Origin of the sequence: Pseudomonas sp. WMBT8, from assembly GCF_050916005.1 — a bacterium.
Taxonomy (GTDB): Bacteria; Pseudomonadota; Gammaproteobacteria; order Pseudomonadales; family Pseudomonadaceae; genus Aquipseudomonas.
This window is the reverse complement of the sequence record NZ_CP188096.1, coordinates 1,436,271-1,546,669: the sequence shown is the minus strand read 5'-3', so window position 1 is coordinate 1,546,669 and position 110,399 is coordinate 1,436,271. Positions and strand designations below refer to the sequence as shown.

The window sequence follows — 110,399 nt, the reverse complement described above, 5'->3', positions numbered from 1 at the left end:
CAGTGCTGGCCAGGTGGTTGATCAGCGCCCGGTAGAACTCCGACTTGCCGTGTTTGTAGAAGCCGATGGAGGTGTACAGCTCGGCGATGTGCTTGCCCGGCAGGATGCGCTTGAGAAAGCCGATGAACTCTGCCGGCACCGGCACATCCACCATGAAATAGGAGCGGGTGAACGAGAAGATGATCGACACATCGGCTTCATCGGTGATCAGCGCGTCGATGCGGATGCCCTGCCCTTCGCGGTGCAGCAGCGGGATGACCAGCGGCCATTGTTCATCGCGGGTGTAGAGGCGGCCCACCAGGTACGCGCCCTTGTTGCGGTAAAGCACCGAGGAAAACAGCTCGACGTTGAGGTCCGGGTCCTTGCATACCCAGTCCGGCAGGTTCTCGCGCAGTTGTGCTTCGAGACGCTGCAGGTCGCCGGCCAGGTCGGCGTAGGGTTCGCTGAAGCGGTAGTCGCTGAAAATTTGCTCGAGCATCCCGGCCAACTGGCCCTGGGGCTTGTAGGTGCGGGTTTGCGCGGCACGGGCGCGGCGCAGGCTCGGGCGGGTGGTGTGGATGAACATGCAGCCGTCGCTGATCAGGTCGTGGCTGAACAGCCCGCAAAAGATCGAGTTGTACCAGGTCTCGGACAGTTCATCGTCAAACCGCAGGTCGATCAGGCTGATATAGGCGCTCTTGACCAGGGGCCAGGACTGGATATCCAGCAGCGCCCCCACATCGAAAGTGGCCCGCAGGCGCGTGGTGACTTCGCCGACCTTCTCTTCATAGAGGTTGATCCGCGCCGCCGAGGCGGCTTGCGCCTCTTGCCACTGGGCCTTTTCAAAACGCTCGCGGGCGCCGTCGGTGATCTGGCGAAAGTGCTCGCGGTAATCGTCGAAGCCATCGAGGATCATCTTGGCGATGGACTGCGCGGTGTCGATGGCAGGCGTTTGCTGCGGCATGTCGTAGACCTCTGCGGGCATTCGGAAGACCTGAGATTAGCCAGAGTCCTCATGCAGGAGAAGTACATTTTTTACCGGGCGCTGGCTCTTCACGGGGGCGACTCAAACAATTGTTTACGATTTTTTAATTCGACCACAGGGTCAATAAAACACCCATAAAGTCACCTCGCGCTGATTAATCGATTCATCTGAAGGCCACAAAACACGGGCGCTGGCACCGCGAACAGGAAGCCCCCCAGGCCGGGCGGGGTTTGGCGACCTTATACGGACTTGGATCCAACGTAAGGGAAACCCCGATTACCTCAATGATGGCACTTTGCTATATAGCCCAGCGTTTTCCCTGATAACAAGGTCCTAAGACCGGCTCGGGAATCGATTTAAATCGCCCAAGGAGCATTGATATGTCATTGAGGAACATGGGAATCGGCCTGCGTGCCAGTCTGAGTTTTGCGGTATTGGCCGGCCTGCTGGTGCTGGTCGGGTTGTTTGGCCTGGGGCAGATGGCCAAGCTGCGCGAAAGCGCCGCCATCATTGAAACGGCCTGGATGCCGAGTATCGAGAACATCCACAACAGCGCCGCCAACGTCGCGACTATCCGCCTGGAGGCGTTGCGCTTGCTGACCACCGATGAATCGGCAGTGCGCGAGCGCAGCAAAGAGGTGATCACCAAGGAGCGCGGCTATTTGCAGGAACGCCTGGACAATCACCAGGCCCTGCTGAGCAATGACCAGGAGCGCCAGCTACTGGAGCAGCTCAAGGCCACCGCGTCGGCCTATATGACCATCGTCGACCAATTGATCCACCTGGTGGACCAGGATAACCAGATGCAGGCCCTGACCCTGCTCACCGATACGTTGACGCCCCAAGGCGTGATCCTCAACCGGAGCCTGGGCGCCTTGATCGACTTCAACCAGCAAGGCGCCCAGGATGCGGCGCAATCGGCGGCGCAGATGTACCAGAGCGCACAGTGGATCGTCGGCCTCATCATCGCGGTCGCCCTGATCGCGACGTTGCTGCTGGCCTGGCTGTTGACCCGCAGTATCACCACGCCCCTGGCGCAGGCATTACACGCGGCACGCACGATTGCCGCCGGCGATCTGAGCCAGCCGATCCACGTGCATGGCAAGGACGAACCGGCACAGTTGCTGGGCGCCCTGGCCACCATGCAGGAACAGTTGCAGGCGACTATTCGCGGCATCAGCGAGTCCGCCCAGCAACTGGCCTCGGCAGCCGAAGAGATGAGTTCGGTGATGGAGCAAAGCACTCGCGGCCTGCAAGCGCAGAACGATGAAATCGAACAGGCCGCCACCGCCGTCACACAGATGAGCGCAGCGGTGGATGAAGTGGCGGGGAATGCGGTCTCCAGTGCCGAGGCATCCCAGGCGTCCGATGAGGACAGCAAGCACGGCCATTTCCAGATCAGCGAAACCATCAGCTCGATCCAGAGCCTGGTCAACGAGGTGCTCGACGCCTCGGGCAAGGCCGAGGGCCTGGCGCTACAGGCGCAAGACATCAGCAAGGTGCTGGAAGTGATACGCGGGATTGCCGGGCAGACCAACCTGCTGGCGCTCAATGCGGCCATTGAAGCCGCCCGCGCCGGCGAGGCCGGGCGGGGGTTTGCGGTGGTGGCCGACGAGGTACGCTCGCTGGCGCAGCGGACCCAGGATTCCACCGAGGAAATCGAGCAGATGATCACCGGTATCCAGCAAGGCACCCAGGCCACGGTCGGCGCCCTCACCAGCAGCGCCGAGCACGCCAGCCAGACCCTGCAACGGGCCAACAGCGCCGGCAATGCCCTGGAAAAAATCACCGCCGCCATCTCGCAGATCAGCCAACGCAACCTGGTGATCGCCAGTGCCGCCGAGCAACAGGCATCGGTGGCCCGGGAGGTGGATCGCAGCCTGGTGAATATCCGCGACCTGTCGACGCAAACCGCCGCCGGTGCGACCCAGACCTCGGCCGCCAGCCAGGAGCTGTCGCGCCTGGCGGTGGACCTCAACGGCCTGGTGACGCGCTTTATTGTGTAGTTGATACGTAAAAGATTGTGTCAGGCAGGCCCCTGGGCAACACTCTCGCCCTTGTTGAAAAGGAGCTGTCCGTGAGACCTGTCGACACCCTCTACCTGCTGCTACTGGCCGCCATCTGGGGCGCGAGCTTTCTGTTCATGCGGATTATCGCGCCGCAGATCGGCACCTTGCCTACGGCGTTTTTCCGCGTTTCGATTGCCGCCGCCGGCCTGCTGGTGATCCTGGCGATGCTACGGGTGCGCTGGGATTTCCAGGGCAAGTTCAAGATCGTGTTGTTGCTGGGGGTGATCAACTCGGGGATTCCCGCGACCATGTATTCGGTGGCGGCCCAGGTCTTGCCAGCGGGTTACTCGGCGATTTTCAACGCCACCACGCCGTTGATGGGGGTGTTGATTGGCGGGCTGTTTTTCCATGAGCGGCTGACACCCTCGAAAATTGCCGGGGTGTGCCTGGGCCTGTTCGGCGTGGGCATCCTCACGCGCGCCGGGCCGGTGGCGTTTGACCTGGAGTTGCTGATGGGCGCCCTCGCCTGCCTGCTGGCAACCACCTGCTACGGCTTCGCCGGTTTCCTGGCACGCCGTTGGCTGGATCAACAGGGTGGCCTGGACAGCCGCCTTTCGGCACTGGGCAGCATGCTCGGCGCCACATTGTTTCTATTGCCGTGGTTTGGCTGGAGCGCCATCAACCACCCGCCCGCCAGTTGGGGCGGCTGGAATGTGTGGCTGTCCCTACTGGGCCTGGGGCTGCTATGCACGGCATTCGCCTACATCCTGTACTTCCGTTTGCTGACCTCCATCGGGCCGGTGAAGTCGATGACCGTCACCTTCATGATTCCGCCATTCGGCGTGTTGTGGGGCGCATTGCTGCTGGACGAGCCGTTGTCCATGGCCCATCTGTATGGCGGGTTGTTGATCGCGGGGGCGCTGTGGCTGGTGCTACGGCGAGGGAAATTGATCAAAGCTGTGTAGGAGCCGGCTTTTCGGCTCCTACACAGGGATATCAAGCTTTACGGAAGACGAATACCAACCCGATGATGATCAACCCCATCCCCAGCACGCTCAGCACTGCCAGCCGATTACCGAAGATCAAGTAGTCCATCACCGCAGTGACTGCCGGCACCAGGTAGAACAGGCTGGTGACATTCACCAGGTTGCCCCGGGCAATCAGGCGGTACAGCAGCAGCGTCGCCAACAGTGACACCACTAGCCCCATCCACAGCACCGGCAGGTAAAAGCCACTGTTGTGCTCGAAAGCAAAGGGCTGGAACGGCACAAACACCGCGCACAACAACAAACCCGCCAGGTACTGCACCGGCAAGGTACCCAATGGGTTATCGGTGATGCGCTTTTGCATGATCGAGCCCAGGGTCATGCTCGCCAGCGCCAGCAAACCAAACAGCATGCCGGCCAGGGACATGCCAGCCAGACCGATGCCCTGGTACACCACCATGATCAGGCCCGCCAACCCCAACGCCAGGCCGAACACCCGGCGCCATGAACGCTGGCGCTCCATCAGCACCACGGTGAGGATCGGTTGCACGCCCATGATGGTCGCCATCACGCCGGGGGTGACCTTCAGGTCCAGGGCCAGCAGATAAAAAATCTGATAGGCCCCCAGCAACACCAGCCCGGTGGCCGCCGCATACCACAGCGGTTTGCCCGGGCGCGGCAACCTCAGTTTGAGAATCGGCACCAGCAGCACCAAGCCCGCCAGGGCAATGGCAAAGCGGATCAACAGGAAGGCAAAGGGGGACGCATGGGCCAGGCCCAGCTTGGAGAAAATCGCCCCGCTGCTCCACAGCAGCACAAACAGGCTCGTCGAGGCCGCCGCGGCCACGGATTGTTTCGAAAGAACAGACATGATGAACACCTGTAGTCAGGCAAAAAGCCAACTCAGCCAAGGCTGAAATTCAGTAGGTTCGGTACAGGCAGGCAACGGGGAGCAGCGGTCTGCTGATCAGCCCGAAACGCCAACGCCCGGCGGTGATACGAGTGCGTACACCGGGGTGCTACTGACAGGTGGGGGGTAATGACTGATCTGCACAGGCTGCTGATTCCCGCACGGCACGACCGCAGCGTTGACCGCTGAATCGACTACCGCTATGCGTGGGGAAGCAGGCATGGGCTGATCTTTTTTGAAGGGATGAAAGGTGCTGCGAAACACCTGGCGCCGACTATAACCAGCCGCTGACACGCTTTGCAATGGCTTTGCCAAAAGGCCAGTAAGGACATGTTGAAAAACCACCTCTAGCCTTGGGAAAACCCAACGCCCTCCGCTTCAGGAGGCTCTCGACTCATGACCGCCAATGCCAAAAAAACGCGACCCCTTGCGATACCAGCTCTACCGATCAAAAGCCTTACGCCTTGTGAATGCATCGACTCAACAGTGGTACAAAAACCTGAAACACACCGCCGCCCAAGGCACAGAGATCGACTTAACCCATGTCCGTTTTGAATTGATCGACAGCCATGCATTGGCTGCCTATCAGGGCTGGGCAGCAGACTCTCACTTCTCATGGGACGAGGTTGCGACGTGGAAAGGCCGTGAACCGATGGCGTTCGATTTGTCCCTCTGGTACGAAGAGGAACTCTGTGGGCTGTGCTTTGCCAATCCCAATCAAAGCCGATTGCGGATCAAGGTCATCCGCCTGGAGGGAAGACCTGGAAAATCCCACCCGTTGAAAAGCCGCATAGCTTCACTGACGATGATTGCCATCGACCATTACGCGAGAATCATTGGCAGCCAATGGATAGAGATTCAGGAGCCCGCACCCGGTGCTATTGCCCTCTATCAAAACCTGGGCTTTGACTTCGATTCACGGGGCAGGCTTGTGATAGCGGTAGAGAACGAATAGCATCGAAAAAATGTTCAATTAATGATCAATTGTGGAGGCTGCATGGGAGAACTTATTAAAAAACCCGGCGCCCGAAAAGCGTCGTCCAAGGCCCGCCAGGAACTTAAAAGCACTGTACTGACTGCCAATCAGCGCCGTTTTCTAAACGCGGCCATGGCCGGCAACGTTGAAGAACCAAGCCTTTTGGCGGGTCACCCGGAAAAATAAAAGTCATAAAAAAACCGCTCATACGAGCGGTTTTTTTTGAACCCATCAGCCAAATAACCAATACACCAACGCCACAACCACCACCGCCGCCAGCACCGGCCGCATGATGCGATAGGCTTTGGGGTGCTTGCGCTTCCACTGCTTGACCACCCCACTGAAGCGATCGCTGAAGCTCTTGCTCCAGGCATAGGCCTGGTTGATCCCGCCCACGCGCTCGTCATCCAGGTTCTGCGGCGCGGTTGCGCGGCCCAATTGGGCACTGACCCAGCGATTGACGCGAGTCATCAACCGGTTGCTCAGTGGCCGCTCGATGTCACAGAACAAAATCACCCGGGTCTTCTCGGTTTCGTTCTTCACCCAGTGCACGTAGGTTTCGTCGAACATCACGTCTTCGCCATCGCGCCAGGCGTAGACCTGGCCATCGACGAAAATGCGGCAGTCGTCGGAGTTGGGCGTCGACAACCCCAAGTGATACCGCAGGGAGCCGGCAAACGGGTCGCGATGGGGGTTGAGGTGGCTACCGCCCGGCAACAGCGCGAACATGGCGCCCTTGACGTTGGGAATGCTGCTGACCAGGGCCACGGTCTTGGGGCACAGCAACTCGGCCGATGGCAGCGGTTTGTCGTACCACTTGAGGTAGAAGCGCTTCCAGCCCTTCTTGAAGAACGAGCCAAACCCGGCATCGTTGTTCTTCTCGGCAGCGCGGATATAGCCTTCGTCGAACAGGTGCATGGCCTCCTCGCGGATCACCTCCCAGTTGTCCTTGAGCACATCCAGTTCCGGGAACTTGCTGCGATCCAGGTAGGGCTTGGACGGTACAGCCGAGAAGATGTACATCAACGCGTTGTACGGGGCGAACAGCGCCGAATGGTTGACGAACTGGCGCAGCACCGGCAAACGCGCCTTGCCGCGCAAATGCACGTAGAGCGTACTGCCGATAAACAGCAACAGCACCGACAGCTTGGCGGCCAAAGAAAAGGTCATGCAGCAACTCCTGGAAATAGCCTCCCGGCAGCGGGAAACCAGACATAGCAGCCGGCCATGATAAACACTCCGGGCCGGAGGAAAAACCCGCGTCATCCAACAATCCGTTTTAAGGGGCGCGCGGCGAGCAATCAATTATGCATAAGGGGCATAAAACCGGGCTGATATGGATCAACTCGATTTCCCTGGAACGGCACCTACCAGGGTCAGGCCTGGTTTTCCTGGTCGGTGAACAGATCGCTGAACAACATACTCGACAAGTAACGCTCGCCGGAGTCCGGCAGGATCACCACGATAGTCTTGCCCTGCATTTCCGGTTTCTCGGCCAGGCGCACCGCAACGGCCATCGCCGCGCCACAGGAGATCCCGCACAGGATGCCCTCTTCCTGCATCAAGCGCAGGGCCATGGCCTTGGATTCCTCGTCACTGGCCAACTCCACCCGGTCGACCATCGACAGGTCGAGGTTCTTCGGCACAAAACCGGCACCAATGCCCTGGATCTTGTGGGGGCTGGGCTTGATTTCTTCACCGGCCAACGCCTGGGTAATCACCGGCGAACTGATGGGTTCCACCGCCACCGAGAGGATCGGCTTGCCCGCCGTGTTCTTGATATAGCGCGACACGCCTGTGATCGTCCCACCCGTGCCGACGCCCGCCACCAGTACATCCACCGCGCCATCGGTGTCGTTCCAGATTTCCGGGCCAGTGGTTTTCTCATGGATGGCCGGGTTGGCCGGGTTGTCGAACTGCGCCGGCATGAAATAGGTCGCCGGGTCGCTGGCGAGGATTTCGCCGGCTTTCTCGATCGCGCCTTTCATGCCCTTGGCCGGCTCGGTCAGCACCAGTTCGGCGCCCAGGGCCTTGAGCACCTTGCGCCGCTCGATACTCATGGACGCAGGCATGGTCAGCAACAGTTTGTAGCCACGGGCGGCGGCGACAAAGGCCAGGCCAATCCCCGTGTTGCCCGAGGTCGGTTCGACGATGGTCATGCCTGGCTTGAGTTTGCCGCTGCTTTCCGCATCCCAGATCATGCTCGCGCCAATCCGGCACTTCACCGAATACCCAGGGTTACGCCCTTCGATCTTGGCCAGGATGGTCACGCCACGGGGCGCGATACGGTTGATCTGAACCAGGGGCGTGTTACCGATGGAGTGCGCGTTGTCTGCAAAAATGCGGCTCATGGCGGGGTCCTTTAGGCAGTTTTCATGAAGGCAACAAGGGTATGCCTCGTACTCCAAGGCGTCCAGTCGAGGAACGTTGCCGCTGCCGGCGTAGTCAACCGCCTATACACAGGGAGGAAAAACCCATGAAGCGTCGCTACAGTTGGCCGATATGGACGGTCGCCGGGCTGGTGGTCGTGCTGGTGGCACTGGACATCGCACTGCCCTACCTGGTGCGCAACTACCTCAATGAAAAACTCGCCGACATGGGCGACTACCGTGGCCAAGTGACGGACGTAGACCTGGCCCTGTGGCGCGGCGCGTACCGGATCAATGGCCTGCAGATCGTCAAGGTCGACGGCAAGGTGCCCGTACCGTTCGTCAAGGCGCCGGTCATTGATCTGTCAGTGAGCTGGCATTCCTTGTGGTACGACCATGCGGTGGTGGCCCAAGTGCAATTCGTCAAGCCAGAGCTCAACTTCGTCGACGGTGGCGCCAACAAACAGGCGTCCCAGACCGGTCGTGGCACCGACTGGCGGGCGCAACTGGGCAAACTGCTGCCCATCACGCTCAACGAAGTGCGCATCGACGACGGCAAGATTGCCTTCCATAACTTCAACTCCAAACCGCCGGTCAACATCGGGGCCACTCAGGTCAACGCCAGTTTCTACAACCTGACCAATGTGGTGGACGTCGAAGGCAAGCGCGATGCGCGCTTTGACGGCAAGGCCCTGTTGCTGGGGCATGCGCCGCTGGAAGCCAGCGCGACTTTCGACCCGCTGAGCAACTTTGAAGACTTCGAGTTCCGCTTTCGCGCCCGCGACATCCAGCTCAAGCGCATGAACGACTTCGCCTCGGCCTACGGCAAGTTCGACTTCAATGCCGGCACCGGCGACGTGGTAATCGAGGCCCAGGCCGAGAAAGCCCAACTGACCGGCTATATCAAGCCACTGTTGCGGGATGTGGAAGTCTTCGACTGGCAACAGGATGTGCAGAACAAGGACAAGGGGATTTTCCGCTCGATCTGGGAGGCCGTGGTCGGCGCCAGCGAAACCGTGCTGAAGAACCAGAGCAAAAACCAGTTCGCCACCCGAGTCGAGCTCAGTGGCAGCGTTCACCAGCAAAATATCAGCGCGTTCCAGGCGTTTTTGCAGATTTTGCGCAATGGTTTCGTCCAGGCGTTCAACGCCCGCTACGAACAACCCAAACCCAGCGCCGATTGAACCTGGCGTGACTGGTCATTCAGAGACTGAATAACCCGTCTGCGTTCACAGTCACCGGGGCTGCGCGCTATAGTCGCAGGCATGCTGACTACCGGCGTCATGTTCGAGGATTGAGAAATGAAGTTCGAAGGCACCCAGGCCTACGTTGCCACCGATGACCTGAAATTGGCCGTCAACGCTGCCATCACGCTGGAGCGCCCGCTGCTGGTCAAGGGCGAACCGGGTACCGGCAAGACCATGCTCGCCGAACAACTGGCCGAATCGTTCGGCGCGCGGTTGATTACCTGGCACATCAAGTCCACCACCAAGGCGCACCAGGGCCTGTATGAATACGATGCGGTCAGCCGCCTGCGCGACTCGCAGCTGGGTGTGGACAAGGTCCATGACGTGCGCAACTACCTGAAAAAAGGCAAGCTGTGGGAGGCTTTCGAGTCCGAAGAGCGGGTGATCCTGCTGATCGACGAGATCGACAAGGCCGATATCGAGTTCCCCAACGACCTGCTGCAAGAACTCGACAAGATGGAGTTCTACGTCTACGAAATCGACGAGACCATCAAGGCCAAGAAACGCCCGATCATCATCATTACCTCCAACAACGAGAAAGAGCTGCCAGACGCGTTCCTGCGTCGCTGCTTCTTCCACTACATCGCCTTCCCCGACCGCACCACCCTGCAAAAAATCGTCGACGTGCACTACCCCGACATCAAGAAAGACCTGGTCAGCGAAGCGCTGGACGTGTTCTTCGACGTGCGCAAGGTGCCAGGTCTGAAGAAAAAGCCTTCCACCTCCGAACTGGTGGACTGGCTCAAGCTGCTGATGGCCGACAATATTGGCGAGGCGGTGCTGCGCGAGCGTGATCCGACCAAGGCCATCCCGCCACTGGCCGGCGCCCTGGTGAAAAACGAGCAGGATGTGCAACTGCTTGAGCGCCTGGCGTTCATGAGCCGTCGCGGCACTCGATAAGGGCTTTTGCCATGCTGCTCAACCTGTTCAATGAAATGCGTGCAGCCAAGGTGCCGGTCTCGGTGCGTGAGCTGTTGGACTTGATCAACGCCCTGAAACAACGGGTGACCTTCGCCGACATGGACGAGTTCTACTACTTGTCCCGGGCGATCCTGGTGAAGGACGAGCGCCATTTCGACAAGTTCGACCGGGCCTTTGGGGCCTACTTCAACGGCCTGGAAAAACTCGACGATCACCTGCAGGCGCTGATTCCCGAAGACTGGCTGCGCAAGGAGTTCGAGCGTTCGCTGAGCGATGAAGAGCGCGCGCAGATCCAATCCCTGGGCGGCCTGGACAAGCTGATCGAAGAGTTCAAGAAACGCCTGGAAGAACAAAAGGAACGCCACGCCGGCGGCAACAAGTGGATCGGTACTGGCGGTACCAGCCCGTTCGGTTCCGGCGGTTTCAACCCCGAGGGCATTCGCGTGGGTGATGCCGGCAAGCGCCAGGGCAAGGCGGTCAAGGTCTGGGACCAGCGCGAGTACAAAAACCTCGATGACTCGGTGGAGCTGGGCACACGCAATATCAAGGTGGCCCTGCGCCGCCTGCGCAAATTTGCGCGCCAGGGGGCGGCCGAGGAGCTGGATATCGACGGCACTATCGACCACACCGCCCGCGACGCCGGCCTGCTGAATATTCAGATGCGCCCGGAGCGGCGCAATACGGTCAAGCTGCTGTTGCTGTTCGACATCGGCGGCTCGATGGATGCCCACGTCAAGACTTGTGAAGAGCTGTTCTCGGCCTGCAAGACCGAGTTCAAGCACCTGGAGTACTTCTACTTCCACAACTTCATTTATGAGTCGGTGTGGAAGAACAACATGCGCCGCACTTCCGAGCGCACCTCGACCCAGGACCTGCTGCACAAGTACGGCGCCGACTATAAGGTGATCTTTATCGGCGACGCGGCCATGGCACCTTACGAAATCACCCAGGCCGGTGGCAGCGTGGAGCACTGGAACGAGGAGCCGGGGTATGTGTGGATGCAGCGGTTCATGGAGAAGTACAAGAAGCTGATCTGGATTAACCCTTACCCGAAAGACACCTGGGGCTATACCTCGTCGACCAACATCGTGCGGGATTTGATTGAGGACCAGATGTATCCGTTGACCTTGCGCGGGCTTGAAGAAGGGATGCGTTTTCTCTCTAAATAGGCGGTGAATTCACCGCCGCTATCGCAGGCAAGCCAGCTCCCACAGTTGAATTGCATTCACAAATCAAAAGATGTGAACGCCGCTCAACTGTGGGAGCTGACTTGCCTGCGATGCCTTTAGCGATTCGTAAATCGCTGCAAATAGCTCAGATGCTCGCGATGCGCCGTCTCCTGCATCACCGGCGCCAGCCTCACCTTCTCCCCCGGCAGGCACTGCGCCAGGCGCGCCAACGCCAATGGCGTCAACGCCCCCAACCGCGGATAGCCGCCAATGGTCTGGCGATCATTGAGCAATACAATCGGCTGCCCATCCGGCGGTACCTGGATCGCACCCAAGGGGATGCCTTCGGAGATCAGCGACGGCCCCTGATACGCCAACGGCGTGCCCAGCAAGCGCATGCCCATGCGGTCGGCGCGGCTGTCCACGGCCCATTCGGTATTGAAGGCATCGAACAGGCTCTGGCCGCTGAACTGGCCGATCTGCGCGCCGAGGATCACGTCCAGGGGCGCGGTAGCTTGCAACCGCTCAACCGGCAACTCCCGCAACTGACTGCCGGTGCCGGAATACCCCAGGGCCGCACCTTCGGCCAGGGCCCGGCCAAAACCGTCCAGCCCGCCCAGGGCTTCGCGCCCGACGCTGGCACAACTGCCCAGCACCTTGGGCGCGTCAAACCCGCCCGGCGCCGCCAGGTAAGCCCGCGCACCACGGTGTGGCTGGGTGAAACGCAGACGCTGGCCTTTTTGCAGAATGAAACTGCGGCCAGGGCTGATGGCGCGTTCGTCGATATACGCCCCCAGGTCCGCACCGGCCAGGGCCAGCACGCACAGCGCCTCGGCCTGCACGGTAAAACCGCCCAGGGTGATTTCCACCACCGGCGCATCCAGCGGGTTGCCCAACAGCCAGTTGGCCCAGGACATCGACACCCAATCCAGCGCACCGCCCTGGGTCACGCCCAGGTGCCGCACACCAAAACGCCCGGCATCCTGCAACAGGCACAGCGCGGTGCTGGCCTCGATCAACAAGCGGCTCATGCCTGGGCCTCCAAGGGCGTGTCATCGCCACCCAGGTTGATGAACTCAGCGCGACCGATAGCTTCGAAACGCACGCTGTCGCCTGGCTGCATCAGGCTGTAGCCGTCGCGCTCGCGGTCGAACAGTTTGGCCGGGGTGCGGCCGATCAGGTTCCAGCCACCAGGAGATTCCACCGGATAGGCTGCGGTCTGGCGCTCGGCAATGCCGACGCTGCCCGGCGCCACCCGTTTGCGCGGGGTGCCCAGGCGCGGCGCGGCAAGCTGTTCTTCCACCAGGCCCATAAACGCAAACCCAGGAGCAAACCCGAGGGCGAAGACCTGATAGTGATGCTGGCTGTGGCGGCGAATCACCTCGTTGACCGCAAGCCCGCTACGCTGGGCGAGCAAGGTCAGCTCAGGGCCGACGCTCAGGTCGTACCACACCGGCAATACATGACACTGCCCACTGCCCTGGGCCTGCGGCTGCAAGTCCGTCAGGGCGTGATCGATCAGTTCCCGGGCCTGTGCCGGGCTCAGTGCCAGCAGGTCGTAATGCACCATCAGCGTCGTGTAGGAAGGCACCAAATCCACCAGCGCCGCGCCAAACCCCTCGCGCAGCCGGCGCGTGGCAGCAAGCATCCAGGGCATGTTGTCTTCGGCGATCACGTCAAACAGGCGCACCATCAGACAGTCGATGGCGACTACTTCAATCCGTGGCTTCATGCTGGCGTCAACGCCTGGCGAATGCGCTGCACCGCCGCCACCGAGCTGGCGTTATCGCCATGCACGCAGAGGGTGTTGGCTTGCAGCAACAGCGGGCTGCCATCGCTGGCGACCAGGGTTTGGCCACGGGCAATGGTCAAGGCCTGCTCAAGGATGACCTGCGCATCGTGATGCACCGCGCCCGGTAACTGGCGCGAGACCAGGTGCCCGGCGCTGTCGTAGGCGCGGTCGGCGAAGGCTTCGAACCACAGGGTCACGCCATATTCATCCCCCAGGGCCTGGGCGGCGCTGTTGTCGCGGGTGGCCATCAGCATCAACGGCAGGCTGGCGTCGTACGCCGCCACGGCCTGGATCACTGCGCGCAGTTGCGCAGGCTTGGCCATCATGTCGTTGTACATCGCGCCATGGGGTTTGACGTAGCTGACCCGGCCACCCTGGGCCCGGCAGATACCGTCGAGGGCACCGATCTGGTAATGCAACAGGTCCTGGAGTTCCTGGGGCGCATAGGCCATGGAGCGGCGGCCGAAGCCTGCCAGGTCCTGATATGCCGGGTGCGCACCTATCTGCACGCCATGCTGCAACGCCAGGGCGACGGTCTTGCGCATGATGCTCGGGTCGCCGGCGTGGAAACCGCAGGCGATATTGGCGCAATCAATGAATGGCATGACCTCGGCATCCAGACCCATGGTCCAGGCGCCAAAACTTTCGCCGATGTCGCAGTTCAGTAGCAGGCGGCTCACACTGAAGACTCCTGTAGGCTTTATTTTTTTGTAGTGTGGGATCTTTTACCAAGATCCCGCAACGATGTTGTCCTGAGCCCCGACGACGCTTATCGTGAGACTGCCCGATTTTTGGCGCGCAGCCCCTGCTGCGTCCAACTAATAAAAACCGATCCATGCATAAGAAAAAGTTGATCCCATGAATTTGAAGTTCCTCGAAACCTTCGTCTGGGTGGCCCGGCTCAAGAGCTTCCGGCTCACCGCAGAGAAGCTGTTCACCACCCAGGCCTCGATCTCCAGCCGCATTGCAGTGCTGGAAAGCGAGCTGGGGGTGAAGCTGTTTTTGCGAGACTCGCGTGGCGTAAGCCTGACCCCGGACGGGATGAAGGTGCTCGATTATGCCGAACAGATGATGGTCACCATGCAGGGGCTCAAGCAATCGCTGGAAACCACCAGCAGCAAGGTCGGACGCATCCGCATCGGCGCAATGGACACGGTGATCCACACCTGGCTCAGCCCGTTGGTGACCGAACTGATGGACAACTTCCCCTTGGTTGAGATCGAATTGGTCGCCGATACCGCGCTGAATCTCTGCGATCAGCTGCAAAAAGGCTTCCTCGACTTGATCCTGCAAACCGACCTGATGCGTCAGGAATCGGTGCGCAGCCTGGAACTGGCCAGCCACCCCATGGGCTGGATAGTCGCCAGCCACTCGATCTACAACCGCGACTACGCCTCCCTCGCCGAACTGGCCCAGGAACGGATTATTACCTACTCAAAAAACTCCCATCCCCACCAGGACGTGTTGAGCCTGATGCAGGCCCATGGCGTGGCGGCGCCGCGCATGAACTGCGTGAACTCGGTGTCGGCCATCACCCGCCTGCTACGCGACGGCTTCGGTATCGGCGCGTTGCCGCCGGTGCTGGTCAGCGAAGAATTGGCGCGGGGCGAGTTGCTCGTGCTGCCGATGGCGCAGCGCTTGCCGAACCTGCAGGTGGTGGTGTCGTGGCGCGTGGGGGTGGAGTTGGTGGAAGAGATTGTGGCGTTGTGCCAGAGCGTAGTGGCGCGGTATGCCGAGGAAGTGGGTGAAGAGCGCATGGTGCTCAACCAACCAAACCCGCTGAGGACACCCGATTAAACCTGTGGGAGCTGGCTTGCCTGCGATGCAAGCACCTCGGTACATCAGCTGCACCGGGGTGACGCCATCGCAGGCAAGACAGCTCCCACACAAACCCGCTGCAACCTTGGGATTTGTGGCGTAGTTACAGGCCCTTGAGGTCCCGCTCTTCAATCGGCCGGCTCTGGCGCAAGCGCTTGCCGCCCAGCACCACCCAGTCGATCAGGCGGAACAGGCACTCCAGGCCGAACGACAGCAGCATCGCCCCACCCAGGCCCCAGCCCATGGCTTCGGGGGTCAGGAGGATCTGGTAGCTGTAGCCATTCCAGGTTTCCCGGCGGATATCCGGGTCGGCGGCCACCGCCACCTGCAAGGCGCGGATGTACCACGGCCCCTGCATGGCCTGAAATTGCTTGTCCAACGCCACCTGGCGATCGAGCAAAGTGCCGAGGCTGTTGGCATCGCTGCGGAACACCGGGTCATCGCTGGCACGATAATGCGCCACCAATGCTTGCAAATCGCCATTGAAGAACTGCTGGGCCGTGCTTTCAAAACCGCGCAAACCGGTCTGGGCTTCGATCAGGTGGGCCTCGACCCGCTTGGCGTAGTCGTTGATAAACCCCGGGACTTGCACCCCGACCAACAAACCGATGGCAAACAACACCAGGCGCAGATAGCTGAGCAACATAATCGACGTCCTTATGCGGTTGTGCCCTGGCGCACGCATTCGCCGCGCCGCCACAGGCTCCACTGGCCCGGTTCGTAGCGGGTCCAGGTCTCGTTTTCGGTCAAGGGTTCGGTGGCAATCACCGTCACCACATCGTTTGGCGTGGTTTCAGCCTGAAAATCGACGATCACGTCGACATCTTTCAACCGTGCAGGGCCAAACGGCGCACGGCGAGTGATCTGCGCCAGCTTGGTCGAGCAGTAGCAGAACAACCAATCACCATCACTGAGCAGGCAGTTGAACACGCCCTTGCTGCGGTATTCGGCGCAGGCCGCGATCAGGTCCGGCAGCACTTGCTCGATATCCACCGGTTCTGGAAACGCCTCGCGGATGCGGTTGAGCAGGTCGCAGAACGCCGCTTCGCTGTCGGTATCGCCCACCGGGCGGTAGAACGTGGCCTGGGGCGTGAAGTCGGCGAGTTGGCCGTTATGGGCGAAACACCAGTTGCGCCCCCACAGTTCGCGCACGAACGGATGGGTGTTGGACAGGCTCACCTTGCCGACGTTGGCTTGGCGGATATGACCAATCACCACTTCACTTTTGATCGGATAACGCTGCACCAGCAGGGCCACTTCCGACTCGCTGCTGGCCGCCGGGTCCTGGAACAGCCGCAGGCCACGGCCCTCATAGAAGGCAATGCCCCAGCCATCGCGGTGTGGCCCGGTGCGCCCACCGCGCTGCATCAGCCCGGTGAAGCTGAACACGATATCGGTCGGTACGTTGGCACTCATGCCCAATAATTCACACATGCCAGGACTCTCGATGCAGGGCTTACAACGTTAAAGACGCGGCTCGACCCGCATACCACTGACCGGGGCCGGCGCACGGCCATAGGGCTCGTCGTCCTCAGGCTCGGCCGCGACCGCTGCCGCAGCGGCGGCCTTCTGCTCACGCCGGGCCTTGGCGGCACGCTCGATGGGCCAGCGAATCAGCACAAAGACCAGGTACAGGCCAAAGGCGATCATGGCGTACATCAGCAAATCGGACACCGCCCGCCAGGCGTTATTGCCCACTTTGAGCAACAGATCCAGGGCGGTGATGGCCACGGCCGGAGCGAATTGCTCCTTGACCGGGTCGACAATGGTCGGGCTCAACAGCAGCACTGCCATCAGCAACCGCAGCGGTTCGCGCAGCCAGCGCCAGATCCAGCGGGTCAGGCGAAACCACACCAGCAGGCAGCCCAAAGCGGCGAAGGCGTAGAGGCCCCAAGCGGTCAGATAGTCGTTCTCGGTCATGGTGTCCATGGCAAGGTAGGCAAACAGGCCCGTATGATAACGGCTTTTGAGTGCCACGGCTGCAATGCCGTCGGCCCGCCACCAGACAGAGAGTGATCCATGCCTTCATCGACCCACGCCGCTGCCGCCCCGATTGCCCGCCAGGACTCAGGCCAGGACCCGTATGCCTGGTTGCAGGAACGCGACAACAGCGAGGTGCTCGACTACCTCAAGGCCGAAAATGCCTGGCAAGAGGCGCAGCTTGAGGACCAGAAAGCGTTGCGCGAAAGCCTGTTCCAGGAGATCAAGGGCCGTATCCTCGAGACCGACCTGTCACTGCCCTCGCCCTGGGGCCCGTACCTGTATTACACGCGCACCACCGCCGGTGACGAATACGCGCGCCATTACCGCTGCCCGCGCCCGGCCGACGACAGCCAGCAGATCGATGAAAACGCCGAAGAACTGCTGCTGGACCCAAATGTGCTGGCCAATGGCGGCTTTTTCTCCCTCGGCGCCTTCAGCATCAGCCCGGACCACAAGCGCCTGGCCTACAGCCTGGATACCAATGGCGAAGAGATCTACACCCTGTACGTGAAGGAATTGTCTTCGGGCAAGGTCAGTGAACTGGCCTTCGAAGACTGCGATGGCAGCATGACCTGGGCCAACGACAGCCTGACGCTGTTCTTCGGTGAACTGGACGACACCCATCGCCCGCACAAGCTGTATCGCTACCGCCTGGACGGTACCGCTGCCGAAGAAGTGTTCCACGAGCCCGACGGCCGCTTCTTCCTGCATTGCTACCGCTCCAGTTCCGAGCGCCAATTGCTGCTGTCCCTGGGCAGCAAGACCACCAGTGAAATCTGGGCCCTGGACGCCGAGCAGCCGCAACAGGCGTTTGCCTGCCTGGCGCCACGGGTTGAAGGCCATGAATACGATGTCGATCACGGCAAGCTGGACGACCAATGGACCTGGTTTATCCGCAGCAACCGCGATGGCATCAACTTTGCGCTGTTCCAGGCGGCCGACACCGGCGGCGTGCCCACCGAAGACCAGTGGCACAACCTGATTGCCCACGATGACGCGGTGATGCTCGATGGCGTGACGCTCAATGCCCGGGCCATGACCCTGAGCCTGCGCATTGGCGGCCTGCCGGTGATCGACGTGCACCCACAAGGCCTGCCGGCTTATCGCGTGGAACTGCCGGACGCGGCCTACAGCCTGTATGTGCAAAACAGCCTGGAATTCGACAGCGACAAAATCCGCCTGCGCTATGAAGCACTCAATCGTCCGGCCCAGGTCCGCCAATTGGAGCTGGCCAGCGGCGCGCAGCACGTGCTCAAGCAAACCCCGGTACTGGGCGTGTTCAATGCCGACGATTATGTCAGCCAGCGGCTGTGGGCTACCTCTGCCGATGGCACCCAGGTGCCGATCAGCCTGGTGGTCAAGCGTGACCAGGTGGGCCAGCCGACGCCACTGTACCTGTACGGCTACGGCGCCTACGGCTCGAGCCTCGACCCGTGGTTTTCCCATGCGCGCCTGAGCCTGCTGGACCGCGGCGTGGCGTTTGCCATTGCCCATGTGCGCGGGGGCGGCGAATTGGGCGAAGCCTGGTACCGCGCCGGCAAGCAGGAGCACAAGCAAAACACTTTCAGCGATTTTATTGCCTGCGCCGAACACTTGATCGCCGAGGGCCTGACCACCTCCAAGCAACTGGCCATCAGCGGCGGCAGCGCCGGCGGGCTGTTGATCGGTGCCGTGCTCAACCAGCGCCCGGAGCTGTTCCAGGCAGCCATTGCCGAAGTGCCCTTTGTCGATGTGCTCAACACCATGCTCGACCCGGACCTGCCACTGACCGTCACCGAATATGACGAATGGGGCAACCCTCAGGAACCCGAAGTGTACGAGCGGATCAAGGCCTATGCGCCGTACGAAAATGTCAGCGCCCAGGCCTACCCGGCGATGCTGGTGATCGCCGGCTATAACGACAGCCGCGTGCAGTACTGGGAAGCCGCCAAGTGGGTGGCCAAGCTGCGCGCCACCAAGACCGACGACAACCTGCTGCTGCTCAAGACCGAACTGGGCGCCGGCCATGGCGGCATGAGCGGGCGTTACCAGGGCTTGCGTGACGTGGCCCTGGAATACGCCTTTGTGTTCAAGGCCCTGGGGCTGGTTTAAGAACCCGCCGCCTTGGGCTTGCTGTCGTTTTGCTGCAAGCCGGGCAAGGTCTGGTCCTTGGGCGGCTTGGGCATTTCAATCGGCGGCAACAATGGCGCCCCGCTACCTTGTGGCTTGGGCGCCGTTGGCGGCGTGACTTGCGGATAGGGGGTCGGCGTGGCAGTGCCCGGCGCCCCCGTGGTGGTCGCCGGCGTGTTCGGCACGGGTTGCAACTGCTGGGCATGTGCGGCACCCAATGTGAGCACACTCCCTACAATGACCGCTAGAATGCTGCACTTCATCGATGGCTCCATGGCCTGACTGTTAACCAGTCCCAAGGCTACTCCCAACCGCGCAAGAATGCCCTTCCCAATGAGATTTCCATGAAACGTTTCGTGCTGCTCGACACCACCCCGATCCCCGATAACGGCGGCGCCCTGTGCCTGTTCGAGTACGGCGAGGATTTTGTGATCAAGATCCAGGGCGGTGACGGCGGGCAATTGATGAACACGCGCATGCACGGCTCCGAAGATGCCCTGGCCGAAATCCCCTGTCGCAAGGTCGCCGGCCGCCCTGGTTCACGGGTATTGATTGGCGGCCTGGGCATGGGGTTCACCCTGGCCTCGGCGCTCAAGCACCTGGGCAAGACGGCCGAAGTGGTGGTGGCTGAATTGGTACCGGGCGTCGTGGAGTGGAATCGCGGCCCGCTCGGGGAAAAATCCGGCAACCCGCTGCTGGACCCGCGCACGGTAATCCGCCTGGAAGACGTGGCCAAGGTGCTGCAAGCCGAGCCCCAGGGCTTTGATGCAATCATGCTCGACGTCGACAACGGCCCCGAAGGCCTGACGCAGAAAGCCAACAGCTGGCTGTACTCCGCCGGTGGCCTCAGCGCCTGCGCCAAGGCCCTGCGCCCCAAGGGCCTGCTAGCCGTGTGGTCGGCCAGCGCCGACAAGCAGTTCAGCGACAAACTGCGCAAGGCCGGCTTCAAGGCCGAGGAAGTGCAAGTGTTTGCCCATGGCAACAAGGGCACCCGGCATACCATCTGGATTGCCGAGAAACTCAAGGGCTGAACGGCGCGCCGCTCAGATCGAGCGACGCAGTCGACTCAGGTGCCGCAAGCCTTCCAGTACCAACACCACCACCGCCAGCCAGATGGGCAGGTAGGTCATCCACTGGCCCGGCTTGAGGCTGTCGCCCAGCATCAACGACACCGCCACCAGCAACACCGGCTCAGCGTAACTGAGCAGGCCGAACAGGCTGAAGGGCAACAGGCGGCTGGCCAGGATGTAGCAATAGCCTGCCGCCGCGCTGACCAGGCCCATCACTGGCACCAGCCAGTACAACGCCGGGCGCTGCGCCAGCGTTTCGCCAATGGGTTGGCCGCCGAGGATGAACCACAGCGCCACGGGGATCATCAGCATCATGTCCAGCCACAATCCGCCCAGGTTGTCGGTGCCACAGCGCCGGCGCAGGACGAAATACAGCGGGTAACCAACACACACCACCAGGGTGGTCCAGGAAAACCCGCCCGTGCGGTACAACTCATTGCCCACGCCCACTGCGGCCAACACGGCGGCAATCTTTTGCAGATGGGAAAGGCGTTCGCCATAGACGATACGCCCGGTGATAACCATGGTCAGCGGCAACAGGAAGTAACCCAGGGAAACGTCCAGGCCATGGCCGTTGAGCGGCGCCCACATGAAGATCCACAACTGCACACCCACCAACGCGCTGGTCAGCACCACGCAAGGCAACAACCCCGGCTTGTCGCGCAAGCGCTGGTAGATCAGCGGCACCCATTTCCAATCCCCGGACAGGCACAGCAGCAGCGTCATGAAGGGCAACGAAATAAGGATTCGCCAGCCAAATATCTGCTGGCCGTCCAAAGGCTCAAGAAGAGAAGTAAAGAAATACAGCACACCAAACAGCAAGGACGCGGAAACCGCCAGAACAACACCTTTAGACACAACAGCCTCTACAACAAATTGCATGTATTGAATTGAAGCTGGCAGTTGAATGTAAGCGAGACGAACATCAAAACTTATTAACGCGCACCACAAACTTACAACTCACACAGAATAGAATTCCAGAGTCATGAATTTATAAGCACAGGGTAACTCGTCGAGTTTTTATTATTGGCAAGACGCTGATCAAACTCTTCAACCAACCCGACTTCGGTGATTGGCAGCAGTACGCTCTGCACGAGCGCCTCTGATTTGAAACGCCACAACGCCAGCCGCGGGGGCTGATATCGTGATGGGAAAACCCGATTGCACGGGAAACTAACGGTCGCCAGGCAAGACCTGGCTTATTGAGAACCTGACACCACCACACAACAGCGGCAGTGGGCCAAGAGACGCCACATTAAAGAACTTGGTAAAGTTAGTCCAACACTTTCTCAGCTAAAACTAACGTTGGCCTTATTTAACTTCCCAACGGTATTCAAACACAGCGTTGGCCAGCCATTGTTAGTGTGCCCCAAGCCGCCCAATCGCCGCCCGGCGCCCGGACTGAAAAAGCCAAGGGCTTATTGCTCCGCGAGCAGCTAGAATCAACGCCATCCGTGATCCACTAAAAACAGGAGCCATGATGAGCTCAAGCAACCCGCCCTCCCACACCGCCAAGCTGGACCGTATCCTCGCCGATGCCCAGCGCGACCGGGAAATGGGCTACCGCGACAAAGCCCTGAAAATGTACCCCCACGTATGTGGCCGCTGCGCCCGTGAATTTGCCGGCAAGCGCCTCAGCGAACTGACCGTGCACCACCGCAACCATAACCATGACGACAATCCCCAGGACGGTTCCAACTGGGAATTGCTGTGCCTGTACTGCCACGACAACGAACACTCGCGCTACACCGACCAGCAGTATTTCGGCGAAGGCTCCACCAGCAGCCCGACCATTGCCAAGGCCACGCACAACCCGTTTGCGGCGTTGGCGGGGCTGATGAAGAAGGACGACTGACGGTCGTCGCTGAACGTTACGACGTCATCGCGGCGATGCGGCGCGATGACAATCGCCCAAACACGCCATTTCTATAGCGACCGCTGCTCGAGCAATCCCCGTATAATTGCGGTTTTTCTCGAAGGCACCCTCTCCCGTGGGCAATAAACGCTACAGCTGCATCGGTCTGTACAACCCCAAATCCCCCGAAAACGTCGGTTCGGTCATGCGCGCCGCCGGCTGCTATGGCGTGGCTTCGGTGTTCTACACCGGTAAACGCTATGAGCGGGCCCGGGACTTTATTACCGATACCAAGAAGGTCCACCACGATATCCCGCTGATCGGTATCGACGACCTGAAAAAGATCCTGCCCCTGGGCTGCATCCCGGTCGCCGTCGAGCTGGTGGACGGCGCCCGCCCGCTGCCCGAATACACCCACCCGGATCGCGCGCTTTATATCTTCGGCCCCGAAGACGGCTCCCTCGACAAAGAGATCCGCGACTGGTGCGAAGACGTGATCTACATCCCGACCACCGGTTGCATGAACCTCGCGGCCACGGTCAACGTGGTGCTCTACGATCGCCTGGCCAAGGGCAATAACACCCGTTCGGGCCCCAAGTACTGATTTGGCGGGAACATCCACGAACTGCCGGCAGTCAGTTGCATATCAATGGCCCTTTGTTGGAGACAGACCATGAGCGACAGCAAAACCCTCAACCCTGTAATTGAATCGACGCCGTTCCAAACCCAGCCGACCCAGAATGTCCAAGGCTGGGAGCGCATTGGCTCCTTGGCCGGTGGCGTGGTGATGATGGGCAAGGGCATTCGCCGGGGCGGTTTCTTTGGCCTGATCCAAGTGGCGATTGGCGGTGTGGCCTTGGCACGCGGGATCAGCGGGCATAGCTCGGCCAAGTCGCTGCTGGAAAAAAGCCGCCAGGATATGAACAGCGTACGCACAAAAATCGAACGCGCCGGCGAAGAACTGAAAAACCTCAAGACCCGCGCGCAAGTGGCTGCCGAAAAAACCACCCCGTGACGCAACTTGTGTGGGAGCTGGCTTGCCTGCGATGCAGGCGGCTCGGTCTTTTAGTCAGACCGAGGTGATGCTATCGCAAGAAAGCCAGCTCCCACACAAACCCAGTGCCTACACAAGCTGTGTTTGCACCATTGAGTTTCAGCGCAGCAGTTTGCTGTCGAGCACCACCGAGGATTCGCCAATCACGCTTTCGGCCAACTGCACAAATTCCCTGGTCGTGATGCTGTCCAGGCGCATCAGCGCCTGCGTCAGGTCATCCAGGGAACGCTTGTTGTGGGTTTTCAGGCGGATTTCGCGATCCAGTTCCTGCAACACCACCACCGCCCGCGCCACCGTGGCGCCGCTGACGTGCTCGCCGCGCAAGGTCGTCACACCCTTGCCGTCCTTGCTCAAGCGCGCCTGTACTGCCTCATAACGCTCGTCGCTGATGCCACCCGCGCGGCGTAGCAGTTCAATGGAGTAATACTCGGCAAGCCCTTCGCTGATCCAATCGCTGCCCTGATGGTCGTTGAACCGGCCGATGGCCTGCACCACTTCGCGAATCAACGGGCTACTGCCGTTTTCGCTGACCAGCGGCGTGCGGCTATTGAGGTACACCGAATCGCGCCCGGAAAACGCGCCACGGCGCATCGGATCACTGGCCCCCACGACCAGCAGTTTGGCCGGATGCCGGGGAAACGCTGCTTGCACCTGGGGCCAAACGAATGTCAGCAACGTCAACACGTCCATGCGGCGCATGGCCTGGCCCTTGGGCGAGGTCACGGTGATTTCAGTTTCGCCCAGGCGTACCCGGCGGCTGCCCAGGTTACCGGCGAGCATCCAGCCCGTGGGCCGGTCGAACAGACGGGACACGTTGTCGATACGGAACTTGTGCTTGCCGATCCGCGGCCAGGGGGTCTCGACGCTTTTCCATCCTGGCGGCAGCTCGAAGGTCAGCCGCGACACCAACTCCACGCCGTCCTGCTGGTCAAGCCGGGCCGCAGGCACCAGGTCTTCACCACGAAACAACGCCCAGCTGGGGGTCATGCGCGATTCGTAGATGCCGGGCTTGCGCGCATGGCTCAGGCGCACGCGGTAGGTCAGGCTGGCCTTGTCCGCGCCCGGCTGCCACAGGCCACGCCGGGCCCCCGTATCGGGCGTGACCTGCCACTGGCCGTCAGCCTGGAAGTCGCTGTAGTCACCGTCGCGCCCCAGGTCGAAGTTCAGGCTGCGCACCGCCGAGCCCTCGGACAGGCTCAGGCGCACCTCGGCCTGATCGCTCTGGGGTAATAGTTTGACGTGATAGTCGAGGTCGACTTTTTTCGCCGACCATGCCGACGTGCTCAACCCCAGCAACAGCAGGCTTGCCGCCAGCCTGGCTTGGACCGTCATACGCTCTCCTTTTCAGCCTGCGCGAAAAATCAGGTAATCCTCCCAATCGTCCTCGGGCACGCTGCCTTCGCTGAGCATGCGGCCGGACTGGGAAATGCGTTCGTGGTGCACGGCGTCGCGATCACCGCAGACCAGGTGGTGCCATAGCGGCAAGTCCTTGCGCTCACTGACCAGGCGATAGCCACAGGTCGGCGGCAGCCATTTGAACTGATCGGCCTGGCCCGGCGTGAGCTGGATGCAATCGGGCACCGAGTCCCGACGGTTAGGGTAGTCGGTGCACTGGCAGGTTTTCAGGTCCAGCAATTTGCAGGCGATGCGCGTGTAATAGACGCTGTTGTCGTCTTCATCTTCAAGCTTTTGCAGGCAGCACAGGCCACAGCCGTCGCACAGCGACTCCCATTCCTCCTGGTCGAGGTGCTCAAGGGTTTTGCGTATCCAGAAAGGTTCGACTTTGGCGGCCATGGCTCTACATCAGTATCGGTAGGTGAAAAGGCCGCCAGTCTAGTGCCCAAGCCCCCTGGGGCCAAGCGCTTACGACTGCCGGTAGGGCAAGACTTGTCAGGCGCGCGGCGGCGCAGTAGCTTTGAGAGCCGTTTTTTTCACCAGGATCCGCTTATGAGCACTGAGCCACGCGTTGCCGATTACCCGATCCACCCGCAGTTCACCGAGCGTTGGTCGCCGCGTGCGTTTACCGGGGAAAGCATTCCGGAGGAAACCCTGCTGAGCTTCTTCGAAGCTGCGCGCTGGGCGCCTTCGGCCTACAACTCGCAGCCTTGGCGGTTTCTCTATGCCCGTCGCGATACGCCGCACTGGCAGCGTTACCTGGGCCTGCTCAATGAATTCAACCGTGGCTGGGCGCAACATGCCTCCGCACTGGTGATCGTGGTGTCGAAAACCACTTTCGCAGTGCCCGGCGCCAGCGAAGAAACCCCGGCGCTGTGGCACACCTTTGACACCGGCTCGGCCTGGGGCCACCTGGCGCTGCAAGCCAGCATCAGCGGCTGGCATACCCACGGCATGGCCGGCTTCGACCAGGAGCTGACCCGCAAGGAACTGAAGATCCCCGAGGGTTATGCGCTGCATGCGGCAGTTGCGGTGGGCAAGCTGGGGGACAAGGCGACCCTGGCCGACTACCTACAGGCCCGGGAAGCCCCAAGCCCCCGCCGGCCGTTGAGCGAGTTGGTATCTGCTGGTGACTTCAAGCTCTAAGCCCCCGGCTGCATAGGCCATCGCCTGGCGTATGCAGCTTGTTGAAAGCGCCAAGGTGCAGATCACGACGCTCAGGCAAGCAGGCGCGCAAAGGCCTGGCGCAGCGCCTCCCTTTGACTTACATACGCGGCCATCACCACCGGCACCATGAACTCCAACGGCTGGGAATCCATATCCACCGGGTAGATCTTCTGGTCTTTCGCCGAGTACATAAAGTTCTTCAGTTGCAGATCATTGTGATAGATATCCTTCGCTTCCATTTGCGCCAGGGCATCATCCAGCAAGGACCGTGCTTGCGGCGGCAAACTCCCTCTCTCAAAATGACTGAGCGCCACCCCATCAAGCTTGCGCATCTTTATGTATTTAAAGCCGTCCTCAATGATCCCTCTTGCAAAACCATCGCCATAATATTTATTCAGCGATATCACCTCCATGTTGAGGTAATTGGCCGAAGGTTGCAGTGAAGTAGGCCCAAGATCCTTGTAGACACTTTTGCCATCGCGGCTGGCGTAAATCACACCCTCGCCACCGGCCGCGATTTCCGGCCCCAGATCGTCCGCGACTGACACAGGCCCCGCCCCGCGCAGCGTCAGCCGCCGCCATTGATCGCCCTGGACATGCTCGACCAGCAACGGCGTTTGCCGGCCATTGTGATAGATCCGTGCCTGGACAGTGCCGTCCTCGGCACGACTGACTTGCCGGACTTCATACACCGCCGTCTGACCGGCACTGTCGATGTGGCGGATATGAGACAGATGGCCATCAGCGGCGAGATAAACCCCCTGGCTGTTGCGCGAAAGCCCGGCGATTCGCGAGGGCGCAACGCTGTACTCGGCAAACATCCGGTTGCCCAGCTCGCTACCCGGGGCAATACGCGCCATGGCCAGTGCGCCGTCCACGGCCGTGGTTTGGGCAACAAACCCTTCAAGGGGGCTACCATAGGGCCGTATCCTGTCAACATCGAAGGCATACCATTTACCGTTGCGCAGCACCGCGCCGCCTTCGATACGCCTTCCTGCAACTATGTAGGTGCCCGTTGCCGCAACACCAGACTCCCTACTGACCGCCTTCAATAGGTCATAGCTGCCGCTGCTCCCCCTGAGCTTGTTAACCGCCTGGATACCTTTGGACAATCCTTTACCGGCCAGTTGCGCACCGCCCACGGCCAAGTCGCCCAATCCTCCCAGGGGGTTAAACGCGCCAATCGTGGCCACACCGATTATCTTCGTCCCCCGTAATACCTTGGTCACCCCGGAGACAGCAGCGCCGCCCAACCGCCCCAGTTTCCCCGCCACTGCCGCGCCGGCAGTCAGGAAGCCAAAGATGTCCAGCGCCAGGTCCACAGCCCCCTCGCCGTAGTTGCCCTGCTGAAAATTGACAATCGCCGAGCGCAACGGAATAAGGTTGAGCACAAACTCTTTAACCGCCCTGGCTGTGCCCTTCTGCTCGTCCAGCGTGGTCTGCCCCCTGGCATGTTCCTTTATCTGCGGGTCATCCAGATCAAGATGCTCAACGAATACATCGGCAATGTATTGAGTACGCGGCGTCGCAAAGCTATCAAGCAACCCGTTACCCCGTGGGGTTCTTTCATTTCTCTGCTGAGGGGCACCCTCAGGGCTGAACACTTTGGTCTCGTACACGACATTGGCATTTCTTGAACTACGCTGCGCCGCCCGCCAGAGATCCACGGGCCGAATAACCCCTTGGGCAAAGTTGATTTCATAGGCTGCTGGAGGCTTTCCCTCGCGCTCAACTTTCAGCAGCAGTTCCTGGCCTTTGGGGTGCTGGGTTCTGTCGGTAAAGCCTAGGCCCAAGGTGTGGGATAGATTCTGATAGAAGGTCAGCTTTCCATACTCAAGGTTCTCCCGATCGACCACCGGCAACTGCGCGACCAGATGCTTGATGGTGATGCCGATAGCTGCCTTTTTATTTTTTATCGTGTCATCGAACGGCTGGTTGAACGCCTCGGTGGTGCCAAATCGGTGATTGGCGTTCAACTCGGCCAGGGGGATGCGGCTGTCTGCGCAATCAAATACGGCGGGCGAAGGTAGGTCCATCATGGCGATATCCAGCAGCGAATGGCGCCCAAGCAAGTAGGTTGCTGGCGTTCCAGGACCACCTCGCGGATGGCCTGTAGTACTGATCAGTTTCTCTTCAAACAACCCGCCCAGGTCGCCAAATCGTCGCTTGAGTTCGGCCAGCGCCAACTCTTTTCGACTGGGAATCGCCTTATCCAATGCCTGGCTGGCGCTGATCATTTGCCGCTGGCGGCTGTTGAAGGTGTCTTTGAGTATGTTCAGTTCCTGGTCGCTGTAGCCCTCATCATCCCGGTGCTCCAGCAGTCCATTGGCAACCCCCCAGTCCAGCAGGGCGGCCTTCTGCGCCCGCCAGGTGACGCCCGGATCAGCCAGGCCCGCACTCTCGGCCTGTTGCATGACCTGCACAAAAGTCATGTTCGGTACCTTGCCCGGCGATTGAGCTTCTATCGTGCGCGCCGCAACCGCCAGGTTTACCCAGGCCGAGCTGCCATAGGTGACACTGACGGGAATGTCCTTGATCAGGAACTCGGGGGCCATCCTGGCCAACAACAGATAGGCGCCTACCCCAGCCATCTCCGGGCGGGTCCTGCCACTAGCGCTCAGGTGCGTGCGCAACCCGTCGACCACCACTGAAGCGGGTTTACCCCAGTGCCGAGCGCTTGCCAGGTCAAAACCCGCCACCTTGGTGCGATGTGGCGCGGTGATGGATTCGGGATCCATCTGCACAGCAATGGCAGCCAGCAAATAGTCGTTGATACTGCGGTCGGTAGCGACTGTATCCATTTGCTCTTGCAGGTACTGTCCCAGCCGCTGCCCTGGCGCGCAACTGATCAGCGATTGCAGGGCCTCGATGGGGTTGCTGCGTACCTGCAGGTCGACGGGCTGCTGATCGTTCAGGTAATCCAGCACCCCCTTATTACCGAGCCGGTCCAGAGCCAGCGCGCCCAGCCTGCGTTGCTCATCAGGACTGATAGGCACCGGCCACGATAAGCCGCCGCCAAGATCGCCAAGTGGGTGCTCCAGGGCTTTTTGAGTGACCGCATCGGCGAGGCTGGCAAGGTGAAAATGGCTGGTGGGCTGGAAAAATCCAAGATGCCGGATAAAGGTCGTCAGGGTGATGCTGCTGCCGGCATCCAGCGGATAGGACGACCCAGGGTCTATGCCCATCGGGGTACTGCCCAGCGCCGCCAGCACAGCTTGCGGCGTGGCATCTACGCCCAGGCGCGTGGCGACCTCGAAGAGCTTTTGCCCCAGGACCTTCAGGTTTTCTCTGTCGGCCAGGGCAGCCTGCAGGCCAGACTTGGGTTTGGCCTGTGTCGGGATGACCGGGCCACCAGCAGCGCCAGTTGCCGGCAAAGGGTCAGGCTGCGCAAGCCTGGCGCCTTCAGCGACACGGTCAGTCAAAGACGCGGGAAACAGAGGTGTTTGCGGGGGGATAGCACGCAGATCGAACATTGAGAGGCCTCCCTGATTAAGGTCAGCGAGCCTCCCACGATGCCGTCAGCGATAAAATCAGATGCGGGCTACGCAGCCTGTGGGGGAGTTCAATATCCGCGCTCGAAACTCACCTCGCCACGCAGCGAATCCTTGGCCTGGTATGCCCCAAGGTTCTCGACAAACAGCGCCACCATGCGTCGCGGGCAGGTCGGCGCCGAGCTGTGGCCCGTCAGCAACAAGCCCCAGGCAGTCCAGAACGGATGGCGCTGGGGCAGAGGCTCCTGGCGACACACGTCGATGACCGCACCGGCCAGGTGCCCTTCTTTCAGGGCCTCGACCAGATCGGCATCCACCACCGCCACGCCCCGGCCGACGTTGATGAACAGGCCGGTCGGCTTGAACTGCTTGAACAGCGCCGCATCGTACAGGTCGTGGGTGTTCGGCGTGTTGGGCAGCAGGTTGACCACATAGTCCACCTCGCCCACCAGCCGGCCCAGTTGATCCGGCCCGGCCACCTCGAGAAACGGGGCCTGCTCCCGGGCTTGGCTGGCAACGCCGTATAACTCCACGCCAAAGGGCAGCAGGAACTGCGCGACGCTCTGGCCGATATCGCCGGTGCCGACGATCAGTACCTTGCGCCCCGCCAGGCTCTGGCCCATGCGGTTGTCCCACTTGCGCTCGACCTGGCTGACCAGGCGCGCCAGCACCTCGCGCTCGTGGCCGAGCATGTAGGTGAGCACGTACTCGGCCATCACCTGGCCAAAAATGCCGACGGCACGGGTCAGTCGATAATCCCGTGGCAAGCCATCGGCCAGCAGCGGCGTGATACCGGCCCAGGTCGATTGCAGCCATTGCGGGTGATGGCCCTGGCGCAGCAGGGTTGCCAGCAGGTCCGGCTGGCCCAGCCACACCGGGCAATCGGCGGCCAGGCGTGACAGTTCAGCCGAGTCGCCGCTGGTCAGGACTTCAATATCCGGCGCCGCTTCGCGCAGCAGTCGGGCGTACAGCGGGTGGTCCTGTTCTGCTATCAGAACGCGCATGGTTCAAACCTTTCAAAAACAGTGCAGGCGACCACCGGCAGCAGACTGACTGCTGGGCTCGGGGCTCGCCAGGTCATTCGATTCAAACGTGTCCCGAGCGGGACACGGGTCGATCACATCGGGTCGTTACGGCGCAGCAGTTCTTCGGGCAGGTGTTCGATGTACTCATCGTCCGGCGGTGGCATCTGCAGGTGGTAGCCCTGCTTTTGCAGGTTGGCCAGGACTGCCACGATATCTTCCTGCTGCAGCTTGCGTTCCGCCGTCAGCACCAGGTTGAAAGCGTGTACCGGCTTGCCGAACACGGTCAGCAGGCCTTCGGGCACGCGCTCCAGGGCATCGCTCTTGAGCACGTAGAGGTACATGCCGGCGCGTTTCGGGCTGCGGTAGATGGAACAAATATGTTTCAAGGCTGTTCTCCGGCAGTGGCCAGGCTGTCCAGCAGCGCCTGGCCCATCAACTCGCGGCGCCAGCCACGCAGCGAGTCAGGCAATTGGTAAGGCCCATCGGGGTAGCCACTCTTGACCAGCGCCTCGAGGGTTTTCTTGCGCAGCATCAGCTCCGGGGCCATGTCCAGGCGTTCGGCGAAGGTTTGGCCCAGGGCGCGCAGTTGCTTGATCAGCACCGCGGCATCCACCGGCAATGGCTCAGGCACGGCCGGCGGCCATTGGTCCATCGGCACACTGGCGGCACGTTTGATCAGGCCCAGCAGAAACTCGCCGTCCTGGCGCACGGTGCGCGGGTGCATGTCTTCGATTTTGCCCAGGGCCGCGAGGTTATCCGGCTGCGACTTGGCCAGGGGCCATAGCGAGTGTTCACGCAGGATACGGTTGCGTGGCAGGTCGCGGGCGCGGGCTTGCTGTTCGCGCCAGGCGCACAGCTCGCGCAGCACAGCGAGTTGGGCACGGGACAGTTTCCAGGCCAGCTTGGCGTCGCGGTAGACCTCATAGGGGTCGATTTCCCGACGCAGGTTGGCCACCAGTTCCGCGCCATCTTCCAGGATCCAGGCGTATTTTTCGTCGGACAGGCGCGGGCGCAGCCGTGTGTAGACTTGCGCCAGGTGCACCGCGTCTTCGGCGGCGTAGCTGACCTGGGTCTCGGACAATGGCCGCTGCAGCCAGTCCGAACGGGTCTCGCCCTTGGGCAGTTCGATGTCGAGCACAGCTTGCACCAGGCGCGAGTAGCCCATGGAGAAGCCGAGGTTCAGGTAGGCAGCTGCCAGTTGGGTGTCGAACAGCGGCGCCGGCAGGCTGCCGGTCAGGCGCAGCAACACTTCCAGGTCTTCACTGCAGGCGTGCACCACCTTGATCACCGCTGGGTTTTCCAGCAGCGCGGCCAGGGGTTGCCAATTATCGATGGTCAGGGGATCGATCAGATAAGCGCGTACACCATCGCCAATCTGGATCAGCCCGGCGATGGGATAGAAGGTATCGACCCGCATGAATTCGGTGTCGAGGGCGACGAATGGCAACTGCTGCCATTCGGCGCAATGCTGGCCGAGGCTATCGTTGTCGCAGATCCAGTGAATATCGATGGCCACACGGCTCTCCCTTGAAGAATGGCGCGCAGTATATATCGCCAGAGGGACTTTCGAGCACCCGCAGTGTGCCAGCCATCATGAAAACTCTGACAGGAGACGAAGAATAGCCCGACAGCTGAGGGTTATCCTCGTTTGCGCAGCACATAAACCCGCCACAAGGTCGAGCCGGGCATGAACTCTTGCTGATTGAGCACCGTGAACCCCGCCTGGCGGAACTCCGCTTCCACCTCGACACGATGGGACAGCAAGGCTTGCCCCGTGCCTGGCGGGTGGAGCTCACGATGGCGGCTGTCGCTGTCCACCGAGACAATCACCGTGTCGCGGCTGACCCGGTGAAACTCGCGCAACAGCGCCAGGCGCGCGTCGGCCGTGGGGACGTGGCGAAACAGTTCCAGGCAGAAAATGCAGTCCACCGCGTTGGCCGACAGGCCGATGGAAAAGGCCGAGCCCTGGAACGTCTTGATCCGGCGCAAAAATGCCGCGCCGTGATGGCTCTGGGCATGATCGAGCATGGCCTGGGATGGGTCCGAGGCGAGGATCACACGGTTGCTGTGTTCGGCCAGCACCGGCCAGAAGCGCCCCGCCCCACAGGCCAGGTCCAGCAGCAGCCCGGGCTCCCCCGCGACTTTCAGGGCCTGGCGCACCAGGCGCTCATCGCGCCATAACCATAGGCGCCGCCGTAAAGTCGGGGGGCGCGGGTCGCCGCAGACCCGAGCGTGGTCACGATCACAGCGCGCGGCGAATTCAGCCTCGATGGACGATGGGGGTTGCGACGACATCACGGGACTCATGTAGATGAACCGGTCTCTACGGACACTGGACCCTCAGCTTATCCACCCGCTCGTGAAAAAAAGGTCGAAAGCGTCGCGCTTCATCATCACGCCTGGTGCAGGTACCAGCGCCAGTCCTGCTCGCCCACCTCGCCCATGAACTGCCGGTACTCAGCCCGCTTGACCGCCAGGTACACGCCGAGAAACTCCTGGCCGAATGCTTCACGTGCCCAGGTCGAACCTTCCAATGCACGCAAGGTGGTCAGCCAGTCGGTGGGCAGCAGCTCCTTAGCCTGGGCATAACCATTGCCCGTGACTGGCGCGCCGGGATCGCGCTGCTCACGAATGCCACGGTGGATCCCCGCGAGGATTGCCGCCGCCGCCAGGTACGGGTTGGCATCGGCGCCGCAGATGCGGTGTTCGATATGCCGCGAAAACGCCGGGCCGCCGGGCACACGCAGGCTCACGGTGCGGTTGTCGACCCCCCAGGTGGCCGCCAGCGGCGCATAGCTGTTGCTCTGGAAGCGTCGGTACGAGTTGGCGTTGGGGCAGAACAACAGCAAGGAATCGAGCAAAGTACTGAGCATCCCGCCCACCGCCTGGCGCAGCAGCGGCGTACCATCGGGCGCCTCGCTGGCAAACAGATTGTTACCGTCGGCGTCCGCCAGGCTGACGTGCATGTGCATGCCGGTGCCGGCCAGGTCGTCGAACGGCTTGGCCATGAAACAGGCCGTCATCCCGTGCTTGTGGGCCACGCCCTTGACCAGGCGCTTGTAACGCACCGCCTCGTCCATCGCTTGCAACGCATCGCTGCGGTGTTCGAGGGTGATCTCCACCTGGCCCGGCGCGTATTCGGAGATCGCCGTGCGCGCGGGAATGCCTTGCAGCTTGCAAGCGCTATACAAGTCGGCCAGAAACGGCTCGATCTGCTCCAGCTCGCGCAGGCCATAGACCTGGCTCGAGCGCGGGCGACCGCCGTCCATATCCCGCGCCGGTTGCGGGCGGCCATTGCTGTCGGGCTTCTGGTCCAGCAGGTAGAACTCCAGTTCCGCCGCCATCACCGGGTAATAACCATCGGCCTTGAGCCCGTCGATGACCTTGGCCAGCAAGTGCCGGGGATCAGCCACCGTCGCCGGCAAGCCCTCCACCGGGTGCATGCTGACCTGCACCGCCGCAGTGGGAATCAACCGCCACGGCATGCGCTGCAAACTGCCGCTGATCGGGTAGGCGCGGCAGTCGATATCCCCTACCTCCCACACCAGGCCGGAGTTTTCCACGTCGTCGCCATTGAGGGTCAGGCCCAGGATGGTACTGGGCAGCGGGCGGCCACTGGCGTAGACCGCCAGCAGTTCATCACGGTGCAGCAACTTGCCGCGAGGCACGCCGTTGCTGTCGAGGATGAACAGTTCGAACATCTCGATATCGGGATTTTGGTCAAGAAACGATTGGGCTTCGTGCAGGCTGGCAAAGACGGTACTCATGGCAACTCTCTTACGTATGCGTCAGGCAGGCGCGCACGACGGCGCACCCGTGAGGGGGCAATCAGCGTAAGGGAGCGGTATCCGGCGGGCGGGCGTGGCGGCAGTGCCACAGCGCCCAAAAGGCCAGTTCAGAAGGCAATACATCAACGCCCAGCCGACACACCGGGCGGCTCGGCGCGATGGCGCCAGGCAAGGCCTCGGGGTGAGTGTCGGGGGAACCGTCCATGCAGGGATCACAGTGAAGAGATAAGCGCCAGCGTCACACGCTGGGTTAAGCCATTAAATTCAGTCTTGATGGAGTTCACTTTCAGGATGACTAAACATTCGCCACCCACTCACCACATCGACAAACGCCCGGCATGCAGCACTGCGATAAGCGCCCTTGCGACTGAGCAGGGCCACCGTGCGCTGCGGCAACGGCGGGCGCAGTTGCACCGCGTGCAAGCCCTGCTGGGCCATGGCCACCTCGCGGGGCAGGATCGTCGCCAGTTGGGTATGGCGAATAATTTCAATCACCGCACTGATCGAATTGGCCTGCATGGCAATCTGCGGCGTTATCTCCAGCGTCCGGCAATAGTCATCAATGTAACGTCGCGTCGCAAATCCGCTGTTCAACAGCACCAGGGGTTGCTGCTTGAAGTCAGCCAGCTTGAGCCACTGTTTGCGCTTCAAGGTTGGATGACTGGCGCTGGCCACTACGCTCAACTCCTCGACAAACACCCCTTGGCATTCGATGTCTGGCATGTGCTCGCCGCTGAAGCCAATGCCGATATCCAGCAAATCCTCGGTCAGCGCGCGCTCAAGACGGTCCTGGGGCATTTCCTCGACGCTGACGGTGATCCCCGGATACTGCTGATAAAACTGGGCCAGTAGCGGCCCGATCAGGTACGCGGTGAACGTCGGGGTCATGGCCAAGCGTAAATTGCCACGGCTCAGGTCCTGCACGTCATGCATGGCCCGGGTGCCCGCCTGCAGATCCTGCAGCGCCAGGCGGGCAAACCGCACATAGGCCTGGCCCGCGTCGGTCAGGTTGACACTGCGCCCGGAACGATCCAGCAGCGGTGCCCCCAGGTTCTCTTCGAGTTGCTTGATCTGTTGCGACAATGTCGGCTGCGACACATGCAACGCTTCGGCAGCCCGCGTGAAGTTACGGTGCTCGGCGACGGCCAGCAGGTAGCGGATATGGCGTAGCAGCATGCAAAACACTCCAACTATAGGCATGACTTATAGAAACCATAATAATCCGGTCTTGGACGCTATAACCAAAAACTTCCATCCTTGCCCCATTAGCGACGCAAGGAGAAACACCATGCAGCATCTCATCGACGGCTTGCGCAAGTTCCAGAGCGAAGCCTTCAGCCAGCGCAGTGACCTGTTCAAGCAACTGGCAACCACGCAACACCCCAGCACGCTGTTTATTTCCTGCTCCGACAGCCGTGTAGTCCCGGAGCTGTTGACCCAGCAGGAACCAGGCGATCTGTTTGTGATCCGCAATGCCGGCAATATCGTGCCGTCCTACGGCCCGGAGCCGGGCGGGGTCTCGGCCACGGTCGAATATGCGGTGGCCGTGCTGGGGGTCAGCGATATCGTGATTTGCGGCCACTCCGACTGCGGCGCCATGACGGCCATTTCCACCTGCAAATGCCTGGATCACTTGCCCGCCGTGGCCAACTGGCTGCGCCATGCCGAGTCGGCCAAGGTGATCAACGCCGCACGTACCCATGCCTCGGATGCAGAGCGACTGAGCGCCCTGGTACGGGAAAACGTGGTCGCACAATTGGCCAACCTCAAGACTCATCCCAGCGTCGCCCTGGCGCTTGAACAGGGCCGGCTGAGTCTGCATGGCTGGGTCTACGATATCGAAAGCGGCTGCATCAACGCCCTGGATGGCCGCACCGCTCGCTTTGTATCCCTGCTGGACAATCCACAGACCCGCGCACACGCCGCCTGAACCTTATTTAACCGAAGAGGAAGTCATCATGCTGCAATCCCAATTGTCCCAAACCCCACGCCTGGCCCTGGCCGACACCGTGATTGATATCAAGGCCCGCAAAAACCTGTCCTGGCAGGACCTCAGCGACGGCACCGGCCTGAGCCTGGCGTTCGTCACCGCAGCCCTGCTCGGGCAACACCCGCTGCCCAAGGACGCAGCCGATGTGGTGTGCGCCAAACTGGGCCTGGACGCGGACGCCAGCCGTCTGCTGCAAAGCGTGCCTCTGCGCGGCAGCATCCCCGGTGGCATTCCGACGGATCCGACCGTGTACCGTTTCTATGAAATGCTGCAGGTCTATGGTTCAACCCTCAAAGCCCTGGTCCACGAGCAGTTTGGCGATGGCATCATCAGCGCCATCAACTTCAAGCTAGACATCAAAAAGGTCGAAGACCCGGACGGCGGCTCCCGCGCGGTCATTACCCTGGACGGAAAATACCTGCCGACCCAGCCGTTCTAATCCCCGGGCAACCGTCTACGCTCTTGGGACATTCACAAGAACGAGGGACGGGTAATGAAGGGAATGCTCCGCGCCACCTGGCTGCTGCTGTTGCTGGGTTTCAGCCAGGCCCAGGCCGCAACCGCCCATGAACAGGACGCCCAGGCCGCCAAGGCGCTGCTGGAGAAGGCCCTGGCTTATTACCACGACAACGGTGACAAGGCCTTCGCCGCCTTCAGCCGCCAGGGCGAGTTTGTCGACAAGGACCGCTATGTGTTCGTGGTCGATACCAAGGGCGTGCTGCTGGCCAGTGGTGGCCCATCTTCGGCGCTGATCGGTCGCGACGTGTCCGAAGTGCTCGGGCCGGACCTGCGCCAGTCGTTCAAGGACGCGCTGAAGATCCCGGAAGGCAATGGCATCCAACAGGCCGAATACCGCTGGCAGAACTGGAACGACGGCAAGGTGGAACGCAAGCATGTGTTCTACCAGCGTATCGGCCAGCGCATCCTGGCCGTCGGCTATTACCTACCCCGGGCTACGCCCGAGCAGGCCAAGGCCCTGCGGGACAAGGCAGTCAGGGAACTGGAGAAAAACGAAGCCGGCACGTTGAAGGCAATCAATGCGCTGCAAGGCGGCTTTTTGCAGGACGACTTGTATGTGTTTGTGGTCGACCTGGATACCGGGCGCTATGTGGCCCACGGCACCAACCTGCGCCTGATCAACACCGACTTCGCCAAGATCAAGGACCCGGACGGCAAGCCCGTGGGTGAACCGATCCTGGCACTGATGAAGGAGCAGGGTCAGGGAGAATATGAATACCGCTGGAAAAACCCGGTGACCGGCAAGGTGGAAAACAAGCATGCCTATCTGCGCAAGAGCGGGCATTTTCTGGTAGCGGTGGGTTACTACAGCCCGTAAGCGCGCAACTGCACGCCTTGTAGGAGCAGGCCGGCGCCTACGCTAGCGCGCCTTGTCTTCGCGCCCGCGCAACAGCTGGTTGGGCATTGCAATCGCCGCTGCCAGCCCCAGCAGCGACACCGCCGCGCTGATCATCAACAAATGCCGGAAGGTCCTCAACAGCTCCCCACGCAAGGCGTCCTGCGCCGGGCCGGGAGCCGCGTTGAGGCCATCGAGCAGCACGTTGCCGGAGCTGCCTTCGGCCATCATCGAGCCACTGGCCAGGTGGGCAAAACTCGAGTCCTGCAACAACGCCAAAAGCAAGGCCGACATACACGCCACGCCGACCGCGCCACCCAGGGAGCGAAACAGGTTGGTGGTGCTGGTAGCGACACCGATGTCGTGTTGCGCCACTGAGTTTTGCGTACCCACCAGGGAAGTCGGGAACTGCATGCCCGAGGCAATGCCGCTGAGCACCATGAACAAGCTGCTGAGGATCAATGACTGAGGTGCGCTGAAGGCCATGCCGAGGATGGCAATCGGCGTGAGCAGCGCACCGGTAAGGATCATCGGTTTATAGAGGCCGGTGACTGAGGTCATGCGCCCGGCAAAGAACGCGCCCATGGGCAAGCCAATCGCCAGCGGCAGCAGGTGCAAGGCGGCGCTGTCGGCACCGGCCCCCGTGACGCTCTGGTAGCGCAGGGGCATCAGCACGATCAGCGAGATGGCCTGGAAGCTGGTGAAGAAAATCGTACACCAGCACAACACCGCGCTGCGGTTGGCGAACAGGTGCATGGGCAACAACGGCTCCCGCGCCCGGCGCTCATGCCAGACAAACACCGTCAACGCCACCAGCGCACAGGCCAGCAGGCCCAGTACTTGATCATCGCGCCAATGATGGCCCTGGCCGATTTCAGTGATGCCCAGCAACAGCGCGGTCAGGCCGATGATCATCAGCACCGTGCCAAGGTAATCGATGATCGGCTTGCGCTGTGGCACCGGCAGCCCCACCAGCGTGCGATGGGCCACCCACCAGGCGCCCGCGCCCAATGGCAGGTTGATCAAAAATACCCAGCGCCACGACAGGTACTCGGTCATATAGCCGCCCAACACCGGCCCGGCCACGCTGGCAACGGCGTACATGCTGCTGAAGTAACCCTGGTAACGCCCACGCTCGCGGGGCGGAATGATGTCGCCGATGATCGCCTGGCTCACCGAAATCATCCCGCCCGCGCCGATGCCCTGGAGGATCCGCGCCAGCACCAACTGCTCCATGCTTTGCGCCATGCCACAAAACAGCGAGGCCACGGTGAACAGGCCCATGCCGATCAACATCATCGGCCGCCGCCCATACAGGTCGCCAAGCTTGCCGTAGATCGGCACCGCCACGGTCATCGCCACCATGTAGCCGGAGATGACCCAGGCCAGCAGGTTGACGTCGTTGAACCGCGCAGAAATGGCCGGCATCGACACGGCGACGATGGTCTGGTCCAGCGCACCGAGGAAAATCGCCAACATCAGGGCCGCAAGGACACTGCGTACAGAGGGTGTGGATTGGGTCACGACAGAACCTGCAGGCAAGCGGCAATGCCCGCCATGTTACTCGATAGCCGGCTATTCGATAGCCTCGTAAGGAAGCCCGACGTAATTTTCTGCAATGGTTGCGCGTCCAGCCTGCGACTCGACAAAGTACTCCAGCTCGCTCTGGGCAATCCGTTGGCTGAAGCCATCCGCCTCGGGAAACTGGTGCAGCATCGAGGTCATCCACCAAGAAAACCGCTCGGCCTTCCAGATCCGCCGCAAACAGATCTGGGAGTATTTCTCCAGCAGCTCCACGCGCCCTTCCCGGTACACCTTGCACAAGAGGGTGAACAGGGTGCTCACGTCACTGGCCGCCAGGTTCAGGCCCTTGGCGCCGGTAGGCGGCACGATATGGGCGGCGTCCCCCAGCAGGAACAGGCGCCCGTACTGCATCGGCTCCACCACGAAACTGCGCAGCGGCGCGATGCTCTTTTCAATCGAAGGCCCGGTCACCAGGCTGGCCGCCAGCTCCGCCGGCAAGCGCGCCTTGAGTTCCGCCCAGAAGCGCTGGTCGGGCCATGCATCAAGCGACTCCTCGGCCGGCACCTGCAGGTAATAGCGACTGCGGCTGGGCGAACGCATGCTGCACAGGGCAAAGCCACGCGAATGCTTGGCGTACACCAGTTCGCCGTGGACCGGCGGGGTGTCGGCAAGGATGCCCAACCAGCCGAACGGGTAGACCCGCTCGAAGGTCTTGAGCACATCGGCGGGGATCGACTGGCGCGACACGCCATGGAAGCCGTCGCAACCGGCGATGTAGTCGCAGTCCAGGCGCACCTGCTGGCCTTGATGCTCGAAGGTCAGCCAGGGCCGCTCGCCCTTGAGGTCGTGGGGCTGAACATTGCGCGCTTCATACAGGGTGATCGCACCGGCGTGCTCGCGGGCGGCCATCAGGTCGCGGGTGACTTCGGTCTGGCCGTAGATCATCACAGTCTTGCCGCCGGTCAGGGTCTTCAGGTCGATGTGGTGCAAGCGCCCATTGAGGGCCAGCTCGAAGCCTTCATGCACCAGGCCCTCGGCGTCCATCCGCTGGCTGACACCCGCCTGGCGCAACAGGTCGACCATGCCTTGCTCCAACACTCCGGCGCGAATTCGCCCAAGAACGTAGTCCGGGGCCTGGCGCTCAACAATCAGGGTTTCAATCCCCGCGTTATGCAGCAATTGGCCGAGCAGCAGCCCCGAAGGACCGGCGCCGATGATGGCGACTTGAGTTTTTAGGGTTTTCATTATTTTTATGGCCCGCCGGCTTCCCCCGAACGTTATCGGTGAAAGCGTTGTCATTGGTTTTGGTACTGGCATTTTTCCCTTGAGTGAGCCCCACAAGAAGGTGAAAACTGAGCCAAAGCCTGCGCTTTTCGCCAATCGGGGCGATTACCGAACCACTGTCCTGAGTATCGGATAAAAACATGACCAAAAATGCCAGTCCCGCGATTCCAGTGTTCAAACTCTACGGAGAAAGCCAGCAGTGGCCGACTCCGGATTTGCTGCATTGCGAGACCATCTCCCGGCGCAGCCGCGAGTACCAGTGGGAGATCCAGCCCCACCGGCATGCGGACCTGTGCCAATTGCTCTATGTGTACAAGGGCCAGGCGCAATTGGAGATCGAGGGCCAGCGCACGACGCTGACCGAATCGACCCTGCAAGTGCTGCCGCCGCTGTGTGTGCACGGATTTCGGTTTGCCGAGGATGTAGAAGGGTTTGTGGTGACACTGGCCGCGCCGCTGGTGGCGCACCTGCAGGGCCAGTTGGGCTCGGCGGTAGACGGCTTGAGCGCCCTGGGCAGCTACCCGGCGGGCCAGGACAGTGACTACCTCAATAGCCTGTTCACCCGCTTGCAGAATGAATACACCGATGACTTCCCGGCCCGGGACATGATGATGCACGCGCTGGTCAGCGTGCTGCTGGTGTGGATCAGCCGCCAGGCCATCCAACGCCGCCATCCACGGGCACCTCGGGGCCGCGAGTACTTCCGGCACTTCACCCAGTTGGTTGAGCAGCACTACCGCGAACACCCGAAGATCGAAGACCTGGCGCACAAGCTGGGGATCTCGGTGTCGCACCTCAACGGCACCTGCCGCGAGCTGGGCGGGCAGCCGGCGTTGCAGATCATGCACGACCGCCAACTGCTGGAGGCCAAGCGTCTGTTGACCTACACGAGCATGACCATTAATGAAATGTCTGACGTGCTGGGGTTCTCTGACCCGACGAACTTTTCTCGATTGTTTCGCAGGCGCGTAGGATTTTCACCCAAGGCATTTCGCGAACAACTGAACGCGGACTGACCGACCACCCACGCACTGTTGCAGGAGCCCGCAAGCCGGCTGCTGCAACAGGTTGCGTGTCAGCGCAGTGCGCTCAGGGTCGCCGAGTAGGTGCATTGCCCATGGTTGCAGGCAGAAGCCATGCCGGGTTGCAGGCGGGCCTGTTCGGCGCGGTAGGCTGCGGTGCCATAGAGGGCCGTGGCAAAGGCGCAGAGGGCAAAAATCGTCAGGTACTTTCTGGTTTTGATCGTCATGGCATCAACCTCCGGACAGATCAAGAAGGTGCTGTATTGAGCATAGGCCAGCCAGGGCCAGTTGCCAGTATTGACGGGTATTCAGACGCCTTATAGAGCTTACAGCCCCACGTCCCATTGCGGCTCTGGCGGGAACCTCAAGACCAGGAAATCCAGAAGGCTGCGCAATGCCTGGGGCATGTGCTTGCGCGAGGCATACACCGCATACATGTTCATCTGCCGCGGTTCGGCATGGGGCAGCAGGCGGATCAACTGGCCGCTGCGGATGTAGTCGCCGGCCTGATAGGTCGGCAACATCGCCACCCCTGCCCCGGCCAGGGTCAGCCGCAGCAAGGTGCTGGCTTCATTGGCGCTGATATTGCCATGCACCGGCACCGACACGGGCTCAGCGTTCTCCTCGAAATGCCACAGGCTCTTGCCGAAGTAGGAATGGGTCAGGCAGTTGTGATCCGCCAACTCTTCTACCCGCTGGGGCTGCGGGTGTTCCTGCAGGTAGGCCGGCGACGCGCAGATCACCGAGCGGCACACGGTCAACTGACGCGCAATCAGATTGGGATCCAGGTCGTTGCTGGTGCGGATCGCCAGGTCGATGCGCTCATCCACCAGGTTCACTGTGCGGTCGAGCATTTGCAGGTCAATACTGACCAGCGGATAACGCTTGACGTACTCGGCCATGGCCTCGGCCAACTGCGCCTGGCCAAACGAGGTGCTGACGCTCAGGCGCACCAGGCCGCGAGGGGCGTCGTCCGGTTCGCTGACGGCGGCCTGCATGTCGTAGGACAGTTCCAGCATCTGCCGGCAACGCGGCAGGGTCTCACTGCCAGCGGCGGTCAGGCTGAGCTTGCGCGTAGTGCGGTGCATCAGGCGCGCGCCCACCCAGTCTTCCAGCTCCGCCAGATAGCGCGACACCACTGGGCGCGACAGGTCCAGATGATCGGCGGCGGCCGATTGGCTGCCCAGGTCGACCACGGTGACAAACACCCGCATTGCTTGAAGACGATCCATGATTTGCCCGGTTTTAGAAACAAACTATGTCCAAGCATCGCATTTTTTGCTGCGTTCAGTGCAACTAAGCTCTGTCCATCGCCTGCCAAGGCATCCCTGACCTGGACTTGAACATGCTCACTACCCTCAAGCGCTTTGTACTGGCCACTACCGTTCTTGGCTTTGCCGCCCACGCCGTCGCCGCCGACCTGACCCTCGAGGTGTATAACCCAGGTGAATCGGCGATCTTCCCCGTCAGTTCGGTGCTGGTCAGCGGCGAGAAAGACGCGATCCTGGTAGACGCGCAGTTCGGCAAAAGCCAGGCCGAACAACTGGTGCAGAGGATCCGCGCCAGCGGCAAACAGCTGACCACCATTTACATCAGCCATGGCGACCCGGATTACTACTTCGGCCTCGACACCCTGGCCAGCGCTTTCCCACAGGCCAAGATCGTCGCGCCACAACCGGTGGTCGAGCATATCAAGGCCACCGTTGCCGGAAAGATTGAATATTGGGGCCCGAAAATGGGCGCCGATAAACCCGCCAAGACCCTCATTCCCCAAGTCCTCGACGGCCATAGCCTGACGCTCGAAGGGCAATCGCTGGAAGTCATCGGCCTGGACGGCCCGCAGCCGGACCGCAGCTTTGTGTGGATCCCGTCGATCAAGGCCGTGGTCGGCGGCGTGGTGGTCTCGCAGAACATCCACCTTTGGATGGCCGACACCCAGGGCGCACAGTCCCATGCCGATTGGTTGGGCACCCTGCAACGTATCGAAAAACTCAAGCCGGTCACCGTGGTTCCCGGCCACTACTTGGGCACGCCTTCGGTCAAAGCTGTCGCCTTTACGGCCGACTACATCAAGGCTTTCGATGTAGAAACCGCCAAGGCCAAGGATTCCTCGACCCTGATCGCAGCCATGAAAAAACGCTACCCGAACCTGGCCGATGAAAGCTCCCTGGAGCTGAGCGCCAAAGTCGCCAAGGGCGAAATGAAGTGGTGATTTGATCCAACCCTTACCCACACTGGAGAACGTCATGAGCAAGATTGCAATCATTGGTGCCACCGGCCGTGCCGGTAGCCAACTGCTGGAAGAAGCCCTGCGTCGCGGCCACACCGTCACGGCCATTGCCCGTAACACCGGCGCGATCGCCGCGCGTCCCGGCCTGACCGTCAAACAGGTGGACGCACTGGACGCCCAAGCCCTGCAACAGGCCATCAGCGGCAGCGACGTGGTGATCAGCGCCGCGCACTTCGCCACCCTGCCTGCGCCTGCGGTGATCGGGCCGGTAAAACAGGCCGGCGTGAAGCGCCTGCTGGTGGTGGGCGGTGCGGGTTCGCTGCTGCTGCCGGGTGGCGGGCGGGTCATCGACAGCGAAGGCTTCCCTGCCGAATACAAGGCCGAGGCCAGTGCTGGCGCAGCGTTCCTCGACACCTTGCGCCAGGAAAAGGAGCTGGACTGGACCTTCCTTTCGCCCTCGGCAGAGTTTGTCGAGACCGAGCGCACCGGTAAGTTCCGCCTGGGCCAGGATGACCTGCTGGTGAGCAGCGAGAACCGCAGTTGGATCAGCTTTGCCGACTTCGCCATTGCCTTGATCGACGAAGTGGAAACACCCAAGCATTCGCGCCAGCGTTTCACCGTGGGCTACTAAGCCCACAACCCTGTAGGAGCCGGCTTGCCGGCGATGGCGGCGATGGCGGCTTATCTGACAGACCACTATCGCCGGCAAACCGGCTCCTACAGATGTAGTTTTTCAATAGCTCCTGCGACTTTCTGATTTGCCGCCGGGCCCGCGCGGTCGCCTAATGGCGACCTTGTCCGCTCAAGGCCCGCCCATGGAAAACGTCCACGCAAAACCCACTACCGCCCTCTGGCTGATGATCAGCGTCGTGCTGGTGGCCCTCAATCTGCGTCCGTCCATGGCGGCGGTCGGCCCTTTGTTATCGTCGATCCGCGGCGATGTGCCGCTGAGTTTCAGCACTGCTTCGCTACTGACCATGTTGCCGGTGATGGCGATGGGCTTGGCGATGTTCTTCGGCATGGGCCTGGGCAAACGCTTTGGCGAGCATCGCAGCATTGTCCTGTCGCTGGTGGTGATTGGCCTTGCCACCTTGTCGCGGCTGTTTCTCGACTCTGCCGCCGAGTTGATCCTCAGCGCCATCGCCGCCGGCGTGGGCATTGCGCTGATCCAGGCGTTGATGCCGGCGCTGATCAAGTCGCGTTTTAGTGACAACGTTTCGCTGTTCATGGGCTTGTACGTCACCGCGATCATGGGCGGCGCGGCATTGGCGGCGTCGTTCTCGCCATTCATCCAGGTACAGACTGGCAGTTGGCGGATGGGTCTGGCGATCTGGGCGGTGCTTGCCGTGTTGGCGCTGCTGTTCTGGTATGCCCAGCGCGCCGCGTTGCCACCACTGCCCCAAGCCGGCAGCGGCCCGCAGGAATCGTTTTTCGGCAATCGCCGCGCGTGGTTGCTGGCGATTTTCTTCGGCCTCGGTACCGCGTCCTACACCTGTGTACTGGCTTGGCTGGCGCCGTACTACGTCGAGCAGGGCTGGAGCGAACAGAACGCCGGCCTGCTGCTGGGCTTCCTGACGGCCATGGAAGTGGTCTCCGGGCTGATCACCCCGGCTATCGCCAACCGGCGCCAGGACAAGCGCGGCGTGGTGGCCGTGCTGCTGGTACTGATCATCGCCGGCTTCTGCGGCCTGATCCTTTCCCCGCAACACCTCACACTGCTGTGGCCATGCCTGCTGGGCCTGGGCATTGGCGGGCTGTTCCCGATGAGCCTGATCCTGTCCCTCGACCACCTGGACAACCCGCGCCGCGCCGGTGGCCTGACGGCGTTTGTGCAAGGCATCGGCTACCTGATCGCTGGGGTGTCGCCGCTGATTGCCGGGATGATCCGCGACCAACTGGGCAGCTTCGAATGGGCCTGGTGGTCACTCACCGCCGTGGTGGGGGTGATGTTACTGATAGTCCTGCGCTTCGACCCGCGCCACTATGCACGGCATATTCGTTAGGGCGTCGTGTTCCAAACAGTATCTGTCCCACAATGAACATAGAAAGGTCCGACAGACCTTTCTATTGGGACGAGCGTTCCGTTAACATTTTGTCTTGTTTGCGCTGCGGTCGCGCAACAGGCTCACGGACGGAACGAATGCTAAACAGTAACTTGCTTAGAAAGCTCGATATGCAGGATCTGATGGTGTTTATCGCTGTGTATGAGCAAAGCAGCGTCACCGATGTCTCCGAAACCCTGTTTGTCAGCCAGTCCACGGTCAGTTACAGCCTGAAAAAGCTGCGCACCAGCTTTGAGGACGACCTGTTTATCAACACCCGTGCCGGCATGCGCCCAACCTACAAGGCCAGCACCATGTACGGGCATGTGCAGAAAATCCTCGAAAGCATCAACCTGTGCCACGCGGGCGCGCAGACGTTCGATCCCACGCAAAAAGCCGTCACCTTCAACCTCTGCGCACCCGAATACTTCGAGCAACTGATCCTGCCCAGATTGTTGAAACACTTCGATCATGCCGACCTGCCGGTGATCGTCAATGTGCAGAAGCTGGAAACCGAGATCCCTGTCGAGGCGCTGCGTGACGGGCGCCTGGATCTGGTGATCTGCTTCGGTCCGCACTTTCACCGTGAGCACAAGGACCTCAGGACCCAGATGCTGCTGGAAGACGACTTGGTCTGCGTCTTCGACAAGCGTGCGGCCCCCCGGGAGCCGGCGTTCAGCCTGCAGTCCTTTGTGGCCCGGCGCCATGTGTTCCCCACGCCCTGGACCTCGGACACCAACATGATCGACGGCTGGCTGAGCCGCCAGGCTCACAAGCGCCAGGTCATCGCCCGGGCCAACAGCTACAGCGCGGCGCTGAAGATGATTGCCGGCACCGACTTTATCGTCACCCTACCCCGCCGCGTGCAACAACTGCTGGCCGTGGAACCACAGTTCGGCCATTGCGAAGCCCCCAACGGCCTGCCGGGGTTTACCCTGGAGATGCAGTGGAACGATGCCAGCGAGCAGGAAAGCGCCAACGCGTGGTTTCGCGAGCAGGTGGCGGCGGTTGCGGCCAGTTGCAAAGTGGACGTGGCAAGAGAAGCAAACGCCTAAGTTGCCGCGCTCATGCCCCCATGAACGCCTCCAGCCGCGAGCGCATCCAGCGTTCGGCGGGGTCGCTGTCAACGTGGCTGAGCCAGACCATGGACAGGTCCAGGGTCGGTGTATCGAACGGAAACGGCTCACAAAACAGGTTGCCCGCCGCCGCCATGGCTTGGGCCGTGTAGTCCGGCAGGCTGGCGATCATATCGGTGCCGGCCAGTAATGCCGGTAAGGAACTGTATTGCGGCACGGATAACACCACGTGCCGCTTGCGACCGATCTCCGCCAGCCACTCATCGGCAAACCCCGCGACGTTAGCGGTGTGGGACACCAGCACATGGGGCCGTGCGCAGTATTCGTCGAGGGTCAGCGCCTGGTCCGAGGCATCGGCGCGCAGCACGCTGGGACGGATGTGGCGCAACAGTTTGCGCTTGGCATTGGCCGGCAGGCCACGGGTCTGGGTGATGCCGACGGTGATATCGCCAGAGGCCAGCAAATCGGGAATCCGCCAGTAATCGACGTGCTGCACCACAAACACCACCTGCGGTGCTTCGGTGCGCAGGGCCCGCAACAGCGGTGGCAACAGACCGAACTCGACGTCATCGGACAGGCCGATACGAAAGGTCATGGTACTGACAGACGGGTCGAAATCATGGGTAAGACTCAACGCCGCCGACAGCGAGTCCAGGGCCGGCGACAGATGCAGGATGAGCTCCTCGGCCCGCGCCGTGGGTTCCATGCGGTGGCCGACACGGATAAACAGCGGGTCGTTGAACAGCGTGCGCAGGCGGTTGAGGGCCGAACTGACCGTGGGCTGGCCAAGGAACAGCTTCTCTGCCACACGCGTTACGTTGCGCTCGAGCATCAGTGTTTCAAAGACCACCATCAGGTTGATGTCGGCCTTGCGTAATTCATTGCGATTCATGGCAAGCGCCCCACTGCCCAAGACAGTCGGCAGTTTAGGAACACAGCGGGGCCTGCGTCTATGCGCCGACTATCCAACCCACGTATTTGGGACTATAAATCAGCTTCCATGGCAACCGAGAACATCCCCGTGCTGGTCATTCTTGCCCTGGCCATCCTGATGGCCGGGCTGTGCATCTGGAGTATCAGGTTCATCGCCCATCCAACCGCCAGGACGCTGCTGCGGGTATTTATCGGGTTGTGCCTGGCCGCCATCGTGGCGTACCTGGTCTTGGCGTCGGGGTTTCCCACGGCGCTGCTGGTATCGGCAGGTTGACGAGCCTGCTGGCACTTCCTCTAATAGGCATCTTTTTCAAGCACGGAGCGCTTAGCCATGAAATTCGCCTACACCATCGTCTACGTCCCGGATGTCGCCGCGTCGCTGCAGTTTTTTGAAACGGCCTTCGGCTTCAGTCGACGCTTCCTGCATGAGTCTGGGACCTATGGCGAGCTGGAAACCGCAGGCACCACCTTGTCCTTCGCCGCGCATGAACTGGGGGAGTTGAATTTCAAGGGTGGGCACGTCGCTGCTCATTCTTCTAAGCAACCGCTGGGTGTGGAACTGGGATTTGTGACCGATGACGTCCCGGCCGCCCACGCCAAGGCTGTGGCCGCAGGTGCGACCGAGCTATCAGCACCGAGCAGCAAGCCCTGGGGCCAAGTGGTGTCTTATGTGCGCTGCCCGGATGGGACGCTGGTGGAGTTGTGTACGCCGATGTCCTGTAAGCCGGCTTGACGGCGGGGGCCTGTCAGCGTTATGCCCATCGCGGGCAAGCCGGTTCCTACAGTTATGGCTTCAGGGGGCGTTCCTGATCGCGTTCGGATAGCTCCGTCCCGTCATCCGGATGCTTCCAGGTCTGTGGCTTCTCTTCCTCGCGACGCTGCCTGGCGCGCTCCTGCTCCGCGTCATCGCGCGGTTTAGGTTCAGTGGTCATACCTACCTCCCGTCCTTAAGAATGAGTAAAGCCAACTAAGCATAGAGCAGCAATCGCATTTGTTGCAGTTGGCGGGCGCGACCAGTTGCTTGCGGGCTTATGGGTTTTCGACCGCCCAAAACAAAACCCCAACTGCTTTCGCAATTGGGGTTTTGGAATTTAATCTTGACGATGACCTACTCTCACATGGGGAAACCCCACACTACCATCGGCGATGCATCGTTTCACTGCTGAGTTCGGGATGGGATCAGGTGGTTCCAATGCTCTATGGTCGTCAAGAAATTCGGGTACTGAGTCGCGGCAAGTGCCTCGCTTCAGCAAATTGGGTATGTGACAGCTTTCGGTGTTTTGTGAGATTCGAACTTTCGGTTCATTTCGTCTTCACACACCGCAATCTGATGCTCTTTCGAGAAACAAATTGCTTGGGTGTTATATGGTCAAGCCTCACGGGCAATTAGTATTGGTTAGCTCAACGCCTCACAGCGCTTACACACCCAACCTATCAACGTCGTAGTCTTCGACGGCCCTTCAGGGAACTCAAGGTTCCAGTGAGATCTCATCTTGAGGCTAGTTTCCCGCTTAGATGCTTTCAGCGGTTATCTATTCCGAACATAGCTACCCGGCAATGCCACTGGCGTGACAACCGGAACACCAGAGGTTCGTCCACTCCGGTCCTCTCGTACTAGGAGCAGCCCCTCTCAAATCTCAAACGTCCACGGCAGATAGGGACCGAACTGTCTCACGACGTTCTAAACCCAGCTCGCGTACCACTTTAAATGGCGAACAGCCATACCCTTGGGACCGGCTTCAGCCCCAGGATGTGATGAGCCGACATCGAGGTGCCAAACACCGCCGTCGATATGAACTCTTGGGCGGTATCAGCCTGTTATCCCCGGAGTACCTTTTATCCGTTGAGCGATGGCCCTTCCATACAGAACCACCGGATCACTAAGACCTACTTTCGTACCTGCTCGACGTGTCTGTCTCGCAGTCAAGCGCGCTTTTGCCTTTATACTCTACGACCGATTTCCGACCGGTCTGAGCGCACCTTCGTACTCCTCCGTTACTCTTTAGGAGGAGACCGCCCCAGTCAAACTACCCACCATACACTGTCCTCGATCCGGATAACGGACCTGAGTTAGAACCTCAAAGTTGCCAGGGTGGTATTTCAAGGTTGGCTCCACGCGAACTGGCGTCCACGCTTCAAAGCCTCCCACCTATCCTACACAAGCAAATTCAAAGTCCAGTGCAAAGCTATAGTAAAGGTTCACGGGGTCTTTCCGTCTAGCCGCGGATACACTGCATCTTCACAGCGATTTCAATTTCACTGAGTCTCGGGTGGAGACAGCGCCGCCATCGTTACGCCATTCGTGCAGGTCGGAACTTACCCGACAAGGAATTTCGCTACCTTAGGACCGTTATAGTTACGGCCGCCGTTTACCGGGGCTTCGATCAAGAGCTTCGCGTTAGCTAACCCCATCAATTAACCTTCCGGCACCGGGCAGGCGTCACACCCTATACGTCCACTTTCGTGTTTGCAGAGTGCTGTGTTTTTAATAAACAGTCGCAGCGGCCTGGTATCTTCGACCGGCATGAGCTTACGGAGCAAGTCCTTCACCCTCACCGGCGCACCTTCTCCCGAAGTTACGGTGCCATTTTGCCTAGTTCCTTCACCCGAGTTCTCTCAAGCGCCTTGGTATTCTCTACCCAACCACCTGTGTCGGTTTGGGGTACGGTTCCTGGTTACCTGAAGCTTAGAAGCTTTTCTTGGAAGCATGGCATCAACCACTTCGTCACCCAAAGGGTAACTCGTCATCAGCTCTCGGCCTTAGAATCCCGGATTTACCTAAGATTCCAGCCTACCACCTTAAACTTGGACAACCAACGCCAAGCTGGCCTAGCCTTCTCCGTCCCTCCATCGCAATAACCAGAAGTACAGGAATATTAACCTGTTTTCCATCGACTACGCTTTTCAGCCTCGCCTTAGGGACCGACTAACCCTGCGTCGATTAACGTTGCGCAGGAAACCTTGGTCTTTCGGCGTGGGTGTTTTTCACACCCATTGTCGTTACTCATGTCAGCATTCGCACTTCTGATACCTCCAGCAAGCTTCTCAACTCACCTTCACAGGCTTACAGAACGCTCCTCTACCGCATCACCCGAGGGTGATACCCGTAGCTTCGGTGTATGGTTTGAGCCCCGTTACATCTTCCGCGCAGGCCGACTCGACTAGTGAGCTATTACGCTTTCTTTAAAGGGTGGCTGCTTCTAAGCCAACCTCCTAGCTGTCTAAGCCTTCCCACATCGTTTCCCACTTAACCATAACTTTGGGACCTTAGCTGACGGTCTGGGTTGTTTCCCTTTTCACGACGGACGTTAGCACCCGCCGTGTGTCTCCCATGCTCGGCACTTGTAGGTATTCGGAGTTTGCATCGGTTTGGTAAGTCGGGATGACCCCCTAGCCGAAACAGTGCTCTACCCCCTACAGTGATACATGAGGCGCTACCTAAATAGCTTTCGAGGAGAACCAGCTATCTCCGAGCTTGATTAGCCTTTCACTCCGATCCACAGGTCATCCGCTAACTTTTCAACGGTAGTCGGTTCGGTCCTCCAGTTAGTGTTACCCAACCTTCAACCTGCCCATGGATAGATCGCCCGGTTTCGGGTCTATTCCCAGCGACTAGACGCCCTATTAAGACTCGCTTTCGCTACGCCTCCCCTATTCGGTTAAGCTCGCCACTGAAAATAAGTCGCTGACCCATTATACAAAAGGTACGCAGTCACCCAACAAAGTGGGCTCCCACTGCTTGTACGCATACGGTTTCAGGATCTATTTCACTCCCCTCTCCGGGGTTCTTTTCGCCTTTCCCTCACGGTACTAGTTCACTATCGGTCAGTCAGTAGTATTTAGCCTTGGAGGATGGTCCCCCCATATTCAGACAAAGTTTCTCGTGCTCCGTCCTACTCGATTTCATGACTAAGAGATTTTCGCGTACAGGGCTATCACCCACTATGGCCGCACTTTCCAGAGCGTTCCGCTAATCTCAAAGCCACTTAAGGGCTAGTCCCCGTTCGCTCGCCACTACTAAGGGAATCTCGGTTGATTTCTTTTCCTCAGGGTACTTAGATGTTTCAGTTCCCCTGGTTCGCCTCTTAAGCCTATGTATTCAGCTTAAGATAACCATCTTATGATGGCTGGGTTCCCCCATTCAGACATCTCCGGATCAAAGTCTGTTTGCCGACTCCCCGAAGCTTTTCGCAGGCTACCACGTCTTTCATCGCCTCTGACTGCCAAGGCATCCACCGTATGCGCTTCTTCACTTGACCATATAACCCCAAGCAATCTGGTTATACTGTGAAGACGACATTCGCCGAAAATTCGATAATACTCAATTTGAGTAACTCACAAATTTTACCTTAGCCTGATCCGTTACCAGTGAAAGTAACGTTCAGTCTATCTTTCTATCACATACCCAAATTTTTAAAGAACGAACTAGTCAAAGACTAGAAATCAACATTCACCATCACAATGATGGAATGCTCATTTCTAAGCTTTATACAAACAGAAGCAGTAGTGGTGGAGCCAAACGGGATCGAACCGTTGACCTCCTGCGTGCAAGGCAGGCGCTCTCCCAGCTGAGCTATGGCCCCGTATTTCTACAGGCGTTTCCCACACAAAATTGGTGGGTCTGGGCAGATTCGAACTGCCGACCTCACCCTTATCAGGGGTGCGCTCTAACCAACTGAGCTACAGACCCAATTTCGGGCTGCTTCTTTTCGTCTTCTTCAATGAATCAAGCAATTCGTGTGGGAACTTATGGAGCAGCTGATGTCGTCGATTAAGGAGGTGATCCAGCCGCAGGTTCCCCTACGGCTACCTTGTTACGACTTCACCCCAGTCATGAATCACACCGTGGTAACCGTCCTCCCGAAGGTTAGACTAGCTACTTCTGGTGCAACCCACTCCCATGGTGTGACGGGCGGTGTGTACAAGGCCCGGGAACGTATTCACCGCGACATTCTGATTCGCGATTACTAGCGATTCCGACTTCACGCAGTCGAGTTGCAGACTGCGATCCGGACTACGATCGGTTTTGTGGGATTAGCTCCACCTCGCGGCTTGGCAACCCTCTGTACCGACCATTGTAGCACGTGTGTAGCCCAGGCCGTAAGGGCCATGATGACTTGACGTCATCCCCACCTTCCTCCGGTTTGTCACCGGCAGTCTCCTTAGAGTGCCCACCATAACGTGCTGGTAACTAAGGACAAGGGTTGCGCTCGTTACGGGACTTAACCCAACATCTCACGACACGAGCTGACGACAGCCATGCAGCACCTGTCTCAATGTTCCCGAAGGCACCAATCTATCTCTAGAAAGTTCATTGGATGTCAAGGCCTGGTAAGGTTCTTCGCGTTGCTTCGAATTAAACCACATGCTCCACCGCTTGTGCGGGCCCCCGTCAATTCATTTGAGTTTTAACCTTGCGGCCGTACTCCCCAGGCGGTCAACTTAATGCGTTAGCTGCGCCACTAAGAGCTCAAGGCTCCCAACGGCTAGTTGACATCGTTTACGGCGTGGACTACCAGGGTATCTAATCCTGTTTGCTCCCCACGCTTTCGCACCTCAGTGTCAGTATCAGTCCAGGTGGTCGCCTTCGCCACTGGTGTTCCTTCCTATATCTACGCATTTCACCGCTACACAGGAAATTCCACCACCCTCTACCATACTCTAGTCAGTCAGTTTTGAATGCAGTTCCCAGGTTGAGCCCGGGGATTTCACATCCAACTTAACTAACCACCTACGCGCGCTTTACGCCCAGTAATTCCGATTAACGCTTGCACCCTCTGTATTACCGCGGCTGCTGGCACAGAGTTAGCCGGTGCTTATTCTGTCGGTAACGTCAAAATTGCAGAGTATTAATCTACAACCCTTCCTCCCAACTTAAAGTGCTTTACAATCCGAAGACCTTCTTCACACACGCGGCATGGCTGGATCAGGCTTTCGCCCATTGTCCAATATTCCCCACTGCTGCCTCCCGTAGGAGTCTGGACCGTGTCTCAGTTCCAGTGTGACTGATCATCCTCTCAGACCAGTTACGGATCGTCGCCTTGGTGAGCCATTACCCCACCAACTAGCTAATCCGACCTAGGCTCATCTGATAGCGCAAGGCCCGAAGGTCCCCTGCTTTCTCCCGTAGGACGTATGCGGTATTAGCGTCCGTTTCCGAACGTTATCCCCCACTACCAGGCAGATTCCTAGGCATTACTCACCCGTCCGCCGCTCTCAAGAGAAGCAAGCTTCTCTCTACCGCTCGACTTGCATGTGTTAGGCCTGCCGCCAGCGTTCAATCTGAGCCATGATCAAACTCTTCAGTTCAAACATCTTTGGGTTTTTAAGAAACCCTAAACTTGGCTCAGCAATCGTTGGTTACATCTTTGATTTCTCGCGGAGTAACTTGTGATGCTGATAATCTTGTTGACTGTCAGTCTGACTCCACAAGCACCCACACGAATTGCTTGATTCAGTTGTTAAAGAGCGGTTGGTTAAGATCTTTCGTCTCAACCGAGGCGCGCATTCTACAGCAGCCTCATTTGCTGTCAAGTGATTATTTTCAGAAGCTTCGAGATTTTCCTCAACAACTTCAACCACTTGCGCTTTCGATCTCTCGTCAGCGGGAGGCGAATACTACAGCATTAAAATACCCGGTCAACCCCCAACTGGAAATTCTTTTCCAGAGCAAAGAACCCAGGCCGCCACTATGAAAACCTCCAAGGACCTAACACCCCTCAGACTTCATAGAACGCCTTATATAAGATGCCTAACCAGCACATAAAGGCGGAACGGAGAAACAGAACCTGCAGAATGCAAAAAGGCCCCATAAATGGGGCCTTCAAGTACAAATAATGGCGGAGAGATAGGGATTCGAACCCTAGGTACCGGTGAAGGTACAACGGATTTCGAATCCGTCCCATTCGGCCACTCTGGCATCTCTCCAACGGCGCGCATCATAACAGCCTGTTTCGTGGAAGCAAAGCGCCGAAGCAATTTTTTTCCGTGCTATCAGATGCTTGCGTCGATTACAGCGGTACGCCGAGGCGGTTGGCGACTTCTTCGTAGGCTTCGATAACGTCACCGAGGCCCTGGCGGAAGCGGTCTTTGTCCATCTTCTTACGGGTGTCCTTGTCCCACAGGCGGCAGCCGTCCGGGCTGAATTCGTCGCCCAGGACGATGGAGCCGTCGTGGAATACGCCGAATTCCAGCTTGAAGTCCACCAACAGCAGCCCGGCGTCGTCGAACAGCTTGCTCAGCACGTCGTTAACCTTGAGCGACAACTCCTTCATGCGCGCCAGTTGTTCAGCGGTGCCCCAGCCAAATGCCACCACGTGGGATTCGTTGATGAATGGATCGCCCTTGGCATCATCCTTGAGGAACAGCTCGAACGTGTAAGGGTTGAGCTTGAGGCCCTCTTCCACGCCCAGGCGCTTGACCAGGCTGCCGGCGGCGTAGTTACGCACGACGCACTCGACCGGGATCATGTCGAGTTTCTTCACCAGGCATTCGTTGTCGCCCAGCAGTTTATCGAATTGGGTCGGGATGCCGGCCGCTTCGAGTTTCTGCATGATGAAGGCGTTGAACTTGTTGTTCACCATACCCTTGCGGTCGAGCTGTTCGATGCGCTTGCCGTCGAACGCCGAGGTGTCGTTGCGAAACAGCAGGATCAAGCGGTTGGCGTCGTCGGTCTTGTAAACCGACTTGGCTTTGCCGCGGTAGAGTTCTTCACGTTTTTCCATGATGGGCTCCGCTTGGTAAGTAGATGGGCTAGGCGATATGTCGCCAGTCGAGCCCTGAATCTTGATCGGCCAGTTGCAGCCAGTCCGGGTCGCACCCGAGGGTGTCGACAAAACATTGCCGGGCAAGCTGCGGCAGGTTGTTCTTGCTGCTCAGGTGGGCCAGGACCAGATGTTGCAGGTCTTGCCAGCCCAACTCATACACCAGGTACGCCGCCTGGTGGTTGTTCAAATGTCCCAGTTCGCCGCCAACCCGTTGCTTGAGAAAGTACGGATAGTGACCGCGCGCCAGCAGGTCTCGGCAATGATTGGACTCGATCATCAATGCATCGAGATCCCGATAGCCTTCAAGCACCTTGGCACAATAGGAACCCAGGTCGGTAAGCAGGCCGAAGCGACGCTCGCCATCACTGAATACATATTGCGTGGGCTCGTGGGCATCATGCGCCACGGCAATCACAGAAATGCTCAAGGCACCGATCTGCAGTTGCTCGCCACCGGCCAGGAAACCTGCGGGTTCAATGGGTTTGCGCATCCCGCGCAAGGTGCCGCGACTCAGGTACACCGGAAGATTGTAGCGCCGAGACAGCAAACCCACGCCATGCACGTGGTCGGCATGTTCGTGGGTCACTAGGATCGCACTCAACTGCGCCGGGTGAACCCCCAGGCGCAGCAGGCGTCGCTCGGTTTCCCGCAGGGAGAAACCACAATCCACCAGGACGTACGTGTCGTCGTGGGCTACAAGCGTGCCGTTCCCTTGGCTACCGCTGCCGAGAACAGCAAAACGCATCGGATCAGCCCAGGTTGTCCTGAATCACGCCCAACACTTTGCGCGCCGTTTCTGCAGGCGCTACGGTGTTGATGTTCTTCTCGACGGTGACTTGCACGTTGTCGCCAACCTTGCTCAGGCGAACCTGATAACGCTCGGCGCGAGTCTCGATCTCTTCCTTGGTCGGCTCGCTGCCGAACAACTTGCTGAAGAAACCACGCTCTTCGTCTTTCTTCTCGGCCTTTTCAGCCACGTTGATGTAGTACAGGCCCAGGCTGCGGTTGATGTCTTCAACGCGCCATGGACCTTGCTCCAGGGCACGGCCGACGCTGGCCCAGGCTCGATCCAGGTCTTCACCCAGGTTGAGCACGACGTTGCCGCTACCGTCTTCGGTGAGGCTGACACGGTTAGGGGTGTCGTAATCACGGGCAGCGAGCAGGGATACGGAACCGCCCTTCTCGGAAATACGGCTCATGCTGGCAAGCATCTCGTCGACCAGCGCAGCATCGACACCGCTGTTGACCGAGCGATTGGTGAATTCGACGTTGGCGGTACTGCCGGCAGGACGCTCGGCACTGACCACATAGACTTCACTGGTGTTGCGCTGTACGCCTGGCTCGATGCGTACGCGGATGCGGCTTTCGCCATCAGCGGCGACGCCACCGGCCTGCAGGCGCTTGGCCATGTTGGCCGACAGTTCGTTCGACTGCTGCCATGCAGTGGTGAACTCACCGGTCTGCGGGCGTTGCTCGTCGATACGGAAACCGTTGTCCTGGAAGAACTGCACAGCAACCGGCCAGACTTCGGCAGGTGGGCGCTGGGCCATGATCCAACGCGAGTCGCCGCTTTTCTGCAGGCTGTAGTCACTGGCATCGGCCAGGGCCGAAATCGGCTGTGGACGCGGTACTTCGTACTCGCCCTTGACGGTGTCGTCGGCCACATTGCGCGGAATCGGCAGCAACGGGTCAAGGCGCTTGGCGACGTTGACGTCCGGCGGCAATTGCATCGGTGCGGTTTGTTGTGCTTCCAGGTAATCGCTACCGCGGTCACGGAAGTAGCCTTCCGGGCCCCAGATCCAACCGCAGCCACTAGTGCTGGAGATAATCAAGGCAAGTGCGGAAAGTCCGGCCAATCGCTTCATGCGTAGTGCTTCCTCAATTAAACCAGGACGCCGGACTGGCGCAGGGCCTGTCGCAGCGGTTCGTGACAGGCTGGGCTGAGTTGGGTGAGCGGCAGACGGATACCGTCCGGCATCAGGCCCATCTCGTGCAGCGCCCATTTCACGGGAATAGGGTTGGATTCGATAAACAGGGTTTTGTTGAGCGGCATCAGCTTTTCGTGAATCGCGCGGGCCTTGACGGCATCACCGGCGATTGCAGCGGCACACAGTTCGCTCATGGCTCGCGGGGCCACGTTGGCGGTCACCGAGATATTGCCCTTGCCACCCAGCAGGATCAGCTCCACAGCCGTGGCGTCGTCGCCGGAGTACAGCAGGAAGTCGCTGCTCACGCCGGCCAGGATGTCCTTGGCGCGCTGCAGGTCGCCCGTGGCTTCCTTGATACCGATGATGTTCGGCACGGTCGACAGGCGGATCACGGTCGCGGCCTGCATGTCGCACGCCGTGCGACCTGGCACGTTGTAGAGGATCTGCGGGATGTCGACAGCTTCGGCGATGGCCTTGAAGTGCTGGTACAAGCCTTCCTGGGTCGGCTTGTTGTAGTACGGCGTCACCAGCAGGCAAGCATCGGCACCGGCTTTCTTGGCGTTCTTGGTCAGTTCGATCGCTTCGCGCGTCGAGTTGGCGCCCGTACCGGCAATCACCGCGATACGCCCTGCAACGCGCTTGACCACAAACTCGATCACCTCGATGTGTTCTTCCACATCAAGCGTGGCCGATTCACCCGTGGTGCCGACGGCCACAATGGCGTTGGTGCCTTCTTGCAGGTGAAAGTCCACCAGTTTGCCCAGGCTGTCCCAGTCGAGATTACCTTGTGCATCCATGGGTGTGACCAGTGCCACCATACTGCCCGCAATCATGCAACCGCTCCTGCCGGAAAAAGAGAGCCGTAATGGTACTGGCGCCAAGATGCTTGCACAAGCGAAGTACCCTCCGAGGACGCGTTCTGGATCAACTTAGTTGCCGGCAATGCCATCATTGGGCCAAAGCACGGCCAACTGCCACTGAATATGCAATGAAAACGCCACGTCCTAGCCCTTGGCGGCGCTTTTCGCTACCCTTGATCCTTTGATCGGTACCGCACGTTCGTATCGACCGCTCATCGCTTTAGGAATGCTGCATGTCCACCCCCACAGTCCGCGAACAATTCCTTGTTATCAGTGCCCTTGGCGCCAACCCCATGGAGCTGACTAACGTCCTGTGCCGCGCCAGCCATGAAAACCGCTGCGCCGTCGTGACCTCACGCCTGACTCGCCATGGCGAGTGCAGCGCGCTGGTCCTGCAGATTTCCGGCAGCTGGGACGCCCTGGCGCGCCTGGAAGCTGGCTTGCCGGCCCTGGCCAAGAAGCACGATTTCACCGTCAATGTGGTACGCAGTGCCGCCCTGGAGAACCGTCCCCAGGCGCTACCGTACGTGGCTTATGTCAGTTCGGCGTACCGTTCGGACATCGTTAATGAACTGTGCCAGTTCTTTATCGACCATAACGTCGAGCTGGAAAACCTGACCTGCGACACCTATCAGGCCCCCCAGACCGGCGGCACCATGCTCAACGCCACCTTTACCGTGACCTTGCCGGCCGGCGTGCAGATCAGTTGGTTGCGCGACCAGTTCCTGGATTTCGCCGATGCGCTGAACCTGGATGCACTGATCGAGCCCTGGCGCCCACAGAATCCAATGTAAGGAAGTTTTTCATGGCGGTAGTCATCGACACACCGGTCGCCGATTTCCAAGCCCCGGCGACCAGCGGGCAGACGTTCAGCCTTGCCGGCCTCAAGGGCAAGCAAGTGGTGATCTACTTTTACCCTAAAGACAGCACCCCGGGCTGCACCACCGAAGGCCAGGGGTTTCGCGATCACTACGCCGCGTTCCAGGCCGCCAACACCGAAGTGTTTGGCGTGTCCCGGGACAGCGTGAAGTCCCACGAGAACTTCAAGGCCAAGCAAGCTTTCCCCTTTGAGCTGATCAGCGACAAGGACGAGGCAGTTTGCCAGCTGTTTGATGTAATCAAGCTGAAGAAGTTGTACGGCAAGGAATACCTGGGCGTTGATCGCAGCACCTTCCTGATCGACAAGGAAGGCGTGCTGCGCCAGGAATGGCGTGGCGTAAAAGTGCCGGGGCATGTGGAGGCGGTATTGGCCGCGGCACAGGCACTGGACAAGGCTTGATGCGGCTGGTGGCAGTTAGATAGCTATCGCAGGCAAGCCAGCTCCCACATGGGTTCGGTGCTCGACCAGACAACTCGGTAAGTGCGGGAGCCGGGCTTGCCCGCGATGGGGCCATCAGGCCTTGCGCAACCAGTAACGATAGACGCCGTTATCGGCCTCCTCGTGCAACAGCGCATGCCCCGCCAGCTTGGCAAACGTGCGGAAGTCCCGCTGCGAACCCGCATCCGTGGCGATCACCTTGAGCACCGCACCGCTGGCCAGCCGATTGAGTTCCATCTTGGCCTTGAGCAGTGGCAACGGGCAGTTGAGGCCGCTGGCATCGAGCTCGGCGTCGTGGTTTACAGCAGCGGTCATGGTTTTGCTCCAGGCGGCGTCAAGGGGCGCTTAGAATATCTGGTCCCGAGCTCAGTGTCCGGCTACAGTAATGTCTTTGTCGAAAGGCTTTGTGCATGACTTTTTTGCGCCCTACCCTGCTGACGCTGGCTTGCCTGCTTGCCTCTCCAGGCTTCGCCGACGACCTGCCGTCACTTGGCGACGCCAGTTCTGCCATTGTCTCGCCACAACAGGAACACCAACTGGGCCGGGCGTGGCTGGCATTCCTGCGCGGCCAGGTCTCGGTCCTCAATGACCCGCAACTCAAGGATTACGTCGAGACCAGCGTCTACAAACTGGTGGAGACCAGCCAGGTCAATGACCGGCGCCTGGAGTTCATCCTGATCAACAGCCCGCAGCTCAACGCATTTGCTGCGCCGGGCGGGATTGTCGGGGTCAACGGCGGCCTGTTTCTCAATGCCCAGACCGAAGGCGAGTACGCCTCGGTGATGGCCCACGAATTGGCGCACTTGTCACAGCGCCACTTCGCCCGAGGCGTGGAAGCCCAGCAACGGATGCAGATCCCGATGATGGCCGCGCTGCTCGGCGGGATTATCGCTGCTGCCGCCGGCGCCGGGGATGCCGGGATTGCCGCGATTGCCGGCAGCCAGGCCGCCGCGATCCAGGAGCAGCGGCGCTTCTCCCGGCAGAATGAGCAAGAGGCCGACCGCATCGGCATCCTCAATATGGTCAAGGCCGGCTACGACCCGCGCTCGATGCCGACCATGTTCGAGCGCTTGATGCGCCAATACCGCTTCGATGCCAAGCCTCCAGAATTCCTGCTGACACACCCGGTCACCGAATCGCGGATCGCCGATACGCGCAACCGCGCCGAACAGGCCAAGACCGGCGGCACCGAAGACAGCCTGCGCTATCAACTGATTCGCGCCAGGGTCCAGCTGTATTACGAAGATACGCCCGGCTTGGCCGCCAAGCGCTTCCGCGCCCAGCTGGATGAGAACCCGAAGAGCGATGTGGCGCGTTATGGCCTGGCCATCGCCCAGATCAAGGGCACCCAGCTCAACGAGGCACGGGAAACCCTCAAGCCGCTGCTGGCCAAGGCGCCCAACGACATCACCTACAACCTGGCGCAGATCGAGTTGGATATCACCAACAATCGCATGCCCGACGCGCAGCAACGCACCGACCGCATGCTGGCCCAATACCCCAGCAACTACCCGCTGAACCAGGTGCGCGTGGACCTGCTGCTCAAGCAGAACCGCACCGCCGACGCGGAAAAAGCCCTGGAAGGCCTGCTCAAGTCGCGCTCCGACGATCCCGACGTGTGGTACCAGGTCGCCGAAACCCGCGGGCTATCCGGCAATATCATCGGCCTGCATCAAGCCCGCGCCGAGTACTTTGCGTTGGTCGGCGACTTCCAGCAGGCGATCCAGCAACTGGACTTTGCCAAGCGCCGGGCCGGCAGCAACTTCCCGCTGTCGTCACGTATTGATGCGCGCCAGCGAGAGCTGATCGAACAGGAACGCATCGTCAAAGGCATGATGAGCTAAATCCAGCGCCCACAAAAAAGCCCCGCTCTCGACTATCAAGAGCGGGGCTTTTTATTGAACGACGGCTAGCGGATTACTCGGCCAGCTTGAAGGTGATGAAGCTGGCACGCCCTTGACGCAGGACCCGCATCGACACCGAGCGATTCTTCGGCAACGCCTTGGCGATGTCGGTGAATTCCTTGGTGGAGTTGATGGCCTGGTTGTTCAAGTGGGTGATCACGTCGCCTGGTTGCAGGCCGATCAGGGCGGCCGGGCCGTCCTGGACTTCCTTGATCACCACACCGCTCTTGAGGTCGAAGCTCTTCTTCTGCTCGTCGGTCAACTCGACGACGGCAATGCCCAGGCGGTTGCTGCTGCGCTCTGCACCCGATTTACCACCCAGCGCGCCAAGCTCCTGGCCTTCTTCAGGGATCGCGCCCACGGTCAGCTCGACGTTCTGGCGCTTGCCTTCGCGGATCACTTCCAGCTTGGCCTTACTGCCCGCCTTGAGTGCACCGACCAGATGCGGCAGGTCGGCCGACATGACAATTGGCTGGCCGTTCATGCTCAGGATCACATCGCCAACCTGCAAGCCACCTTTAGCCGCCGGGCCGTCGTCCTGGATCTGCGCAACCAGGGCGCCGGCAGGCTTGTCCAGGCCAAAGGATTCGGCCAGGTCTTTGTTCACTTCCTGGATCACCACGCCCAACCAGCCACGGCTGACCTTGCCACCCGCTTTAAGTTGGTTGGAAACGTCCATGGCCACATCAATCGGGATGGCGAAGGAGACGCCCATGAAACCGCCGGAACGGGTGTAGATCTGCGAGTTGATCCCCACCACTTCGCCCGCCAGGTTGAACAGCGGACCACCGGAGTTACCCGGGTTGATCGGTACGTCGGTCTGGATGAACGGTACGTAGTTCTCGTTCGGCAGGCTGCGGCCGATGGCACTGACGATGCCTTGGGTCACGGTGTGGTCGAAGCCAAACGGCGAACCAATGGCTACCACCCACTGCCCGGCCTTCAGATCCTGGGACTTGCCCAGTTTCAGCACGGGCAGGTCCTTGCCTTCGATTTTCAGCAAGGCCACGTCGGAGCGTGGATCGGTGCCGACCAACTTGGCCTTCAGTTCACTACGATCAGCCAGGCGCACGAGGATCTCGTCCGCGTCGGCGATCACATGATTGTTGGTCAGGATGTAGCCGTCAGGCGAAATGATAAAACCCGAGCCCAGGGATTGGGCTTCGCGCTGGCCACCACCACCGCCACGGGGCGAACGGGGCTGGGGCATGCCACGCTCGAAGAACTCCCGCAGCATCGGCGGCAGGCCTTCGAGATCAGGCATCTGCTGGTTCGAGACTTTACGATCCGGCAGCTTCTGGGTGGTACTGATATTCACCACGGCAGGCGAGGCCTGCTCTACCAGTTGGGTGAAGTCAGGCAACTCCGCCGCTTGCGCGGCAACGGCCTGACCCAGCACCAGCACCGTGGCGACTATGGATAGGTAAGATTTCAAACGTGGTATCGACATACAGCTCCCGTTACGACGAGCAGGGTTGGGCGACAGGGTTCAATAAACGCCGAAGACTACTACTAGCGACGTCAATATTGCGTGAACAACGCAAGGCCAGAGCCGAGAAGCTCTGACCTATAAAAAACATAAGGAGATTTTGCAAGTGAAAATACTCTCCAGACATTTCATGTTCTGCGCAGCAAAGCAGGCATTTCCTGCATCACTGTGAACGATCTGGATGAGCATAGGATTAACGGCTCACGGCTTTTCGGGTGCCGGGCCACTGCGAACCGACAGGGCGATACGTTCGGCGGTGCCCAGGGGAATCTCACCGACCACCGTGGCCACGACCTCGCCCTCAGTGGTGGTCATGCGGCGAGAGACAGCAACCGTAGGCCCCAACTGCACCCGGCTTTCGGTCGCGGCTTCGCCACTGACGGGCTCGAGGAACAGCGAAAAGCGCGCCAGCCCGTCCTCATACATCAGGCTGGTGACCACCACCTGAGTCTGGGAATCCTTGCGCGCGGTGCTGCGGGCCAACTGGAAGCCGGGCGGCAGCCAGCTCGGATGCCAGGCCTGGGGCTCTATTACTTCATCGGCCTTGCTGCTGGCGACCGACAGTGGCTTGCAGTCCTGGCCGGGCTGCAAATCGCTTTCATCCGGGGTTTTGGTGCTCAGTTGAGTGAACTGGAAACGTTCCAGCAACTGGCCTTTGTCATTGATCAGCAATGACTTGAGCGGCAGCGCGGTTTCACGGTCCAGATGCAGCTCGAACCCGTAACGATATTGATCACGTGGCGCCAACGAGACGATCACCGCCTTGCGACCAGCCACACGCGATTTACCGATAACGGCAAGTTCGTAAAAAGAACTGAGTTTTTGTGGATCAAGGACTTGGGCCGGAGCGCCGGGCAGACTGCCCAGACCCGCCACCAGGCTGCCACTGACGCACTGGGTGCGCCCATCGACCCGGACAACTTCCTGGGCCGAGCCATCGAGCTGCAGCAGTCGTTCGCTAACCTGGCCATTCTGGACACGATGCCAGATGTCATGGGTAGAGAAACTACCGTTACGCTCGTAGATAAACGTGCCTTGGTAGCTTTGCTGCTGCTCTGCCCGCCCAAGACGCTTCAGCCAATCCTGGGCTTCATCGGCATGGGCAGGTACTGCAAACCAGCCACTGAGCAAAAGCGCAAGGAGCGGTATGGCGCGCATAAGGCTCCTTAGCGGTCTAGCGGTTTTCCAGGCTTGCAGCGCGAGCGTATGGCAGTGCGCTTTCGGTACCCTTTACAGCCGACTCTTGAGCGTGCTGGCGCAGGTAACCTGGCAGACGCTGGTCCTGCCAGCCGGATTGCCCTTGAAGCACGCCGTTGGCCATGGGGCCTGTCGCGTCAGAGCTTTCCTTGTAGCCGGCCAGGACAGCCGGGCCCTTGACTTGCGGACCAGCCATGACCGGCTGCTGGGTTTGCTGGGCCAGTTCGGCACCGGCGATTTCGTCCTGGTTGTACAGGCGTACACCGGCCAGTACGGCCACTGTCACCGAGGCAGCGACCGCCAGGCGACCGAGGCTACGCCAAGGACCGCGGGTGGCTTTTGCCGGAACGGCTTCATCGGCCAGCGCAGCAGAAACGGCCGCAGCAATATCCAGACGAGGGATTAGTAGATCCTTATGCATCACCGCCCGAGCGACTTGGTAACGAGACCAGGTATCACGGGTTTGGGCATCATCAAATGCATTGAGCACTCGACGAAGTTCCAGTTCATCCGCTTCGTTATCCATCACTGCGGACAGCGATTCCTGCAGGGCATCACGACTCATGGCGGTTCCTCTCTTGGCTGTCGCCGCTGTCTTTAGTTTTCCTGCAACAACGGTTGCAGGGCTTTATCGATGGCTTCCCGAGCCCGGAAAATCCGGGAGCGTACGGTCCCCACCGGACATTGCATGACGCTCGCAATGTCCTCGTAACTCAGACCATCGAATTCACGTAAAGTTAATGCCGTACGTAAATCTTCTGGCAGTTGCTGAATAGTGCGATGGACAGTGCCTTCGATCTCGTCGCGCAGCAATGCACGCTCCGGCGACTCGAGATCCTTGAGGCCGTGATCACCATCGTAGAATTCTGCATCTTCCGAACTCACATCACTATCAGGTGGGCGGCGTCCGCGAGACACCAGATAGTTCTTCGCCGTGTTGATGGCGATGCGATACAGCCACGTGTAAAACGCACTGTCACCGCGAAAATTACCGAGTGCACGGTAGGCCTTGATAAAGGCTTCCTGTGCAACGTCCTGCGCTTCATGGGTGTCGTGCACAAACCGCACGATCAACCCGAGAATTTTGTGCTGGTATTTCAGCACTAGCAGATCAAATGCTCGCTTGTCGCCGCGTTGAACGCGCTCGACCAGCTGCTGATCCTCTTCCTGGGTTAGCATGAACACTCCTCGTTGTACTTGAAGGAGGCTTGCATAACTAAACGATCAGGCTTGCAAACATAGACTAGGACTTTTCGCAAAAGTTCTCCCCCTTCAAGCAAGTTTCCGGTGGGCTCTGTTTTGGCACACACGAAAAACGCAGCGCGGGCATAGCCGGCTGCGTGAATAATCTTGTCGCCGGTTTTCTGACACTCCCATGTTCCAGGCCAATCAGTAAAACCAACGTTTTCCCAGCTTTCGGGCATCCTGTTATGGAGTCGGGCGTGATGCAAAAGTTCCCATCTCGACACCGGACCGCCTCATCAAAGCCGTGCAGTTCGTTCACCATAGTTTCACAATGCCACGAATGCCCGGCTATTGTGCCGATAGCCCCCTCTATATACTAGTGGGCCGTGTGACCCTTTGATTCGCCGATCCAGGCGTCCTGTTTGCGCCACCCCTCGGATCGCTTTTTGCGGAATCCCATAAATGAGCCAACAGTTTCAACACGATGTCCTGGTGATTGGTAGCGGTGCCGCCGGCTTGAGCCTTGCGCTGACCCTGCCGAGCCATCTGCGCATAGCCGTACTGAGCAAGGGCGACCTGGCCAACGGCTCGACGTTCTGGGCCCAGGGCGGGGTTGCCGCCGTGCTGGATGACACCGACACGGTGCAATCCCACGTTGAAGACACCCTCAACGCCGGCGGCGGCCTGTGCAATGAAGAAGCGGTACGTTTCACCGTCGAACACAGCCGCGAAGCCATCCAATGGCTGATCGACCAGGGGGTGCCATTTACCCGCGATGAACATGCCGGCAGTGATGACGGTGGTTTCGAGTTCCACTTGACCCGCGAAGGCGGCCACAGCCACCGGCGCATCATCCATGCCGCCGATGCCACCGGCGCTGCGATCTTCACGACCTTGCTCGCCCAGGCCCGGCAACGACCGAACATCGAACTGCTCGAGCAACGGGTCGCCGTCGACCTGATCACCGAAAAACGCCTGGGCCTGGCAGGCGAGCGCTGCCTCGGGGCCTACGTGCTCAACCGTGCCAGCGGCGAAGTCGATACCTACGGCGCACGCTTTACCATCCTCGCTTCAGGGGGCGCCGCCAAAGTCTATCTCTACACCAGCAACCCCGATGGCGCCTGCGGGGATGGCATCGCCATGGCCTGGCGTTCGGGCTGCCGGGTGGCGAACCTGGAGTTCAACCAGTTCCACCCCACCTGCCTGTATCACCCCCAGGCCAAGAGTTTCCTGATCACCGAGGCCCTGCGCGGTGAAGGTGCGCACTTGAAACTGCCGAACGGTGAACGTTTCATGCAACGCTTCGACCCGCGCGCCGAACTGGCCCCCCGGGATATCGTGGCCCGCGCCATCGACCACGAAATGAAACGCCTGGGCATCGATTGCGTCTACCTGGACATCAGCCACAAGCCCGCCGACTTCATCAAGACCCACTTCCCGACGGTCTACGAGCGCTGCCTGGCCTTCAATATCGATATCACCAAAGGGCCGATCCCAGTGGTCCCGGCGGCGCATTACACCTGCGGCGGGGTGATGGTCGACCAGCACGGGCGCACCGACGTGCCTGGTCTGTACGCCATCGGCGAGACCAGCTTCACCGGCCTGCACGGCGCCAACCGCATGGCCAGCAACTCACTGCTCGAATGCTTCGTCTACGCCCGTTCCGCCGCTGCCGACATCCTCGAGCAACTGCCGCGCATCCCGGTGCCGGCCGCCCTGCCCCGCTGGGATGCCAGCCAGGTCACCGACTCGGACGAAGACGTGATCATCGCCCACAACTGGGACGAACTGCGGCGCTTCATGTGGGACTACGTGGGGATTGTGCGCACCAACAAGCGCTTGGCGCGGGCGCAGCATCGGGTTCGATTGCTGCTCGATGAGATCGATGAGTTCTACAGCAACTACAAGGTCAGCCGTGACCTGATCGAGTTGCGCAACCTGGCCCAGGTCGCCGAGCTGATGATCCGCTCGGCCATGGCGCGCAAGGAAAGCCGCGGCCTGCATTACACCCTCGACTACCCGCAGATGCTGCCCGAAGCCCTCGACACTATCCTGGTGCCAACCACCTACGGCGGCTGAACTTCAAGCGCACGCGCAGGCGTCGATGCACATCGGCGGCCTGCGAACCGCGCGGCACACACACCGAGCGTACCCGCCACTCCCCCGGCAACCGGTAGCGCAGCACCACGATCAGCGGCAACGCCAGGCTGTCGGGGCGCAACTGCACAGCGTGCCAACCCCGCGCCGCGCTCCACAGTTGCCAGCCGTCGGCATTGCGCCGCAGGCCACGAACCGACGAATGGTGAGTCAAGCGAACCTGGCGCGGCAGCGCCCACGCGGCATGGGCCAGGCACACCAGCACACCGAGTGCAGCCATCGATAAGGGTACAGCCAGCAGGCACAGCGCACCGAGTGCAAGCACCTGGGCGAGGAGATACGCCGCCAGCAGAAGCCCGCAGGCCTGCCAGCGGCATTCGAAGGTATTACTTGGGCTGGACACGATCCAGGATCATCCGGACCATGCGCTGCAGCTCCGGATCTTCTGATTCGGCACGCTCCATGAACCAGCCGAACATATCCTGATCTTCGCAGGTCAGCAGCCTGACGTAGAGGTCGCGGTCCACCTTATCGAGGGTGGCGTACACCTCTTTGGTGAACGGCACCAGCAACACATCCAACTCCAGCATGCCGCGACGGCTGTGCCAGTACAGGCGATTGATTTCTACATCTTCGACCATGGAGCGCTCCTCAAATAGGGCGCAAGTATACAGGCCCACGCCCCTCGGAACAGTCGGCTTTGGTCGGGCTTATGAAACTACCCATTTGCCGGGCGCCCCTCTATGATGCACCCATGACTTTCCAACTGCGATGACCCATGGCTGACTCTGCTTTCTTCTGCCCCCTATCCCACGAAGGCGTCCTGGCCGTTCGCGGCGCTGACGCGGCCAAGTTCCTCCAGGGGCAACTGACCTGCAACCTCAACTACCTCGACGACACCCACGCCAGCCTCGGCGCGCGCTGCACCCAAAAGGGGCGCATGCAGTCGAGCTTCCGCATCGTGCTGCAAGGTGACGGTGTGCTGCTGGCCATGGCCAGCGAACTGCTTGAACCACAGCTGGCGGACTTGAAGAAGTACGCGGTGTTTTCCAAGTCCAAGCTGACAGACGAAAGCGCCGCCTGGGTCCGCTTCGGCCTGGCCGACGCCGATCAGGCAATCGCCAGCCTGGGCCTGGACTTGCCCGTCGAGACCGACAGTGTGGCGCGCCATGCAGAACTGATCGCCATTCGCGTCTCCCCCGGCCGCGCCGAACTCTGGGCGCCCGCCGCGCAAGCCGACACCCTGCGCAGCCAACTGGGCGCAACACTCGCCCAAGGCGACCTCAATAGCTGGCTGCTGGGGCAGATCCGCGCCGGCATCGGCCAAGTCATGGCCCAGACCCGCGAGCTGTTTATCCCGCAGATGCTCAACCTGCAAGCGGTCGGTGGCGTGAGCTTCAAAAAGGGCTGCTACACCGGTCAAGAGATCGTCGCCCGCATGCAATACCTGGGCAAGCTCAAGCGCCGCCTCTACCGCCTGAGCCTGAACGGCAGTGCATTGCCCGAGCCTGGTACGCCACTGTTCGCGCCCAGCCACAACAGTGCCATCGGCGAAGTGGTGATCGCTGCGCGGGCCGACGAAGGGATTGAACTTCTGGCGGTGCTGCAAGCCGAAGCAGCCGACAGTGGCGACGTGCATTTAGGTACGCTGGAAGGCCCGGGCCTCAAGTTGCTTGACCTGCCTTACCAACTGGACCGTGATCGCGAGATCCAGCGGTAATCGCCGTACCCTTTTGCAACACCCTAGAGAGCATGAATGAACAAACTGGCGGAAAAAGTCCAACAGGCGTTGGTGATGGCCATCGATAACGATGACCTGGTTCTGCCCACGTTACCGGAAGTGGCCCTGAAAATTCGTCAGGCCGCCGAAGACCCCGAAGTCAGCATCAGCCATTTGAGCAAAGTCATCGGCCGCGACACCGCCCTGACGGCGCGACTGATCAAGGTCGTCAACAGCCCATTGTTGCGGGCCTCCCAGGAGGTCACCGACCTACATACCGCCATCACGCGCCTGGGCACCAACTACAGCAGCAACCTGGCGATTGGCCTGGTGATGGAACAGATATTCCACGCCCGCTCAGAAGCCGTGGAACAAAAAATGCGTGAAGTATGGCGCCGCAGCCTGGAAGTGGCCGGCGTCTGCTACGCCTTGTGCCGTAACCACAGCCAGCTCAAGCCGGACCAGGCCGCACTCGGCGGGCTGGTGCACCAGATCGGCGTGCTGCCGATCCTGACCTACGCCGAAGATCACTATGAACTGCTCTCCGACCCGGTCAGCCTCAACCATGTGATCGATAGCATCCACCCGCTACTGGGGGACAAGCTGTTACGGGGCTGGGATTTCCCGGAAATGCTGGTGAATGTGCCCGCACACTACCAGGACCTTGAGCGCGACTCGGCCAGCCTGGATTATGTCGACCTGGTGCAAGTGGCCGTGCTGTATTGCCACAAGAATACCCATCACCCGTTGGCCAACACTGCGCTGTCGAACTTGCCGTCATTCAAGAAACTGCGCATCGACCCGCTCAACGCAGCGGTACGTACCGAGCTGGACGAAGCGCGCTCGATGTTCTACTGAGCCGGCTTGCCGGCAATAGCGGTGGATCGCTCTCAGCCGGCGATAAAACTCACCCGCACCTTGAGCCCTTTCAGCTCGCCATCATGCAGACTGATCTGGGCCAGGTGCGCGCGGCAGATTTCACCGACAATCGCCAAGCCCAGCCCCGACCCCGCGCCCTGCTGGTTACGCCGATAGAAGCGCTCGAACACCCGGTCGCGCTCATCCAGCGGAATACCCGGGCCGTCGTCTTCCACTTCCAGTACCGCTGGCGCCGTCACCCGCAGGATCACATTGCCGCCTGACGGCGTGTGCGCCAGGGCGTTATCCACCAGGTTGCTCAACAACTCGTTCAGCAAGGTCGGCTCACCGCGCAGCCACACCGGCTCATCCGCCTCCAACGCCAGCGCCACACCCCGCGCATGGGCCAGGGGCGCCATGGCCATGCCCAACTCACGGGCCAGTTGACTGAGGTCGAGCAACTGCGCTCCACCTTCGGCAATTGCCCGCGCCCCGTTTTCGATGCGTGCCAGGGACAGCAGTTGGTTGGCCAAGTGGGTCAAGCGATCCGTGCCTTGTGCCGCCGTTTCCAGGGTACTGCGCCAAACCGCCGGGTCCTCGGCGCGCAGGCCCAATTCCAGCCGGGCCTTGAGGGCGGCCAGCGGAGTGCGCAACTCGTGGGAGGCGTCGGCAATAAACTGTGCCTGGCGCTCGAACTGCCCGCGCAGGCGCTCGGTAAAGTGGTTCAACGCCCGCACCAGCGGCCCGAGTTCGTGTTGCACTTCAACCAGCGGCAGCGGCCGCAGGTCATCCGGCTGACGCTCCTCCACCGCCGTGCGCAAACGCTCCAGCGGGCGTAGCGCAGCACTCACCGCAAACCACACCAGCAGCAAGGCGCCGATGGCCAGCATTCCCAGGCGTAACAGGGTGTCGGCCATCAGGCTGCGGGCCATGCTGACGCGGGCTTCGTCGGTTTCGGCCACGCGGATTTCTGCCATGCCGTTCATGTTCGGCTCCGACACCGCCTTGAGCAGGCTCACCACCCGTACATTCTGCCCCTGGTACTTGGCGTTATAGAACCGCGCCAAGGCCGGGTAATCGTCGGTGCGCGGCGTACCGGGCGGCGGGCCGGGCAGGTGTTCGTAGCCAGAAATCAGCTTCTGGTGAATATCATTGACCTGGTAGTAAATCCGCCCGGCACTGTCATAGGCGAATGTGTCCAGCGCCACGTAGGGCACATCGGCACTCAAGGTGCCGTCGCGCTGGGACAGGCCGGCGGCGATGGTGCGTGCCGAGGCCAGCAGGGTGCGGTCGTAGGCGGTGTCTGCAGCCTCGCGACCGTTCCAGTAGGCGCTCAGGCCGCTGGCCAGCATCAGCACCACCAACAGCAGTGCCAGGTTCCACAGCAGGCGCCAACGCAGGCTGCTGTGCTTACGCATCGCGCGCTTCCAGCAGGTAGCCAAGGCCGCGGAAGGTGACGATGGCGACCGGCTGGCCATCGAGCTTCTTGCGCAAGCGGTGCACATAGATTTCGATCGCGTCGGGGCTCGCTTCCTCGTCCAGGCCGAACACCTGGGATGCCAGTTGTTCCTTGCTCATGACCCGGCCAGGGCGGGCGATCAACGCTTCGAGCACGGCCTGCTCGCGGGAGGTCAACGTCAGCAGCTCACCGGCGAGGGTGAAACGCCGGGTTTCCACGTCATACACCAGCACACCACAGGTCTGCTGCCGCTCGCCGCCCAGCACGCTGCGGCGCAACAGCGCCTTGACCCTGGCTTCCAGTTCGGTCAATTCGAAGGGCTTGGCCAGGTAGTCGTCGGCGCCCAGGTTAAGGCCATGCACCCGATCCTTTACATCGCTGCGGGCGGTGAGCATCAACACCGGCAGATTTTTCCCACGAGCCCGCAGGCGCGCCAGTACCTCGAAACCATCCATGCGCGGCAGGCCCACATCGAGAATCGCCACGGCGTATTCCTCGCTGCTCAAGGCCAGGTCCGCCGCCACGCCATCGTGCAACACGTCCACCGTCAACCCCGTGCTCTTGAGCGCCTGGGCCACACTTTCGGCCAGTTGCAGATGGTCTTCGACGAGCAGGACACGCATGGATTCATACCTCGTTAAGGGGTGGCCGATGCCGCCCTCTGTTTACCAACTCGCGGCGCAGTTTACAGCCGCGGCCTCTGCTGTGAAGCCCGAAAACATTGAAAGGACGCTGAAAGGTTAGTGAAAGGTTCGCCCATTAGCATCCAGAAACGGACGGTTACACCTTCCGAGCTATTTCACCCATAGCGCCCGAAAAACGCCTCGAAGCGTTTTCGCCCCATAAGAACAATAACGGAGTGCATCACGATGCTGTCGACACAGCCCCAGGCTTGCCCGCCTGTTCGTTTTTCCCGCCTGACCCAGACCGCCCTCGCCAGTGCCGCTGCCCTTGCCGGCTTTTCGCCGCTTAGCCAGGCTGCCTTCTTCGAAGACAGTAGCGCGACCCTGGAAACCCGCAACATGTACTTCAACCGCGACTTTCGCGACGGTACCAGCGCGCAACAATCCAAGCGCGACGAATGGGCCCAGGGCTTCATGCTCAACCTGCAATCGGGCTACACCGACGGCACCGTCGGTTTTGGCGTGGATGCGCTGGGCATGCTCGGGGTCAAGCTCGACTCCAGCCCAGACCGCACCGGCACTGGCCTGCTGCCCACCCACGATGATGGCCGCGCCGCTGACGAGTACTCGAAGCTGGGGTTGACCGGTAAAGTGAAAATCTCCGCCACCGAGCTGAAAATCGGCTCGCTGATCCCCGAGCTGCCAATCCTCAAGCCCAACGACGGGCGCATCCTGCCGCAGACCTTCAACGGCGGCCTGCTGACCTCCAAGGAGTTCAAGAACCTGACCTTCACCGGCGGGCGCCTGGACAAAGCCAAGGACCGCGATGACACCAACTACGAGGACATCGCCCTCAACAACAAAAACAGCCGCTTCGTCGGCGGGGCCACCGGCAAGCACTTCAACTTCGGCGGCGTGGACTACAAGTTTGCCGAGAAGGCCACCGCCAGCTACCACTTCGCCCAACTGGACGACGTGTACCGCCAGCACTTCCTCGGCCTGGTCGCCGCCACCCCGATGGGTCCCGGCACCTTCGGCACCGATCTGCGCCTGGCCATCAGTGACGACACCGGCAGCGCACGCGGCGGCAGCATTGACAACAAATCCCTCAACGGCATTTTCAGCTACGCCCTCAACGGCCATAAACTGAGCGCCGGCTACCAGCACATGTCCGGCGACAGTGCATTCCCGTATGTGGATGGCAGCGACCCGTACCTGGTCAACTTTGTCCAGATCAACGACTTTGCCGGCGCCGAGGAACGCTCCTGGCAGGCGCGCTATGACTATGACTTCGCCAAGCTGGGGATCCCCGGCCTGAGCTTCATGAGCCGCTACCTGTCCGGCGACAACATCCAACTCAAGAACGGCGACACCGGCAAAGAGTGGGAACGCAACACCGAGATCAAATACGTAGTGCAAAGCGGCACGCTCAAGGATGTGGCCGTGCGCCTGCGCAATGCCACCTACCGCTCCAACTACTCGGCCCGGGACGCAGACGAAGTGCGCGTGCTGGTCAGTTACAGCGTCGCCCTGTGGTAACCCTGAAAGTCATCCCCCAATAACAACAATGACGGAGTTCCCCATGTCCTCATCCCTGCGTAAATTTGCCCTGGCCGCCGGCTGCATGCTGTTTGCCGGCCAACTACTGGCCGCCGAAGAACCCAAGCGCCCGGAATGCATCGCACCGGCCTCCCCCGGCGGTGGTTTTGACCTGACCTGCAAACTGGTGCAAAGCGCACTGGTCAACGAAAAACTGCTGAGCAAGCCGATGCGCGTGACCTACATGCCCGGCGGCGTGGGCGCGGTGGCCTACAACGCCGTGGTGGCCCAGCGCCCTGCCGATGCTGGCACGCTGGTGGCGTGGTCCAGCGGTTCGCTGCTGAACCTGGCACAGGGCAAGTTCGGGAGGTTTGATGAAAGCGCGGTGAAATGGCTGGCGGCGGTTGGCACCAGCTATGGCGCGATTGCGGTGAAAGCCGATTCTCCCTACAAGAGCCTGGATGACCTAGTACAGGCCCTGAAGAAAGATCCGAGCAAAGTGGTGATTGGTTCCGGCGGCACCGTGGGCAGCCAGGACTGGATGCAAACCGCGCTGATCGCCAAGGCTGCCGGAATCAACCCCCGTGACCTGCGTTATGTGGCCCTCGAAGGCGGCGGTGAAATCGCCACGGCCCTGCTCGGTGGACATATCCAGGTGGGCAGTACCGACATCTCCGACTCCATGCCACACATCCTCAGCGGCGACATGCGCCTGCTGGCGGTGTTCTCCGAAGAGCGCCTGGACGAGCCGGAAATGAAGAATATTCCGACCGCCAAAGAGCAAGGCTACGACATCGTCTGGCCGGTGGTGCGTGGCTTCTACCTCGGGCCAAAAGTCAGCGATGCCGACTACGCCTGGTGGAAGGAGGCGTTCGACAAACTGCTGGCCTCCGAAGAGTTCGCCAAGCTGCGTGACCAGCGCGAGTTGTTCCCGTTCGCCCTGACCGGCCCGGAGCTGGACACCTACGTGAAGAAACAAGTGGCTGACTACAAAGTGCTGGCCAAAGAGTTCGGCCTGATCCAGTAATCGCCCCTCTGTGGGAGCGGGCTTGCTCGCGAAAAACCGCAACGATGACGCGTGCTGCCTGGATACACGCGATGTCCTTGCGTTCTTCGTGAGCCAGCTTGCGCCTACAAGAGTCGCAAAGGAGTTTCCTATGCTCTTACAACGCATTTTCGCCGCGGTGTTGCTGCTGGCCTGCGCCTGCCTGGCACTGATGGCCTGGCCGTACCAGGCGTCATTTTCCTACGAGCCGGTGGGACCTCGGGCCTACCCGCTGTTGATGCTCGGGCTGATGAGCCTGGCATTGATCTACATGCTGATTCGCCCGCAGCCGACCAAGCATACCGAAGAAGAACCCGCGCTGGACCGCCAGACCCTGGTCAAGATCGGCATCTGCGTGGCACTGCTGATCGTGTTCGCCGGCACCTTCGAACCCTTGGGTTTCATTCTCAGCAGCATGCTGATCGGCATCCCCATGGCGCGCCTGTATGGCGGCCGCTGGATGCCCAGCGTGGTGATCGTCAGCCTGATGGCCATCGGCCTTTATCTGCTCTTCGATAAAGCCATGGATGTTCCGCTGCCCCTCGGCCTGCTCGACGTTCTGGAGAACTGATATGGATACTTTTGGCTATTTGGGCCAGGGTTTCGGCGTCGCGCTGAGCCCCTACAACCTGGTGACCGCACTGTGCGGCACCCTGATCGGCACCGTGGTCGGCCTGTTGCCGGGCCTGGGCCCGATCAACGGCGTGGCATTGTTGATCCCCATCGCCTTCGCCCTGGGCCTGCCGCCGGAATCGGCGTTGATCCTGCTGGCAGCCGTGTACCTGGGCTGTGAATATGGCGGGCGTATCAGCTCGATCCTGCTGAACATCCCCGGCGAAGCCTCCACCGTAATGACCACCCTCGACGGCTACCCAATGGCCCGCAAAGGCCTGGCCGGCGTGGCGCTGTCGTTGTCGGCATGGAGTTCGTTTATCGGCGCGTTTATCGCCACCTGCGGCATGGTGCTGTTTGCCCCGCTGCTGGCCAAATGGGCGATTGCCTTCGGCCCGGCGGAATATTTCGTCCTGATGGTATTTGCCATTGTCTGCCTGGGCGGCATGGCCGGTGACAAACCGCTGAAGACGTTTGTGGCCGCGCTGATCGGCTTGTTTCTCTCGGCAGTCGGTATCGACGCCAACAGCGGCGTGTACCGTTTTACCGGGGACAACATTCACCTGACCGACGGCATCCAGTTTGTAGTGCTGGTCCTGGGCCTGTTCTCCATCAGCGAGATCCTGTTGCTGCTGGAAAAAACCCACCGCGGCCAGGAAGCGGTCAAGGCCACCGGGCGGATGATGTTTAACCTGAAGGAAGCGTCTTCGGTATTCGTCGTCAATATCCGTTGCGGCCTGCTGGGTTTCATCATGGGCGTACTGCCCGGTGCGGGCGCCACCTTGGCGTCAGCTGTGGCCTACATGACCGAGAAACGCCTGGCCGGTGCCAGCGGCAAATTCGGCCAGGGCGACATGCGCGGCCTGGCTGCGCCGGAAACCGCCATCGGCGCTTCCGCCTGCGGCGCCCTGGTCCCCATGCTGACCCTCGGCGTACCTGGTTCGGGCACCACCGCCGTGATGATCGGCGCGCTGTCGCTGTACAACATCACGCCGGGCCCACTGTTGTTCCAACAGCAACCGGATATCGTCTGGGGCCTGATCGCCTCGTTGTTTATCGCCAACATCATGCTGGTGATCCTCAACATCCCGATGATCCGCATCTTCACCCGCATCCTTGCCGTGCCGAACTGGGCGCTGGTGCCGGTGATCGCCATCATTACCGCGATTGGTGTGTACGCGGTGCACGCCACCACCTTCGACCTGTTCCTGATGGTGGGCATCGGTATCTTCGGCTACATCCTGCGCAAGCTGGACTTCCCGCTGTCGCCGGTGTTGCTGGGCTTTATCCTCGGCGGCCTGATGGAGCAGAACCTGCGCCGGGCGCTGTCGATCTCCAACGGTGACCTGCAGATCCTCTGGTCGAGCCCGATCACCTTTGGTGTCTGGGTGCTGACGGCATTGATGCTGGCCTTCCCGCTGATCCGCATCTACCGCAAACGGGCCCTGCAGCGTCGCGCCGTGGCCGATGTCTGAAGTCACCTTTAAACAATGGTGGGGAACACCGCTGGTCGGCCTGGCCGGCGGTTACCTGGCCAGCCTGATCGGCTGGCCTTTGCCGTATATGGTCGGCTCGCTGCTGGCGATCATCCTGGTGCGTTGCCTCACACCCTGGCAGTTGGCCGAAATTCCCGGCGGGCGCAAATGCGGCCAATGGGTGGTGGGTATCGGCATCGGCCTGCACTTCACCCCGGTGGTGATCGAGCAGGTGATGAGCCACTTTGGCCTGATCTTCTTCGGCGCGCTGGTCACCAGCCTGTCGAGCATTGTCGGCGTGTGGTTGATGCGCCGCAGCGGTGAGGATCGCGCCACGGCGTTTTTCTCAAGCATGCCGGGCGGGTCCGGGGAGATGGTCAACCTCGGCGCACGCAATGGCGCGGTGCTCAGTCGCGTGGCGGCTGGCCAGAGTCTGCGGGTGTTGCTGGTGGTGCTGTGCGTGCCGGCGATCTTCAAGTATTTGCTGGGCGGCGGTGCGCCACAGTTTCACCCGGCGCCCGTGGATTGGGCCTGGCTGGCCTTGCTGTTTCCGATCGGCGCCCTGGTGGCCTGGGGCTGGCAGCGCCTGCGCCAACCCAACCCCTGGTTGTTCGGGCCGTTGCTGGTCAGTGCCATCGCCAGCATCACCTGGGATTTGCACATCGGCCTGCCCGATGGTGGCAGCCAGATCGGCCAATGGTTGATCGGCAGCGGCCTGGGCTGCCACTTCAACCGGCAGTTCTTCCGCCGGGCACCGTCGTTCATGGGACGTACGGTGATCGGCACGCTGCTGACCATGTTGATCGCCACCCTGGCGGCGGTAGGCCTGAGTGCGTTGACGCAGTTGGATTTGCGTTCGCTGACCCTGGGGATGATGCCAGGAGGAATTGCAGAGATGAGTCTGACGGCGGAAACCTTGCAACTGTCGGTGCCGTTGGTGACGGCGATGCAGGTGATGCGGCTGTTGTTTGTGTTGTTCCTCGCGGAGCCGTTATTCCGCCATTGGAACCGCCAGCCGGGCACCCTCTAGAACCGGGTACCAGCCTAATGTGGGAGCGGGCTTGCTCGCTCCCACTTCCTCAGGTGTTGAACATCAGAGCGGCGGCACTCGCCACTCGATCGGCGTCTCGCCGTTCTGCTCAAGAAACTTGTTCGTCCGGCTGAAATGCCCACACCCCAAAAACCCGCGATAAGCCGATAACGGTGACGGATGCACCGAGGTCAGCACCAGGTGTTTGGTCGCGTCGATCAGCTTTTGCTTGCCCTGGGCATGGGCGCCCCACAGCAGGAACACCAGGTGCGGCTGATGCTCGCTGACCAACTCGATCACCCGGTCGGTGAAGAACTGCCAGCCCTTGCCCGCATGGGCGTTGGCATTCGCGCGCTCCACGGTCATGGTGGTGTTGAGCATCAATACACCTTGGTCGGCCCAGCTTTGCAGGCAGCCGTGGCTGGGGATGTCGATATTGAGGTCGCGCTTGAGCTCTTTATAGATATTGACCAGGGACGGCGGTGTCGGCACGCCCGGTTGTACCGAGAAGCACAGGCCATGGGCCTGGCCGGGGCCGTGGTACGGGTCCTGGCCGAGGATCACCACCTTGACCTTGTCCAGCGGCGTGGAGTTGAGCGCATTGAAGATCAGCGGGCCCGGCGGGTAGATTTCCTTGCCCGCCGCATGTTCCTGGCGCAGGAACTCACGCAGCTCGGTCATGTACGGTTGCTCGAACTCTTCGCGCAGGGCGTGTTTCCAGCTCGGTTCGAGTTTGATACGGTCGTCGGCAGTCATCACAAACACATCATGTAAAAAGAATGGGCGAACCCTAGGAAAGCCCACTCCACTTGTCAATTGATCTGACGCAGAACCGGCACTTTCCCCCGAAGGGATCATACTCAACGTTCAATTTACCGATTGAGGTCATGATGAATCTGCACTTCGAAGAGCTCACTGGCACAGACGGTGCCCGTATCGGCATCGCCAGCCTGGACGCGGAAAAGTCCCTCAATGCCCTCTCGCTCCCGATGATCCAGGCCCTCGGCGAACGCCTGGACAGTTGGGCGCGCAATCCGCAGATCGTCTGCGTGCTGCTGCGCGGCAACGGTGCCAAGGCGTTTTGCGCCGGCGGTGAAGTGCGCAGCCTGGCCCAGGCCTGCCGAGAGCACCCGGGTGAAGTGCCGGCGCTGGCCGCGCAGTTTTTTGCGGCCGAGTACCGCCTGGACTACCACCTGCACACCTACCCCAAGCCGCTGATTTGCTGGGGCCATGGCTATGTGCTGGGCGGGGGCATGGGGTTGCTGCAAAGCGCCGCTATCCGCATCGTCACCCCGAGCAGCCGCCTGGCCATGCCGGAAATCAGCATCGGCCTGTACCCGGATGTGGGCGCCAGTTGGTTCCTCTCGCGCCTGCCCGGCAAACTGGGGCTGTTCCTGGGCCTCACCGGCGCCCATATGAATGGGCGCGACGCCCTCGACCTGGGCCTGGCCGACCGTTTCCTGCTGGATGAACAACAGGGCGAAATGCTCGAAGGCCTGTTGCAATTGAACTGGCAGGAGCAGACCGCGATGCAGCTCAACAGCTTGTTCAAGGCCCTGGCCCAGGAAGCTGCCAGCCAGCAGCCAGAACCACAGTGGCTGCCGCGACGCCCACAGATCGATGAATGGCTGGATGTAGGCGACGTGCAGTGCGCCTGGCGCGCCTTGAGCCAACTGCGCGAGCATGCCGACCCGCTCTTCAGCCGGGCCGGCAAGACCTTGAGCGAGGGCTGCCCGCTGACCGCGCACCTGGTGTGGGAACAGATCCGACGGGCGCGGCACCTGTCCCTGTCAGAAGTTTTCCAGATGGAATACACCTTGAGCCTCAATTGCTGTCGGCATCCGGAATTCAGCGAGGGAGTACGGGCCCGCCTGATCGACAAGGATCAGCAGCCCCACTGGCATTGGCCGGATATCAAGCGCATTCCCGAGGCCGTGGTCGAGGCGCACTTTCACAAGGCCTGGGAAGGACGGCATCCGCTGGCAGATCTGTCGGATCGATGACATGTGGCGGCCAGCCACAAAAAACGGCGCATGACGCGCCGTTCCAAAGATAAGCGGATTACCTGTGCCCGCCACGGCCTCCTCCATGATCACCACCCCGGCCACCTCTATGCCCCTGGCCACCATTGCCCCGGTGGTCACCCCAACTCTGGCTGGGGTATGGCCGGTAACCCGGCCTTGGCCCGGCTTGATAGTAACGGGGGGCCGGCTGGTAATAGCGCGGCGCCGGGTAATAGCGTGGTGGCGGTGCGTAATAGCCCCGCCGGTACTGGTAGGACGGGCCACCGCCGTAGTAATAGACCGGCGCGGGCGCGGTATAGACTTCGGATCGATAGTAGCTGGAGCCTCCATCGTAATAAGGCACGCAGGCAGAAAGGGTCAAGCCGAGCACAGCGCTGAGGAGCAATCGACGATACATGGCGGCCTCCTGGACCGCGGAAGAGCACACACCAGCGACGCTGGGGGGCGCCACACAGCTTTTGCTGAATGACAGAAGATCAGACATCAAAAACCGAATCTGGTGCGACTTGGACATAGATTGATACATCTGTGGCGCAATAAACCGCCCAGGCCTGTATCGTGCCAGGGACACCGGGTTTCACCGGGATCTTGACTGAATTACGCCTGAACCGACCGATGACCACTCCCACACTTTGCCCCGCCTGCGGCGCCCGCAACGACTGCACCTTGGCCGACCCGCGCACCGCTGACCGTGCCTGCTGGTGCTACAGCGTCACCATCGACCCCAAGCTGCTCGAAGCCCTGGCGCCGGAACTGCGCAACACGGCCTGCCTGTGCCCGCGCTGTGCCCAGGTCGACGCCCAATTGCGCGGGGTCGAGCCCCGGTAATGCGTATCGACCGCTTCCTCAGTAACCTGCCCCGCTTCAATCGCCAGCAAGTGCGCCTGCTACTGGCAGAGCGCCGGATCAGCGTCGATGGGCAGCCGGTTGCCGACCCGCGCCAGGACGTTCGCGAGTTCAGCCGCGTGGAGTGTGATGGCCAGATCCTGCAAGCGGGCAAACCCGCACGTTATTTCATGCTGCACAAGCCGCCAGGGTGTGTGAGTGCCACTGTCGATCCACAGCATCCCACTGTCCTTGATCTGCTGGATGAGCCGGACAAGAGCGACCTGCATATCGCTGGCCGCCTGGACTTCAACACCACCGGGCTGATGCTGATCACCAATGATGGCCAGTGGTCCCGCCGCCTGACACAGCCCCGCACCAAGCTGCCCAAGGTCTACTACGTCGAGACCGAACAGGAGATTGGCCCGGAGTATGCCGCAACATTCCGCGCCGGCCTGTACTTCGCCTTCGAGGACCTGACCACCCAACCGGCCGACCTGCAAGTGCTGGGCCCCAAAAGCGCGCGCCTGAGCATCATTGAAGGGCGTTATCACCAGGTAAAGCGCATGTTCGGGCACTTCGACAACAAGGTGATACGCCTGCATCGCGAATGCATGGGGCCGCTGGTGCTGGATGAACGGCTCGCTCCCGGCCAGTATCGGCCGCTGAGCGACGCGGAAATCTGCCAGATATGACCGTTCAGCCGGTGATAGCCCAAACTGCGGGGTGAAGCTTGCGACCTGGCCCGCCTCCTGCTTGAATCAAAACGCCAGCCGCATTCTGACTGGCGAGTCACCCAACCTTCCAAGAAACACTGTGCCTGCCCACACCGCTTGACGTGCGGGCCATGGCAAGTTGCCCGCCATAACAACACCCGTCGGCCAGTTTCATCGGACCGACATGGGCCTCCTTTCAAGGCGTATGCCTACCTGTCACAAAGCTCGTGCAGAGTGATCTGCGCGCACCACCCGCTTGCCAGGAGTCTTACGACATGAGGCCAGAAATCGCTGTGCTGGATATACAGGGTCAGTATCGGGTTTACACGGAGTTCTATCGCGCGGACGCTGCTCAAAAGACCATCATCCTGGTCAACGGCTCCATGGCCACCACTGCGTCTTTCGCCCAGACCGTGAAAAGCCTGTACCCGCAATTTAATGTGGTTTTGTACGATCAGCCCTACGCCGGTCGCTCCAAAGCCCACAACCGCCATGAGCAAATGCTGACGAAGGACATTGAAGGCCAGATCCTCCTGGAACTCATCGACCACTTCGCCGCCGAGCATGTGCTGTCGTTTTCCTGGGGCGGCGTCGCCACCCTCGTCGCCTTGTCCCAGCGCCCTCGCCGCGTGGAAAAAGCCGTGATCAGCTCGTTCTCGCCGCTGATCAACGCGCCGATGCGCGACTACCTGGAACGTGGCGTCGACTACCTCGGCAACCTCGACCGCCACAGCGTCGGCAACCTGGTCAACAGCACCATCGGCAAACACCTGCCGCCGCTGTTCAAGCGCTTCAACTATCGGCACGTCAGCACCCTGGCCGAGCACGAGTACGGGCAGATGCACTATCACATCAGCCAGGTGCTCAATAGCGACCGCCAGTGCTACCTCAAGGCTGCACGGCAGATCGACATTCCAGTGCTGTTCTTGAACGGCGAGTGGGATGAATACACCAGCGCCGAAGACGCCAAACTGTTCGGGCAACATGTGGCCAAAAGCAGCTTCGGCACCATCCAGGCCACCGGGCACTTCCTGGACATGGAGCACAAGGCCGCGTGCAACGACAGCCGGCAGGCATTGATGGGCTTTTTGAAACCGGAACAGTCGGTGAATCGACTGCGGTATCACCAGGGCCAGGCCCTGCATGCACTTGCGATTTGAATGCGACCTGGGTGGGCACGACTGCCCAGGGTTGTCTGAACATTTCGGCTGACGCTCGCAACTTGCACATTTTTCAAAGAAAAACTTCAAATCGCCGCGCAGTTCTGGTACAAAGTCAGCCGCTCTGAGCGGGTATAGTTTAGTGGCAAAACGAAAGCTTCCCAAGCTTTAGTTGAGGGTTCGATTCCCTCTACCCGCTCCACTCAATTGCCCTCCTCCACCTGCTTCGCCGGGGTTGGGGATGAAGAAAAAACCGGCCCATGTGGCCGGTTTTTTTATGCCTGGAATTTGCCAGTAAAACCCGCAATCCCCCCCCCTCCTGCAGCCTTGTCCCGCGCTCATACACTGCTTGCTTGCAGCACCTGCCGGCGCAGAAGCTCAACATCACGCTGCCTGGCTATTTGCTCAACCGAATTGACGGGTACGTACTGCATCCCCCGGAAGAAAAAAGCCGCTCGGGGTTCCTCGCGTCGCCAGCGTTGAAGTTACTGTAACAACAGCGGTGACACCGCCGAATTTGACCGCAAGAAACGTAGTTCACCCACCCGCGATGAGCGCTAAAGTGCAGGCCTGTCCGCTAAATGATCCGCGCAACAAGGAGCCCACTCATGCCGTGTGAATACAAACTGATGCCCTCCCCCGTCGGCCAACTGACCCTGGTTGCCCGCAACGGCAAGCTCGCCGCCATCCTGTGGGAAACCGAGCGCGCCAACCGTGTGCGCCTGGGCGAACTGGTAGAGGTCAACCACAGCCCGGTGCTGCTGGAGGCCGAGCGACAGTTGAACGAGTATTTTGCCGGCACCCGCGACCGCTTCGAGCTGGAACTGGACTTTGACGGCACCGAGTTCCAGAAAAAAGTCTGGAGCGCACTGTTGACCATTCCTTTCGGTGAGACCCGCAGCTACAGCCAGATCGCTACGCAGATCGGCAACCCCAAGGCCGTGCGCGCGGTCGGTGCGGCGAACGGGCGCAATCCGATTTCGATCGTCGCGCCCTGCCATCGGGTGATCGGTGCTTCGGGCGGGCTGACCGGGTTTGCCGGCGGGCTTGAAGCCAAGCAGTATTTGCTGACCCTCGAGGATGGCGAGGCTACAAGGTGGTTGTTCTGACAGCCACCAAGCGCTAGGGCTGATCAGCCTTGGAATCCTTCAATTGCACCGAGGATTTGCTGCCGCCGGTGTTGTCTTGGGTTTCATTGTTAGAACTGTCGAAACAGCCTTGCAACAACACCAGGCAGCAGGCCAGGCAGAGAGTACGAGAGAGGCTCATGATCACGCTTCCATTTTGGCGGGGTGATGAAATAGTGACCGGCCTACACCAGCAGGGTTCGATGCCTGCGCCTCGAACCTGCCCAACGGTTGCACAGCCCCGTCAAATTCATGCAGGTCAGCAATTGTAAAAAGAAATTTCAGCGTGCCGCCACGGTCAGTACTTCATCAGCACCTAACTGGAGCATCACCATGAAGTTCTCGACCCTTTCCCAATCCCTTGCCCGCTGGGCAGGCAGCGCCCGTACCTTCTTTGCGGCAGTGGTGTTGATTGTGCTGTGGGGCGTCAGCGGCCCTTGGTTTCACTACAACGACACATGGCAATTGGTGGTCAACACGTCCACCACCATCATCACCTTCCTGATGGTGTTCCTGATCCAGAACACCCAGAACCGTGACAGCGACATGTTGCATATCAAGATTGATGAGTTGCTGCGGGTGACCAAGGATGCACAGAACGCGGTACTGAGCCTCGATGGCCTGGACTTCAAAGCCCTGGAAAAACTGCGCAGCGAATACCGTTCCCTGGGCGAGCGCCAAACCGTCAGTCTCGGCGGCGACAGCACAGCGGCGGACCCAGGCGACTCAGTCAAGACCGACCTGAACCAGGCATAAAAAAACGGCGGTTGGATCAGCTCCAACCGCCGCTTGCATGACCAGGCCCGCGATCAACCGTCGCCGTTACGGCTCTTGCCATAGGATGAAGCCAGCGCCCGGGCTTTTTCCAGGCGGGTTTCCAGCTTGGGCAGGGTTTCGTCAACCAATGCCTTTATTTCGGGGATGTCCGACGCCGCGCCTTCCTGCTTGAACAGCGCGATTGCATCTTCGTTGGCCTTGACCTGCTGGGCTGTGTAGGCGGCGTCGAAGGAATCGCCATCGGTCAGTTCAGGCATCAGGGTTTCGGCCTTGTCGACGATCTGGTCGCGAGGTGCCACTGGCAGGTCGAGTTTTTTCGCAATGGCCGCCAAATGTTGATTGGCCAGGGTGCGTTCGTTGATGACCTCGATGGTGTAGTCCTTGATCTCCTGGGACGAGGTCTTGGCGTGGGCCATGCGGCTGGTTTCGATATCGGCCATGCCCTTGGCCGAGGCCTGTTCGATGAATTCGGCGGGGCCTTGGGCGAAAGCATTGCTGGCGCCGAGGCCCAGCAGCATCGCGAAAGTGGCGGTGCGTAACCGGATAGCCATGCGGCTCATGATGGGTTCCTCCAGGTAATAAAGACATGCCGGGGAACGAGCCCCGCCCTGAATCTGAATTTTCAGGGCGGCAAAGGTTTAGAAAAAACTTGCTGGCGCGACGAACGGTCGTCGCTGATCAGGAGGTTTTACTGCCCAGCAGGCCCGGCAATGCGTGGGCCAGGGCATTGATCGCAAATCCGATGAACATCACGCCGCACAGCTTGGTGATCAGCACTTCATGGCGCTGATACACCGTGCGCACCTGCCGCGCGCCCACGACGCCGATCAGGATCCCGTAAGCCAGCAGGCCACCGAAAAAGCTCAGGACAATCAACCACGGCAACATGCCCCAGGTCAGCAACTCGGCCCGGCTCGACAGCAACGCGGTGAACGTGGCCACGGCTACCGGGTACGCCTTGGGGTTGGTCAGGCCAAACAAAATGCCGTGCCAGAACGGATGGCGCGCCGCGCCCTGGGCAGCCTCGCCGCTGCGGCTGCGGGTACGAATCGCCCGAATGCCCAGCCAAAACAGATACAGGGCGCTGAGCACACCCAACACATCAAACGCACTGCTGCCGATTTCCCGGGCACCGACAATCGCCACCAACGCGGTGCTACACCACACCACATCACCCAACAGGTGCCCGCACAAAAATCCCGCGCCGGCCCGACGCCCGCGTGCCGCCCCAATGCCAAATACCGCCAGCACCCCGGGCCCCGGCGTGATGCCATAAATAAAGCCCGAGGCGATGACGGCAAACAGCAATGATGAAGTCATGGGTAACACGCTCAGATAAATAAGAGGGGCGCGTCGATTGTGCACAATCCATCCGGCACTGCAATGCTAGGCCGCGCGTTTGGCCAACACGTCTTGCACTTGGGCGATCAACCACTGCAAGGCGCCATCCCCGCCACGGCGTTTATGCCAGGCCAAGACAAAACCGAAGGACGGGATATGGAACGGCGGCGGCACCACCAGCAAGTGCCGGGAGTCGATGTTCAGCAGCCCCTGGGAAGACACGGTGAGGATCAGGTCAGTGCCCTGGATCAACTGCGGTGCGATGCCCCAGTGGGGCAGGCTGATTGCCACGTGGCGTCGTTCACGGATCGCGGTCAGTGCCCGTTCGATTTCCGGAGTGCCGCTACCGCGCATTTCCAGCAGCACATGGGGCCGCGCGAGGTAAGTGGGCAAGTCGAGCACACCGCCTGCGGGCAAGCTGTCGCGGTCGACCAGGCAGGCGTAGTGCTCCTCGAACAACGGCGTGCTGCGCAGCTCGGCGGGCAGGTCGGGAAATACCCCGGCCGCGAGGTCGATCTCACCACTGAGCACCCCTTCCTGCATGCCTTCGCGACTGGCGTGGGTGATGGCCAGGTCAATCCCCGGCGCCTGCTCGCGCAGCGCCCGTACCAGCCCGGGCAACAGCAGCGCCGCGCCGTAATCGGACATGGCCAGGCGAAACGTACGCCTGGCCGACGCCGGGTCGAAGCGGTTCGGCGCCAGCAACGACTGGACCTGGGCCAGCGCATCGGCCAGCGGCGCCGCCAGCTCCAACGCGCGGGCGGTGGCGACCAGGCCGCCACCCTGGCGCACCAGCAATGGGTCGCCCAGCAGATCCCGCAACCGCGCCAGCGCGTGGCTTACCGCCGGCTGGCTCAGATGCAGGCGCTCGGCGGCGCGGGTGACGTGCTGCTCGCTGAGCAGGGCGTCCAGGATCACCAGCAGGTTGAGGTCGATGCGGCGCAAATCATTCATGGCATGCATGTTCAGCATAAGAACTTGGAATTTAAATCTGCGCGACGAATACCGTACAGTCCAGTAAAACCTTTGGGAGATTGATCATGACCACGTTGCATTGGCTGGGCTTGTTGCTGTTGGCGGTGATTGCCGGGGCGGTGGTGCCGTTTCAAAGCGCGATCAATGCCAACCTCGGGCGCGGCCTCGGGCATCCGTTGTGGGCGACCCTGGCCTCGCTGCTGGTGAGTATCCTGGTGCTGTTGCCAGTGATCCTGGCGCTACGCCTGCCGCTGCCAAGCCTCGGTTTTATCAGCAAGGCGCCACTGTGGATGTGGACCGGAGGCGCATTCGGTGTGTGTTTTATCTCCCTGGCCCTGGTCCTTCTGCCCAAACTCGGGGCATCAGGATTTATCGCCCTGGCCATGACCGGGCAAATCCTCGCCTCGTTGTTACTCGATCACTTTGGCTTGTTTGGCTTGGTGGAACGACAACTGACCGCGCCGCGCCTGCTCGGCGTGCTGATGCTGATCGGTGGGGTGGCGTTGATTCAGTTCAGCACCGCGCCCGCCAAGGCCCTGGCCGCTGCGGGCTGAGCCACAGCCATCACCGCCCCTCGGCGGCCAGGCGATGGATGTCGGCAGGCTCGATCACCGGTTGCGGTGCGCCATGGCGGACCACACTGAGCATCGCCCGGCCCACGGTCTCGGTACTCACCACCCAGGCCGGCCGCACGCGACGCACCAGTGACAGCAGCGGCCCGATCAGGTTGTAGATCGTCTGGTACAGCGCGGTTTTCGAGCGCACGCCATGCAGCGGCTGGATGATCCCCGGCCGGAACACATACACCGCTTTGAACGGCAGGCGCAGCAAGGCATTCTCGGTCTTGCCCTTGACCCGCGCCCACATCACCTTGCCCTGCTCGGAACTGTCGGTGCCGGCACCGGACACGTACACAAAGGTCATCTGCGGATTGAGCCGCGCCAGAGTGCTGGCAGCGACCAGGGTCAGGTCATAGGTCTGGCGGGTGTAGGTGGCTTCATCCATGCCCACCGACGACGTCCCCAGGCAAAACAGGCAGGCATCAAAACCTTGCAGCAGATGCTCCAGGGGTTGGAAGTCGAACATATCGGCATGCAACACCTGGTGCAGCTTGCCATGCTCCTGGGTCAACGCCGTGCGCCCTACGGCCACCACTTCCTGCACATCAGCGGCCAGCAGACACTCACGCAACACGCCCTGGCCGACCATGCCGGTGGCGCCAAATAGCAGAACTCTCATAGGGGGCCTCAGTGGCGAGCTTCAAGTTAAGCGCTGTACGAGGTGCTCAGGTTAACAGCTTGTCGCTTGAAGCTTGCTACTTGCCGCTGCCCCACTCAAAACGCGCTACGGAAAATCTCCTCGATCTGGCGCTGATCCGCCCGCCGTGGGTTGGTCAGGCCGCACGCGTCCTTGAGGGCGTTGGTGGCCAGCAGCGGGATGTCTTGCAGCTTGGCGCCCAGTTCGCGCAGGCCGGCGGGGATGTCGACGTCCTGGGACAGGCAGCGGATCGCCGCGATGGCCGCTTGTGCGCCCTCTTCGAAGGTGGCGTGTTTGTCGGTCACGCCCAGGGCGCGGCCAACGTCACTCAGGCGTGCCGCGCTGACGCTGGCGTTGAAGCTTTGCACGTGGGGCAACAGCACCGCGTTGCACACGCCGTGGGGCAGGTCGTAGAGGCCGCCCAACTGGTGAGCCATGGCGTGGACAAAACCCAGGGAGGCGTTGTTGAAGGCCATGCCGGCGAGAAATTGCGCGTAGGCCATGTTTTCCCGCGCGGCCATATCGCTGCCGTCGCGCACGGCCAGGCGCAGGTTGGCGCTGATCAGCTCGATGGCCTTGATCGCGCAGGCGTCGGTGATCGGGTTGGCCGCCGTGGACACATAGGCTTCGATGGCGTGGGTCAGCGCGTCCATGCCGGTGGCAGCGGTCAGGCCCTTGGGCATGGCGACCATCAGCGCCGGGTCGTTGACCGACAGCAGCGGCGTAACGTTGCGGTCGACGATGGCCATTTTCACGTGGCGGGTTTCGTCGGTGATGATGCAAAAACGCGTCATTTCGCTGGCGGTGCCGGCGGTGGTGTTGATCGCGACCAAAGGCAGCTGCGGCTTGCTCGACTGGTCGACCCCTTCGTAGTCGCCGATATGCCCGCCATTGGTGGCACACAGGGCAATGCCCTTGGCGCAGTCATGGGGCGAACCACCACCCAACGACACCACGAAATCGCAGGCACTTTGCTGCAGCAACGCCAGGCCGTTCTCGACGTTCTCCACGTTGGGGTTGGGTTTGGCGCCGTCGTAAATCACCGAATCGATGTCCTGCATTGCCAGCTTCTCGGCAATCATGCTGGCCACGCCCGCCTTGGCCAGGCCGGCGTCGGTGACAATCAGCGCCTTGCGAAAGCCGTAGTTGCGGATCGCGCTCATGGCTTCGTCGAGGCAGTCGATGCCCATGATGTTGACGGCGGGAATGAAGAACGTGCTGCTCATGATGAACCCTCGGGGATACGTTGATGCCTACAGCATCAACCCCACCCGCCTGCGGCATCTTGACCAAGATCAACGCCCGCCCGTGATAAAGTCACCACCCAGCCGTTTTTGAGTAGACCCGCCGCAATGAAGGATTTCCAGGATATCGACGCCACCCTTGAAGACTGGAACGCACTGCGCAACAGCATCGCCTTCGACGCCATCCTGATCGGCAACGGTGCCAGTCGCGCGGTGTGGGAAGATTTTGCCTACGACTCGCTGTTTGAAAACGCGCGCACCGTCGAAGAAAAGCCCCTGAGCGCTTCCGAACTGAGCGTGTTTGACGCGATGCAGACCCGCAGCTTCGAGCAGGTGCTGGGCGCCCTGAAAACCACCAGCCGCGTCAACAAAGCCCTGGCCGTCAGCTCCGCCGCGCCGCGCAATCGCTACTACGCGATCAAGGAAGCGCTGATCAATACCATCCACGCCGTGCATATCCCCTGGCGCCTGGTGCAGCCGTCGACCCTGGCCACGATCAACCAGGAACTGGCGAGCTACAAGACGGTGTTCACCAGCAATTACGACCTGCTCAACTACTGGTCGATTCTGCACACACCGGGCATCGACGACCTGTTTCGCGGCGCCGAATCACGTTTTGACCTGCGCGATACCGCTACCGCCGCAACGCGCATCCTGTACCTGCACGGCGGCCTGCACCTGGTGCGCAACCTGGATGGCTCGGCGCGCAAATTGCCGTCCACTGACAGCACGTTGCTCAGCAGCTTTGCCATCAACAACACGATCAAGACCCTCGACGATGTACCGCTGTTCATCAACGAAGGCCCCAGCAGCGAGAAACTCAAGAGCATTCGCAGTTCGGATTACCTGGCGTTCTGCTATGAGCAATTGCTGGGACAGGCAGGTGCGCTGTGCATCTTCGGCCATCACCTGAGCGAACAGGACGGGCACCTGGTGGAGGCGATTCGCCGGTCGAAGATCAAGACCCTGGCGATCTCGGTATTTGGCCGCAGCGACGGGTTTATCCAACAGCAGAAACGCAGGTTTGCCGGGCTGTTTGAGGGGATGGAAGTGGAGCTTAGGTTCTTTGCGGCGCGCAGCCATGCGCTGGGCAAGCCGGCATTGTCGGTGCCGGTCGAGCACTGATCCCAGCCTAACTGGAGACCCCATGTGGGAGCGGGCTTGCTCGCGATAGCGGTGGGTCAGACGCTGGATGTGTTGAATGACACACCGCTTTCGCGAGCAAGCCCGCTCCCACACAAGCCAGCTCCTACATTGACCGCGTTCCAGGCCTATTCTTCGGCGCTGTGCACCACCACCAGCAACTGCGCCTGCACCTCGCCCACCGAGCGGATCCGGTGGGGCTTTTGTGCATTGAAGTGCAACGCATCACCGCGCTCGAGCAGCACCCGTTCGTTCATGAAGTCCACTTCCACCCGGCCTTCATGCACAAACAGAAACTCCTCCCCCAAATGCTCCTTGAAGGTCTTGTCGCTGAATTCTGCCGGCGGGTAGATGATAAACGGCAGCAGGCTGCGCTCACTGACCTGGTGGGCCAGCACCGCGTAACCCGGTGCAGTGTCGGGCCGCTCGTGGCTGCGCACCAGGCTGTAGCTGTCGAGGCTGACGCTGTCTTCGCTGAACAGCTCCTCGACCTTGACGTTCAGCGCCTTGGCCAGTTTCAGCGCAGCGGCAATCGACGGGGTGTTCAAGCCACGTTCGACTTTGGACAGGTAGCTCTTGGTCATCCCGGATTTTTCGGCCAATGCCTCCAAGGTGACACCGAGTTTTTTTCTCAATAATTTCAAACGGATAGACATGCGCAGCGATTAATCCAAGCAGGAGGCGATGATTATTGCTTGCCAATGACACATTGTGTCATATAGCCTCTTTAGTGTCATTTGCAGAACCCAACGACCTTGCGAGCAGCGGGAACCAGCAAATCGACGTCCAATGAACCACCCAAAGGACACCGATATGGCCAAGACATTAGCACTCCCCAAAGAACAACTGGTCAAGCAAGCGCTGACCCAGATGCAAAGTACCCTGGCGGATAATACGTGGACCGACCGGCAAAAGCTGGCCCTGACCTGCCGTATTCTGTTCGAGAACGGCCACGACTCGGGCCTGGCCGGGCAGATCACCGCCCGCGGCCCGCAGCCTGGTACCTACTACACCCAGCAACTGGGCCTGGGTTTCGATGAAATCACCGCCAGCAACCTGCTGCTGGTCAACGAAGACCTGGAAGTGTTGGAAGGCCACGGCATGCCCAACCCGGCCAACCGTTTTCACAGCTGGGTGTACCGTGGCCGGCCGGATGTGAACTGCATCATCCACACCCACCCGACCCACATCGCCGCGCTGTCGATGCTCGAAGTACCGCTGCAGGTGTCACACATGGACCTGTGCCCGCTGTACGAAGACTGTGCGTTCCTCGAAGCCTGGCCGGGTGTGCCGGTGGGTAACGAAGAAGGCGAAATCATCACCGAGGCCCTGGGCGACAAGCGCGCCATCCTGCTGTCGCACCACGGCCAGTTGTCCACCGGAAGCACCATCGAAGAAGCCTGCGTGATCGCGCAACTGATCGAACGGGCGGCCAAACTGCAATTGCTGGCCATGGCCGCCGGGACCGTCAAGCCGATCCTGCCGCAGTTGGGACGCGAGGCCCATGACTGGATCTCCAAGCCCAAGCGCCACGGCGCCGCGTTCAACTACTACGCTCGGCAGAACCTGCGCCAACACGCCGATTGCCTGAACTGAAGCCTTTTTCGACCGGAGACATTCCATGTCCAGCCCTACAATTCACGGCATCATCGGCTACACCATCACCCCGTTCAGCGCCGACGGCAGCACCCTTGACCTCGACGCCCTGGGCCACTCCATCGACCGTTTGATCGACAGCGGCGTGCATGCTATCGCGCCGCTGGGCAGCACCGGTGAAGGCGCCTACCTGAGCGATGCCGAGTGGGATGAAGTCAGCGCCTACAGCATTCAAAAAGTCGCCAAGCGCGTGCCGACCATCGTCAGCGTGTCCGACCTGACCACCGCCAAGGCCGTGCGCCGCGCACGTTTTGCCGAAGCCGAAGGTGCCGATGTGGTGATGGTGCTGCCAACGTCGTACTGGAAGCTCAGTGAAGCGCAGATCCTGGCGCACTACGCGGCCGTCGGCGACAGCGTTGGTGTGCCGATCATGCTCTACAACAACCCGGCCACCAGCGGCACGGATATGTCGGTGGAGTTGATCCTGCGCATCGTCAACAGCGTTGATAACGTGACAATGGTCAAGGAGAGCACCGGCGACATCCAGCGCATGCACCAGTTGTACCGCCAGGGTGAAGGCCAGGTGCCGTTCTACAACGGCTGCAATCCACTGGCCCTGGAAGCGTTCGCCGCCGGGGCCAAGGGTTGGTGCACCGCTGCGCCGAACCTGATCCCGCAGCTCAACCTGGATCTGTACCAGGCGGTGCAGGCCAACGACCTGAACCGGGCACGCGAACTGTTCTATCGGCAGTTGCCGGTACTGGACTTCATCCTCAAGGGTGGCTTGCCGGCGACGATCAAGGCCGGTTTGCGCATGACCGGGCTGGAGGTGGGTGATCCGCGGTTGCCGGTGTTCCCACTGGACATGGCGGGTCAGGCGCAGTTGCAGAAGCTGCTGGCCGCGTTGCGCTAAAACACCCCCTGTAGGAGCGGGCTTGCCCGCGATAGCGGTGGATCAGACATACCGCCATCGCGGGCAAGCCCGCTCCCACAGGGGAATGCATGCATCGCTAAATTTACGGAGACAAATAGCAATAATTCTCGATATCATTCGCGACTTTTCTGCAGCGTGCTGCGTCAAGAAGGATATCCATGTCTCGTTTCAAGCCCGACCCGTTGTCGGCCGACGCCTTTCGCGGGTTTTATGCAGATATCCTGCATTACCTGCGCAAACGCACGGACAACGCCAGCGACGCGGCGGACATGACCCAGGATGTCTTTACCCAATGGCTGGACTACCGCGACCGGAGCAAGGTCGAGCAGCCACGGGCCTTTTTGTTTCAGATGGCGCGCAACCTGCTGCGCGACCACTGGCGCAAACAGAAGGTGCGGCACAGCGTCCATCATGAACAGGGCGAATGGGATGCCGAGCCTGTCACCGACGAGCAAAACGATCCTATGGCCGCCGCCCTGCGCCTCCAACGCCTGGAACAGTTGAAAGAAGTCCTCGCCGAACTCTCGCCCCGCAGGCGAGAAGCCCTTATGCTGCACCGCTTCGAAGGCCTGAGCCAGGCGCAGATTGCCGAGCGCATGGGCGTTTCGATCAGCATGGTGGAAAAGCACATTGCCTTTGCCCTGCTGCACTGCAAGCAGCGACTTCAAAAAGACCCGGGCAAGGAGCAGCCAGAATGACCCGCTTGAGCAACCGCGACGGCCACGAAATTGATGAGCACGACACCATCGATGCCCAGGCTGCCAGTTGGTTTGCGCGCAATCGCAACGCAAGCAGCACGCAGGAGCGCAAGGCCTTCGCCACCTGGCATGCCGTGCCGGCCCATGCGCGCGCCTACGCCGAATTCGAACAGCTGTGGACCGACCTTGGCGAACTGCAGCAACTGAATAAACCCGTGCCCTTGCCCACGCGCCAGCCCGCGCCCTGGCGCCCCGCCCTGGCAGTGGCGGCCGCGCTGGTCTGCGCCTTGCTCGCCAGTAACCTGGGCGCCCCGCGCGGGCTCTACCACACCGAGGTCGCGGCACAGGACAGAGGCATGCGCACCCTGGACCTGCCGGACGGCAGCACCTTGTACGTCAACGCCAGCACGCAGTTGCGCGTGGACTTCGATGCCCATCGCCGCGTGATCCATCTGGACCAAGGCCAGTTGTACGTGGAGGTGGCGCCCGACAAGGAGCGGCCATTGTTCGTGCGCGCTGGCGAGGCCGATGTGCGGGTGGTGGGCACCGCGTTTGATGTGCGCCGCAGCCAGCAGCAGTTGGTGGTCAGCGTGGCCCACGGGATGGTTGCCTTCGCCCCCGACCAAAAAGCCAGCGCCGTCATGCTCGGCGCCCAGCAGCGGGCAACCTACAACTACGCCAAGGGCTCCGTGCAGCAACAACGCCTGGCCGTTGGCGAAGTCGCCGACTGGCGCAGCGGGCACCTGTCCTTTCGCAACCGTGAACTGGCCAGCCTGCTAGATGAGCTGAGCCTGTACCGGCCCAAGGCCGTGGTGTTGGCCGATGGCCCGGTGGCGCAACTGAAGGTTTCCGGCAACCTCGATGTGAATGACCCGGACGCGCTACTCAATGCCCTGCCGGCCTTGTTGCCGGTGAAAACCGTGCCCCTGGCCGACGGCAGGATCCGCATCGAAGCACGCAAATAGCACCACTTGAGAATATTTTGCATTCGCATGTGAGGATTTTTTTTCCTGCCGCGTCTTCCTCCGGTCTGCGTTTGATACGCATGCCTTTTTTGGCTATTTAGCCGCCTTGGGGGATTTCATGTTTCGCGCGCCTTGCCTTGCCCAGCACCTGTTTGTTCGACCGACACTGATCGCCGCCTGCCTGACCGTCAGCCTCACGGCCCAGGCCGAGTCGTTCACCCTGCAACTGCCGGCCCAACCCTTGGCCACGTCCCTGAGCCAGGTTGCGCAACAGGCAAAAATCCAGCTGCTGTTCGATGAAGACCTGCTCAAGAATATCCAGGCGCCCGCGCTCAACGGTGATTTCACCCCCGAAGTGGCGATCCGTACCCTGCTCAAGACCGGCGAGTTCACTCTGATCAAAGTAGGCAGCACCTATGTCGTGCGCCCCGAGGAAAGCCGCACCACCAACAGCGCCAGCGTGCAGTTGGACGCCTTGAGCGTGATCGGTACCGGTAACCAGGTCGACGCCAGCACCGTCGGCCGCTCCACCCTGTCCCAGGCCGATATCGACCGCCTGCAGCCCAACAACATCGCCAGCCTGGTGCAGACGCTGCCGGGGGTGACCATGGGCGGCTCGATGAAACCGGGCGGGCAGATCATCAATATTCGCGGGATGGGCGAGGCCGAAGACGTACCGATGACGGTCGATGGCGCGACCAAAAGCGGTTTCGAGCGCTATCAGCAGGGCACCGTGTTTATCGAGCCCGAGATGATCAAGAGCGTCGAGGTGGAAAAAGGCCCGCACTCGGCCTTCACCGGTAACGGCGGGTTCGGCGGTACGGTCAACATGGTCACCAAGGATGCGCCGGACCTGCTCAAGGACGGGCGCAACAGCGGTGCGATGCTCAAGTACGGCTATGCCAGCAACGACCACGAACAGGTCTACAGCGGCGCCGTGTATGGCCGCACCGATGACGGGCGCATCGACGCCCTGGCCTACCTGACCAAGCGTGACGGCGGCGACATGAAGCTGGCCGCAGCACGCGACTATGACAGCAAGGAATACCCGATCAACCCGCAGCGCCTGCCCAACAGCGCCCAGGATGTGGACGGTCAACTGTTCAAACTGAACATGTACCTGACCGATGAGCACAGCCTCGGTTTCTCCTACTCCCGGGCCAACAGCGAACGCTGGACACCTTTCTCGGCCAGAAGCTACCCATCGCCACCGCGCAAGACCGATATCGACCGCTATGGCTACGACGCGGCCGTAAGACGGTTCCTGGCCAACCGCCACACCGTCGATACCACGTGGTCAGGCAAGTACGAATACCAGCCCCTGGATAACCCGCTGATCGACATGAAGCTCAGCTACTCGGAGTCCAATACCGACCAGACCGACGAACGCGACGCCACGGCCGTCGTCGGTCTGTCCACCGGCGGGCGCAAGATGGACACCGCCTACACCGACAAGATCCTGGAGCTGCGCAACATCAGCCGCTTCAACAGCGGCCCGCTGGACCATGCCTTGACGACCGGCGTACAGATCCGCAAGCACATCCGCGATACAGAAAGCTGGATGCCCGGCGCAACCTACAACACGCCCAAATACAACTACGGGCATTTCCAGCCGGCCTTCATGCCCCACGGCAAAGTCGACACCAACGCGTTCTACATCCAGGACGCGGTGACCCTGGGCGACGTGACCATCACCCCGTCCCTGCGTTATGACCACGTGGTCAACCGTGGCAAGGCCAACGATGCGCCGTACTACAGCAACCCCGACCCGGCCTACGGCCACGACTACAGCGACCGCACCTATGCCGGCTGGTCGCCGCGCCTGGCAGCGTTCTGGAAAGTCACCCCGGACGTGGTGATGTTCGCCAATTGGAGCCGCACCTGGCGCGCCCCGGTGATCGACGAGCAATACGAAGTCCAGGGCCTGGGCAGCCGCACCTCCACCAGCCGCAATCTGGACCCGGAACGCATCACTGCCATCACCGTGGGTAACGTCACCAGCTTTGCCAACGTGATGGCCAGCGGCGACAGCCTGCAACTGCGTACGACGTTGTTCCACAACAAGATCGAAGACGAGATCTTCAAGGCCACCGGGATTGGCTGCAAGGAACAAAACTCCCAAGTCGGCTCCATCGCCGATGTCTGCACCGACATGGCGTCAAAGGCCAACTACCGCAACATCGGCAGCATGACCATCAAGGGCTTCGAGCTCGAAGGCTACTACGACTCGACCTATCTGTTCGGCTCCCTGAGCTACTCGTGGGCCACCGGAAAACGCGAAAACCCTTACACCAACCCGTGGGCCAGCGACATCCACGTCTGGGCCCGGGACATTCCACCGGCCAAGTGGGTCGCTGTGCTTGGCACCAAAATTCCCGCCTGGGACGCACAAGTGGGCTGGCAAGGCCAGTTCGTGCGCAAGACCGATCGTTTGCCCAGCGACAAATATTCGAGCGGCCTGAACAGTGGCTTTGGCGACCTGTTTTACGACCAGTACGCCAACGACAGCTACGACACCCAGGGCCTGTTCGCCAAATGGACGCCGCAACAGGCGTACCTCAAGGGCACTGAAGTCAACTTCACCGTCGACAACCTGTTCAACCGCAGCTACATGCCAGCCTTGAGCGGCGACAGCGCCACCAGCGTCGGGCGCAACGCCAAGATCAGCGTGACCCGCTTCTTCTAACCGCCCAACTGTACGGTTCAATCTGCACCCAGCTGTAAGCCCGCGTCCTGCGGGCTTTGTGGCTAGATGGGCAGCACCTGCCTGCCCATTCAATCCGGTTGCTCCCATGAATTCGCGCGAAAACACCGGCATGGCCCTCGGCCTGCTCGGCGTCATCATCTTCAGCCTGACCCTGCCCTTCACCCGCATCGTGGTGCAGGAAATCCATCCATTGCTCAATGGCCTGGGCCGCGCCTTGTTCGCGGCGGTGCCGGCGGCCCTGCTGTTGCTCTGGCGCCGCGAAGCCTGGCCGACCTGGCGCCAGGTGCGCGGCCTGGCGCTGGTGATTGCCGGGGTGATCCTCGGCTTCCCGGTGTTGTCGGCCTGGGCCATGCAAACCCTGCCCGCCTCCCATGGCGCCCTGGTCAACGGCCTGCAACCGCTGTGCGTGGCACTGTATGCGGCGTGGCTGTCCCATGAGCGTCCGTCAAAAGCTTTCTGGGCCTGCGCGGCACTGGGCAGCGCGTTGGTGCTCGGCTATGCGTTGATCACGGGCGCCGGCAGCATCCAGGCTGGCGACCTGCTGATGCTCGGGGCGATTGCCGTGGGCGGCCTGGGGTATGCCGAAGGCGGCCGACTGGCCAAGGAGATGGGCGGCTGGCAGGTGATCTGCTGGGCGCTGGTGCTGTCGACGCCGCTGTTGATCGGGCCGGTGACGTACCTGGCGCTGCAACATGAAGGCGCAATCTCGGCGCGCACCTGGTGGGCGTTTGGCTACGTCTCGCTGTTCTCGCAGTTCCTGGGGTTCTTTGCCTGGTATGCCGGGCTGGCCATGGGGGGGATCGCGCGGGTCAGCCAGATCCAGCTGTTGCAGATCTTTTTCACCATCGCCTTTTCCGCGCTGTTTTTTGGCGAGCACATCGAGCCGATTACCTGGCTGTTTGCCTGCGGGGTGATCGTCACGGTGATGCTGGGGCGCAAGACAGCTGTGCAGCCTGCACCGGTCTCCAAGGCGAGCACGATCTGATGTGGGAGCTGGCTTGCCTGCGATGCAGGCACCTCGGTGTATCAGGTAAAACGAGGTGATGCTATCGCAGGCAAGCCAGCTCCCACATTTTGATTTGCGTCATTCTCAGGCCAGGTAACCATCCGCCCGCAGCAGGGTTTCCAGGCAGTGTTCGGTGATGTTGTAGAACGCCTTGAGCTCCTGGATTTTCTCCAGGAGTTGAGCGTTGTCCACCTGCTCGGCACGCTTCACGGCCAGGATCATCTTGTTCTTGTTGGTGTGTTCCAACGAGATGAACTCAAACACCTTGGTCTCATAGCCGCACGCCTCAAGGAACAACGCACGCAAGCTGTCGGTGACCATCTCGGCCTGCTGGCCCAGGTGCAGGCCGTATTGCAGCATCGGCTTGAGCAGTGCCGGGCTCTGGATCTGCAAGCGGATCTGTTTGTGGCAGCACGGCGAGCACATGATGATCGACGCCCCGGAGCGGATGCCGGTATGGATCGCGTAGTCGGTGGCGATGTCGCAGGCATGCAGGGCGATCATCACGTCCAGCTCGCTGGGCGCCACGCTGCGCACGTCACCGCACTTGAACACCAGCCCCGGGTGCTCCAGGCGGGCGGCGGCGTTGTTGCACAGGGTCACCATGTCTTCGCGCAGCTCCACGCCCGTCACCTGGCCTTCGGCCTTGAGGGTGTTGCGCAGGTAGTCGTGGATGGCGAACGTCAGGTAACCCTTGCCCGAGCCAAAATCCGCGACGCGTACCGGCCGGTCCAGTTGCAAGGGGGATGAGGTCAGCGCGTGGCTGAACACTTCGATGAACTTGTTGATCTGTTTCCACTTGCGCGACATCGCCGGGATCAGCTCGTGCTTGGCGTTGGTCACGCCCAGGTCGGCGAGAAATGGCCGGCCAAGGTCGAGGAAGCGGTTTTTCTCACGGTTGTGCTCGGCCGATGGCGATTCACGCAACTGCTGGGGTTTGCTTTTGAACAGCGAGCTTTTGTTCTTCTTGCTGTATTCCAGCTGCGCTTCGTCGGTCAACGACAACAGGTGGGCGTTCTTGAACGAGGCCGGCAACAGCGCGGCAATCGTCGCGACGCCGTCTGCCAGGGCGAAGTTCTTGGTGATATCGCGGGTCTTGTAGCGATAGACAAAGGACAGGCACGCCTGCTCCTTGACCGTCACTGCCTTGATGATCAGGCGTTGCAGCTCAACCTCATCGCCCACGTACTTGGCCAGCACCAGCTTGATAAAGGCATTCTGCTCGAGGCTTGCGCGCAGCAACTCGATGAACTGGGCATGATGATCCGGCGCGGGGCTGGCAGGTTTAGCGGTGACAGACATGAACAAAAACGCCTCGGGCAGGGAATGCCGGGCATTTTAGGGGGGATGGCGCGCCAGGGCACGGAGTTATTTGCCCAACGGTCAGTGCGATTGAAAATGCCGCTTGTGTAGGAGCTGGCTTGTGTGGGAGCTGGCTCCTACAGGTTATTTCAGGACGACCAGGCGGTTGGGCAGTTCATTGCGCGTGTGGGTCTGGGGCACATGCACCTTGAGCAGTTCGCCGCAGGCCTCAATGCACGTGATAAACCCCGCCAATGTCTGCCCCTGTTTCACCTGCTGGGTAAACGTCTTGACGATAGCGTCCCAACTGCTGTCATCCAGCCGCTTGGAAATCCCGTCGTCCACCAGGATCTCCACATAGCGCTCGGCCTCACTGACAAAAATCAACACCCCGGTGCTGCCCAGGGTGTGGTGCAGGTTCTGCTCCAGGAACTGCCGGCGCGCCAGGTTCGATGCGCGCCAATGCCGCACCGAGCGCGGGATCAGGCGAGTGGTGATGGCCGGCAGGCGGAACACCAGGCACAGCACAATGAACGTCGCCCATTGCGCCAGCAGCAAGGTGTGCATGGTCAACCAGCCCGACAGGTAATGCACGATCCCCGGCACCACCAACGCCACCACACTGGCCCACAGCAGCGGGATGTAGGCGTAGTCGTCGGCGCGGGCGGCGAGTACGGTCACCAGTTCGGCGTCGGTCTGTTGCTCGACCCTGGCGATCGCTTCGGCGACCTGGCGCTGCTCGTGTTCTGTCAGTAAAGCCATGGTTGTAGATGCTCTTTAGTTATTGTCATTACCAGCCACCCGAAGCCCCGCCGCCGCCAAAACCGCCACCGCCGCCCCTGAAGCCACCGCCCCCGCCGCCACCGCCGCCACGCCCGCTGCTGCTGAGAATCGCCAGCAGGATGGCGCCCACCGGCAGCCCCATGCGGTTGCACAGCCACAACACCACCAGCAACAGGATGAACAGGCCGATGGAAAACACCGGGTTGTCCTTGGCAAAGTTGGGGTCCGCCACATGGGCGGGCACCGCCAACGGCTCGCCGCCGACCACCTGGATCATGGCCGCCACGCCGTCGCTGATGCCCTGGGTGAAATTGCCCGCCTTGAACTTGGGCGCAATCACCTGGTTGATGATCACCCACGACTGCGCATCGGTGAGCACGCCCTCCAGGCCGTAGCCCACTTCGATGCGCAACTGACGCTCGTCCCGGGCCACGATCAACAGCGCGCCGTTGTCCTTGCCCTTCTGGCCGATGCCCCAGTGCCGGCCCAGTTGATAACCGTAGTCTTCAATGGGCAGGCCTTGCAGGTCGGGCACCGTGACGACCACGATCTGGTCGCCGCTGGTTTGCTCCAGCGCCTGCAATTGCTGGCTCAGTTGCGCACGCACCGGCGGGTCGATCATCTGCGCGTTGTCGACCACCCGCCCAGTCAGCGCCGGGAAGTCCGGCGCCGCCTGGGCAGTCAGGCTAAAGGCCAGCAGCAGCGCCGCCAGCCACCCAGCACGCCAGGTCATCAGAATTTCACTTGCGGCGCTTTATCGGCATCGGCACTGGTGGCCTCGAAGTTGGCGCGCACCGGCAGATCGCTGTACATCACGCTGTGCCACAGGCGGCCTGGGAAGGTACGGATCTCGGTGTTGAAGGCCTGCACGGCGGCGATAAAGTCGCGACGGGCCACGCTGATGCGGTTTTCGGTGCCTTCAAGCTGCGATTGCAGGGCCAGGAAGTTCTGGTTGGCCTTGAGGTCCGGATAGCGCTCGGACACCACCATCAGGCGGCTGAGGGCACCGCTCAGGCCTTCCTGGGCCTGCTGGAACTGCTTGAGTTTTTCCGGGTTGTCGAGGGTGCTGGCATCGACCTGGATCGAGGTCGCCTTGGCCCGCGCTTCGATCACCGCGGTGAGGGTGTCCTGTTCATGGGCTGCATAGCCCTTGACCACTTCCACCAGGTTGGGGATCAGATCGGCACGCCGTTGATACTGGTTCTGCACCTGGGCCCAGGCCGCCTTGACCTGTTCGTCCAGGGTCGGGATCTTGTTGATGCCGCAACCGCTCAGCACGCTGCTGATCAGTAGCAGGGCCGCGGCTTTCCAGCCCCATCGAATAGTCTGTGCTGCTTGCATGGTGTGTCTCCTGACCAACCTTATGGAATTTGACGACTGACCCTATACATCACGCGCTTGGGGCATAATCCGCCACTACTGGATTACAGCGAGCCAATCAGCTAAAAGATGCCCTTCTTTATGGATAGTTCATAAAGAGCTGAGAAGTGTGCGGTATTTATCCACACAACACCCGAACAACAATAGTCGCTCCCCACATTTTGGCCGAGCCGTGTTTTTTACCTGAACACTGCGCAGTTCGCCGAAAAAGGATATTCATGAAAAAGCTGTGTTTGCTGGGCCTTGTTGCCACTCTGGCCAGTCACTCCGTCGTTGCCGAGACCAAGCCCGCTGCGCTTAAGGACAAGGACGCGTTCGTCAGCGACCTGCTCGGACAGATGACCCTGGATGAAAAGATCGGCCAGTTGCGCCTGATCAGCATCGGCCCGGAAATGCCCCGCGAGATGATCCGCAAGGAAATCGCCGCCGGGCGCATTGGTGGCACGTTCAACTCCATCACCCGCCCGGAAAACCGTCCGATGCAGGACGCGGCGATGCGCAGCCGCTTGAAGATCCCGATGTTCTTCGCCTATGACGTGATCCACGGCCACCGCACTATTTTCCCGATCAGCCTGGCCCTGGCCTCGAGCTGGGACATGGACGCCATCAGCCGCTCCGGGCGCATTGCCGCCAAGGAAGCCGCCGCCGACAGCCTCGACATCACCTTCGCGCCGATGGTCGATATTTCCCGCGACGCGCGCTGGGGTCGGACCTCCGAAGGGTTTGGCGAAGACACCTACCTGGTGTCGCGCATCAGCGAAGTGATGGTCAAGGCCTTCCAGGGCCCGAGCCCGGCCCAGGCCGACAGCATCATGGCCAGCGTCAAGCACTTCGCCCTGTACGGCGCAGTGGAAGGCGGGCGCGACTACAACGTGGTCGACATGAGCCCGGTCAAGATGTACCAGGACTACCTGCCGCCCTACCACGCGGCAATCAAGGCCGGCGCCGGCGGGGTGATGGTGGCGTTGAACTCGATCAACGGCGTGCCTGCTACCGCCAACACCTGGCTGATGAACGACCTGCTGCGCAAGGAGTGGGGCTTCAAGGGCCTGACGGTGAGCGACCACGGTGCGATCTTCGAGCTGATCAAGCACGGCGTGGCCAAGGACGGTCGCGAAGCGGCCAAGCTGGCAATCAAGGCCGGCATCGACATGAGCATGAACGACCAGCTCTACGGCAAGGAACTGCCAGGGCTGCTGAAATCCGGCGAGATCGAGCAAAGCGACATCGACAACGCGGTGCGTGAAGTGCTCGGTGCCAAGTACGACATGGGCCTGTTTGCCGACCCATACCTGCGTATCGGCAAGGCCGAGGATGATCCGGCCGACACCTATGCCGAAAGCCGCCTGCACCGCAGCGAAGCCCGCGACATCGCGCGGCGCAGCCTGGTATTGCTGAAAAACCACAACGACACCCTGCCGCTGAAGAAATCCGCGACCATCGCCCTGGTCGGCCCGCTGGCCAAGGCCCCCATCGACATGATGGGCAGTTGGGCCGCCGCCGGTAAGCCCGCGCAATCGGTGACCCTGCTGGACGGCATGAACGCGGTGATCGGCGAAAAGGGCCAGGTGATCTACGCCCGTGGCGCCAACATCACCAGTGACAAGGCGGTGGTGGACTACCTGAACTTCCTCAACTTCGATGCCCCGGAAGTGGTGGATGACCCGCGCTCGGCCCAGGTGCTGATCGACGAAGCGGTCAAGGCCGCGAAAAGCGCCGATGTGGTGGTGGCCGCCGTGGGCGAGTCCCGTGGCATGTCCCACGAATCCTCGAGCCGTACCGACCTGAACATCCCGCAAAGCCAGCGCGACCTGATCAAGGCCCTGAAAGCCACGGGCAAGCCGCTGGTGCTGGTGTTGATGAACGGCCGGCCACTGTCGATCCTCGAAGAGCACCAGCAAGCCGACGCGATCCTGGAAACCTGGTTCGCCGGCACCGAAGGCGGCAACGCGATTGCCGATGTGCTGTTCGGTGACTACAACCCGTCGGGCAAGCTGCCGATCACCTTCCCACGCTCCGTGGGGCAGATTCCGACCTACTACAACCACCTGACCATTGGCCGGCCGTTCACCCCGGGCAAACCGGGCAACTACACCTCGCAGTACTTCGACGACACCACAGCTCCCCTGTATCCGTTCGGTTATGGCCTGAGCTACACCCGTTTCAGCCTGTCGGACATGGCGCTGTCGTCCACCACCTTGAACAAGACCGGCAAGCTCGACGCCAGCGTCACCCTGAAAAACACCGGCAAGCTCGACGGCGAGACCGTGGTGCAGCTGTACATCCAGGACGTGGCCGGCTCGATGATCCGCCCGATCAAGGAACTGAAGAACTTCCAGAAGATCCTGCTCAAGGCCGGTGAATCGAAGGTGGTGCACTTCAGCATTACCGAGGATGACTTGAAGTTCTACAACACCCAGCTCAAGTTCGCCGCCGAACCTGGCCAGTTCAATGTGCAGATCGGGCTGGACTCCCAGGATGTGCAGCAGCAGAGCTTTGAACTGCTCTGATTGAAGCTGTAAACACGGTCAATGTAGGAGCTGGCTTGCCTGCGCTGCAGGCACCTCGGTCTATCAGTTACACCGAGGTGCTGCCATCGCTGGCAAGCCAGCTCCTACAGTTGATTGCGGTGTGTTCCCTACCCTCTTCGATCCAGCAGATTGACCACCAACCGGTCGATCCACCCCCACACCCGCTGCTTGACCCGCCGCCACAACGGTCGGGCCTTCCACGCCTCCAGGCTGACCGCCTGGCTCTGGGCGAAATCACGCTCGAAACTGCCCGCCACCGCCAGCGTCAACTCAGGGTCCAGCGCTTCCAGGTTGGCCTCCAGGTTGAAGCGCAGGTTCCAGTGATCGAAATTGCACGAGCCGACGCTTACCCAATCGTCCACCAGCACCATCTTCAGGTGCAGGAAACACGGCTGGTATTCAAAGATCTTCACCCCCGACTTGAGCAGGCGTGGGTAGTAGCGGTGGCCGGCGTAGCGCACCGAAGGATGGTCGGTGCGCGGCCCGGTGAGCAGCAGGCGCACGTCCACACCACGCCCGGCCGCCCGGCGCAGGGCCCGGCGTACGCCCCAGGTGGGCAGGAAGTACGGCGTGGCTAGCCAGATACGGCGCTGGCCGCTGTTCAAGGCGCGGATCAGCGATTGCAAAATGTCCCGGTGTTGGCCGGCGTCGGCATACGCCACCCGCCCCAGGCCGGGGCCGGTCGCCGGCACTTTGGGCAGGCGCGGCAAGCCAAAATGCGTCGCCGGCTTCCAGGCACGACGGTGGTCGTTGACCCGCCATTGGCGGTCGAACAGGGCTTGCCAGTCCTGCACCAGCGGGCCGCTGATCTGCACCATGACCTCGTGCCACTCACAGGTGTCCTGCCCAGGGGTCCAGAACTCATCGGTGACCCCAGTGCCGCCCACCACGGCGATGCTCTGGTCGACCAACAACAGCTTGCGGTGGTCGCGGTAGAGGTTGCGCATCCAGCGGCGCCAGCGCAGGCGATTGTAAAAGCGCAACTGCACCCCGGCCTCGAGCAAGCGGCGCCGCAGGCTGAGGGTAAATGCCAGGCTGCCGTAGTCATCGAACAGGCAACGCACCTGCACCCCGCGCTCGGCCGCCTGCACCAGGGCCTTGACCATCTCTTCGGCGCAGGCGCCCGCCTCCACCAGATACAGCTCAAGCTCTACCTGGCGCTCGGCACGGGCGATCGCCACGAGCATCTGCGGGAAAAAATTCGGGCCGTCGATCAGCAATTCGAAGCGGTTGGCGCTGCGCCAGGGGAACACCGCGCCGCTCATGTCAGCGCGCCGTGAAAATCAGCACCGCACCCACCGGCACCGACAGGCTGATCGCGTCCAGGCCAGCGGCCTTGCGCAGAGTCTCGACACCGGTGAGCAAGTCAAAATCCTTGGCGTGCAGCACCAGTGGTTCCAGGGTCACCACCTGGAACCGCCGGTCGTCCAGGCGCGTTGCCAGCAGTTCGGCGTTGTAGGTCTGGGTCTTGCCATGCAGGGTGACCGACAGCGGCAGGCGCAACTCCAGTTGTGCGCCGGTAGCCAGGTCGTTGATCGGCTGCAGATTGATTTGCGCGTTGATCAGCGCGTCGGGGTAGGTCTTGATCTGGAACAGGTCGTTGCGCATGCGCTCATCGCGCAGCGGGATGCCGCTGTTGACCGACTCCAGTTCAACCTGCAACTGCGCCGCGCCGTTCTCTTCGACCTTGCCATGCAGCACCAAGAAGCGCTGGACTTCGGAGATATCGGTGTTTTTGGTGGTGACGAACGACAGCCGTGAGGATTCGTTATCCAGGTACCACGCAGCCTGCGCGGGCATGGCGGCAGCGGCCAGCAGCAAGAGGGCCAGGGGTTTGAGGATGGATGTGTTGAACATTAAACACTCGCGCGCAGAAAAACCTGCTCGAACATTAACTGGCCGGCCTGCTGCACGCAATGTAACGGTCCCGGCAATTTAACTGTGGGAGCGGGCTTGCTCGCGATAGCGGTGGGTCAGTTAATAGATATTTGACTGACCCACCGCTATCGCGAGCAAGCCCGCTCCCACACAAACCAGCTTGCACCTTAGGCCAGTGCCTGCTGCACGCCTTGCACGGTGGCCTCAAGGCTCGCCAGATGCAAACTCAGCACCCGCTCCACCGGCGCCTGGTGCATCGGCCAGTGCAACGCCATGCTCCCTACCAATCGGCCATTGGCCCGCACCGGCAGCGCCACCGCGCGGATCAGGAACGGCAGGCGCACCGGGTATTCCCAGTACCCTTCGGTACGCTGGCCAAACCCCTGGTGCTGGGATTGCTCGCAGGCGCGGTATTGATCATCGGCCGCCACATGCTCGCGGCTGGCCAGGCGCTGCACTTCTTCTGCGGCAAGTTCAGCCAGGCATGCCTTGCCCATGGCTGAATGAAACAGGCTGGCATGCTGGCCAACGATCTGGCAGTTGTTCGGGTACAGCTTGCGCAACACCGTAGGGATCGCGCTTTCCATGACTTCCAGGCGTTCACCGTCAAAGTTCGACAAGTCCGCCACCAGCCCGGTGCGTTCGCTGAGTTCCAGCAGCCAGGGCGCCGCGCACTCCACCAGGCGCCGCTTAAAGCGTTGCTGGGTATCGCCGAACAAGCGCTGGGCGCTGAGACGGTAGCGTCGGTCGCTCAGGCCGCGATAGATCCAGCCCTGTTCTTGTAGGGTCAGCAGCATGCGCGAGACCGTGGCCTTGGGCAGGCGTGTCAGGTAATGCAGTTCCTCAAGCCCCAGGGCCTGGTGCTCACCGAGCAACTCGATGATGGCCAGTGCCCGCTCCACGGAGCGCACAGTCCCTGTGTCGACGTTGCTGCCCATGGCTGACCTCCCGGTTGCTGATGGTTGAGCGAATTTCACAGCAAGATACAGGCCGTCACCCGCTCAAGCATTCCGGAGGGCGACGCTGCACCCAGTGCGTCAGTTGTTCGTGGGCATACGCCAGTTGCAGCACCGCGCGATCCGCCTGGGCCGGGCCGATGATTTGCAGGCCCATGGGCAAGCCTTGCGGGTTGAAGCCCACCGGCACACTCATGCTCGGCAGGCCGGCCAATGTGGGGCCGATCACCACCTCCATCCAGCGGTGATAAGTGTCCATGGCCTGCCCCCCGACGACGCGTGGCCAGGGCTGTTGTGCATCGAAAGGGAACACTTGTGCCGTGGGCAGCAGCAGGAAATCGTAACGTTCGAACAACCTGGCCAGGGCGCGGTACCAGTCACTGCGCGCCAGCGACGCCTGATACACATCCGCCGCCCTCAGGCCCAGGCCGCCCTCGACTTCCCACTGCGCTTCAGGCTTGAGCAACGCACGTTTTTGCGGATCGGCATACGCCGCCCCCAGCGTGCCCTGCACCAGCCAATGGCGATGGACCAGCCAGGTTTGCCACAGGCGCTCCATGGAGAAATCCGGCTGGCAGCTTTCCACCTCGCAACCCAACGCGCTGAAGTCGCCGAGGGCCGATTCACACAGCGCCATTACGCCGTCGTCCATCGGCAGATAGCCGTTGTAGTCACCCAGCCAACCCAGACGCGCGCCCTTGAAATCCCGGGCCAACGGCGCGCCGAATACGCTGGGGTCGTCCTTGAGCGACAACGGCACCCGCGGGTCATAACCGGCCTGGGTGCCCAACAGCCGCGCCACGTCCGCCACACTGCGCCCCATCGGGCCTTCGGTGGCCAGTTGCTGGACAAACACCTCCGGCGCCGGGTCATGGGGCACGCGGCCCTGGGACGGGCGCAGGCCGAATACGTTGTTGAACGCCGCCGGGTTGCGCAGCGAGCCCATCATGTCGCTGCCATCGGCCACCGGCAGCATGCGCAGCGCCAGGGCCACCGCCGCCCCGCCGCTGCTGCCGCCCGCGACCAGGGTCGGGGCGTAGGCATTGCCGGTGGTGCCGAACACACGGTTGTAGGTCTGCGAGCCGAGGCCGAACTCCGGCACGTTGCTCTTGCCGATGAGTATCGCGCCGCTGGCCCGCACCCGCGCCACGGCGATCGCGTCTTCAGTGGGAATCTGTTCGGCGAACAGTGGCGAACCCAGGGTGGTGCGCAGGCCCTTGGTCGCCGCCAGGTCCTTGATGGCCTGGGGCATGCCGTGCATCCAGCCGCGGGAACGGCCCTGCTTGAGCTCAAGATCACAGGCGCGGGCTTCGGCCAGCACATCGGCTTCGTCGCGCAGCGACACCAGGGCATTGACCAATGGATTGAAGCGCGCGATCTGCGCCAGATAGGCCTGCATCACTTCGTGGCAGGACACCTGCCGGGCATGGATCGCCTGGGACAGCTCCAGCGCATCCAGTTCAACGATGTTCAAGGTTTCACCCCCTTGGCAAACCGCGCCGGCGCTGCAGCCCTTGGCGCCTCATGCATGCAGTAAGTGCCCAGCAGCGTCAGGACGCAAGCGAACAGCACATAAAACGCCGGAGCTACCGGTGTCTCCAACACCTTGCTCAGCCACGTCACAATCAGCGGGGCAAAACCGCCGAACAGCATCACCGCCACGTTGTAGGCCACCGACACGCCGGTGGAGCGCACCTCGATGGGAAACTGCTCGGCCAGGGCCGTCGGCGCCGGGCCGAAGAAGCCGCCGATGGCGATGCACAGCATCACCTGCATCACCAGCAAGCGCTCGATGGACGGCGCCGCCGCGACCCATACATACAGCGGGTAGACCATCACGAAAAACGCCAGGGTGAAGGCCATCAGCACCGGCCGCCGGCCCAATCGGTCAGAGAGCAGGCCCGACAAAGGGATGACCACGGTCATCAGCGCCACGGCGAACATCTGCACCATCAACACCTGGTCCAGAGGCAGGCCGAGGTTCTTGTGGGCGAAGGTCGGCATATTCACCAGCACCACGTAGAACGACACCGTCGCACCACAGGCCAGGCCCATGCTCACCAGAATGCTGCGCCGATGCTCACGCAGCACTGTCATCAGGCTTGGCGCCGGGCCGGTGGCCTGTTTGCGTGCTTCGATAAATTCCTCGGGGTCTTCCATGTGCCGGCGAATCCACAAGCCCACCGGGCCGATCAGCAGGCCGAACACAAACGGCAGGCGCCAGCCCCACAGGTCGAGGGTCTCAGGGGAGAAGAAATGGGTGACCAACGCCACCATCGCCGCGCCGCCAAACACAGCCAAACACTGCCCGACCAATTGCCAGGAGCCGTACAGGCCCTTGCGATGGGCCGGTGCGCTTTCCACCAGGAACGCCGTGGCGCTGGCATATTCGCCGCCGGTGGCAAAGCCCTGGAGCATCCGCGCCACCACGATCAACAGCGGCGCGCCCATGCCGATGGCGGCGTAGTTGGGCGCAAACACGATCAGCGCGATAGACACTGTCATCAAGCGGATAATCAACTGCATGGCGGCCTTGCGGCCTTTGCGGTCGGCATACATACCGAGCAGGATGCCGCCCACCGGGCGCATGAAAAAGCCCACGCCGAAGGTGGCCAGGGCCATCAGCAGCGACGCGTATTCATCATCCGAGGGGAAAAACTGCCGGGCGATGATGCTGGCCAGAAAGCCGTAGACGATGAAGTCGTACCACTCCAGCGCGTTGCCGACCACCGCCGCTACCACTTGCCGGGTGCGGGACACGCCTTTTATTGAAGTCTGCATGAGAACACTCCATTCAACCTGTTGAGGAAAGGTCCAGCGGCAGGAAAAAGGCAGGTGGTCAGGCCGGCTTGAGCCAGCTCTCGGCCAGGGCGCCCCAGTAGGCGGCACCGGTCAGCAGGATCTCGTCGTTGAAGTCATAGGCGGGGTTGTGGACCATCGGCCGCGACACGCCGTTGCCGATAAACAGGTAGCTGCCGGGGCAGCGTTGGAGCATCCAGGCGAAGTCTTCGCTGCCCATCAGCTTGGGCGTGTTGGCGTCAACCGCCGCTTCACCGAGCAAGGCAACGCCGACCTGGCGGGCGAACTCGGTTTCATCGGCATGGTTGACCAGCACCGGATAGGCCGGGCGGTGTTCGATCTGCGCGGTGCAGCCAAAGCTGGCGGCCTGGGTCTGGATGATCGCCTTGACCCGCTCCAGCATCTGCTCGCGCACCGGCGCATTGAGGGCGCGCAGGCTCAGGCGCAGGATCGCCTGCTGGGGAATCACGTTGGCGGCCTGCCCTGCTTGCAGGGCGCCGACCGTGACTACCGCCGCTTCCTGGGCATTGATGTTGCGCGCGACCACCGTCTGCAAGGCCATCACCGTACTGGCGGCGGCCACCAGCGGGTCCACGCTCAGGTGCGGCATGGAGCCG

Annotated in this window: 109 protein-coding genes, 4 tRNA genes, 3 rRNA genes and 1 pseudogene (2 of these 117 cut by a window edge); 52 read left to right on the top strand and 65 right to left on the bottom strand. The window is 61.0% G+C overall.

Annotation, left to right across the window (positions count from 1 at the left end; translation table 11 throughout):
• Window positions 1-943, bottom strand: partial view of a bifunctional isocitrate dehydrogenase kinase/phosphatase gene (gene aceK / locus ACO77H_RS06885; RefSeq protein WP_432755739.1) — the 5' portion only. It extends 791 nt beyond the left edge of the window; the window shows 943 of its 1,734 coding nt (coding positions 1-943); the start codon lies at window positions 941-943; its stop codon lies off the left edge, out of view.
• Window positions 944-1,344: 401 nt separating this feature from the next.
• Between aceK and ACO77H_RS06880 the strand changes: the two genes are divergently transcribed.
• Both ACO77H_RS06880 and ACO77H_RS06875 read left to right on the top strand, forming a co-directional pair.
• Window positions 1,345-2,970 carry a methyl-accepting chemotaxis protein gene (locus tag ACO77H_RS06880; protein WP_432755184.1) on the top strand — a complete coding sequence of 542 codons (1,626 nt, stop codon included), beginning with the start codon at window positions 1,345-1,347 and terminating at the stop codon, window positions 2,968-2,970.
• Between the two features lie 71 nt (window positions 2,971-3,041).
• Entirely contained in the window at window positions 3,042-3,938 is an 897-nt protein-coding gene (locus ACO77H_RS06875) for an EamA family transporter (protein WP_170058698.1), read from the top strand.
• Between the two features lie 31 nt (window positions 3,939-3,969).
• Here ACO77H_RS06875 and ACO77H_RS06870 read toward each other — a convergent pair whose 3' ends face one another.
• Window positions 3,970-4,830, bottom strand: a complete 861-nt coding sequence (locus ACO77H_RS06870) for a DMT family transporter (protein ID WP_169955577.1) — start codon at window positions 4,828-4,830, stop codon at window positions 3,970-3,972.
• A 445-nt stretch (window positions 4,831-5,275) separates the two neighbouring features.
• Between ACO77H_RS06870 and ACO77H_RS06865 the strand changes: the two genes are divergently transcribed.
• Together ACO77H_RS06865 and ACO77H_RS06860 are read left to right on the top strand one after the other, a co-directional pair.
• On the top strand, window positions 5,276-5,824 hold the full coding sequence (locus ACO77H_RS06865) for a hypothetical protein (protein WP_172313378.1): 549 nt from the start codon (window positions 5,276-5,278) through the stop codon (window positions 5,822-5,824).
• Between the two features lie 42 nt (window positions 5,825-5,866).
• Window positions 5,867-6,031 carry a hypothetical protein gene (locus ACO77H_RS06860; RefSeq protein ID WP_170043256.1) on the top strand — a complete coding sequence of 55 codons (165 nt, stop codon included), beginning with the start codon at window positions 5,867-5,869 and terminating at the stop codon, window positions 6,029-6,031.
• A gap of 45 nt (window positions 6,032-6,076) precedes the next feature.
• On the opposite strand, the gene ACO77H_RS06855 is transcribed toward ACO77H_RS06860, so the two are convergent.
• On the bottom strand, window positions 6,077-7,015 hold the full coding sequence (locus ACO77H_RS06855; protein ID WP_169955575.1) for an aspartyl/asparaginyl beta-hydroxylase domain-containing protein: 939 nt from the start codon (window positions 7,013-7,015) through the stop codon (window positions 6,077-6,079).
• Window positions 7,016-7,221: 206 nt separating this feature from the next.
• Window positions 7,222-8,196: a cysteine synthase A gene (gene cysK / locus ACO77H_RS06850; protein WP_169955574.1), complete on the bottom strand. Its 975-nt coding sequence runs from the start codon at window positions 8,194-8,196 to the stop codon at window positions 7,222-7,224.
• A gap of 125 nt (window positions 8,197-8,321) precedes the next feature.
• Between cysK and ACO77H_RS06845 the strand changes: the two genes are divergently transcribed.
• The 3 genes from ACO77H_RS06845 to ACO77H_RS06835 all read left to right on the top strand — a co-directional run bounded on the left by ACO77H_RS06845 (window position 8,322) and on the right by ACO77H_RS06835 (window position 11,551).
• The gene (locus tag ACO77H_RS06845) at window positions 8,322-9,398 is read left to right on the top strand and encodes a DUF748 domain-containing protein (RefSeq protein WP_432755183.1); all 1,077 of its coding nucleotides are present in this window, start codon (window positions 8,322-8,324) and stop codon (window positions 9,396-9,398) included.
• Between the two features lie 117 nt (window positions 9,399-9,515).
• Window positions 9,516-10,361, top strand: a complete 846-nt coding sequence (locus ACO77H_RS06840) for an AAA family ATPase (protein WP_029292347.1) — start codon at window positions 9,516-9,518, stop codon at window positions 10,359-10,361.
• Between the two features lie 11 nt (window positions 10,362-10,372).
• The gene (locus ACO77H_RS06835; RefSeq protein ID WP_057441266.1) at window positions 10,373-11,551 is read left to right on the top strand and encodes a vWA domain-containing protein; all 1,179 of its coding nucleotides are present in this window, start codon (window positions 10,373-10,375) and stop codon (window positions 11,549-11,551) included.
• A gap of 116 nt (window positions 11,552-11,667) precedes the next feature.
• Here ACO77H_RS06835 and ACO77H_RS06830 read toward each other — a convergent pair whose 3' ends face one another.
• Genes ACO77H_RS06830 through ACO77H_RS06820 form a run of 3 tightly spaced genes read right to left on the bottom strand, consistent with a single transcriptional unit; the run spans window position 11,668 to window position 14,023 of the window.
• Window positions 11,668-12,582, bottom strand: a complete 915-nt coding sequence (locus ACO77H_RS06830) for a biotin-dependent carboxyltransferase family protein (RefSeq protein ID WP_172313384.1) — start codon at window positions 12,580-12,582, stop codon at window positions 11,668-11,670.
• A complete protein-coding gene (locus tag ACO77H_RS06825; RefSeq protein WP_432755182.1) occupies window positions 12,579-13,283 on the bottom strand; it encodes a 5-oxoprolinase subunit B family protein in 705 nt (234 codons plus the stop codon). Before ACO77H_RS06825 ends, ACO77H_RS06830 begins: the two co-directional genes overlap by 4 nt.
• Entirely contained in the window at window positions 13,280-14,023 is a 744-nt protein-coding gene (locus ACO77H_RS06820; protein WP_432755181.1) for a 5-oxoprolinase subunit PxpA, read from the bottom strand. The genes ACO77H_RS06825 and ACO77H_RS06820 overlap by 4 nt, the downstream gene beginning before the upstream one ends.
• A gap of 178 nt (window positions 14,024-14,201) precedes the next feature.
• On the opposite strand from ACO77H_RS06820, the gene ACO77H_RS06815 reads away from it, so the two are divergent.
• Entirely contained in the window at window positions 14,202-15,140 is a 939-nt protein-coding gene (locus ACO77H_RS06815) for a LysR family transcriptional regulator (RefSeq protein WP_432755180.1), read from the top strand.
• 124 nt (window positions 15,141-15,264) lie between these two features.
• Here the strand turns inward: ACO77H_RS06815 and ACO77H_RS06810 are convergent, their stop codons facing one another.
• The 3 genes from ACO77H_RS06810 to ACO77H_RS06800 are packed head-to-tail and all read right to left on the bottom strand — an operon-like array spanning window position 15,265 to window position 17,090.
• Window positions 15,265-15,807, bottom strand: a complete 543-nt coding sequence (locus ACO77H_RS06810) for a DUF2937 family protein (RefSeq protein ID WP_016971394.1) — start codon at window positions 15,805-15,807, stop codon at window positions 15,265-15,267.
• An 11-nt stretch (window positions 15,808-15,818) separates the two neighbouring features.
• Entirely contained in the window at window positions 15,819-16,595 is a 777-nt protein-coding gene (locus tag ACO77H_RS06805; protein WP_029292340.1) for a class II glutamine amidotransferase, read from the bottom strand.
• Between the two features lie 30 nt (window positions 16,596-16,625).
• On the bottom strand, window positions 16,626-17,090 hold the full coding sequence (locus tag ACO77H_RS06800) for an MFS transporter (protein WP_225923868.1): 465 nt from the start codon (window positions 17,088-17,090) through the stop codon (window positions 16,626-16,628).
• A 90-nt stretch (window positions 17,091-17,180) separates the two neighbouring features.
• Between ACO77H_RS06800 and ACO77H_RS06795 the strand changes: the two genes are divergently transcribed.
• Window positions 17,181-19,235 (top strand): S9 family peptidase, encoded by a 2,055-nt coding sequence (locus tag ACO77H_RS06795; RefSeq protein WP_170057685.1) that lies wholly within the window; start codon window positions 17,181-17,183, stop codon window positions 19,233-19,235.
• Here ACO77H_RS06795 and ACO77H_RS06790 read toward each other — a convergent pair.
• Entirely contained in the window at window positions 19,232-19,516 is a 285-nt protein-coding gene (locus tag ACO77H_RS06790) for a hypothetical protein (protein ID WP_169955567.1), read from the bottom strand. The two genes, ACO77H_RS06795 and ACO77H_RS06790, sit on opposite strands and share 4 nt — an antisense overlap.
• Window positions 19,517-19,597: 81 nt before the next feature.
• Between ACO77H_RS06790 and ACO77H_RS06785 the strand changes: the two genes are divergently transcribed.
• Window positions 19,598-20,284, top strand: a complete 687-nt coding sequence (locus ACO77H_RS06785; protein WP_432755179.1) for a spermidine synthase — start codon at window positions 19,598-19,600, stop codon at window positions 20,282-20,284.
• Between the two features lie 12 nt (window positions 20,285-20,296).
• Here ACO77H_RS06785 and rarD read toward each other — a convergent pair whose 3' ends face one another.
• Complete coding sequence (rarD, locus tag ACO77H_RS06780) at window positions 20,297-21,181, bottom strand: EamA family transporter RarD (RefSeq protein WP_170043250.1); 885 nt, start codon at window positions 21,179-21,181, stop codon at window positions 20,297-20,299.
• A 622-nt stretch (window positions 21,182-21,803) separates the two neighbouring features.
• On the opposite strand from rarD, the gene ACO77H_RS06775 reads away from it, so the two are divergent.
• The 3 genes from ACO77H_RS06775 to ACO77H_RS06765 all read left to right on the top strand — a co-directional run bounded on the left by ACO77H_RS06775 (window position 21,804) and on the right by ACO77H_RS06765 (window position 23,193).
• Window positions 21,804-22,178 (top strand): YajD family HNH nuclease, encoded by a 375-nt coding sequence (locus tag ACO77H_RS06775; RefSeq protein ID WP_038448187.1) that lies wholly within the window; start codon window positions 21,804-21,806, stop codon window positions 22,176-22,178.
• A gap of 136 nt (window positions 22,179-22,314) precedes the next feature.
• A complete protein-coding gene (locus tag ACO77H_RS06770; RefSeq protein WP_032863501.1) occupies window positions 22,315-22,782 on the top strand; it encodes an RNA methyltransferase in 468 nt (155 codons plus the stop codon).
• Between the two features lie 69 nt (window positions 22,783-22,851).
• Window positions 22,852-23,193 (top strand): YgaP family membrane protein, encoded by a 342-nt coding sequence (locus tag ACO77H_RS06765; protein WP_169955564.1) that lies wholly within the window; start codon window positions 22,852-22,854, stop codon window positions 23,191-23,193.
• 138 nt (window positions 23,194-23,331) lie between these two features.
• On the opposite strand, the gene ACO77H_RS06760 is transcribed toward ACO77H_RS06765, so the two are convergent.
• Window positions 23,332-24,564, bottom strand: coding sequence for a hypothetical protein (locus ACO77H_RS06760; RefSeq protein WP_432755178.1), 1,233 nt, complete (start codon window positions 24,562-24,564; stop codon window positions 23,332-23,334).
• Between the two features lie 12 nt (window positions 24,565-24,576).
• A complete protein-coding gene (locus tag ACO77H_RS06755) occupies window positions 24,577-25,026 on the bottom strand; it encodes a YcgN family cysteine cluster protein (protein ID WP_029292333.1) in 450 nt (149 codons plus the stop codon).
• A 153-nt stretch (window positions 25,027-25,179) separates the two neighbouring features.
• Here ACO77H_RS06755 and ACO77H_RS06750 point away from each other — a divergent pair, with 153 nt between their 5' ends.
• Window positions 25,180-25,773, top strand: coding sequence for a nitroreductase family protein (locus tag ACO77H_RS06750; protein ID WP_169955562.1), 594 nt, complete (start codon window positions 25,180-25,182; stop codon window positions 25,771-25,773).
• 71 nt (window positions 25,774-25,844) lie between these two features.
• Here the strand turns inward: ACO77H_RS06750 and ACO77H_RS06745 are convergent, their stop codons facing one another.
• The 7 genes from ACO77H_RS06745 to cynR all read right to left on the bottom strand — a co-directional run bounded on the left by ACO77H_RS06745 (window position 25,845) and on the right by cynR (window position 35,274).
• The gene (locus ACO77H_RS06745; protein ID WP_432755177.1) at window positions 25,845-29,267 is read right to left on the bottom strand and encodes a hypothetical protein; all 3,423 of its coding nucleotides are present in this window, start codon (window positions 29,265-29,267) and stop codon (window positions 25,845-25,847) included.
• A gap of 89 nt (window positions 29,268-29,356) precedes the next feature.
• Window positions 29,357-30,289 (bottom strand): D-2-hydroxyacid dehydrogenase, encoded by a 933-nt coding sequence (locus ACO77H_RS06740; RefSeq protein ID WP_169955560.1) that lies wholly within the window; start codon window positions 30,287-30,289, stop codon window positions 29,357-29,359.
• Window positions 30,290-30,402: 113 nt separating this feature from the next.
• Window positions 30,403-30,696 (bottom strand): YcgL domain-containing protein, encoded by a 294-nt coding sequence (locus tag ACO77H_RS06735; protein ID WP_169955559.1) that lies wholly within the window; start codon window positions 30,694-30,696, stop codon window positions 30,403-30,405.
• Window positions 30,693-31,826, bottom strand: coding sequence for a ribonuclease D (gene rnd / locus ACO77H_RS06730; protein ID WP_169955558.1), 1,134 nt, complete (start codon window positions 31,824-31,826; stop codon window positions 30,693-30,695). Before rnd ends, ACO77H_RS06735 begins: the two co-directional genes overlap by 4 nt.
• A gap of 122 nt (window positions 31,827-31,948) precedes the next feature.
• A complete protein-coding gene (locus ACO77H_RS06725) occupies window positions 31,949-32,605 on the bottom strand; it encodes a class I SAM-dependent methyltransferase (RefSeq protein WP_169955557.1) in 657 nt (218 codons plus the stop codon).
• Between the two features lie 98 nt (window positions 32,606-32,703).
• On the bottom strand, window positions 32,704-34,077 hold the full coding sequence (locus tag ACO77H_RS06720) for a glutamine synthetase family protein (protein ID WP_170043247.1): 1,374 nt from the start codon (window positions 34,075-34,077) through the stop codon (window positions 32,704-32,706).
• A gap of 285 nt (window positions 34,078-34,362) precedes the next feature.
• On the bottom strand, window positions 34,363-35,274 hold the full coding sequence (gene cynR, locus ACO77H_RS06715) for a transcriptional regulator CynR (protein WP_169955555.1): 912 nt from the start codon (window positions 35,272-35,274) through the stop codon (window positions 34,363-34,365).
• 112 nt (window positions 35,275-35,386) lie between these two features.
• Here cynR and ACO77H_RS06710 point away from each other — a divergent pair, with 112 nt between their 5' ends.
• From ACO77H_RS06710 to ACO77H_RS06700, 3 genes are read left to right on the top strand one after another with little or no spacing between them, the layout of a single operon-like run.
• On the top strand, window positions 35,387-36,028 hold the full coding sequence (locus tag ACO77H_RS06710) for a carbonic anhydrase (protein WP_057958801.1): 642 nt from the start codon (window positions 35,387-35,389) through the stop codon (window positions 36,026-36,028).
• Window positions 36,029-36,056: 28 nt separating this feature from the next.
• Entirely contained in the window at window positions 36,057-36,527 is a 471-nt protein-coding gene (cynS, locus tag ACO77H_RS06705; protein WP_057958800.1) for a cyanase, read from the top strand.
• 54 nt (window positions 36,528-36,581) lie between these two features.
• A complete protein-coding gene (locus ACO77H_RS06700; protein WP_169955554.1) occupies window positions 36,582-37,424 on the top strand; it encodes a cache domain-containing protein in 843 nt (280 codons plus the stop codon).
• Window positions 37,425-37,466: 42 nt separating this feature from the next.
• Here the strand turns inward: ACO77H_RS06700 and ACO77H_RS06695 are convergent, their stop codons facing one another.
• The gene (locus tag ACO77H_RS06695; protein ID WP_432755738.1) at window positions 37,467-38,921 is read right to left on the bottom strand and encodes an MDR family MFS transporter; all 1,455 of its coding nucleotides are present in this window, start codon (window positions 38,919-38,921) and stop codon (window positions 37,467-37,469) included.
• Between the two features lie 96 nt (window positions 38,922-39,017).
• Window positions 39,018-40,211, bottom strand: coding sequence for a 4-hydroxybenzoate 3-monooxygenase (gene pobA / locus ACO77H_RS06690; RefSeq protein ID WP_432755176.1), 1,194 nt, complete (start codon window positions 40,209-40,211; stop codon window positions 39,018-39,020).
• 179 nt (window positions 40,212-40,390) lie between these two features.
• On the opposite strand from pobA, the gene ACO77H_RS06685 reads away from it, so the two are divergent.
• Window positions 40,391-41,266 (top strand): helix-turn-helix domain-containing protein, encoded by an 876-nt coding sequence (locus tag ACO77H_RS06685; RefSeq protein ID WP_170043243.1) that lies wholly within the window; start codon window positions 40,391-40,393, stop codon window positions 41,264-41,266.
• A gap of 59 nt (window positions 41,267-41,325) precedes the next feature.
• Here ACO77H_RS06685 and ACO77H_RS06680 read toward each other — a convergent pair whose 3' ends face one another.
• On the bottom strand, window positions 41,326-41,499 hold the full coding sequence (locus ACO77H_RS06680) for a hypothetical protein (protein WP_169955550.1): 174 nt from the start codon (window positions 41,497-41,499) through the stop codon (window positions 41,326-41,328).
• A gap of 99 nt (window positions 41,500-41,598) precedes the next feature.
• Entirely contained in the window at window positions 41,599-42,504 is a 906-nt protein-coding gene (locus ACO77H_RS06675; RefSeq protein ID WP_170043242.1) for a LysR family transcriptional regulator, read from the bottom strand.
• 113 nt (window positions 42,505-42,617) lie between these two features.
• On the opposite strand from ACO77H_RS06675, the gene ACO77H_RS06670 reads away from it, so the two are divergent.
• The 4 genes from ACO77H_RS06670 (at window position 42,618) to ACO77H_RS06655 (ending at window position 46,599) form a co-directional block, all read left to right on the top strand.
• Window positions 42,618-43,484 (top strand): MBL fold metallo-hydrolase, encoded by an 867-nt coding sequence (locus tag ACO77H_RS06670; RefSeq protein ID WP_169955548.1) that lies wholly within the window; start codon window positions 42,618-42,620, stop codon window positions 43,482-43,484.
• 34 nt (window positions 43,485-43,518) lie between these two features.
• Window positions 43,519-44,133, top strand: coding sequence for an NAD(P)-dependent oxidoreductase (locus ACO77H_RS06665; protein WP_432755175.1), 615 nt, complete (start codon window positions 43,519-43,521; stop codon window positions 44,131-44,133).
• 184 nt (window positions 44,134-44,317) lie between these two features.
• Window positions 44,318-45,505, top strand: coding sequence for a CynX/NimT family MFS transporter (locus tag ACO77H_RS06660; RefSeq protein WP_432755174.1), 1,188 nt, complete (start codon window positions 44,318-44,320; stop codon window positions 45,503-45,505).
• Between the two features lie 137 nt (window positions 45,506-45,642).
• A complete protein-coding gene (locus ACO77H_RS06655; RefSeq protein WP_169955545.1) occupies window positions 45,643-46,599 on the top strand; it encodes a LysR family transcriptional regulator in 957 nt (318 codons plus the stop codon).
• 10 nt (window positions 46,600-46,609) lie between these two features.
• On the opposite strand, the gene ACO77H_RS06650 is transcribed toward ACO77H_RS06655, so the two are convergent.
• Window positions 46,610-47,512 carry a LysR substrate-binding domain-containing protein gene (locus ACO77H_RS06650; RefSeq protein ID WP_169955544.1) on the bottom strand — a complete coding sequence of 301 codons (903 nt, stop codon included), beginning with the start codon at window positions 47,510-47,512 and terminating at the stop codon, window positions 46,610-46,612.
• A gap of 108 nt (window positions 47,513-47,620) precedes the next feature.
• Between ACO77H_RS06650 and ACO77H_RS06645 the strand changes: the two genes are divergently transcribed.
• A complete protein-coding gene (locus tag ACO77H_RS06645; protein WP_178121219.1) occupies window positions 47,621-47,827 on the top strand; it encodes a hypothetical protein in 207 nt (68 codons plus the stop codon).
• Between the two features lie 57 nt (window positions 47,828-47,884).
• A complete protein-coding gene (locus ACO77H_RS06640) occupies window positions 47,885-48,286 on the top strand; it encodes a VOC family protein (protein ID WP_169955543.1) in 402 nt (133 codons plus the stop codon).
• A gap of 52 nt (window positions 48,287-48,338) precedes the next feature.
• Here the strand turns inward: ACO77H_RS06640 and ACO77H_RS06635 are convergent, their stop codons facing one another.
• The 11 genes from ACO77H_RS06635 to dapA form a co-directional block, all read right to left on the bottom strand.
• The gene (locus ACO77H_RS06635) at window positions 48,339-48,485 is read right to left on the bottom strand and encodes a hypothetical protein (protein WP_169955542.1); all 147 of its coding nucleotides are present in this window, start codon (window positions 48,483-48,485) and stop codon (window positions 48,339-48,341) included.
• 163 nt (window positions 48,486-48,648) lie between these two features.
• Window positions 48,649-48,764 (bottom strand): 5S ribosomal RNA (rrf, locus tag ACO77H_RS06630).
• Between the two features lie 154 nt (window positions 48,765-48,918).
• Window positions 48,919-51,812, bottom strand: a 23S ribosomal RNA gene (locus ACO77H_RS06625).
• 248 nt (window positions 51,813-52,060) lie between these two features.
• Window positions 52,061-52,136: transfer RNA gene (locus tag ACO77H_RS06620), tRNA-Ala, on the bottom strand.
• Window positions 52,137-52,166: 30 nt separating this feature from the next.
• A tRNA-Ile gene (locus ACO77H_RS06615) sits at window positions 52,167-52,243 on the bottom strand.
• An 82-nt stretch (window positions 52,244-52,325) separates the two neighbouring features.
• Window positions 52,326-53,862: ribosomal RNA gene (locus tag ACO77H_RS06610) — 16S ribosomal RNA — on the bottom strand.
• Together the 16S, 23S and 5S rRNA genes with 2 tRNA genes alongside form the textbook arrangement of a ribosomal RNA operon.
• A gap of 528 nt (window positions 53,863-54,390) precedes the next feature.
• A tRNA-Ser gene (locus tag ACO77H_RS06605) sits at window positions 54,391-54,480 on the bottom strand.
• Window positions 54,481-54,563: 83 nt separating this feature from the next.
• Complete coding sequence (purC, locus tag ACO77H_RS06600; protein WP_003211975.1) at window positions 54,564-55,277, bottom strand: phosphoribosylaminoimidazolesuccinocarboxamide synthase; 714 nt, start codon at window positions 55,275-55,277, stop codon at window positions 54,564-54,566.
• A 28-nt stretch (window positions 55,278-55,305) separates the two neighbouring features.
• Window positions 55,306-56,064, bottom strand: a complete 759-nt coding sequence (locus ACO77H_RS06595) for an MBL fold metallo-hydrolase (RefSeq protein ID WP_170042868.1) — start codon at window positions 56,062-56,064, stop codon at window positions 55,306-55,308.
• Between the two features lie 4 nt (window positions 56,065-56,068).
• Window positions 56,069-57,184 (bottom strand): outer membrane protein assembly factor BamC, encoded by a 1,116-nt coding sequence (gene bamC, locus ACO77H_RS06590; RefSeq protein ID WP_169956702.1) that lies wholly within the window; start codon window positions 57,182-57,184, stop codon window positions 56,069-56,071.
• Between the two features lie 17 nt (window positions 57,185-57,201).
• Window positions 57,202-58,080, bottom strand: a complete 879-nt coding sequence (gene dapA, locus ACO77H_RS06585; protein WP_169956704.1) for a 4-hydroxy-tetrahydrodipicolinate synthase — start codon at window positions 58,078-58,080, stop codon at window positions 57,202-57,204.
• Between the two features lie 260 nt (window positions 58,081-58,340).
• On the opposite strand from dapA, the gene ACO77H_RS06580 reads away from it, so the two are divergent.
• Together ACO77H_RS06580 and ACO77H_RS06575 are read left to right on the top strand one after the other, a co-directional pair.
• Window positions 58,341-58,901 carry a glycine cleavage system protein R gene (locus tag ACO77H_RS06580; protein WP_169956706.1) on the top strand — a complete coding sequence of 187 codons (561 nt, stop codon included), beginning with the start codon at window positions 58,341-58,343 and terminating at the stop codon, window positions 58,899-58,901.
• Between the two features lie 11 nt (window positions 58,902-58,912).
• Window positions 58,913-59,386 carry a peroxiredoxin gene (locus tag ACO77H_RS06575; protein WP_169956708.1) on the top strand — a complete coding sequence of 158 codons (474 nt, stop codon included), beginning with the start codon at window positions 58,913-58,915 and terminating at the stop codon, window positions 59,384-59,386.
• A gap of 114 nt (window positions 59,387-59,500) precedes the next feature.
• Here ACO77H_RS06575 and ACO77H_RS06570 read toward each other — a convergent pair whose 3' ends face one another.
• Entirely contained in the window at window positions 59,501-59,740 is a 240-nt protein-coding gene (locus tag ACO77H_RS06570) for a sulfurtransferase TusA family protein (protein WP_169956710.1), read from the bottom strand.
• A 95-nt stretch (window positions 59,741-59,835) separates the two neighbouring features.
• Here ACO77H_RS06570 and ACO77H_RS06565 point away from each other — a divergent pair, with 95 nt between their 5' ends.
• Window positions 59,836-61,269, top strand: coding sequence for a M48 family metalloprotease (locus tag ACO77H_RS06565; RefSeq protein WP_029299078.1), 1,434 nt, complete (start codon window positions 59,836-59,838; stop codon window positions 61,267-61,269).
• Between the two features lie 73 nt (window positions 61,270-61,342).
• Here the strand turns inward: ACO77H_RS06565 and ACO77H_RS06560 are convergent, their stop codons facing one another.
• From ACO77H_RS06560 to rpoE, 4 genes are all read right to left on the bottom strand, one after another.
• Window positions 61,343-62,779: a DegQ family serine endoprotease gene (locus ACO77H_RS06560; RefSeq protein WP_169956714.1), complete on the bottom strand. Its 1,437-nt coding sequence runs from the start codon at window positions 62,777-62,779 to the stop codon at window positions 61,343-61,345.
• A 240-nt stretch (window positions 62,780-63,019) separates the two neighbouring features.
• Window positions 63,020-63,976, bottom strand: a complete 957-nt coding sequence (locus ACO77H_RS06555; RefSeq protein WP_170058380.1) for a MucB/RseB C-terminal domain-containing protein — start codon at window positions 63,974-63,976, stop codon at window positions 63,020-63,022.
• Between the two features lie 16 nt (window positions 63,977-63,992).
• Complete coding sequence (locus ACO77H_RS06550) at window positions 63,993-64,580, bottom strand: sigma-E factor negative regulatory protein (RefSeq protein WP_169956719.1); 588 nt, start codon at window positions 64,578-64,580, stop codon at window positions 63,993-63,995.
• Between the two features lie 32 nt (window positions 64,581-64,612).
• Complete coding sequence (rpoE, locus tag ACO77H_RS06545) at window positions 64,613-65,194, bottom strand: RNA polymerase sigma factor RpoE (protein WP_003172477.1); 582 nt, start codon at window positions 65,192-65,194, stop codon at window positions 64,613-64,615.
• 468 nt (window positions 65,195-65,662) lie between these two features.
• Here rpoE and nadB point away from each other — a divergent pair, with 468 nt between their 5' ends.
• The gene (nadB, locus tag ACO77H_RS06540) at window positions 65,663-67,279 is read left to right on the top strand and encodes an L-aspartate oxidase (protein WP_170058379.1); all 1,617 of its coding nucleotides are present in this window, start codon (window positions 65,663-65,665) and stop codon (window positions 67,277-67,279) included.
• Here the strand turns inward: nadB and ACO77H_RS06535 are convergent.
• Both ACO77H_RS06535 and ACO77H_RS06530 read right to left on the bottom strand, forming a co-directional pair.
• The gene (locus ACO77H_RS06535) at window positions 67,248-67,700 is read right to left on the bottom strand and encodes a hypothetical protein (RefSeq protein ID WP_169956723.1); all 453 of its coding nucleotides are present in this window, start codon (window positions 67,698-67,700) and stop codon (window positions 67,248-67,250) included. The two genes, nadB and ACO77H_RS06535, sit on opposite strands and share 32 nt — an antisense overlap.
• The gene (locus ACO77H_RS06530; protein WP_017736358.1) at window positions 67,684-67,938 is read right to left on the bottom strand and encodes a succinate dehydrogenase assembly factor 2; all 255 of its coding nucleotides are present in this window, start codon (window positions 67,936-67,938) and stop codon (window positions 67,684-67,686) included. Before ACO77H_RS06530 ends, ACO77H_RS06535 begins: the two co-directional genes overlap by 17 nt.
• 137 nt (window positions 67,939-68,075) lie before the next feature.
• Here ACO77H_RS06530 and ACO77H_RS06525 point away from each other — a divergent pair, with 137 nt between their 5' ends.
• A complete protein-coding gene (locus ACO77H_RS06525; protein WP_432755173.1) occupies window positions 68,076-69,017 on the top strand; it encodes a YgfZ/GcvT domain-containing protein in 942 nt (313 codons plus the stop codon).
• 36 nt (window positions 69,018-69,053) lie between these two features.
• Complete coding sequence (locus ACO77H_RS06520; protein ID WP_169956727.1) at window positions 69,054-69,875, top strand: HDOD domain-containing protein; 822 nt, start codon at window positions 69,054-69,056, stop codon at window positions 69,873-69,875.
• Between the two features lie 32 nt (window positions 69,876-69,907).
• Here ACO77H_RS06520 and ACO77H_RS06515 read toward each other — a convergent pair whose 3' ends face one another.
• Window positions 69,908-71,293, bottom strand: coding sequence for a sensor histidine kinase (locus ACO77H_RS06515; RefSeq protein WP_169956729.1), 1,386 nt, complete (start codon window positions 71,291-71,293; stop codon window positions 69,908-69,910).
• A complete protein-coding gene (locus ACO77H_RS06510) occupies window positions 71,286-71,957 on the bottom strand; it encodes a response regulator (protein ID WP_169956731.1) in 672 nt (223 codons plus the stop codon). Before ACO77H_RS06510 ends, ACO77H_RS06515 begins: the two co-directional genes overlap by 8 nt.
• Before the next feature lie 246 nt (window positions 71,958-72,203).
• On the opposite strand from ACO77H_RS06510, the gene ACO77H_RS06505 reads away from it, so the two are divergent.
• From ACO77H_RS06505 to ACO77H_RS06485, 5 genes are all read left to right on the top strand, one after another.
• Window positions 72,204-73,496, top strand: coding sequence for an OprD family porin (locus ACO77H_RS06505; RefSeq protein ID WP_170058377.1), 1,293 nt, complete (start codon window positions 72,204-72,206; stop codon window positions 73,494-73,496).
• Between the two features lie 43 nt (window positions 73,497-73,539).
• A complete protein-coding gene (locus ACO77H_RS06500; RefSeq protein WP_169956735.1) occupies window positions 73,540-74,523 on the top strand; it encodes a Bug family tripartite tricarboxylate transporter substrate binding protein in 984 nt (327 codons plus the stop codon).
• A 130-nt stretch (window positions 74,524-74,653) separates the two neighbouring features.
• Window positions 74,654-75,112, top strand: a complete 459-nt coding sequence (locus ACO77H_RS06495; protein WP_170042871.1) for a tripartite tricarboxylate transporter TctB family protein — start codon at window positions 74,654-74,656, stop codon at window positions 75,110-75,112.
• A 1-nt stretch (window position 75,113) separates the two neighbouring features.
• Window positions 75,114-76,628, top strand: a complete 1,515-nt coding sequence (locus ACO77H_RS06490; RefSeq protein WP_169956739.1) for a tripartite tricarboxylate transporter permease — start codon at window positions 75,114-75,116, stop codon at window positions 76,626-76,628.
• Window positions 76,621-77,658, top strand: coding sequence for an AbrB family transcriptional regulator (locus tag ACO77H_RS06485; RefSeq protein ID WP_169956741.1), 1,038 nt, complete (start codon window positions 76,621-76,623; stop codon window positions 77,656-77,658). The genes ACO77H_RS06490 and ACO77H_RS06485 overlap by 8 nt, the downstream gene beginning before the upstream one ends.
• 63 nt (window positions 77,659-77,721) lie before the next feature.
• Here the strand turns inward: ACO77H_RS06485 and ung are convergent, their stop codons facing one another.
• Window positions 77,722-78,417 (bottom strand): uracil-DNA glycosylase, encoded by a 696-nt coding sequence (gene ung, locus ACO77H_RS06480; RefSeq protein ID WP_170042872.1) that lies wholly within the window; start codon window positions 78,415-78,417, stop codon window positions 77,722-77,724.
• 131 nt (window positions 78,418-78,548) lie between these two features.
• Here ung and ACO77H_RS06475 point away from each other — a divergent pair, with 131 nt between their 5' ends.
• Window positions 78,549-79,661 carry an enoyl-CoA hydratase/isomerase family protein gene (locus ACO77H_RS06475; protein ID WP_169956745.1) on the top strand — a complete coding sequence of 371 codons (1,113 nt, stop codon included), beginning with the start codon at window positions 78,549-78,551 and terminating at the stop codon, window positions 79,659-79,661.
• 58 nt (window positions 79,662-79,719) lie between these two features.
• Here the strand turns inward: ACO77H_RS06475 and ACO77H_RS06470 are convergent, their stop codons facing one another.
• Window positions 79,720-80,079, bottom strand: coding sequence for a hypothetical protein (locus tag ACO77H_RS06470; protein ID WP_170058375.1), 360 nt, complete (start codon window positions 80,077-80,079; stop codon window positions 79,720-79,722).
• Window positions 80,080-80,297: 218 nt separating this feature from the next.
• Between ACO77H_RS06470 and ACO77H_RS06465 the strand changes: the two genes are divergently transcribed.
• The 6 genes and pseudogenes from ACO77H_RS06465 to ACO77H_RS06440 all read left to right on the top strand — a co-directional run bounded on the left by ACO77H_RS06465 (window position 80,298) and on the right by ACO77H_RS06440 (window position 83,492).
• Window positions 80,298-80,510, top strand: coding sequence for a cysteine-rich CWC family protein (locus ACO77H_RS06465; protein ID WP_169956749.1), 213 nt, complete (start codon window positions 80,298-80,300; stop codon window positions 80,508-80,510).
• Window positions 80,510-81,202: a pseudouridine synthase gene (locus ACO77H_RS06460; protein WP_432755172.1), complete on the top strand. Its 693-nt coding sequence runs from the start codon at window positions 80,510-80,512 to the stop codon at window positions 81,200-81,202. The genes ACO77H_RS06465 and ACO77H_RS06460 overlap by 1 nt, the downstream gene beginning before the upstream one ends.
• 296 nt (window positions 81,203-81,498) lie before the next feature.
• The gene (locus tag ACO77H_RS06455) at window positions 81,499-82,383 is read left to right on the top strand and encodes an alpha/beta fold hydrolase (RefSeq protein WP_169956754.1); all 885 of its coding nucleotides are present in this window, start codon (window positions 81,499-81,501) and stop codon (window positions 82,381-82,383) included.
• A 128-nt stretch (window positions 82,384-82,511) separates the two neighbouring features.
• Window positions 82,512-82,585: transfer RNA gene (locus tag ACO77H_RS06450), tRNA-Gly, on the top strand.
• Window positions 82,586-82,751: 166 nt separating this feature from the next.
• Window positions 82,752-82,877: pseudogene (locus tag ACO77H_RS06445) on the top strand (type II toxin-antitoxin system HicB family antitoxin); the annotation flags it as partial.
• A gap of 114 nt (window positions 82,878-82,991) precedes the next feature.
• Entirely contained in the window at window positions 82,992-83,492 is a 501-nt protein-coding gene (locus tag ACO77H_RS06440) for a methylated-DNA--[protein]-cysteine S-methyltransferase (RefSeq protein WP_432755171.1), read from the top strand.
• 13 nt (window positions 83,493-83,505) lie between these two features.
• Here the strand turns inward: ACO77H_RS06440 and ACO77H_RS06435 are convergent, their stop codons facing one another.
• Entirely contained in the window at window positions 83,506-83,652 is a 147-nt protein-coding gene (locus tag ACO77H_RS06435; RefSeq protein ID WP_170042875.1) for a hypothetical protein, read from the bottom strand.
• A 191-nt stretch (window positions 83,653-83,843) separates the two neighbouring features.
• Here ACO77H_RS06435 and ACO77H_RS06430 point away from each other — a divergent pair, with 191 nt between their 5' ends.
• Entirely contained in the window at window positions 83,844-84,266 is a 423-nt protein-coding gene (locus ACO77H_RS06430) for a low affinity iron permease family protein (RefSeq protein WP_432755170.1), read from the top strand.
• A gap of 53 nt (window positions 84,267-84,319) precedes the next feature.
• Here ACO77H_RS06430 and ACO77H_RS06425 read toward each other — a convergent pair whose 3' ends face one another.
• From ACO77H_RS06425 to ACO77H_RS06415, 3 genes are all read right to left on the bottom strand, one after another.
• Window positions 84,320-84,847 carry a DUF4142 domain-containing protein gene (locus tag ACO77H_RS06425; protein ID WP_169956762.1) on the bottom strand — a complete coding sequence of 176 codons (528 nt, stop codon included), beginning with the start codon at window positions 84,845-84,847 and terminating at the stop codon, window positions 84,320-84,322.
• A gap of 118 nt (window positions 84,848-84,965) precedes the next feature.
• Entirely contained in the window at window positions 84,966-85,607 is a 642-nt protein-coding gene (locus tag ACO77H_RS06420) for a LysE family translocator (RefSeq protein ID WP_170058372.1), read from the bottom strand.
• Between the two features lie 66 nt (window positions 85,608-85,673).
• Window positions 85,674-86,591, bottom strand: a complete 918-nt coding sequence (locus ACO77H_RS06415) for a LysR family transcriptional regulator (protein ID WP_407073442.1) — start codon at window positions 86,589-86,591, stop codon at window positions 85,674-85,676.
• Between the two features lie 77 nt (window positions 86,592-86,668).
• On the opposite strand from ACO77H_RS06415, the gene ACO77H_RS06410 reads away from it, so the two are divergent.
• Window positions 86,669-87,157, top strand: coding sequence for a DMT family transporter (locus ACO77H_RS06410; protein ID WP_169956768.1), 489 nt, complete (start codon window positions 86,669-86,671; stop codon window positions 87,155-87,157).
• 10 nt (window positions 87,158-87,167) lie between these two features.
• Here ACO77H_RS06410 and ACO77H_RS06405 read toward each other — a convergent pair whose 3' ends face one another.
• Both ACO77H_RS06405 and yiaY read right to left on the bottom strand, forming a co-directional pair.
• On the bottom strand, window positions 87,168-87,842 hold the full coding sequence (locus ACO77H_RS06405; RefSeq protein ID WP_169956770.1) for an NAD(P)H-binding protein: 675 nt from the start codon (window positions 87,840-87,842) through the stop codon (window positions 87,168-87,170).
• A 95-nt stretch (window positions 87,843-87,937) separates the two neighbouring features.
• Window positions 87,938-89,086: an L-threonine dehydrogenase gene (gene yiaY, locus ACO77H_RS06400; RefSeq protein ID WP_170058369.1), complete on the bottom strand. Its 1,149-nt coding sequence runs from the start codon at window positions 89,084-89,086 to the stop codon at window positions 87,938-87,940.
• Window positions 89,087-89,212: 126 nt separating this feature from the next.
• Here yiaY and ACO77H_RS06395 point away from each other — a divergent pair, with 126 nt between their 5' ends.
• Entirely contained in the window at window positions 89,213-90,229 is a 1,017-nt protein-coding gene (locus ACO77H_RS06395; protein ID WP_170042880.1) for a DUF4917 family protein, read from the top strand.
• Window positions 90,230-90,375: 146 nt separating this feature from the next.
• Here ACO77H_RS06395 and ACO77H_RS06390 read toward each other — a convergent pair whose 3' ends face one another.
• A complete protein-coding gene (locus tag ACO77H_RS06390; RefSeq protein ID WP_169956775.1) occupies window positions 90,376-90,903 on the bottom strand; it encodes a helix-turn-helix domain-containing protein in 528 nt (175 codons plus the stop codon).
• 157 nt (window positions 90,904-91,060) lie between these two features.
• Between ACO77H_RS06390 and ACO77H_RS06385 the strand changes: the two genes are divergently transcribed.
• The 6 genes from ACO77H_RS06385 to ACO77H_RS06360 all read left to right on the top strand — a co-directional run bounded on the left by ACO77H_RS06385 (window position 91,061) and on the right by ACO77H_RS06360 (window position 98,132).
• Window positions 91,061-91,843 carry an aldolase gene (locus ACO77H_RS06385; protein ID WP_169956777.1) on the top strand — a complete coding sequence of 261 codons (783 nt, stop codon included), beginning with the start codon at window positions 91,061-91,063 and terminating at the stop codon, window positions 91,841-91,843.
• Between the two features lie 25 nt (window positions 91,844-91,868).
• Complete coding sequence (locus ACO77H_RS06380) at window positions 91,869-92,756, top strand: dihydrodipicolinate synthase family protein (RefSeq protein WP_170058367.1); 888 nt, start codon at window positions 91,869-91,871, stop codon at window positions 92,754-92,756.
• A gap of 179 nt (window positions 92,757-92,935) precedes the next feature.
• Window positions 92,936-93,475, top strand: coding sequence for an RNA polymerase sigma factor (locus tag ACO77H_RS06375; protein ID WP_169956781.1), 540 nt, complete (start codon window positions 92,936-92,938; stop codon window positions 93,473-93,475).
• The gene (locus tag ACO77H_RS06370) at window positions 93,472-94,440 is read left to right on the top strand and encodes a FecR family protein (RefSeq protein WP_432755169.1); all 969 of its coding nucleotides are present in this window, start codon (window positions 93,472-93,474) and stop codon (window positions 94,438-94,440) included. Before ACO77H_RS06375 ends, ACO77H_RS06370 begins: the two co-directional genes overlap by 4 nt.
• Before the next feature lie 118 nt (window positions 94,441-94,558).
• Entirely contained in the window at window positions 94,559-97,126 is a 2,568-nt protein-coding gene (locus ACO77H_RS06365) for a TonB-dependent receptor (RefSeq protein ID WP_170042882.1), read from the top strand.
• Between the two features lie 106 nt (window positions 97,127-97,232).
• Window positions 97,233-98,132 (top strand): DMT family transporter, encoded by a 900-nt coding sequence (locus ACO77H_RS06360; RefSeq protein WP_099167892.1) that lies wholly within the window; start codon window positions 97,233-97,235, stop codon window positions 98,130-98,132.
• 105 nt (window positions 98,133-98,237) lie between these two features.
• Here ACO77H_RS06360 and ACO77H_RS06355 read toward each other — a convergent pair whose 3' ends face one another.
• The 4 genes from ACO77H_RS06355 to ACO77H_RS06340 all read right to left on the bottom strand — a co-directional run bounded on the left by ACO77H_RS06355 (window position 98,238) and on the right by ACO77H_RS06340 (window position 101,579).
• Window positions 98,238-99,455: a class I SAM-dependent methyltransferase gene (locus ACO77H_RS06355; RefSeq protein WP_432755168.1), complete on the bottom strand. Its 1,218-nt coding sequence runs from the start codon at window positions 99,453-99,455 to the stop codon at window positions 98,238-98,240.
• 144 nt (window positions 99,456-99,599) lie between these two features.
• Window positions 99,600-100,217: a TPM domain-containing protein gene (locus ACO77H_RS06350; protein WP_169956789.1), complete on the bottom strand. Its 618-nt coding sequence runs from the start codon at window positions 100,215-100,217 to the stop codon at window positions 99,600-99,602.
• A 28-nt stretch (window positions 100,218-100,245) separates the two neighbouring features.
• Window positions 100,246-100,971 (bottom strand): TPM domain-containing protein, encoded by a 726-nt coding sequence (locus tag ACO77H_RS06345; protein WP_169956791.1) that lies wholly within the window; start codon window positions 100,969-100,971, stop codon window positions 100,246-100,248.
• Entirely contained in the window at window positions 100,971-101,579 is a 609-nt protein-coding gene (locus ACO77H_RS06340; protein ID WP_029297013.1) for a LemA family protein, read from the bottom strand. The genes ACO77H_RS06345 and ACO77H_RS06340 overlap by 1 nt, the downstream gene beginning before the upstream one ends.
• A 257-nt stretch (window positions 101,580-101,836) precedes the next feature.
• Here ACO77H_RS06340 and bglX point away from each other — a divergent pair, with 257 nt between their 5' ends.
• Window positions 101,837-104,128: a beta-glucosidase BglX gene (gene bglX, locus ACO77H_RS06335; RefSeq protein ID WP_170042886.1), complete on the top strand. Its 2,292-nt coding sequence runs from the start codon at window positions 101,837-101,839 to the stop codon at window positions 104,126-104,128.
• Window positions 104,129-104,256: 128 nt separating this feature from the next.
• Here the strand turns inward: bglX and ACO77H_RS06330 are convergent, their stop codons facing one another.
• The 6 genes from ACO77H_RS06330 to ACO77H_RS06305 all read right to left on the bottom strand — a co-directional run.
• Window positions 104,257-105,414 carry a phospholipase D-like domain-containing protein gene (locus ACO77H_RS06330; RefSeq protein WP_169956795.1) on the bottom strand — a complete coding sequence of 386 codons (1,158 nt, stop codon included), beginning with the start codon at window positions 105,412-105,414 and terminating at the stop codon, window positions 104,257-104,259.
• A gap of 1 nt (window position 105,415) precedes the next feature.
• A complete protein-coding gene (locus ACO77H_RS06325; RefSeq protein WP_169956797.1) occupies window positions 105,416-106,006 on the bottom strand; it encodes a YceI family protein in 591 nt (196 codons plus the stop codon).
• A gap of 188 nt (window positions 106,007-106,194) precedes the next feature.
• Window positions 106,195-106,965, bottom strand: a complete 771-nt coding sequence (locus ACO77H_RS06320) for an IclR family transcriptional regulator (protein WP_169955539.1) — start codon at window positions 106,963-106,965, stop codon at window positions 106,195-106,197.
• Window positions 106,966-107,020: 55 nt separating this feature from the next.
• Window positions 107,021-108,457: an amidase gene (locus tag ACO77H_RS06315; RefSeq protein ID WP_432755167.1), complete on the bottom strand. Its 1,437-nt coding sequence runs from the start codon at window positions 108,455-108,457 to the stop codon at window positions 107,021-107,023.
• Window positions 108,454-109,764 carry a citrate-proton symporter gene (locus ACO77H_RS06310; protein WP_169955537.1) on the bottom strand — a complete coding sequence of 437 codons (1,311 nt, stop codon included), beginning with the start codon at window positions 109,762-109,764 and terminating at the stop codon, window positions 108,454-108,456. The genes ACO77H_RS06315 and ACO77H_RS06310 overlap by 4 nt, the downstream gene beginning before the upstream one ends.
• A gap of 58 nt (window positions 109,765-109,822) precedes the next feature.
• A protein-coding gene (locus ACO77H_RS06305; RefSeq protein WP_432755166.1) for a M20 aminoacylase family protein crosses the window boundary here: on the bottom strand, window positions 109,823-110,399 show its 3' end. 599 nt of this gene lie beyond the right edge of the window; the window shows 577 of its 1,176 coding nt (coding positions 600-1,176); its start codon lies off the right edge, out of view — the gene reads right to left on this strand; its stop codon occupies window positions 109,823-109,825.

Excerpts from the sequence above, each read along its gene's own strand:
- ACO77H_RS06880 (WP_432755184.1), top strand. The coding sequence starts at position 1,345 with ATGTCATTGAGGAACATGGGAATCGGCCTGCGTGCCAGTCTGAGTTTT.
- ACO77H_RS06870 (WP_169955577.1), bottom strand. The coding sequence starts at position 4,830 with ATGTCTGTTCTTTCGAAACAATCCGTGGCCGCGGCGGCCTCGACGAGC.
- ACO77H_RS06865 (WP_172313378.1), top strand. The coding sequence starts at position 5,276 with ATGCCAAAAAAACGCGACCCCTTGCGATACCAGCTCTACCGATCAAAA.
- ACO77H_RS06860 (WP_170043256.1), top strand. The coding sequence starts at position 5,867 with ATGGGAGAACTTATTAAAAAACCCGGCGCCCGAAAAGCGTCGTCCAAG.
- ACO77H_RS06855 (WP_169955575.1), bottom strand. The coding sequence starts at position 7,015 with ATGACCTTTTCTTTGGCCGCCAAGCTGTCGGTGCTGTTGCTGTTTATC.
- cysK (WP_169955574.1), bottom strand. The coding sequence starts at position 8,196 with ATGAGCCGCATTTTTGCAGACAACGCGCACTCCATCGGTAACACGCCC.
- ACO77H_RS06845 (WP_432755183.1), top strand. The coding sequence starts at position 8,322 with ATGAAGCGTCGCTACAGTTGGCCGATATGGACGGTCGCCGGGCTGGTG.
- ACO77H_RS06840 (WP_029292347.1), top strand. The coding sequence starts at position 9,516 with ATGAAGTTCGAAGGCACCCAGGCCTACGTTGCCACCGATGACCTGAAA.
- ACO77H_RS06835 (WP_057441266.1), top strand. The coding sequence starts at position 10,373 with ATGCTGCTCAACCTGTTCAATGAAATGCGTGCAGCCAAGGTGCCGGTC.
- ACO77H_RS06830 (WP_172313384.1), bottom strand. The coding sequence starts at position 12,582 with ATGAGCCGCTTGTTGATCGAGGCCAGCACCGCGCTGTGCCTGTTGCAG.
- ACO77H_RS06825 (WP_432755182.1), bottom strand. The coding sequence starts at position 13,283 with ATGAAGCCACGGATTGAAGTAGTCGCCATCGACTGTCTGATGGTGCGC.
- ACO77H_RS06815 (WP_432755180.1), top strand. The coding sequence starts at position 14,202 with ATGAATTTGAAGTTCCTCGAAACCTTCGTCTGGGTGGCCCGGCTCAAG.
- ACO77H_RS06810 (WP_016971394.1), bottom strand. The coding sequence starts at position 15,807 with ATGTTGCTCAGCTATCTGCGCCTGGTGTTGTTTGCCATCGGTTTGTTG.
- ACO77H_RS06805 (WP_029292340.1), bottom strand. The coding sequence starts at position 16,595 with ATGTGTGAATTATTGGGCATGAGTGCCAACGTACCGACCGATATCGTG.
- ACO77H_RS06800 (WP_225923868.1), bottom strand. The coding sequence starts at position 17,090 with ATGGACACCATGACCGAGAACGACTATCTGACCGCTTGGGGCCTCTAC.
- ACO77H_RS06795 (WP_170057685.1), top strand. The coding sequence starts at position 17,181 with ATGCCTTCATCGACCCACGCCGCTGCCGCCCCGATTGCCCGCCAGGAC.
- ACO77H_RS06790 (WP_169955567.1), bottom strand. The coding sequence starts at position 19,516 with ATGAAGTGCAGCATTCTAGCGGTCATTGTAGGGAGTGTGCTCACATTG.
- ACO77H_RS06785 (WP_432755179.1), top strand. The coding sequence starts at position 19,598 with ATGAAACGTTTCGTGCTGCTCGACACCACCCCGATCCCCGATAACGGC.
- ACO77H_RS06775 (WP_038448187.1), top strand. The coding sequence starts at position 21,804 with ATGAGCTCAAGCAACCCGCCCTCCCACACCGCCAAGCTGGACCGTATC.
- ACO77H_RS06765 (WP_169955564.1), top strand. The coding sequence starts at position 22,852 with ATGAGCGACAGCAAAACCCTCAACCCTGTAATTGAATCGACGCCGTTC.
- ACO77H_RS06760 (WP_432755178.1), bottom strand. The coding sequence starts at position 24,564 with ATGACGGTCCAAGCCAGGCTGGCGGCAAGCCTGCTGTTGCTGGGGTTG.
- ACO77H_RS06755 (WP_029292333.1), bottom strand. The coding sequence starts at position 25,026 with ATGGCCGCCAAAGTCGAACCTTTCTGGATACGCAAAACCCTTGAGCAC.
- ACO77H_RS06750 (WP_169955562.1), top strand. The coding sequence starts at position 25,180 with ATGAGCACTGAGCCACGCGTTGCCGATTACCCGATCCACCCGCAGTTC.
- ACO77H_RS06745 (WP_432755177.1), bottom strand. The coding sequence starts at position 29,267 with ATGTTCGATCTGCGTGCTATCCCCCCGCAAACACCTCTGTTTCCCGCG.
- ACO77H_RS06740 (WP_169955560.1), bottom strand. The coding sequence starts at position 30,289 with ATGCGCGTTCTGATAGCAGAACAGGACCACCCGCTGTACGCCCGACTG.
- ACO77H_RS06725 (WP_169955557.1), bottom strand. The coding sequence starts at position 32,605 with ATGTCGTCGCAACCCCCATCGTCCATCGAGGCTGAATTCGCCGCGCGC.
- ACO77H_RS06720 (WP_170043247.1), bottom strand. The coding sequence starts at position 34,077 with ATGAGTACCGTCTTTGCCAGCCTGCACGAAGCCCAATCGTTTCTTGAC.
- cynR (WP_169955555.1), bottom strand. The coding sequence starts at position 35,274 with ATGCTGCTACGCCATATCCGCTACCTGCTGGCCGTCGCCGAGCACCGT.
- ACO77H_RS06710 (WP_057958801.1), top strand. The coding sequence starts at position 35,387 with ATGCAGCATCTCATCGACGGCTTGCGCAAGTTCCAGAGCGAAGCCTTC.
- cynS (WP_057958800.1), top strand. The coding sequence starts at position 36,057 with ATGCTGCAATCCCAATTGTCCCAAACCCCACGCCTGGCCCTGGCCGAC.
- ACO77H_RS06700 (WP_169955554.1), top strand. The coding sequence starts at position 36,582 with ATGAAGGGAATGCTCCGCGCCACCTGGCTGCTGCTGTTGCTGGGTTTC.
- ACO77H_RS06695 (WP_432755738.1), bottom strand. The coding sequence starts at position 38,921 with ATGTTGGCGATTTTCCTCGGTGCGCTGGACCAGACCATCGTCGCCGTG.
- pobA (WP_432755176.1), bottom strand. The coding sequence starts at position 40,211 with ATGAAAACCCTAAAAACTCAAGTCGCCATCATCGGCGCCGGTCCTTCG.
- ACO77H_RS06685 (WP_170043243.1), top strand. The coding sequence starts at position 40,391 with ATGACCAAAAATGCCAGTCCCGCGATTCCAGTGTTCAAACTCTACGGA.
- ACO77H_RS06680 (WP_169955550.1), bottom strand. The coding sequence starts at position 41,499 with ATGACGATCAAAACCAGAAAGTACCTGACGATTTTTGCCCTCTGCGCC.
- ACO77H_RS06675 (WP_170043242.1), bottom strand. The coding sequence starts at position 42,504 with ATGGATCGTCTTCAAGCAATGCGGGTGTTTGTCACCGTGGTCGACCTG.
- ACO77H_RS06670 (WP_169955548.1), top strand. The coding sequence starts at position 42,618 with ATGCTCACTACCCTCAAGCGCTTTGTACTGGCCACTACCGTTCTTGGC.
- ACO77H_RS06665 (WP_432755175.1), top strand. The coding sequence starts at position 43,519 with ATGAGCAAGATTGCAATCATTGGTGCCACCGGCCGTGCCGGTAGCCAA.
- ACO77H_RS06660 (WP_432755174.1), top strand. The coding sequence starts at position 44,318 with ATGGAAAACGTCCACGCAAAACCCACTACCGCCCTCTGGCTGATGATC.
- ACO77H_RS06655 (WP_169955545.1), top strand. The coding sequence starts at position 45,643 with ATGCTAAACAGTAACTTGCTTAGAAAGCTCGATATGCAGGATCTGATG.
- ACO77H_RS06650 (WP_169955544.1), bottom strand. The coding sequence starts at position 47,512 with ATGAATCGCAATGAATTACGCAAGGCCGACATCAACCTGATGGTGGTC.
- ACO77H_RS06645 (WP_178121219.1), top strand. The coding sequence starts at position 47,621 with ATGGCAACCGAGAACATCCCCGTGCTGGTCATTCTTGCCCTGGCCATC.
- ACO77H_RS06640 (WP_169955543.1), top strand. The coding sequence starts at position 47,885 with ATGAAATTCGCCTACACCATCGTCTACGTCCCGGATGTCGCCGCGTCG.
- ACO77H_RS06635 (WP_169955542.1), bottom strand. The coding sequence starts at position 48,485 with ATGACCACTGAACCTAAACCGCGCGATGACGCGGAGCAGGAGCGCGCC.
- purC (WP_003211975.1), bottom strand. The coding sequence starts at position 55,277 with ATGGAAAAACGTGAAGAACTCTACCGCGGCAAAGCCAAGTCGGTTTAC.
- ACO77H_RS06595 (WP_170042868.1), bottom strand. The coding sequence starts at position 56,064 with ATGCGTTTTGCTGTTCTCGGCAGCGGTAGCCAAGGGAACGGCACGCTT.
- bamC (WP_169956702.1), bottom strand. The coding sequence starts at position 57,184 with ATGAAGCGATTGGCCGGACTTTCCGCACTTGCCTTGATTATCTCCAGC.
- dapA (WP_169956704.1), bottom strand. The coding sequence starts at position 58,080 with ATGATTGCGGGCAGTATGGTGGCACTGGTCACACCCATGGATGCACAA.
- ACO77H_RS06580 (WP_169956706.1), top strand. The coding sequence starts at position 58,341 with ATGTCCACCCCCACAGTCCGCGAACAATTCCTTGTTATCAGTGCCCTT.
- ACO77H_RS06575 (WP_169956708.1), top strand. The coding sequence starts at position 58,913 with ATGGCGGTAGTCATCGACACACCGGTCGCCGATTTCCAAGCCCCGGCG.
- ACO77H_RS06570 (WP_169956710.1), bottom strand. The coding sequence starts at position 59,740 with ATGACCGCTGCTGTAAACCACGACGCCGAGCTCGATGCCAGCGGCCTC.
- ACO77H_RS06565 (WP_029299078.1), top strand. The coding sequence starts at position 59,836 with ATGACTTTTTTGCGCCCTACCCTGCTGACGCTGGCTTGCCTGCTTGCC.
- ACO77H_RS06560 (WP_169956714.1), bottom strand. The coding sequence starts at position 62,779 with ATGTCGATACCACGTTTGAAATCTTACCTATCCATAGTCGCCACGGTG.
- ACO77H_RS06555 (WP_170058380.1), bottom strand. The coding sequence starts at position 63,976 with ATGCGCGCCATACCGCTCCTTGCGCTTTTGCTCAGTGGCTGGTTTGCA.
- ACO77H_RS06550 (WP_169956719.1), bottom strand. The coding sequence starts at position 64,580 with ATGAGTCGTGATGCCCTGCAGGAATCGCTGTCCGCAGTGATGGATAAC.
- rpoE (WP_003172477.1), bottom strand. The coding sequence starts at position 65,194 with ATGCTAACCCAGGAAGAGGATCAGCAGCTGGTCGAGCGCGTTCAACGC.
- nadB (WP_170058379.1), top strand. The coding sequence starts at position 65,663 with ATGAGCCAACAGTTTCAACACGATGTCCTGGTGATTGGTAGCGGTGCC.
- ACO77H_RS06530 (WP_017736358.1), bottom strand. The coding sequence starts at position 67,938 with ATGGTCGAAGATGTAGAAATCAATCGCCTGTACTGGCACAGCCGTCGC.
- ACO77H_RS06525 (WP_432755173.1), top strand. The coding sequence starts at position 68,076 with ATGGCTGACTCTGCTTTCTTCTGCCCCCTATCCCACGAAGGCGTCCTG.
- ACO77H_RS06520 (WP_169956727.1), top strand. The coding sequence starts at position 69,054 with ATGAACAAACTGGCGGAAAAAGTCCAACAGGCGTTGGTGATGGCCATC.
- ACO77H_RS06515 (WP_169956729.1), bottom strand. The coding sequence starts at position 71,293 with ATGCGTAAGCACAGCAGCCTGCGTTGGCGCCTGCTGTGGAACCTGGCA.
- ACO77H_RS06510 (WP_169956731.1), bottom strand. The coding sequence starts at position 71,957 with ATGCGTGTCCTGCTCGTCGAAGACCATCTGCAACTGGCCGAAAGTGTG.
- ACO77H_RS06505 (WP_170058377.1), top strand. The coding sequence starts at position 72,204 with ATGCTGTCGACACAGCCCCAGGCTTGCCCGCCTGTTCGTTTTTCCCGC.
- ACO77H_RS06500 (WP_169956735.1), top strand. The coding sequence starts at position 73,540 with ATGTCCTCATCCCTGCGTAAATTTGCCCTGGCCGCCGGCTGCATGCTG.
- ACO77H_RS06495 (WP_170042871.1), top strand. The coding sequence starts at position 74,654 with ATGCTCTTACAACGCATTTTCGCCGCGGTGTTGCTGCTGGCCTGCGCC.
- ACO77H_RS06490 (WP_169956739.1), top strand. The coding sequence starts at position 75,114 with ATGGATACTTTTGGCTATTTGGGCCAGGGTTTCGGCGTCGCGCTGAGC.
- ACO77H_RS06485 (WP_169956741.1), top strand. The coding sequence starts at position 76,621 with ATGTCTGAAGTCACCTTTAAACAATGGTGGGGAACACCGCTGGTCGGC.
- ACO77H_RS06475 (WP_169956745.1), top strand. The coding sequence starts at position 78,549 with ATGAATCTGCACTTCGAAGAGCTCACTGGCACAGACGGTGCCCGTATC.
- ACO77H_RS06470 (WP_170058375.1), bottom strand. The coding sequence starts at position 80,079 with ATGTATCGTCGATTGCTCCTCAGCGCTGTGCTCGGCTTGACCCTTTCT.
- ACO77H_RS06465 (WP_169956749.1), top strand. The coding sequence starts at position 80,298 with ATGACCACTCCCACACTTTGCCCCGCCTGCGGCGCCCGCAACGACTGC.
- ACO77H_RS06460 (WP_432755172.1), top strand. The coding sequence starts at position 80,510 with ATGCGTATCGACCGCTTCCTCAGTAACCTGCCCCGCTTCAATCGCCAG.
- ACO77H_RS06455 (WP_169956754.1), top strand. The coding sequence starts at position 81,499 with ATGAGGCCAGAAATCGCTGTGCTGGATATACAGGGTCAGTATCGGGTT.
- ACO77H_RS06440 (WP_432755171.1), top strand. The coding sequence starts at position 82,992 with ATGCCGTGTGAATACAAACTGATGCCCTCCCCCGTCGGCCAACTGACC.
- ACO77H_RS06435 (WP_170042875.1), bottom strand. The coding sequence starts at position 83,652 with ATGAGCCTCTCTCGTACTCTCTGCCTGGCCTGCTGCCTGGTGTTGTTG.
- ACO77H_RS06430 (WP_432755170.1), top strand. The coding sequence starts at position 83,844 with ATGAAGTTCTCGACCCTTTCCCAATCCCTTGCCCGCTGGGCAGGCAGC.
- ACO77H_RS06425 (WP_169956762.1), bottom strand. The coding sequence starts at position 84,847 with ATGAGCCGCATGGCTATCCGGTTACGCACCGCCACTTTCGCGATGCTG.
- ACO77H_RS06420 (WP_170058372.1), bottom strand. The coding sequence starts at position 85,607 with ATGACTTCATCATTGCTGTTTGCCGTCATCGCCTCGGGCTTTATTTAT.
- ACO77H_RS06415 (WP_407073442.1), bottom strand. The coding sequence starts at position 86,591 with ATGCATGCCATGAATGATTTGCGCCGCATCGACCTCAACCTGCTGGTG.
- ACO77H_RS06410 (WP_169956768.1), top strand. The coding sequence starts at position 86,669 with ATGACCACGTTGCATTGGCTGGGCTTGTTGCTGTTGGCGGTGATTGCC.
- ACO77H_RS06405 (WP_169956770.1), bottom strand. The coding sequence starts at position 87,842 with ATGAGAGTTCTGCTATTTGGCGCCACCGGCATGGTCGGCCAGGGCGTG.
- yiaY (WP_170058369.1), bottom strand. The coding sequence starts at position 89,086 with ATGAGCAGCACGTTCTTCATTCCCGCCGTCAACATCATGGGCATCGAC.
- ACO77H_RS06395 (WP_170042880.1), top strand. The coding sequence starts at position 89,213 with ATGAAGGATTTCCAGGATATCGACGCCACCCTTGAAGACTGGAACGCA.
- ACO77H_RS06390 (WP_169956775.1), bottom strand. The coding sequence starts at position 90,903 with ATGTCTATCCGTTTGAAATTATTGAGAAAAAAACTCGGTGTCACCTTG.
- ACO77H_RS06385 (WP_169956777.1), top strand. The coding sequence starts at position 91,061 with ATGGCCAAGACATTAGCACTCCCCAAAGAACAACTGGTCAAGCAAGCG.
- ACO77H_RS06380 (WP_170058367.1), top strand. The coding sequence starts at position 91,869 with ATGTCCAGCCCTACAATTCACGGCATCATCGGCTACACCATCACCCCG.
- ACO77H_RS06375 (WP_169956781.1), top strand. The coding sequence starts at position 92,936 with ATGTCTCGTTTCAAGCCCGACCCGTTGTCGGCCGACGCCTTTCGCGGG.
- ACO77H_RS06370 (WP_432755169.1), top strand. The coding sequence starts at position 93,472 with ATGACCCGCTTGAGCAACCGCGACGGCCACGAAATTGATGAGCACGAC.
- ACO77H_RS06365 (WP_170042882.1), top strand. The coding sequence starts at position 94,559 with ATGTTTCGCGCGCCTTGCCTTGCCCAGCACCTGTTTGTTCGACCGACA.
- ACO77H_RS06360 (WP_099167892.1), top strand. The coding sequence starts at position 97,233 with ATGAATTCGCGCGAAAACACCGGCATGGCCCTCGGCCTGCTCGGCGTC.
- ACO77H_RS06355 (WP_432755168.1), bottom strand. The coding sequence starts at position 99,455 with ATGTCTGTCACCGCTAAACCTGCCAGCCCCGCGCCGGATCATCATGCC.
- ACO77H_RS06350 (WP_169956789.1), bottom strand. The coding sequence starts at position 100,217 with ATGGCTTTACTGACAGAACACGAGCAGCGCCAGGTCGCCGAAGCGATC.
- ACO77H_RS06345 (WP_169956791.1), bottom strand. The coding sequence starts at position 100,971 with ATGACCTGGCGTGCTGGGTGGCTGGCGGCGCTGCTGCTGGCCTTTAGC.
- ACO77H_RS06340 (WP_029297013.1), bottom strand. The coding sequence starts at position 101,579 with ATGCAAGCAGCACAGACTATTCGATGGGGCTGGAAAGCCGCGGCCCTG.
- bglX (WP_170042886.1), top strand. The coding sequence starts at position 101,837 with ATGAAAAAGCTGTGTTTGCTGGGCCTTGTTGCCACTCTGGCCAGTCAC.
- ACO77H_RS06330 (WP_169956795.1), bottom strand. The coding sequence starts at position 105,414 with ATGAGCGGCGCGGTGTTCCCCTGGCGCAGCGCCAACCGCTTCGAATTG.
- ACO77H_RS06325 (WP_169956797.1), bottom strand. The coding sequence starts at position 106,006 with ATGTTCAACACATCCATCCTCAAACCCCTGGCCCTCTTGCTGCTGGCC.
- ACO77H_RS06320 (WP_169955539.1), bottom strand. The coding sequence starts at position 106,965 with ATGGGCAGCAACGTCGACACAGGGACTGTGCGCTCCGTGGAGCGGGCA.
- ACO77H_RS06310 (WP_169955537.1), bottom strand. The coding sequence starts at position 109,764 with ATGCAGACTTCAATAAAAGGCGTGTCCCGCACCCGGCAAGTGGTAGCG.